This is a genomic window from Gardnerella sp. DNF00571G (assembly GCF_049262695.1).
Classification (GTDB): domain Bacteria; phylum Actinomycetota; class Actinomycetes; order Actinomycetales; family Bifidobacteriaceae; genus Bifidobacterium; species Bifidobacterium piotii.
Genome location: NZ_CP058396.1, coordinates 288358 through 403700, shown reverse-complemented (window position 1 = coordinate 403700; position 115343 = coordinate 288358). Strand labels below are relative to the sequence as shown.

General features: G+C 42.9%; 99 protein-coding genes and 1 tRNA gene (2 of these 100 only partly in view). 24 read left to right on the top strand and 76 right to left on the bottom strand.

Going from position 1 to position 115343, the window contains the following annotated elements:
• Together HXT30_RS01775 and HXT30_RS01770 are read right to left on the bottom strand one after the other, a co-directional pair.
• Positions 1–1196 carry the 5' portion of an ATP-dependent nuclease gene (locus HXT30_RS01775; protein ID WP_422111702.1) on the bottom strand. It extends 499 nt beyond the left edge of the window, so only the first 1196 of its 1695 coding nucleotides appear in the window; it begins with the start codon at positions 1194–1196; the stop codon falls past the left edge of the window.
• A 352-nt stretch (positions 1197–1548) separates the two neighbouring features.
• Positions 1549–2694 (bottom strand): hypothetical protein, encoded by a 1146-nt coding sequence (locus HXT30_RS01770; protein WP_422111701.1) that lies wholly within the window; start codon positions 2692–2694, stop codon positions 1549–1551.
• 833 nt (positions 2695–3527) lie between these two features.
• On the opposite strand from HXT30_RS01770, the gene HXT30_RS01765 reads away from it, so the two are divergent.
• Both HXT30_RS01765 and HXT30_RS01760 read left to right on the top strand, forming a co-directional pair.
• A complete protein-coding gene (locus HXT30_RS01765) occupies positions 3528–3731 on the top strand; it encodes a helix-turn-helix transcriptional regulator (RefSeq protein ID WP_004113289.1) in 204 nt (67 codons plus the stop codon).
• Positions 3728–4129 carry a hypothetical protein gene (locus HXT30_RS01760; RefSeq protein ID WP_020761445.1) on the top strand — a complete coding sequence of 134 codons (402 nt, stop codon included), beginning with the start codon at positions 3728–3730 and terminating at the stop codon, positions 4127–4129. The genes HXT30_RS01765 and HXT30_RS01760 overlap by 4 nt, the downstream gene beginning before the upstream one ends.
• 23 nt (positions 4130–4152) lie before the next feature.
• Here HXT30_RS01760 and HXT30_RS01755 read toward each other — a convergent pair whose 3' ends face one another.
• The 3 genes from HXT30_RS01755 to HXT30_RS01745 form a co-directional block, all read right to left on the bottom strand.
• Complete coding sequence (locus HXT30_RS01755; RefSeq protein ID WP_422111700.1) at positions 4153–4797, bottom strand: helix-turn-helix domain-containing protein; 645 nt, start codon at positions 4795–4797, stop codon at positions 4153–4155.
• A gap of 347 nt (positions 4798–5144) precedes the next feature.
• A complete protein-coding gene (locus HXT30_RS01750; RefSeq protein ID WP_422111699.1) occupies positions 5145–6446 on the bottom strand; it encodes a YcxB family protein in 1302 nt (433 codons plus the stop codon).
• Between the two features lie 458 nt (positions 6447–6904).
• Positions 6905–7777, bottom strand: coding sequence for a hypothetical protein (locus HXT30_RS01745; RefSeq protein ID WP_422111698.1), 873 nt, complete (start codon positions 7775–7777; stop codon positions 6905–6907).
• A 187-nt stretch (positions 7778–7964) separates the two neighbouring features.
• Between HXT30_RS01745 and HXT30_RS01740 the strand changes: the two genes are divergently transcribed.
• From HXT30_RS01740 to HXT30_RS01730, 3 genes are all read left to right on the top strand, one after another.
• Positions 7965–8264: a hypothetical protein gene (locus tag HXT30_RS01740; RefSeq protein WP_116438319.1), complete on the top strand. Its 300-nt coding sequence runs from the start codon at positions 7965–7967 to the stop codon at positions 8262–8264.
• Positions 8265–8671: 407 nt separating this feature from the next.
• On the top strand, positions 8672–8986 hold the full coding sequence (locus HXT30_RS01735) for a type II toxin-antitoxin system RelB/DinJ family antitoxin (protein WP_116438318.1): 315 nt from the start codon (positions 8672–8674) through the stop codon (positions 8984–8986).
• The gene (locus tag HXT30_RS01730) at positions 8983–9315 is read left to right on the top strand and encodes a type II toxin-antitoxin system RelE/ParE family toxin (protein ID WP_116438317.1); all 333 of its coding nucleotides are present in this window, start codon (positions 8983–8985) and stop codon (positions 9313–9315) included. Before HXT30_RS01735 ends, HXT30_RS01730 begins: the two co-directional genes overlap by 4 nt.
• A 153-nt stretch (positions 9316–9468) precedes the next feature.
• Here the strand turns inward: HXT30_RS01730 and HXT30_RS01725 are convergent, their stop codons facing one another.
• The 7 genes from HXT30_RS01725 to HXT30_RS01695 all read right to left on the bottom strand — a co-directional run bounded on the left by HXT30_RS01725 (position 9469) and on the right by HXT30_RS01695 (position 15441).
• Positions 9469–10428, bottom strand: coding sequence for a hypothetical protein (locus HXT30_RS01725; RefSeq protein WP_422111697.1), 960 nt, complete (start codon positions 10426–10428; stop codon positions 9469–9471).
• Between the two features lie 11 nt (positions 10429–10439).
• Positions 10440–10946, bottom strand: coding sequence for a GNAT family N-acetyltransferase (locus HXT30_RS01720; protein ID WP_101888711.1), 507 nt, complete (start codon positions 10944–10946; stop codon positions 10440–10442).
• Positions 10947–11346: 400 nt separating this feature from the next.
• Complete coding sequence (locus tag HXT30_RS01715; protein WP_422111696.1) at positions 11347–12285, bottom strand: ABC transporter permease; 939 nt, start codon at positions 12283–12285, stop codon at positions 11347–11349.
• Positions 12282–13061, bottom strand: a complete 780-nt coding sequence (locus HXT30_RS01710) for an ABC transporter (RefSeq protein ID WP_422111695.1) — start codon at positions 13059–13061, stop codon at positions 12282–12284. Before HXT30_RS01710 ends, HXT30_RS01715 begins: the two co-directional genes overlap by 4 nt.
• Positions 13062–13071: 10 nt before the next feature.
• On the bottom strand, positions 13072–14178 hold the full coding sequence (locus tag HXT30_RS01705) for an ABC transporter ATP-binding protein (protein WP_422111694.1): 1107 nt from the start codon (positions 14176–14178) through the stop codon (positions 13072–13074).
• Between the two features lie 439 nt (positions 14179–14617).
• A complete protein-coding gene (locus HXT30_RS01700) occupies positions 14618–15052 on the bottom strand; it encodes a hypothetical protein (protein ID WP_422111816.1) in 435 nt (144 codons plus the stop codon).
• Between the two features lie 248 nt (positions 15053–15300).
• Positions 15301–15441 carry a hypothetical protein gene (locus HXT30_RS01695; protein WP_422111693.1) on the bottom strand — a complete coding sequence of 47 codons (141 nt, stop codon included), beginning with the start codon at positions 15439–15441 and terminating at the stop codon, positions 15301–15303.
• Positions 15442–15609: 168 nt separating this feature from the next.
• On the opposite strand from HXT30_RS01695, the gene HXT30_RS01690 reads away from it, so the two are divergent.
• Positions 15610–15858, top strand: a complete 249-nt coding sequence (locus tag HXT30_RS01690; RefSeq protein ID WP_422111692.1) for a type II toxin-antitoxin system Phd/YefM family antitoxin — start codon at positions 15610–15612, stop codon at positions 15856–15858.
• Between the two features lie 151 nt (positions 15859–16009).
• Here HXT30_RS01690 and HXT30_RS01685 read toward each other — a convergent pair whose 3' ends face one another.
• From HXT30_RS01685 to HXT30_RS01665, 5 genes are all read right to left on the bottom strand, one after another.
• A complete protein-coding gene (locus HXT30_RS01685; protein ID WP_410294045.1) occupies positions 16010–16612 on the bottom strand; it encodes a hypothetical protein in 603 nt (200 codons plus the stop codon).
• A 181-nt stretch (positions 16613–16793) separates the two neighbouring features.
• Positions 16794–17279, bottom strand: a complete 486-nt coding sequence (locus HXT30_RS01680; protein WP_422111691.1) for an NUDIX hydrolase — start codon at positions 17277–17279, stop codon at positions 16794–16796.
• A gap of 402 nt (positions 17280–17681) precedes the next feature.
• Positions 17682–18293, bottom strand: coding sequence for a CadD family cadmium resistance transporter (locus tag HXT30_RS01675; RefSeq protein ID WP_422111690.1), 612 nt, complete (start codon positions 18291–18293; stop codon positions 17682–17684).
• A 538-nt stretch (positions 18294–18831) separates the two neighbouring features.
• Positions 18832–19128 (bottom strand): type II toxin-antitoxin system RelB/DinJ family antitoxin, encoded by a 297-nt coding sequence (locus HXT30_RS01670; protein WP_422111689.1) that lies wholly within the window; start codon positions 19126–19128, stop codon positions 18832–18834.
• 195 nt (positions 19129–19323) lie between these two features.
• A complete protein-coding gene (locus HXT30_RS01665; protein WP_004132045.1) occupies positions 19324–19563 on the bottom strand; it encodes a restriction endonuclease in 240 nt (79 codons plus the stop codon).
• 250 nt (positions 19564–19813) lie between these two features.
• Between HXT30_RS01665 and HXT30_RS01660 the strand changes: the two genes are divergently transcribed.
• Entirely contained in the window at positions 19814–20224 is a 411-nt protein-coding gene (locus HXT30_RS01660) for a hypothetical protein (RefSeq protein WP_004128465.1), read from the top strand.
• A 143-nt stretch (positions 20225–20367) separates the two neighbouring features.
• On the opposite strand, the gene HXT30_RS01655 is transcribed toward HXT30_RS01660, so the two are convergent.
• The 19 genes from HXT30_RS01655 to HXT30_RS01565 all read right to left on the bottom strand — a co-directional run bounded on the left by HXT30_RS01655 (position 20368) and on the right by HXT30_RS01565 (position 39228).
• Entirely contained in the window at positions 20368–22536 is a 2169-nt protein-coding gene (locus HXT30_RS01655) for a DNA/RNA helicase domain-containing protein (protein WP_422111688.1), read from the bottom strand.
• A 146-nt stretch (positions 22537–22682) separates the two neighbouring features.
• Positions 22683–22772, bottom strand: a complete 90-nt coding sequence (locus HXT30_RS01650; protein WP_422111687.1) for an NUDIX domain-containing protein — start codon at positions 22770–22772, stop codon at positions 22683–22685.
• 49 nt (positions 22773–22821) lie between these two features.
• Positions 22822–23487, bottom strand: coding sequence for an HNH endonuclease (locus tag HXT30_RS01645; protein ID WP_422111686.1), 666 nt, complete (start codon positions 23485–23487; stop codon positions 22822–22824).
• On the bottom strand, positions 23474–23638 hold the full coding sequence (locus tag HXT30_RS01640; protein WP_422111685.1) for a hypothetical protein: 165 nt from the start codon (positions 23636–23638) through the stop codon (positions 23474–23476). Before HXT30_RS01640 ends, HXT30_RS01645 begins: the two co-directional genes overlap by 14 nt.
• A gap of 17 nt (positions 23639–23655) precedes the next feature.
• Entirely contained in the window at positions 23656–23874 is a 219-nt protein-coding gene (locus HXT30_RS01635; protein WP_422111684.1) for a hypothetical protein, read from the bottom strand.
• Complete coding sequence (locus HXT30_RS01630; RefSeq protein ID WP_422111683.1) at positions 23871–24893, bottom strand: hypothetical protein; 1023 nt, start codon at positions 24891–24893, stop codon at positions 23871–23873. The genes HXT30_RS01635 and HXT30_RS01630 overlap by 4 nt, the downstream gene beginning before the upstream one ends.
• 57 nt (positions 24894–24950) lie before the next feature.
• On the bottom strand, positions 24951–25157 hold the full coding sequence (locus HXT30_RS01625; RefSeq protein ID WP_422111682.1) for a helix-turn-helix domain-containing protein: 207 nt from the start codon (positions 25155–25157) through the stop codon (positions 24951–24953).
• A gap of 269 nt (positions 25158–25426) precedes the next feature.
• On the bottom strand, positions 25427–26326 hold the full coding sequence (locus HXT30_RS01620; RefSeq protein WP_422111681.1) for a recombinase family protein: 900 nt from the start codon (positions 26324–26326) through the stop codon (positions 25427–25429).
• A gap of 293 nt (positions 26327–26619) precedes the next feature.
• A complete protein-coding gene (locus HXT30_RS01615) occupies positions 26620–28026 on the bottom strand; it encodes a class I SAM-dependent RNA methyltransferase (RefSeq protein WP_422111680.1) in 1407 nt (468 codons plus the stop codon).
• A 10-nt stretch (positions 28027–28036) separates the two neighbouring features.
• Positions 28037–28810: a DUF3159 domain-containing protein gene (locus HXT30_RS01610; RefSeq protein WP_422111679.1), complete on the bottom strand. Its 774-nt coding sequence runs from the start codon at positions 28808–28810 to the stop codon at positions 28037–28039.
• 82 nt (positions 28811–28892) lie between these two features.
• Positions 28893–29702, bottom strand: a complete 810-nt coding sequence (locus tag HXT30_RS01605) for a DUF3710 domain-containing protein (protein WP_116285675.1) — start codon at positions 29700–29702, stop codon at positions 28893–28895.
• Positions 29703–29771: 69 nt separating this feature from the next.
• Positions 29772–30665, bottom strand: a complete 894-nt coding sequence (locus HXT30_RS01600) for an exodeoxyribonuclease III (protein WP_422111678.1) — start codon at positions 30663–30665, stop codon at positions 29772–29774.
• Positions 30666–30806: 141 nt separating this feature from the next.
• Positions 30807–31349 carry an arginine repressor gene (locus tag HXT30_RS01595; protein ID WP_016636269.1) on the bottom strand — a complete coding sequence of 181 codons (543 nt, stop codon included), beginning with the start codon at positions 31347–31349 and terminating at the stop codon, positions 30807–30809.
• Positions 31350–31593: 244 nt separating this feature from the next.
• On the bottom strand, positions 31594–34212 hold the full coding sequence (gene pheT, locus HXT30_RS01590) for a phenylalanine--tRNA ligase subunit beta (protein WP_422111677.1): 2619 nt from the start codon (positions 34210–34212) through the stop codon (positions 31594–31596).
• A gap of 3 nt (positions 34213–34215) precedes the next feature.
• The gene (gene pheS / locus HXT30_RS01585; RefSeq protein WP_032815474.1) at positions 34216–35283 is read right to left on the bottom strand and encodes a phenylalanine--tRNA ligase subunit alpha; all 1068 of its coding nucleotides are present in this window, start codon (positions 35281–35283) and stop codon (positions 34216–34218) included.
• 53 nt (positions 35284–35336) lie between these two features.
• Positions 35337–36314: a TrmH family RNA methyltransferase gene (locus HXT30_RS01580; RefSeq protein WP_422111676.1), complete on the bottom strand. Its 978-nt coding sequence runs from the start codon at positions 36312–36314 to the stop codon at positions 35337–35339.
• Between the two features lie 117 nt (positions 36315–36431).
• On the bottom strand, positions 36432–37433 hold the full coding sequence (locus HXT30_RS01575; RefSeq protein WP_422111675.1) for a cation diffusion facilitator family transporter: 1002 nt from the start codon (positions 37431–37433) through the stop codon (positions 36432–36434).
• A gap of 151 nt (positions 37434–37584) precedes the next feature.
• Positions 37585–38574: a tRNA (adenosine(37)-N6)-dimethylallyltransferase MiaA gene (gene miaA, locus HXT30_RS01570; protein ID WP_422111674.1), complete on the bottom strand. Its 990-nt coding sequence runs from the start codon at positions 38572–38574 to the stop codon at positions 37585–37587.
• Positions 38575–38631: 57 nt separating this feature from the next.
• Positions 38632–39228 carry a CarD family transcriptional regulator gene (locus HXT30_RS01565; protein WP_128813736.1) on the bottom strand — a complete coding sequence of 199 codons (597 nt, stop codon included), beginning with the start codon at positions 39226–39228 and terminating at the stop codon, positions 38632–38634.
• 146 nt (positions 39229–39374) lie between these two features.
• Here HXT30_RS01565 and glgB point away from each other — a divergent pair, with 146 nt between their 5' ends.
• The 3 genes from glgB to HXT30_RS01550 are packed head-to-tail and all read left to right on the top strand — an operon-like array spanning position 39375 to position 43565.
• On the top strand, positions 39375–41645 hold the full coding sequence (glgB, locus tag HXT30_RS01560; RefSeq protein WP_422111673.1) for a 1,4-alpha-glucan branching protein GlgB: 2271 nt from the start codon (positions 39375–39377) through the stop codon (positions 41643–41645).
• 41 nt (positions 41646–41686) lie between these two features.
• Positions 41687–42436 (top strand): response regulator transcription factor, encoded by a 750-nt coding sequence (locus HXT30_RS01555; RefSeq protein ID WP_422111672.1) that lies wholly within the window; start codon positions 41687–41689, stop codon positions 42434–42436.
• The gene (locus HXT30_RS01550; protein WP_422111671.1) at positions 42408–43565 is read left to right on the top strand and encodes a sensor histidine kinase; all 1158 of its coding nucleotides are present in this window, start codon (positions 42408–42410) and stop codon (positions 43563–43565) included. The genes HXT30_RS01555 and HXT30_RS01550 overlap by 29 nt, the downstream gene beginning before the upstream one ends.
• Before the next feature lie 67 nt (positions 43566–43632).
• Here the strand turns inward: HXT30_RS01550 and HXT30_RS01545 are convergent, their stop codons facing one another.
• Positions 43633–44370 (bottom strand): ComF family protein, encoded by a 738-nt coding sequence (locus HXT30_RS01545; RefSeq protein ID WP_422111670.1) that lies wholly within the window; start codon positions 44368–44370, stop codon positions 43633–43635.
• Between the two features lie 101 nt (positions 44371–44471).
• Positions 44472–45284 carry an HAD-IIB family hydrolase gene (locus HXT30_RS01540; protein ID WP_422111669.1) on the bottom strand — a complete coding sequence of 271 codons (813 nt, stop codon included), beginning with the start codon at positions 45282–45284 and terminating at the stop codon, positions 44472–44474.
• A 118-nt stretch (positions 45285–45402) separates the two neighbouring features.
• On the opposite strand from HXT30_RS01540, the gene HXT30_RS01535 reads away from it, so the two are divergent.
• Complete coding sequence (locus HXT30_RS01535) at positions 45403–45831, top strand: metallopeptidase family protein (protein WP_004131993.1); 429 nt, start codon at positions 45403–45405, stop codon at positions 45829–45831.
• Between the two features lie 23 nt (positions 45832–45854).
• On the opposite strand, the gene HXT30_RS01530 is transcribed toward HXT30_RS01535, so the two are convergent.
• Entirely contained in the window at positions 45855–47480 is a 1626-nt protein-coding gene (locus tag HXT30_RS01530; RefSeq protein ID WP_422111815.1) for a DUF5719 family protein, read from the bottom strand.
• Between the two features lie 72 nt (positions 47481–47552).
• Positions 47553–50864 (bottom strand): glycosyltransferase family 2 protein, encoded by a 3312-nt coding sequence (locus HXT30_RS01525; protein WP_422111668.1) that lies wholly within the window; start codon positions 50862–50864, stop codon positions 47553–47555.
• A 100-nt stretch (positions 50865–50964) separates the two neighbouring features.
• On the opposite strand from HXT30_RS01525, the gene HXT30_RS01520 reads away from it, so the two are divergent.
• From HXT30_RS01520 to HXT30_RS01505, 4 genes are all read left to right on the top strand, one after another.
• The gene (locus HXT30_RS01520; protein WP_422111667.1) at positions 50965–52446 is read left to right on the top strand and encodes an LCP family protein; all 1482 of its coding nucleotides are present in this window, start codon (positions 50965–50967) and stop codon (positions 52444–52446) included.
• Positions 52447–52579: 133 nt separating this feature from the next.
• Entirely contained in the window at positions 52580–53929 is a 1350-nt protein-coding gene (locus HXT30_RS01515) for an LCP family protein (protein ID WP_422111666.1), read from the top strand.
• Positions 53930–54025: 96 nt separating this feature from the next.
• Positions 54026–55801 carry an FtsK/SpoIIIE domain-containing protein gene (locus HXT30_RS01510; RefSeq protein WP_422111665.1) on the top strand — a complete coding sequence of 592 codons (1776 nt, stop codon included), beginning with the start codon at positions 54026–54028 and terminating at the stop codon, positions 55799–55801.
• Between the two features lie 154 nt (positions 55802–55955).
• Complete coding sequence (locus tag HXT30_RS01505) at positions 55956–56228, top strand: WhiB family transcriptional regulator (protein WP_004131981.1); 273 nt, start codon at positions 55956–55958, stop codon at positions 56226–56228.
• An 8-nt stretch (positions 56229–56236) separates the two neighbouring features.
• Here HXT30_RS01505 and HXT30_RS01500 read toward each other — a convergent pair whose 3' ends face one another.
• From HXT30_RS01500 to aroC, 9 genes are all read right to left on the bottom strand, one after another.
• The gene (locus HXT30_RS01500) at positions 56237–57721 is read right to left on the bottom strand and encodes a sensor histidine kinase (RefSeq protein WP_422111664.1); all 1485 of its coding nucleotides are present in this window, start codon (positions 57719–57721) and stop codon (positions 56237–56239) included.
• Between the two features lie 140 nt (positions 57722–57861).
• Positions 57862–59889, bottom strand: a complete 2028-nt coding sequence (locus HXT30_RS01495) for a dipeptide ABC transporter ATP-binding protein (protein WP_422111663.1) — start codon at positions 59887–59889, stop codon at positions 57862–57864.
• Positions 59890–59912: 23 nt separating this feature from the next.
• Positions 59913–60902 (bottom strand): ABC transporter permease, encoded by a 990-nt coding sequence (locus HXT30_RS01490; protein WP_162862663.1) that lies wholly within the window; start codon positions 60900–60902, stop codon positions 59913–59915.
• 12 nt (positions 60903–60914) lie between these two features.
• Positions 60915–61841 (bottom strand): ABC transporter permease, encoded by a 927-nt coding sequence (locus HXT30_RS01485; protein ID WP_004114675.1) that lies wholly within the window; start codon positions 61839–61841, stop codon positions 60915–60917.
• 232 nt (positions 61842–62073) lie between these two features.
• On the bottom strand, positions 62074–63705 hold the full coding sequence (locus HXT30_RS01480; protein WP_016797159.1) for a peptide ABC transporter substrate-binding protein: 1632 nt from the start codon (positions 63703–63705) through the stop codon (positions 62074–62076).
• A gap of 551 nt (positions 63706–64256) precedes the next feature.
• Positions 64257–65924 (bottom strand): CTP synthase, encoded by a 1668-nt coding sequence (locus tag HXT30_RS01475; RefSeq protein ID WP_004131966.1) that lies wholly within the window; start codon positions 65922–65924, stop codon positions 64257–64259.
• Entirely contained in the window at positions 65917–66399 is a 483-nt protein-coding gene (gene aroQ, locus HXT30_RS01470; RefSeq protein ID WP_422111814.1) for a type II 3-dehydroquinate dehydratase, read from the bottom strand. The genes HXT30_RS01475 and aroQ overlap by 8 nt, the downstream gene beginning before the upstream one ends.
• Before the next feature lie 72 nt (positions 66400–66471).
• Positions 66472–68175: a bifunctional shikimate kinase/3-dehydroquinate synthase gene (locus HXT30_RS01465; protein ID WP_422111662.1), complete on the bottom strand. Its 1704-nt coding sequence runs from the start codon at positions 68173–68175 to the stop codon at positions 66472–66474.
• Positions 68172–69359: a chorismate synthase gene (gene aroC / locus HXT30_RS01460; protein WP_422111661.1), complete on the bottom strand. Its 1188-nt coding sequence runs from the start codon at positions 69357–69359 to the stop codon at positions 68172–68174. The genes HXT30_RS01465 and aroC overlap by 4 nt, the downstream gene beginning before the upstream one ends.
• 209 nt (positions 69360–69568) lie before the next feature.
• On the opposite strand from aroC, the gene HXT30_RS01455 reads away from it, so the two are divergent.
• Positions 69569–70072 carry a peptidase A24 gene (locus tag HXT30_RS01455; protein ID WP_415701089.1) on the top strand — a complete coding sequence of 168 codons (504 nt, stop codon included), beginning with the start codon at positions 69569–69571 and terminating at the stop codon, positions 70070–70072.
• A gap of 257 nt (positions 70073–70329) precedes the next feature.
• Here the strand turns inward: HXT30_RS01455 and mltG are convergent, their stop codons facing one another.
• The 13 genes from mltG to HXT30_RS01390 all read right to left on the bottom strand — a co-directional run bounded on the left by mltG (position 70330) and on the right by HXT30_RS01390 (position 85896).
• Positions 70330–71487 (bottom strand): endolytic transglycosylase MltG, encoded by a 1158-nt coding sequence (gene mltG, locus HXT30_RS01450; RefSeq protein ID WP_422111660.1) that lies wholly within the window; start codon positions 71485–71487, stop codon positions 70330–70332.
• The gene (gene ruvX / locus HXT30_RS01445; protein ID WP_422111659.1) at positions 71480–71998 is read right to left on the bottom strand and encodes a Holliday junction resolvase RuvX; all 519 of its coding nucleotides are present in this window, start codon (positions 71996–71998) and stop codon (positions 71480–71482) included. The genes mltG and ruvX overlap by 8 nt, the downstream gene beginning before the upstream one ends.
• 62 nt (positions 71999–72060) lie before the next feature.
• Entirely contained in the window at positions 72061–74742 is a 2682-nt protein-coding gene (alaS, locus tag HXT30_RS01440; RefSeq protein ID WP_115756787.1) for an alanine--tRNA ligase, read from the bottom strand.
• A gap of 56 nt (positions 74743–74798) precedes the next feature.
• Positions 74799–75077 carry a hypothetical protein gene (locus tag HXT30_RS01435; RefSeq protein ID WP_004574662.1) on the bottom strand — a complete coding sequence of 93 codons (279 nt, stop codon included), beginning with the start codon at positions 75075–75077 and terminating at the stop codon, positions 74799–74801.
• Positions 75077–75511, bottom strand: a complete 435-nt coding sequence (locus HXT30_RS01430) for a DUF948 domain-containing protein (protein WP_422111658.1) — start codon at positions 75509–75511, stop codon at positions 75077–75079. The genes HXT30_RS01435 and HXT30_RS01430 overlap by 1 nt, the downstream gene beginning before the upstream one ends.
• Before the next feature lie 119 nt (positions 75512–75630).
• Positions 75631–76305: a histidine phosphatase family protein gene (locus tag HXT30_RS01425; protein ID WP_422111657.1), complete on the bottom strand. Its 675-nt coding sequence runs from the start codon at positions 76303–76305 to the stop codon at positions 75631–75633.
• Positions 76306–76389: 84 nt separating this feature from the next.
• Positions 76390–77730, bottom strand: coding sequence for a galactose-1-phosphate uridylyltransferase (galT, locus tag HXT30_RS01420; RefSeq protein WP_050567901.1), 1341 nt, complete (start codon positions 77728–77730; stop codon positions 76390–76392).
• A 485-nt stretch (positions 77731–78215) separates the two neighbouring features.
• Positions 78216–78338 (bottom strand): hypothetical protein, encoded by a 123-nt coding sequence (locus HXT30_RS01415; protein ID WP_275895755.1) that lies wholly within the window; start codon positions 78336–78338, stop codon positions 78216–78218.
• A gap of 552 nt (positions 78339–78890) precedes the next feature.
• The gene (gene rpsD, locus HXT30_RS01410; protein WP_004113375.1) at positions 78891–79517 is read right to left on the bottom strand and encodes a 30S ribosomal protein S4; all 627 of its coding nucleotides are present in this window, start codon (positions 79515–79517) and stop codon (positions 78891–78893) included.
• Positions 79518–80028: 511 nt separating this feature from the next.
• Entirely contained in the window at positions 80029–80817 is a 789-nt protein-coding gene (locus HXT30_RS01405; RefSeq protein ID WP_032812909.1) for an ABC transporter ATP-binding protein, read from the bottom strand.
• 13 nt (positions 80818–80830) lie between these two features.
• A complete protein-coding gene (locus HXT30_RS01400; RefSeq protein WP_422111656.1) occupies positions 80831–82042 on the bottom strand; it encodes an FtsX-like permease family protein in 1212 nt (403 codons plus the stop codon).
• Positions 82043–82063: 21 nt separating this feature from the next.
• Positions 82064–82498 (bottom strand): DUF4418 family protein, encoded by a 435-nt coding sequence (locus HXT30_RS01395; protein WP_422111655.1) that lies wholly within the window; start codon positions 82496–82498, stop codon positions 82064–82066.
• Positions 82499–82884: 386 nt separating this feature from the next.
• Positions 82885–85896 (bottom strand): ATP-dependent helicase, encoded by a 3012-nt coding sequence (locus tag HXT30_RS01390; RefSeq protein WP_422111654.1) that lies wholly within the window; start codon positions 85894–85896, stop codon positions 82885–82887.
• Between the two features lie 493 nt (positions 85897–86389).
• On the opposite strand from HXT30_RS01390, the gene HXT30_RS01385 reads away from it, so the two are divergent.
• The 6 genes from HXT30_RS01385 to HXT30_RS01360 all read left to right on the top strand — a co-directional run bounded on the left by HXT30_RS01385 (position 86390) and on the right by HXT30_RS01360 (position 93244).
• Positions 86390–86971, top strand: a complete 582-nt coding sequence (locus tag HXT30_RS01385; protein ID WP_032816948.1) for a xanthine phosphoribosyltransferase — start codon at positions 86390–86392, stop codon at positions 86969–86971.
• 503 nt (positions 86972–87474) lie between these two features.
• Positions 87475–88767 carry a thiolase family protein gene (locus HXT30_RS01380; RefSeq protein ID WP_422111653.1) on the top strand — a complete coding sequence of 431 codons (1293 nt, stop codon included), beginning with the start codon at positions 87475–87477 and terminating at the stop codon, positions 88765–88767.
• Positions 88768–88981: 214 nt separating this feature from the next.
• Positions 88982–90379: a hydroxymethylglutaryl-CoA reductase, degradative gene (locus tag HXT30_RS01375; protein WP_422111652.1), complete on the top strand. Its 1398-nt coding sequence runs from the start codon at positions 88982–88984 to the stop codon at positions 90377–90379.
• A gap of 105 nt (positions 90380–90484) precedes the next feature.
• Positions 90485–91927: a hydroxymethylglutaryl-CoA synthase family protein gene (locus HXT30_RS01370; RefSeq protein WP_415701083.1), complete on the top strand. Its 1443-nt coding sequence runs from the start codon at positions 90485–90487 to the stop codon at positions 91925–91927.
• Between the two features lie 385 nt (positions 91928–92312).
• Entirely contained in the window at positions 92313–93074 is a 762-nt protein-coding gene (locus HXT30_RS01365) for a Bax inhibitor-1/YccA family protein (protein ID WP_032812822.1), read from the top strand.
• An 85-nt stretch (positions 93075–93159) separates the two neighbouring features.
• Positions 93160–93244 (top strand) — tRNA-Ser (locus HXT30_RS01360).
• Positions 93245–93442: 198 nt separating this feature from the next.
• Here HXT30_RS01360 and HXT30_RS01355 read toward each other — a convergent pair.
• The 6 genes from HXT30_RS01355 to HXT30_RS01330 form a co-directional block, all read right to left on the bottom strand.
• The gene (locus HXT30_RS01355) at positions 93443–94720 is read right to left on the bottom strand and encodes a hypothetical protein (protein ID WP_415701115.1); all 1278 of its coding nucleotides are present in this window, start codon (positions 94718–94720) and stop codon (positions 93443–93445) included.
• 494 nt (positions 94721–95214) lie between these two features.
• Positions 95215–96021: a GTP pyrophosphokinase gene (locus HXT30_RS01350; RefSeq protein ID WP_422111651.1), complete on the bottom strand. Its 807-nt coding sequence runs from the start codon at positions 96019–96021 to the stop codon at positions 95215–95217.
• A gap of 140 nt (positions 96022–96161) precedes the next feature.
• Positions 96162–97313 (bottom strand): class C sortase, encoded by a 1152-nt coding sequence (locus HXT30_RS01345; protein ID WP_422111650.1) that lies wholly within the window; start codon positions 97311–97313, stop codon positions 96162–96164.
• Positions 97314–97646: 333 nt separating this feature from the next.
• Positions 97647–99356: a SpaH/EbpB family LPXTG-anchored major pilin gene (locus tag HXT30_RS01340; RefSeq protein WP_422111649.1), complete on the bottom strand. Its 1710-nt coding sequence runs from the start codon at positions 99354–99356 to the stop codon at positions 97647–97649.
• 275 nt (positions 99357–99631) lie between these two features.
• Positions 99632–104800 carry a Rib/alpha-like domain-containing protein gene (locus HXT30_RS01335; RefSeq protein ID WP_422111648.1) on the bottom strand — a complete coding sequence of 1723 codons (5169 nt, stop codon included), beginning with the start codon at positions 104798–104800 and terminating at the stop codon, positions 99632–99634.
• Positions 104801–105557: 757 nt separating this feature from the next.
• Complete coding sequence (locus HXT30_RS01330; protein ID WP_415701663.1) at positions 105558–106007, bottom strand: helix-turn-helix domain-containing protein; 450 nt, start codon at positions 106005–106007, stop codon at positions 105558–105560.
• Between the two features lie 273 nt (positions 106008–106280).
• On the opposite strand from HXT30_RS01330, the gene HXT30_RS01325 reads away from it, so the two are divergent.
• Both HXT30_RS01325 and HXT30_RS01320 read left to right on the top strand, forming a co-directional pair.
• Positions 106281–106568 carry a type II toxin-antitoxin system RelB/DinJ family antitoxin gene (locus HXT30_RS01325; protein ID WP_422111647.1) on the top strand — a complete coding sequence of 96 codons (288 nt, stop codon included), beginning with the start codon at positions 106281–106283 and terminating at the stop codon, positions 106566–106568.
• Between the two features lie 113 nt (positions 106569–106681).
• Entirely contained in the window at positions 106682–106942 is a 261-nt protein-coding gene (locus HXT30_RS01320) for a DUF6725 family protein (protein ID WP_422111646.1), read from the top strand.
• 215 nt (positions 106943–107157) lie between these two features.
• Here HXT30_RS01320 and HXT30_RS01315 read toward each other — a convergent pair whose 3' ends face one another.
• The 8 genes from HXT30_RS01315 to sufD all read right to left on the bottom strand — a co-directional run.
• Positions 107158–107997, bottom strand: coding sequence for a ParA family protein (locus HXT30_RS01315; RefSeq protein WP_422111645.1), 840 nt, complete (start codon positions 107995–107997; stop codon positions 107158–107160).
• 63 nt (positions 107998–108060) lie between these two features.
• Positions 108061–109101 carry a site-specific tyrosine recombinase gene (locus HXT30_RS01310; RefSeq protein ID WP_422111644.1) on the bottom strand — a complete coding sequence of 347 codons (1041 nt, stop codon included), beginning with the start codon at positions 109099–109101 and terminating at the stop codon, positions 108061–108063.
• A gap of 158 nt (positions 109102–109259) precedes the next feature.
• On the bottom strand, positions 109260–110357 hold the full coding sequence (locus tag HXT30_RS01305; RefSeq protein ID WP_422111643.1) for a prephenate dehydrogenase: 1098 nt from the start codon (positions 110355–110357) through the stop codon (positions 109260–109262).
• The gene (locus tag HXT30_RS01300) at positions 110351–111412 is read right to left on the bottom strand and encodes a prephenate dehydratase (RefSeq protein WP_422111642.1); all 1062 of its coding nucleotides are present in this window, start codon (positions 111410–111412) and stop codon (positions 110351–110353) included. The genes HXT30_RS01305 and HXT30_RS01300 overlap by 7 nt, the downstream gene beginning before the upstream one ends.
• 135 nt (positions 111413–111547) lie before the next feature.
• On the bottom strand, positions 111548–111982 hold the full coding sequence (locus HXT30_RS01295) for a hypothetical protein (RefSeq protein WP_020759120.1): 435 nt from the start codon (positions 111980–111982) through the stop codon (positions 111548–111550).
• 55 nt (positions 111983–112037) lie between these two features.
• Positions 112038–113963, bottom strand: a complete 1926-nt coding sequence (gene typA / locus HXT30_RS01290) for a translational GTPase TypA (protein WP_101889789.1) — start codon at positions 113961–113963, stop codon at positions 112038–112040.
• A 245-nt stretch (positions 113964–114208) separates the two neighbouring features.
• Entirely contained in the window at positions 114209–114985 is a 777-nt protein-coding gene (gene sufC, locus HXT30_RS01285; RefSeq protein ID WP_004113429.1) for a Fe-S cluster assembly ATPase SufC, read from the bottom strand.
• Positions 114986–114994: 9 nt separating this feature from the next.
• On the bottom strand, positions 114995–115343 hold the final stretch of the coding sequence (sufD, locus tag HXT30_RS01280) for a Fe-S cluster assembly protein SufD (protein ID WP_422111641.1). Its footprint extends 974 nt past the window's final position; the window shows 349 of its 1323 coding nt (coding positions 975–1323); its start codon lies off the right edge, out of view — the gene reads right to left on this strand; it ends in the stop codon at positions 114995–114997.

Here is a 115343-nt window from a genome sequence, read left to right as displayed (position 1 = left end):
CCACTATATCGTTCTTTGCTATTCGTATTTTCTTTACTTGCCTCTTCCTTACTAAATATATTTAATTTGTTTTTTAAGCTTGGTTTATTATCAGCACTTTGATTAACTTCATAGAACGCTTTCAATAAATACGGAGAATGAGTTGTTATAAGAATCTGAGATTTTTGTGATAATTTATTAAATGATTTCATAAGCTTATTTTGCGCATTTGGATGCAGGAATGTTTCTGGCTCATCAATGCAAAATATAACTGGCTTTTCTACACTGTCTTCAGATTTATTATTTGTCTCCGCATATAACTGAATCAGACTCAAAGCCAGCGCTCTCTGCATACCTGTTCCCTTTTGGCACACTGGCGTAGCAATCCCATTATCAGATACAAGTACAACACCATTTTTGAAGAAACTATCTATTTCCGGTAGTTCAAAATCGAATTTTACTTCGCCCTCTCCGTATTGCTCATCTAGTATTTTTGTTACTTTGCGCTCTGTATCTTCCAGTATTTTCTGTAAGCCTTTGTCTCCAAACGCTTCTTTGTGCGCATCCTTAAGCTTTCCCCATAAAGTTTTATTACCGTTTCCATCATCTTCTCTTTGAAAATCTTTTGTTAAATCATTTATTATTTTTCCTATTATCTTTGTCTTACCAAAATCTTGATATTCTTCATTCTTTAAGTCGGAATACACAAATTGCACATCAAACAACGCTGCAATGGTTTTATCAATTCCCGTAGGATTTTCGTATCTTTTAATTCCTTCTTCATTGGAGTTTGGATTGTAAACCCTTATATTTTTAATATCCAAATTAACAGTTTTCTTACCTTGCACAATAGAAGTACTCTCGGAACTTCTTAGTATTCTTATGCTACAAGTTTCATTATCGCAATTTTCCTTATTGCACTTTTCTTTTATAAGATAGTCTTGGTATTTTTTTAGACCAGAGTTATCGCTATTAACTAATTTTTCAATATCTGTACCTGTAAATTCAATTTCAACACTTACATCTTTTGACTCTTTGCCCTTTGTTATATATTCTTCTTTACTCTTTCCCGATTGTATAAATTCAATTGCTCTAAAAATTGTTGTTTTACCGCAATTATTATTTCCAACAAAAAAATTAATTCCGTCCGATAAATCTAATACATGCCTTCCAGCAAAACTCTTAAAATTGTTTAATATTATTTTTGAAATATACATATCAAACTCCTTGCATAAGTTATATGCAGAAACTCATTTTCTTTCTAACAAATAAATGTGTTCATTATTTAAGAGAAATAAAATAGCATCTTTGCATCAATTGCAATTCTATGATTATTATTTCTAGAATCGCTTTGTTTTCTATTAGTACCATTTAAAACACAACTATGTGCTATAAATTCCTAACTGCTAAAGTTGCAACATTATTAGAACATTTTGATATAGCAAAGGGATGAATGGATTAACCACTCACCCCTTTACTATTTTGTAAACACTAGAACTGTCTTTACGTAATGCCTAACAAATTACAAAAACATAACCATTAAGCTTAAAGACAACTCCAAATTAATGCTTAGTGACGAGCCTTGCGAACAGCAGCACCCATGCCAGCAAGCATGGTGGCAGCCAAAGCAGTCAAAGTTACGCCAACACCAGTACCAGTGTGGGTGTTACCGCGCTTGTCCTTGTCCTTCTTGTTCTCAACCTCAGTCTTAGCACCAGCGGCACCATTTGCACCAGCCTGAGCACCTGGCTTACCTGGCTGAGCAGCACCTGGCTTTGCAGGAGCAGGGGTCACAACGCCTGGAACACCTGGAAGAGTAGTTGGAACCAATGGGTCAGTAATCTGTGGAAGATCAGCTGGAAGCTTCACACCATCGCGAATAGCAGCATTGTAAGCAGCCTTGTAGGCTTCCGAAGCAGCATTGTAAGCAACAGCAGCCTGCTCAGCCTCACGCTTAGCCTTACCAAACTCAAGATTAGCCTTATCGAAAGCCGTCTGAGCAGCAGCCTGCTCAGCATCAGCACGATTCTGAGCATCAACCAAATCGTTGTAAGCAGTTGGATCCTTAAGATTCAAACCATTAGCCTCAGCATCAGAAACAGCCTTCTGAGCAGCCTTGAAGTTAGCCTTAGCCATCTTCAAAGCAGCAGCAGCCTTCTCCAAAGCCTCAAACTTCTCATTGTAAGTCTTAAGCTTAGCAGCATGATCAGCCTCAGCAGCATCCTTCTTGGTCTTAGCCTCAGAAACAACAGCAACGTGATGAGCCTTGGAATGAGCAGCCTCATAAGCAGCCTTATCACGAGCTTCCTTTTCAGCCTTCTCCTGTGCTACCTTTTCCTTAAGCTCATAGTAAGCACGGTTGTACAAATTGTCCAACTTGGTCTGCTCAGTAGTGAGAGCAGTTTTTGCTGCCGTCAAAGCGTCAGCTTGCTCTTTACCCTTACCTGCAGTGCCTTCATTATAATCGGTTCCAAACAGAAGCTTTGCTGCATCAACAGCCTTCTGCTTATCTTCAACAACCTTCTGCTTCTCTGCAACAGTCTTCTTTTGATTCTCAATAGCAGTATCTTTCTCTGCAAGAGCTGCTGTATCTTCAGTGAGAATCTGATCAGGAGTCTTAGCGGCATCAGCAGCGAATGCTGGGGTTGCCATTGCAAAGCCGGCAAGCAAAGTTGCGCCAGCAGCGAAAGCGGCGATAGCCTTCTTATTCATCATTTTAATTTCCTTTCTTCTTCTCCTATGCGTTAGGGGCGCATAGAAAAATTTGCCTTTGCGGTTTACCGCGTAGTACCCGTGAACTAGGGATTCACTGGTAACTGACTTAAAAGATACAACATGCTCTACCGAAAATCAACTAAAACATTCAGCTAACGTTAAGGTTTGTTCTAAATATTTTATTGTGATTTTACTAAACTAATACTATTTGCCGTAAATTTTACACATAAATCGCTATTAAACCGTAAAAATACGCATTTCAAGTTTTTTGAAGAATTTTCCCAGGTTTTTTTAAGGAAAGCTTTTCGGGTGTGTCGCACTATAAAAAACCGTAGTGCGATTGTACTGAATTTTGGTGTTTTTTGATACAAACACACTACAAACTTCCGCGTTTTGTAGCTATAAACGGCGTGTCCAACAACAAAAAGCGGAAGACAACACGTGAACATCGTTCGCGTGTTACAGCGCGCTACGCTTTAAGCGAAAAGGCAGGTCGTCGCGCACGGCTATTAGTAGCCGTGCGGCTGATTTGACTTAAGGCATAAAGTACACTGGACTTTATGCCTTAAGCCAAATCACGCTTTGAAGGATCTTGAAATGCGCTATGCAATTTCAAGCTCAGTCAAAGCGCAAACACACTACAGGTTTATCAATGCCAATCTCTTCATTTACTAACAAACTATACTTTTCACACTCCTTCAGGTTTATCAATACGTCTAATTCACATCCCACAAAAATACCTAAACCAACAATGGAAAGCAAACTTGACATTTACTCTCGAAACAATTATCCTATATGTAAAGCTAGCTTTCCATTAGGAGGGAGAATGTAATGTGAAAAATAGACTTGAACAAATTAGAAAAGAAAAAGGCATAACCCAGGAAGAACTTGCTGACGCACTCGAAGTATCAAGACAAACAGTCGGTTCTTTGGAAAATGGGAGATATAACCCGTCAATCATATTGGCATACAAAATTGCTAAGTACTTTAATTTAACAATCGAAGAAATATTTATTTACGAGGAGGATAAAAAATGAAAAAACAAAAAACCCAGAATTTTTGGTACATAGGTTATGTAATAGGTATTTGCGGATTAATTCTTGCACTGACTCTTAAACTGAATGAATCCGTCGAAATTGTATTGTCAGTTGTTTTTGTTGCGATTATCTCACTTTCACACGTAAAAATCATGCACTATAAGATGATGAAAAAAGACCACACATACAAAATAAATATGAACGATGAAAGAAACGAGAAAATCAAAGATAAAGTAAATGCAACAATGGCATTCATACTAATGCACCTAATGGGAATAATTGCCATAATTGCATTTATCACAAAAGCATATTTACCAGCTGCTCTTTTAGCTATTTCAGTCGCCTTTTCTCCATTAATCATGTTTTTTATCAACAAATATTATGAGAAAAAATATTAAAACCAGACCCACCCACCCATTTACTACTTATTACGAAGCTTACCAACTTTCATAAATTCTTTATCTCCAATACGGAACTTTTTACTATTAAACGCCACTCCCATAATTCTGCTAATAATATACTCATCGGTTACAAGCACGAAATACTGCTTATCTTTTTTATCCACCAAATAATACTGATCAGCCCCAAGAGTGGAAACAGCTTTACTGAAATCATATATGCCAAACAATGGCAATCCTCCAAGGAGAGTAGAAAACCATCCAACAAAATTATCCACCATTTTCTCAGATGAACTGTTATAAGTCTTAACAACAGTTAGCATATTGATTTCTGAGTCAGGATATTCATCTAATACAATCTGCTCTTTAATTTTCGACTTCTTAAAACCGCTCAACCTACCGTCGAAACCATATTTATTGAGATTAATAGGCTTCTTAATAATAGAAAAATCAACGCTATTGTTCTCATCCAAAAGATAATCAACACTCACGCTTAGAGCATACGCAATAAATTTCAGATTCTCTATATCTGGCAAACCCCGATTCGTTTCCCATTTTGCTACAGCAGCACGAGATACCATCAATAATTCCGAAAGCTCCTCCTGCGTCAACCCAGCTTCCAGACGAGCCTTTTTAATTTTTTCCCCCAAAGATATAACACTACTCATAACACAACTCCTTTCAAATCACTTATTACACATCATGAAATTACTTGACGGAAACCAAATTAGTATTGAAACATTTGATTTAGATACCGCCTAATTACAAACTAACAAATAATTTACAGCGGAAAAAGAAACAAGGTGAAACACTGTAGTTACCAGCTGTAACAGTATAAGAATGCAAATAATGTAGGGACCTTTTTTACAATTTTTACACCGATTTGTTCCCTAAAACATAAGCAACTAGAGCACGCAAATATGGATTCCACTATCTGACAATCACTATCTGGCAATCTTCAGATACTCTTCGATTTTGGCATCCAACCACTCTGCCCTACTACCAATCAACCCTACTACCAATATGCCCTACTGCTCTTTGCAATTAGCCCAGTGCTATATTCATAAGTATAGGTGTTCTGCATATAAGCATCACTCGGCGACCAGCTTCCATCTGAAGATTTTGAAGCCTTAAACAGAATATAAAGACCACATTTTCCATCCTGAGAGTCCCTGTTATACTGCAGATAAGTAATGTCCGAACGGCTTTCACTCAGAACAAAATACATATCCCCCTTGGCAGTATAACTCTCCTTGAACGCAAAGCCTTTCGCCGCAAAATACTTATCAAATATCTTAAGCGCTGCATTTCTTTCCCTCTTTGATTCTAGATCACGCTCAGTATCATCATGCAAATCGGAATTTTTCTCTGGCTCTTCAGCCTTCAATCTTGTATCTTTTAATCTTGTATCTTTCCTGTTATTGCGATCTATTCTGCTATACCACTCAGATTCACTTATTTTTGGATCAGTATCACTTGAATCTTTCATTGGTCGAAGATACTTAAGGAAAAATGGGCCTTCAGACTTATAAAGATAATACTCAAAAGGAGCATACATATCATCCACGTGCTCTGTGTATGTACCATTATCATTTTGTTTCACAGAATATCTGCCAACAATAAACAAAACGTCAAAAAATCCAAGACCTAAGATAACCAGCACACAAAGCAGAACATGTAGACAACGAAGTACAATTCTTATACCTGTCTTCCGTACGAGTGAGATAAGATAGAGATTATAGAAGACACATACAAGAGAAATCGTAATCATCCAAACAACTGGCATTGCAGCGCATATAACATACGCCCAAGTCTGCAAAAGCCACTGATTTGGAAGACGTACCGCAGTTATTCCAAAGAATGCAGTTAGAATACCACTTAACACAAAAAAGCAACAAAGAATCAGCGAGATTCTACCCTTCCACCGTTGCTTGCCATAGCTAAGAAAAGATTTGTTACAATCTACATTTTCACTTCTAAAACGACTGTGTAGATTGCGTTGCCAAATAACACAAATAACCCAAATAAGAGAAACTCCAACAAGAAACAGAATTGCAAAACAATAGGTGTTCCATCCAAAAAGCTGTAGCTTATTGGATGCCATAAAAGCAGTTCCAATAATCATTAAGATGGAAAAGATTTCCGCACTCAATTGTAAAACCTTATACTTGTACAATTCCTTATTTGCACTGTTAAGATTTTCACATATTTGCTCATGTGATTCACAACATAGAGGATTTTTCTTATCTGTGGGAGTATGTTCCTGCTTTTCTTTCTCTTTCTCTCTTCCCCCTTGTAGATTATCTTTCTTTCTCAATTATTCTCCTTCAGCGCAAGTTCTATAAGTTTATCTGTATAATCAGCCTTTCTATGATTACTCACCTTTCATCTTGCATTACGCTATTAGATACTGCAGCCGTATTAACGCTTGGCTGTTTCTACGCTTAGTTTCACTGCTGTTCTGTTATATTTTGCGTTATCTTTTATCGTGTATCATATATTTTGGTGCATTTAATCACATAATTATACATATTTTAGTGTTTTTTATCACATAATTCTACACATTGAACAGTTCACAACGCAGTGAGCACATCCATCTGCTTTGCACCCAAGATTATGCACCCAAGATTTTGCACCCAAGATTTACTCTATTCTTATCAGAAACCTCGGTAATACCATTTTCTAATTCATCATTCAAATCACCTGAGTTCACATCACTCAAGGTCTTATAAAACAATCTACCTTAAGAAAATAAACCTCAAAAAACCGTTTCTATCAACTTTTATGATTAGATAGATCCTTGTTACGACCTTCAATACAATTGCAAATTAAATCTACAGCTTTATAAAATTCATCAGATGATAATTCATAAATTTTTCTATTACATGCAAAATGATTTGTCCAAAATTCTTTTGGATACCAATACTCACTTTGTTGATCAACAAATGCACTTAAGTAATTTAAACGAACAAAATCCTTCCAATTATTGTTAAAATTATCCATCCATTTCTTGAATCCCAATACAGACTCATCAATATTCTTATTTGTATTATTTCTGTTAAGCAATTCAAAAAGATATTTGTCATCATATGAATTACACCACTTAAAAATGCAATACATGGTTATATCCCAATAATCAGAATCGGCACATACTCCACTCCTCTCTCTATTAAAATACAAAGGAACTGGAATTAAATTGCCCTCCGAATGTGCTAACTTTGCAAATTCCTCCATCCTTTTTGGCAATTTTGAACCCGCAATGATTTTCTTCGCACAACGAACCTTTCTAATATTCTTAAGCCCTTCAACCAAAATAAAATACCTTCTTATAAAATTACCAAATGAAGTCATTGTATCCCCGTGATACACTATGCCATCTTTTACTATTTCAAATTTGTGTTTACTCTTACCTTTATATTGTTTTTTATACTCACCATTTTTTAAGTAAGAATATTTCTCCAAATATTGATCAATAGCCCACTTCGATACATCTATATCTACCATTTCGTTCCAATTATTTTTATTATCATCATTATGTTTACAATAAGCTGCCCATAAGTAGCTTGAAGACGTTTCAAGTTTTTCTTTATCGAGCCCATTTTCTATATACAATGATATAAATTTTTTTTTACCGTCATATGATTCCATAATGATTGCCCCTACTTAATAATCTTTGTGAATTGTGAATTGTGAATGTTATATCATATACCTTTAATACTTACAACATTTTAGCAACCCTCAATCATTTTCCCATCCACTCGCACCTGCTACATACCTACTTGTTGCCTTTGTTTCTACATTGAAGTATGTTATCAGCAATAGGAGGTACAAATTCATGGATAAAAATGAAAACATTAATTTACCTAAAACGGTCACCATTACTTTAGATCTTGACAAATTATACAATGAACTAAAAGAAAATGGTTGGAAACCTAATAGTACGGCTAAATACTACAAGCATTACATCCTTAAACATATTGACAAAGAAGATACTATTCTTGGGCCTGATGAAAGCGTGAGATATCTAATTGATCTGCTGACCACAATTTCATCCCGTCATTTCTTATCAATGATTGAACCAGGTCCTGGTAAAGAAGCTCTTATAAAACGTGTTATACACGAATATGAAAAATAGGGATATACAAATATTATTTTCTTTCCAATAATGATTTAACGCGTAATAAATCATAGAAAACAATTCAAACTTATTCATAACTATTCCTCACGCGAATCATTATTTAATCCTGTCCTATTATGCCCCCCATTAGTTTTTTCACTATGCTACTTCAATCTTCATATTCAACAAATTGAGTTTTCAAAAATATAGTTAATGAATGCCTTAATCATAATTGACAAATAAGCATATTAACAGCTCAAAAGCACGTTATTTGTTCGTCAATGCGCCTAATTACCGTCCTAAAAAGAACACCTATACCAACAACGGGAATCCATAATCTGAATAGTAGTTAAACTTTTGCTTTCATTTGCTTGCGTATGCTTGCAACTATTTTGTAAAATAAGGTCAGAAAGGATGCGAACACAATGACAAATACGAACGCTGTATATGCAAGAATCGATACAAATCTTAAAGAAAATGCTGAAAGCATATTGAACCAACTTGGAATAACACCATCTTCAGCAATCCAAATGCTTTATAGTCAAATCGTTTTACAAAATGGCATGCCATTTGAACTCCGCCTGCCAACTAATAAGCAGGAAAAGCCGCTTGCTTTAGGTAATTTAACTCGAGCCGAACTGGATGCAGAATTACAAAAAGGCATCGATTCACTTTCGACTGGAAAATCGTATAGTGCCAACGATGTTGATAAGTTATTCGCAAAGGAATACGGAGTATGAGCAAATCATACAGCGTCATTTATTCTCCACAAGCATTCCTTGATCTTACAGAACTATACAAATACATTCGCTTTAATTTACAAGTTCCTAAAACGGCGCAAAAACAAGTCAACCGCATTAAGAATGCTATACGTTCTCTTGAGACTATGCCTATGCGATATACACTTGTTAAGTGGGAGCCGTGGTGTTCTAAAGGAATACGCAGAATTTCAGTCGATAACTACACAGTTTTTTACCAAGTAGACGAAAATAAAACTACAGTTACTATTATTCGTATCTTCTACTCAGGCAGAAATATTGAAAACATTGCTAACGACTCAAACAACTAATGCGCGATTTGCGCAAGAATTGGGGCGAACAAAGTAGCATAATTCCAAACGTTACGAGATGCACCCACCTAATCAGCCCTAGACACCAACACGACACTCTCAACGTACGTAGAACCTTTTGCTCAAAAGAGAAGAAAACAGTCTTACAAAATCTTATGCGGCTACTGCGGTTCTTCTCCATGGATGATGCTTTATAACGATAACAATATCTGTAAGCACAATGCCAGCAACTACGCTCACCCACACTAAACTCGGTGTAAGCAGCCAAGCGAGAACACCGAAGATAAGCAGTCGAAGCAGTACAACAATAACTAAGAAAGGCCAACTTTTTGTTAGGCATTTCTGTTGATCAGCCTTCAATGCGCCCATCAGAACCATAACCGCAGCCGCCGCGCAAGAAAATAGCATATTGCCCAAGAATATGACGAGTAGCGTGCTCCAGCCAACGATACTACCCAGCATCCACCATTGCAGTATCAGTGCAAGCAAAAATGTTGCAACATCGCATACTGCTTCAATCAGAATATTCGCAACAATTAACGAGGAGAATGTTAGAGACGTACCTCTAGGAGTGTCTGTTTTACCTTCGCTCGCATGCTGTAATGCAATCATGTTTCTCGCCTCGGCGCGCTTTACGCGCTCTTCTTCAAGCATTTGAACGCCAAGCTCAACCGATTTCTTTGAAGCTTCCTGCAATTGCACATCCGTCATACCTGGCTGCCAAGGCTTTTCAAAAACAAACAGCAACACACTAGTAATCGCTGCGCCAATAATAATGCTTAGCAGCGTAATATCGGAAACAAGCAATAAAGCAATACCAGAAGTCACCAGCAGCCTGAGCACAAAATCGATGATTCCAATAAGCAAATCACCAGACCCGTCATCTGGTCTACGATGCCTATCCCACTGCAGATACGCTGTGCTTAACAGGGAAAACACCACAACACTCAACGCGAGTATGACCACCGTCTCCCAACCTAGTACGTGGTGGCCTACGAACTGCTGTACAAGCAGCGCAATAATAAGCGTGCAAATACCAGCAACAGTTTCTGTAATCACATAACCCCAAAAAGCATCCTTGAAAAGCACTGGCCTTACATTCGTCTCACTCATCATCTTCTCCTCTATATATTAATCCAATACCTTCTTGTTGTAACGTTTCCTCTTGATAAGCTATTTTTCACTTTGTTTTCTAAAATTCCACCATTATTTTCTATAACTCGTATGGATCCAATATTGTCATCATCACACGTAATCAGAATTTTATGTAGATTCAAAGTCTCTTTACAATATGTAAGTGCCATAGAAAGCATTTTTGTTCCATAGCCCTTCATACATTCAGACTGTCTAATTTCGTACCCTATGTGACCACCATAGTTAATTAAAAAAGAATTTAATTCATGCCTAATATTAATTTCACCAATAAATTTTTCATTATCTATCAGCCAAAACGTAGTAGCTTTAACATAATTTTCAGGCAAATTTATACCATGTTCAATATTATAAGAACTCTCTATAATTGTCTCATAATTTCTAAAACGTCTTTCAGCATTCGGCCTAAAAATTTCATCTTCTTCATTTGCTTCTATATAACCTTGGATATATTTACTATCTGGTCTAATTAATTTCATAAGTTCTCCTTATTCTTAATATGCAATTCTATTAAAATTAGAATCCATAATAGTCTGTTTAGTTTTAATAGTATTACTATTAAAAAAAAACCATACATACAAGCTTTATTAAAGAAAAATTTTTTTATTTTTCTAATAAGTGCAGGCTTTTCGCATCCATAAAATTTTTCTTTTCCATAAAGCACAGCTTCTACTAGAAAAGTAATGTATGATACAGCCAAATATACAAACAAAAAGTGGGTGCACTTTTTAACGATAGAAAATATCGCAAAAGGTTTAAGATTGGCTTAATAACTTGCTGAACAATCTTACGCAATAATCAACATGCCACTAGCATTACACCCACTCCCCACCCGCGAATCTAATCCTTATTTAATTAACTAAATCCCATATTTATCAGCTAAAACCCTATATTTGTTAAAGTACCTTTACGCTGTTGAACCGCCACACCAACATTCCATATAATCACACCAACAATTGCCCATAACACGCCAACAACAAGAATCACAAGTAGCGATACGCCAACATTTACAGAACCATCAACTATACTACGAGATGCTTGAGTAACATGAGTTACCGGAATCACATATAACACGTATTGCATCATCTTAGGAAATACGCTAATCGGAGCAATCACACCACAAACAATAGGAAGTATTGCACTAAGCGCATTAGAAATAGTATAAACATCATTCATCATCATGCTTATAGCAGCTATAGCAATACCAAATCCAGTAGAAGCAACAGGAACAATAAGGAACAACAGCATCAACGCACTCATATTAATCACAAAGAAAGCACTCGGGCTTACTACAAGCATTGTTATAAACAAAGTCACAGCATCACTCACCAAAGAAATAGTAACGAGCGCAATAATACGACCGAACCATAATGGTAATGCAACTTTCGCGCTTGTAAGCACGAATGGTGTCGTTCCTTCAAAACGATCCCATGCTAGTGCCTCTGACACAGTCATACTTGTGGAAATAGAACACGCACCCATCACAGCAGCAAGAGTTGAAGCAATCAAACTATGATTAAAACCCGCGCTAGTCGCATAACTAGCTGCTCCATTGAATCCTCCGCTTACAGCTCCAGCTAGAAAAACGTATAAGAACGTGGATAAAAGAGGCTCAACAATCATACGAATAACAGCAGTATTCCAACTATTTAAGCTAGGTATACTCTGTATACTCACTCTTGCACCAGTTCGTATACTAGATAACACGCTCACGTGACCATACTGTGAATATTGATTATATTGATGCAATCTAGCGCACTTACTATTTTGAATAATTTTATTTCGCATAGTTTCAACCTGATTATTATTTCGTATCATATTATGTTCAAACTTCCATTAAGCGTTGCAAGCCGAATAGCATGACGTAACATAAAACCTGCAATAACAAGCAAAACGCTGGATAATACAATACATAACACAATTGCTAACACAGTAGTAGCATTAAACGATTGCGCATGAGCCACCCACACTGCAGACGTAAGCGGATGAATAAACGCAATAACGCGAGCAGGCAATGGCATTGATTCTACAGGAATCACTATTCCACAAAGCATCCATACCGGAATTAAAATCAAACCTTCATAAACTGTAGCTTTACGGCATAATACAAAAATTCCAGATAATAATGCGGCAGAAGCTACGCAAGCAAACATAGAAAGTAAGTATCCAACTAACTGCGTGAATGTTATCATAAAGAACCCATGGCAGAAAACAGCAACGGTAATAATCGCAAGCGGCATACCAATACACCCAAGTAAAGCTGCGGATCCTACAATAGGAAGAAACACTGCAGAAGGTGAAATAACACTTAAAGTTAAATATTGTAATGTTCCTAAATAACGCTGGTATCCAATAATTCCAACAGCAGTAGTTGTAGCAGACCATAATCCAGCTATAGAAGAATCAACCCAAATATTATTAAGACAATTAGCACAATCATGAGAAAAACCATAGTAGGCAACAATTTTCATCAACGCAAAACATACTGGTGCAAGTATCGCATTTTGCAAGAAAAACGTTGTTTTCGCTAAGCTTTTAAGCTGAAACCATAAGCCACGAATCACAGAAGCGTATGAATGAGTAGAAGTATTCATATTAAGCCTCCTACTTATTTAATGGGAGCAAGGACGGCGAAGAAGACGGCGTAGCAGCAGAAGAAGTAGAAGTATTTGATGCAGAAATATTATCATTTTGCACAATAGCAAGATACGTTTCTTCCAAACTTGCAGCGCGATCACCTAAACGCGTAATCCCATCAACAGAAATCTTGATATTTCGTTCTTGAGATAATGTTTTACTCCACGCGATAGTAATATTTAACACTCCATGCGATTCAAAAACATCACACCACAACACTCCATCAAGTTTTTGCAATTCTTCCTTAACACTAGGAGTCCCACTTGATACTTCACCTTCATACGCATACATTGTTACATGATCGATATGCTGCAAAGAAGCCAACTGCTGAACACTTCCCTGAGCGATAATATTACCGTGATTTATTACAGCAACAGTATCAGCTAATTTTTCAGCCTCACTCATCTCATGCGTAGTTAGCAAAATCGCTATTCCTTGATCTCGTAAAGCATGAATAATTTCACGTACTTTCCTAGCATTTTCAGGATCCAAACCAGTAGTAGGCTCATCTAAAAGCATAAGATCCGTTCTAGCGACCAGAGATCGAGCAATATGCAACCGCTGCCACATTCCCCTTGAAAAAGTTTGAACAGCATCATGAGCTTTATCAAGTAAATCAACTTGCTCAAGAGCATCGTGAATACGCTTTCCCTGCTCCCTATATGGAACAGCAGAAAGATCAGCAAAATAACGAAGATTATCTAATGCACTTAACTTTTGATAAAATCCTCGCTCACCTCCAAGAAGTAACGACACGTGCTTACGTGCTTCTCGAGGATTACTCACAGCATCAATATTGGCAATACGAACACTACCACTATCAGGAGCTAACAACGTGCCAACAATTTTCACGGTAGTTGTTTTACCTGCACCATTAGGGCCAAGCAAGCAAAATATTTCACCAGAATGAATATCAAAAGATACGTTATGTAAAACTTGGCGAGTTGTCTTCTTACGACCGAACCCACGAGAATAAGATCTTGTTACATTATCAATACGCAATATTAAGTTGCTAGCTGACTGCTTATTATTGTTATCGCGACTATTAGTTGCATTTTCTATATTATTATTCATTATTATTACTTCGTTCTTACGTGTTATTAAAGCTTAATTTTTACTGTTATTAAACCTTAATTCTTACTGTTATTGAATAAATTTCAACAATGAAAATCAGTTAGTCAGATAAGAAAAGATAACGCTTGCTTACAAGAACGATAAGAACGCGCAAAAACATGCAAAAAACGTGCAAAAACTAGCGCGCATGTGCAAACATAATGACAAAACATCATGCGCAATGCGTGTTTAATACTGCTAAAGAATATGTATCTTAAGCTGTTTTATGTGCTTTTATATGCCTTTCAAACCGTTCTTAAGACTAGCGATCATTTGGGCAGTCATAGCGCAACACCTCATAAACTTAAATGTGCTTTACGTGGAAAATTATACGAGCATTACGTCAAAAACTCAAATATAAGCAATCACAAAACATTTGTTTAACATTTGCAAAATATTACTATTTCTTCTTATAACCTATAGCAACATTACCTGCTTTATTAAGTCCTGGTACTTTAAGAACATCAGAACTTGACTTATCTTTTAAATCAAATTTTCCAACCAAAAATAAAGCTTTAAGCCCTGGACCAGGTAAATTGAACGATGAGTCAACTAACTTAATACGCTTATCTCCAAGAGTGACTTTAGACAAATCATAATGAGAATCCAGAATATCTCGTGACACAAAGAGATACAATTCATCCTTATTCATATAGTTTTCTGGTATACGAAACTCTTCTTGAGACACCGCTACTGTTTCCCAATGATACGAAGCAAGCTCCGCCTTCTCATCATCATCAGCACATCCCGCAAGAGAAAAGAGAGAACCTATCAGCAGAAGTACAACAAGACAACTTTGAAAAATGGTTTTACCAAAAATAGTTTTACTTCTCATAACACTACTAGCCTCCTTTTCGTTAACACGACTCTGTATCAAATGATCATAAAACAGATTATTAAGCAAACAAGATCTACCATTCGCTCTGATTACTATAATAATCTTAATAAATATATTATTTTTTTTTATTAATTTGTCTAGATTATCGACACTAATCTCTTCGTTCACTAGCAAACTATACTCTTTAATAAACAGCAAGGTTCACGAAACAGAAGAACCAGAAGGATCAATATCGTCATGCACGTTTAATGCTTCCAACAATATTCCATCATAAACGAAGCAATCACCTGCAAATCTTCACCCTCATAATATTCAACAAGCAACTTCTTAAACTCAGTAACCTTATTTTCTGGAATAACCAACAAGTCCTGACCATGAGAAATCAAACAGTGTAGGGAACTTTTTACTATTATTGCGACGATTTGTTCCCCAAAACACAAGCAACTAGAGCACACATAGGCTATCTGTCATTTATAAAATAACTCTCAAAATACTTAGGATTTATTTATCCTAAAATATATGCTATAATTCTTCTAAAAATGGAGGTTCTTGATATGAATGTAAATACAGACACACTTGTTTCTATTTCCGAAGCAAATCAAAACTTTTCTAGAGTTGCGCGAGTTGTTGACACATACGGATCAGCTGTTATTTTGAAAAACAATGCTCCTCGCTACGTAATTTTAGAATTCCCAAAAGCCAAAACTGAAAAAGTTACTGTTCCATCAGACGATGAAGTTATGGCTTTATCCAACATGTTCATCAAAAAGAACAAAAAAGTTTATGAGGAACTTGCTAAATGAAGAACTGATTGATATTATTCTCAAAGTCGCAACACTTGGATTAAAAACCACCAAGCCTAATACTCCAACATTCTGAAGCATTTTTTAGAATATGCCAAACTCTATTTCGTGCGATTGGTCAAAGTAACGGACATAAAACACCACAACAGTATTACTTCACTACAGCTTTTCCATTCAAGCAGTGCACAGCATAGTGAGCACATCCATTTGTTTTGCGCCCAAGATCTGCTTTATGCTTATCACAAACTTCAGCCATACCATTCTCACAAACTACTTCAAGACATGCGCCTTTGGTAATTTCTCCTTCTAAAACACTCGTACCATTTAACGTATCCACCATGCAAGAAACAACAACCTTAACATTATGCGCCACAGCAGAACCATTAAGACACTTTAGAAAAACATCATTCACCTGAGCATTCCTTGCTTCCACCCTGCCGTTATGAACTTCTGCATAAATCTTGTCAGCTTTAATATCTGCTACTAATACTTGATTAGACTCAGCTTCAATCTCACAAAAATCAACATTCTCCGGCAACGTAACAATGACCTCAGGACTGCCTTTAGCAAGCCACTTAAGCCAGTAAAAAGCCGACACTTTTTCTGTTTGAACGAGCTTTATACCGTCTTGATTTTCTTCAACACAAAATATATCTTTTTCACAATTAACATAACTAATACTAAAAGAATCAGCCCTTCTGACCGTTAAGCTAACATCTTTCGTTTTTGCTACAAACTTCCTACTATTCGCCACTTGAACAACTCCCTTGTTAAATATCGGGTTATAGAACAAAAATCAAAAGACCCGACTTGGTCCGCATTGCTAAGAGGCGCGTCGGATACTGTTAATTATTGTAATATACCATTGGCGGTGATTGTCAATTTTAATGGAATAATGTTTATGTAACAATCTCTTGCCATAATAGCGGGATTCATTAATATCGCTCATCTGAAATTATATGCTCTATTCCACTATGCTCCGATTTAAGATATTCTTTCATAAATGTCGGGTAAGCCTTGAACTTATCAAGCTCATCTATAGGTAACCAATGCATTGTCTCTTTAGCACCTGACTCTGTAGTGCTTTGGCTCGTAAAATCTCTTTTGCCAATGGACTTCATCAAGTAGTAGAGTGTAAGCTCATGGAAGTCTACTCCATCTAAGCCGGAGCTGCCGATGAAGAAGTGCTCGTGTATGACGGCAAGGTGATCTACTTCGTAATTAATACCTGTCTCTTCAAATACTTCTCTCTTAACGGCTTCTTCTGATGTCTCGCCCACGTGAACCGCTCCGCCAACTGAGTAGAAATAGTCATCCTCAGCATTTCTTGCAAATAGCACACAACCTTCTTCGACTATGATGGCTGCTGCTCTATATCTAAATGCTTTTTTATCGTTAATAAATCCACAATTATGTTCCATAGTTTACTCCTTTATTTTTTATCTAATGACTGTGACTTATGGTTCAAATGCAAACAAGTTCCCAATCTGAATTGAAAATCCAAGTGATTGATACATTTATATATCACATTGTTCACAAGCAACAGTAATTGAACTTATTGCACTCGACCCCAGAGCGTTGATATCTTCCCTCAAAAAGCCAAACTGTGCTCAAAAACCGCGAGAACCCAGCTTACAGTCGCCACACGCTAAACCTTTTAATAATAGCCCTCGCAAACCCCTGCTACACAAGGGCAAAAGCACCCACCTAATCAGCCTCCTGCATCAGATAGCACAATCAAGCGCCGTGAGGGTGGGAAGTACCACTTATTTTCTCGTTTGAGTTTGAACATAAAAATAGCAGATAAAGGGAAGGAAATGAATTTACACCACTTTTAGGACTTGACCTATGAAATAATTAATCGTTCCATTTTCAATCAATATATAGAGACCGAGTCCAATAAACACGACAGGTACAATTACTTTTTCGTACTTTTCCACAGTCTCTCCGATAGCAGAAATTGAGGCGAGATTTTGAGATAATTTGCATAGAATCAAAATCCCTAAGGCAAATATTACTAAACTTATACCAATCTCAATCAAACTCTTTCCTGTAAAATAGGGGATATAAATTCCTAAATTATCTCCACCCATTGCCACTGTTAAACTTGTAAATGCTAAGATTTTTGATCCATTTCCGGTAATTTTCCCCTCGATATCTTCTTCATCAATATCTTCATCCACAAAAATTGCTCTTATACCAAGAGCTAGCGGAATTAGACCAAGGAGTCCGATAATCCAATCTTGTGGAATAAAATTTAAAAAGTAAGCGGCAATAAGACTAGCCAATACAAGCAGTCCTGTACCTAAATACTGCCCTACATAAATTGATTTCAAACCTTTCTTTCCTTGACTAGCGAATAAAATAGTCAAAACAACTAAGTAGTCAATGGATGTAGAAACAAAAACTAATAAAGCGGATACTATTGTTTCCATTATTTCTCCTTTCAAAATGTTTAATGTTTATAGCCAATCAAAATTGACTGCACACACATTGTGCCTCGGCAGTTGCCAATGGAGACATTTTAAGAAATAACTTCACAATTTTCCCACCTTTCCTTGAAATATTACTTGTGAAATTTACTTAAACTATATGATTTTGTCAAATATGCTGATAGATATCCACGCAAACTGTGAAGATTGAAAATATATAAAATTAGATAGACCAAACATTATTCATCTAAATAAAGCCATTGTTTTCAAAAGTCTTATAGTCTATTATTTTATTTTCTTGACAACAAACAAATTGATTCTAAATGGATTGAGAGAACGGGTAGTATATCTACACTTTTTTGAGTGCACACTATGGATATTGGGTGCACTTTTTAACGATAGGAAATATCGCAAAAGGTTTAATTGCCATTTATAACTTTCTCAATATCTCTTTTCCCATAAAGCACACGAGAAACCACAACTTCATACTTTTCTTCAAAAACAAAATAAAAAATAAGAAAATTATCACACGACACAAACCCTATGCCTTATGCAAAGATTCAAAAACCTTATCCGCAGGCTTCACATCACCAGATAAAACCGACTTATAACCCTTTTCCAACTCATCATTCAACTCACCTTGAGTCATAGAACTCACATCACGCGGCTCTCTATAAACCAATTTCACATCAAAAGGAAGCCCCTGCTGTAAAACAACCTGCTTATAAAACATGGTAATAGCACTCGAAGGAGGAAGACCCAAAGAATTCAATATATGCTCTGCATGCTCTTTTAACTCTGGATCAATACGAGTATACAAGTTAGCTGTTTTCGCCATATAATCACCCCTTGTTTCTTACGATGATTACATGACATTGCATTGGCATTGCAATGTCATTGCATTAACATTAGCATTAGAAAATTACACTTATACGTAATATTAAAAACGCAAAAATTGCATCTAAAATCTCAAAAAAACTCAGTAACAAACTCAAAATCAACAAAATCAAGTCACAAAACTTACACAAAAACACTACTCATCTTGATATTCAAGCAAAGCATCAGTATCAATCGTTTTAATCTCAAACGTTTTTCTTGTTGAAACACAAAAATTATGCTTAATCATAAGATTTGCAAGCTTCACACCATCAACCAAAATAATATGATGATTGTCAGCGTAATCCTTAGCTTTCTGCGAAAACCTAGATGTTGTAACAAAAAGACCATGCCCTTGCTTACCAGCTAGCCGAAAACCACGCTTGATTAACACCATTCTTCTTTTTCGGTGCCTTATAATTCGGCACATATCCAACCTCACCCCATTGGGATATGTTTTCACGATATGATAATCAATGCCGTATTTATCCAGTTCTTTAAGTCCTGTCTGCCAATGACCGCTAGATTTTAATCGGATATGATTATCCCAACTTTCTAAGTAAGATAAATTAACGTAAAATGAGTGAAAAATAGTCTGTCTATGACAGTAGTCATCCACTTGACTATATAAATTTAAGGAGGTTGACATGAAGAAATCTGTGTATCAAGCTATACGATTATTCCTTTTTTCATTATTACTCCCTCTTTTAGGACTTATTATCAATTCTCTTAAATCACTCGATTGGGAAATTGTTTATGACTCACCCTTTTTACTCATTGTTATAGCTCATGCACTTGGTTTAACAAAAATTCTTCTTTACTCGATTGTTGTCAATCAAAAAACACTCGAAAACTTAGGAGTTTGTAAAACCATCGCTATCGCGCTTATCGCCCCTGCTATTGATTTATTGATATTACAAGAGTCTCCTCGGCAATTGGGTAGTAGCTGGACTTGCACGTACATTACATTTTTTATTACTCTTGAATGTATCCCAACTATAATTCCAATCATTGTTAAAGAGTTTTTACGAAGAAGAAACCAAAAGCACAAAGCCTAAAAATGCACCCACCTATTAAGCCCTTGACATCAATACAACAGTCTCGACGTGCCCCGAGACCCCGCCGTGGATGTCAGTCGTGCGTGGAAATAATTCCAACAACCCGGGTGTTTTGAGGAAAGTGGTCGACGAATTTCCACAAATTACACTATGTCCATTCCCATATCAACGAAATATTGATATGTTTCATCGAGCACAGCAGCATCCGGAATCAATATAATCATTTCTTTTCGTGCTCTGGTAAGAAGAACACGGAAGTTGTTCTCCACGATAGAATCCGGGTCCCGGTAATTGCCCTTACGAACGTCTCTATCGTATCTTGAACCTCTAGCCATCCATTGGTCGTTTCTGCGTACATAGCCTCCTCCGAATACAACAATCGGACAATCCAGCTCAAGTCCTTGATTCCCATAGACCGAGCATGCCTTTTCAAGGTACATACATTCACCGTCAAACCAAGGACCGTACCCGCCATTTGATACGACGTTGCGCCCATTATAGCCGATGTTCCATCCGGGCAAAGCTTTATTAATAACACTCTGTTCTGCGAAGTTAGAGATCAGTATACCGTATTTCCATTCCGGATGATCTTTGTTAGTTTCTGTCGTTCGCTCCTGCACCTTAGCAAAATCACGTGTCACACAGATTCTCATGGAGGTTTTTTGCAGCGTGTTGAGTTCGTGCTGTGCCTGCTTGAACGTTGAATTCTTTCTCGCAATGGCCTGCTCGACCCACTTACTACAATCAATGAAGTCAGCCCTTAACGAAACTGGTAGAAATACATCATTATCAGGAATGCATCTCTTACCGAGAACTTTAAGATCTTGAGCCAATTCATCAGCAGCAATTACATACCAGTCATTATGTTTGATTAATGCATCCTTCCATAATAAAATCCCTGCTTCTTCGCCTGTATAAATTACCTGGCCGTTGCCATACAAACCGATTAATACAGAATAATTCCGAGCACTGTATATTCGTTCTCCTACATCAAATAGTCCTTCTGGTTCGCTGAATCCTCTCTTGAGTTTTTCTTTATCCCACGCTCTTTGAGCCTCATCAAAGATTAATACCGACTGTTCTGGAACCTTATTGTTCTGCCTTGTTGACGATGAGAAGTACCCGCTCTTGAAATCTTTCATTCCTTGGATAGCATTCTCACCCATATGCTTGTTTTGACCGACCTGATTTATCTGGTATTGGAGCACTTCAACAAGAGGACCGTTTCCTGAAAGGTATACCGCATTAGCTTGGCCGTTCTGGTTTTCTTCATACACGATACTTTGCCCTACCGCAGTCTTGCCGGCACCAGGGACACCGTTAATGAGAATCAGGATCTTCTTCTGTTTCTGCTTAGCAACCTCGATATATTTAAGAACCTTTGACAGGCATTTTTGATTTACGTCTGAAATATAAGGTATGCGCCCATCACGGTACATGATCTCGATCGCTTCGAGCATATCGGGCATTTCGGTTTTGGATGAAGCAAGCCATTCATTTTCAAAAGCACATAGGGATTCACCGCTTAATTCGTCTTCGATTACTTCGCAAAAGTTCTCGGCTGTAAGAATTCTTATTCCTCGAAGTTCTCCAGGAACCGCATTCTTGTGTGTACATACGAGATAGCTTTTCACCTCAAGTTTTCTATCTCGCGTAACCTTATGATGATTTTCAAGCCACTCTTTATACCGGATAGCCTGCGCTACGTCATCTTTATTATCATCTACCTGTGGTGCATCTTTTTTCTTGAATTCGAGCGAGATGGCCTTGTTGCCTGTCAGTAAAAACACATCCGGTCTTTCATGAGCTGTTCCAGGAAGGCTATATTCATATACCAGCTCAAACTCTTGCATTTGTGGATTAAGCCCTGATAAATTCACCTTAATGAAATTAAAGCAGTTCATCCATACGGATTCTTGGCTTTTGCTGACTGAATTACCAGAGTGGGAAGAATTATCCTCGCCCATTACTTCATTAACGTAATCCTTCAGTAGCTTCTCCCATACTTCGAGCTGTGTTTTATTAGCAGAAACTATGTCCTTGATTTTCACTTTCAGAGCGTAATCCCTTGGAGGCGCCTTTCGGATATATTTTTTCTTTGCTGGCGTCTTTGCCACGGTAGCAGCAACGTCTGTTTCCCCACATAATTTTTTAGCAAGTGCAACCCTCTCTGATGTTGCTTCGCGCCACCAACATTTCTCGCCTGGATTCCACCAAATGCCTATCGCCTTCATGCTGTTTCTTATTTCAGGTGAGGGCTTGCCATCAAAATATATCTTTAACTGATTTCCACTTATTTCATACCTTGGCATTAATACGCCCTCCTTATCGACTGCCTGATTGAAGCGCAGCCTTTCAATCAATAGTTGCCCTCTTTTTATATTCCTACACTACCTTTATATCGGCAGGAAGCCAATTCACTGAATCTATTTGATCCATCGTGAGCCATTTGGCTGCTTCATGCTTCTTGAGGCGTTTCGCCATCTTCGATTTTACCGCCAGGAAACTCCCATCCGTCCTTGAATTCGCTGTATCTACGCCGTGTCACAAAATGGCATTTCCGTTCTGGATTACAGCCGCTACTACATTCACTGTCTTCATTTCGTCGCCTTCTTTAAGAGAAAAGCCCGATCTGCACTGGAATTTAACACGTGCATCTTGCGATGACAATTCGGGCAAAGCGCCACCGTGTTTTCGATAGAATCTTCGCCTCCCTCGGAAAGCCAAACAATATGATGACTTTCCAGATAGGGCTTTCCATCCTTATCATTAAAAGGTGCTGGTTTACCACAAAGCTGGCAAATACCCTGTGCTCTTTCTTTCGAATACTCGACAACATAGGGATCGCGAATGTACGTATTCGAAACTACCGATCGATGAGCTGCTTGCTTTGTCGAATGTTCCCTTGCTTTTTTCTCTAACTCTTTCGGACCAAGAGCTTCCGCTTTCTTTTCCTGCGTTTTCGAATAGGAATCAAATGCGGATTTCGTTACCGTGGTATGGCCTGAAGTGCTTAATGGGAACATCCAGACCTTACGCATATTGCAAGAATCATCTTTCTGGTTTTCCTGGTAGGGTCTACCGCAGAGATGAACAACTCCCTGGTATATGTATTTCGAACGCTCCAGCACTTCAAACAGATGAACTTCCACACCATTTGTGTCTATTCTGCCATGTCTTATTCTGATTTCCGGTGATGATCTGATCTCCATTTTTACCCATTCCTGTGTAATGGAGCTCATCGCCATACTATTTATCATCATACAGTCCTTTTGTATGGTCTGAGATGATTACCAAAGTTCCGGTCGTATTGGAACGGCGCATACCGCCCATGTTCCCTACTTTGAAAACCTTTGTAATTTGATCGTTTGTGACTATCGTCCCGACCTTAAAAGGAGGTGTAAATTTAGCCATAATACAATTTTCTCCTCTTAGTCATTTTTATTTTTAGGGCCAATCTTGCCACTAGTAACCAATGCAACTGCAACTGCTGCTACGGTTCCAGCAGCAGCTCCTAGCCCTTTAAGAGCACCTTTTACTTTCTCAGCCTGCTTATTACGGCATGCTTCACAATATCTGTGCCTATACCCGGGCGGCAGTACCTTTTGACAATTTTTATTTGCACAAACTCTAACTTTTTCTTCTCTCATATCGTTTCCTTCGCCGGAGTTTTGTTTTCTAATAGTTCGTTATCTGATGGACTCGGAAGCTCTTTTACTTTTTGACTAATATCTGGAAGTGTCTTTGTCCAGTAATTTTCCGGAGACGGATCGATCATATCCAACCGTTCTACAAGACCTGGAACGGAAGTATATGTATCTTCTATAAATCTAGCGTAATAAGTAAGACTCTTTCTTGCTGCTTCCTGCTCTCCCAGCTCTTGATACGCCATCGCTTCAGCAAATGACACCATATTGACAGCACAGAGACTTTCTCGAATTTCACTCATTCTGCTGTTGATCTTATCTGTCGACGTACCTGATAAAACTTTCTGAATAAAGTTTTCCTTCTGGCTCATAATAAACTCTACATTTGTTTTTTGACTCAGCATCAAAAGGTTCCTGCTATCTTCTGCAGCAGCGGCCAGTTGCATTAATGCCATAGCCTTTAGCTCAGGATTCTTAATTTCCATCGCTTGAAGAAGTTTCTGTTGACAGCTATAAGCGGTAGCTAGTCGATCATATTCCTGACCCATACGCACTTCTTCAACGGCAAGCTGAACAATTTGTATCTGTTCTGCAATTTGTGCTAATTGCATCTGTGTAGAGAAATTCATTACAGCTTGAATCAATTCTGGCGCCATTTTTACTGACTTTAGAGGAATTGTTGTGACAATTTTCTTTGTTTCAGGATTAACCAGATTTGCCATAAGCGATCCGTCTTTTTTAGTCATCAGTTTTAGGGCACCATCTGCTACCTGTTTCTTTTGCTCGTCAGTCAATACTGCCTGTAACGTTTCATCTGGAACCGCTGCTTTTACAGCATTGATAAATGCCGGAGCAGAATACAATGCTTTCTCGATTTTTGAAAAAGCTATCTGTGCCTTATTTAACAATGGCAGAGCAACTTTCGGTATATGCTCAAAGCATTGAGTAAGCTCATCTGTATATTCAGAAGAATCTATGATTTCCGCATCATCTTGAGGAACAACAACTGTATCATTTCCCATTTAAATCACCCTTTCATGATATTCCTATGATGAAATATGTATTTTCGCGAATCAGCCTTATCTTTTCTTATAGGTCAGTTCGATGTCGTATCCGAGCTTCTCCATCATCTGGACAAAGGTCCGATTGACAATCTTGTCCGGCGTCTTTATAAGTCTGCTGACATACGATGCAGAAGTTCCTACCTTATCTGCGATCTCTGCCTGCGTGGTCTGTTCTTCCAAGCACTTCACTTTTACATCTATCTCTATATTATTCTTAAGCATACTGCTAACCTCATCAGTTCAATTGAATTTCACATACAGTTAAATTTATTATACTTATCCCGGCAAGCTTTACATTCCTATTTGGTAATAAGCATAAAAATAGCAGCCGGATCATCTCCGACTGCCTTAGTACTTTACTGCCTTATGCATCTACTGTTATCTCCAAGCCCGATTTGAACTTGACTACGAGGGCTTCATCGTACACGGTGATCTTCTCGATCAACCGTCTCACCAGTGTATCTAAATATTCAGTGATAACCTCGGTCTGCTTATCCATCTTCTCCAACTTCCAAATTACTCCGAGCCGCCATCTCAAGCTCAACGGCTTCAAACTTCTCTTTAGAAATAATGCCTGCATGATGATCTGTATTCAAATACTGACAATCCGCATTTCCCGGAACAGCAATCGCCACATCGCCTGTATATTTACGCCTAGTCAAAGTGCTCTCAACAGCCCGTTTACTCCAAACGTCTTTCCCCTTGGGAGACTTAACACCTTTACTTTTTAACCTTTTAATAATACCGCCGATACTTAATCCTTTTAAATACCAGTCAAAAATATCTCTTACCACTTGCGCTTGGTCTTCATCAATAATAAGCATTCCATGTTTATCTTTTTTATAACCATAACAAGCCCTGCTATAAAGACCTGATGTGCCATCTTCTGCCCTACGCCTTAACCCCCAAACAATATTCTCACTACGCCAATCATTCTCTGCTTGACTACAAGCCTGAACCACACTGATTAAAAGTTCATCATCGACAGTTTCCGTATCAATCTTATCTGTCTCAAAAATAATTCTCGTGCCACATGATCGAATCTTTCTAATAGCCTCTAATCCTTCTTTCGTATCACGACCAAAACGACTCACACTTTTAGTAAGAATAATATCAAGATTACCTTTCTCGCATTCTTCAATCATTCGATTAAACTCGTTTCTTGAAGATCCAACCTTAGCTGAAGCAACATCAAGAAAAATATCAGCAACAAACCAACTCATGTGAGAAGCAGCAAGACGAGTAAGACCAGACACCTGAACAGCAAGACTATCCAACTGCTCTTTACGATTTGTGCTCACACGAGCATAAACCCCAACCGCATAATCCTTAATTACACGCTGAGGATGGATGACTATCACATCTTTATTTAGCTCATCTATCTTATCCATAGCCATCTCTCCTTATTTTTAGACTAACGAAACTTAGATTTCTTCTCCATGATAATTAGCCTAAACCTTATTTTCCCACTCCACAAGCTGGGTGCAGGGTGGGTGCAAAGTGGGTGCACTTTTTAACGTTATCCATCCTGTGCACTCGACCCCAGAGCGTTGATATCTTCCCTCAAACAGCCAAACTGCGCTCAAAAACCGCAAGGAATCAGCTTGAAGCCGCTTCGCATTAAACCTTTTAACGATAGCCCTCGCTAAGCCCTGCTACACAAGGGCAAATTTGCACCCACCTATTAAGCCTTTGACATCAATACGACACTCTCGACGTGATGAGTGTTGGGATATATGTCGAACGCGCGCAAAGACTGAACGCTGTAGCCAAGCTCCTTAAACGTACCAACATCGCGAGCAAGACTAGTCGGATCGCAAGCAACATACACAACAGCTCTTGCTCCAGACTGCGCAATCTGCTTACAAACTTGAGCTTTAGCACCAGCGCGAGGAGGATCCAACACAACAACATCTGGATGCGCAAATCGGCGCACAATCTTAGATGACTTACTCGCCTTAAACACCTGCGATTCAAGCGTTTGTGCAACATCACCTTGCAAAGCTTCAACAACATCCCTGCTAAGCCCTGCGCGCCCAATGTTTCGCCTTGCGTTCTTTACAGCAATCGGCGCACCCTCAATGCTAAGCACGCGAGCTGGCTCTGCAGCGCCAGCGAAACCTGCAGCACCAGCAGCATCTCCGCCAACATTAGCCAAAGTCGCAAGCGGAATCGTAAACAAACCCGAACCAGAATACAAATCCCACAAAACCGTATTCTTAGTGCGACCACCAAGCGCAGAACGGACTAATCCCAAAACGTAGTTCACTAAATGCTCTGGAGCTGCGCGATGAATCTGCCAAAAACCGCGCGCATCAACATCGTAGTAAAAAGTGCGCATACGCGATGAATCGCAAGCAGCCGCAACACGCACGCGCTCGCGCAACAATGCCGAACCTGCAACCAACTCATCATTTACTATAAGCGCATAATTTTCGCCAATCGCACTAAGAAGCGCAGCCTTGTCATTAAAATCCAAACCATCAACCCTAGGCTCTGGAACAGCAAGGCGAATTTGCGCATTTGGCGAGAAAGAACGATTCCACAAGTCCAAAGAATCCGCAACTGCTAAAACCGCGCGCGACGCAAGTGGCATAGTATCAATCGCAATGCGGTCATGCGACTCGCGCTTACGCATAGACAATCGCCCTTCATCATCTGCAACCAACTCCATGCGCGTACGCCAATTAAATCCGTTAAGCTCCTCGTCCCCTGGAATGCGCTCAACACTAACATCGCTTTCCGCAACATCTATATGCGCTAAACGTTGGAATTGATTGGCAATTACGGAGGCCTTCCAACGAATCTGACCAGGCAAAGAAACGTGAATTAAATCCGCGCCGCCAACTCCGCCGCCCTGAGCCAAAGGACCAGCGAGCTTCCATTGCGGCTCCACACGATCCGCACTAGGCTCCAAAACTTCTACAACTTCTCCAGTAAAAAAGTGCGCTTTTGCACGCATCGGCTCATCCATGCGCACAACAACCAGCTCACCAGGGAGCGCAAATCGCACGAATACAACGCGTCCTTCGAGATGACCTACGCATCTACCTTGATCCGCATATCTCTCGATTCGCATCGTTACTTGCATGTACTACCCCTTAGTTCTGCTTCTCTTCACTTTGCTTTTCGCTAATCTGTTTTTCGTCAATCTGCTTTTCTTCACTATAATTTTCTTCTCGATTTTTATGATGAAGACGCATAAATGGCGTTGCAATAATCAAGTAAGAAACCCAAATTGCCAGCGCCCAGAACGGCAATCCCATAAGCAATCGAACAGTGCCAAGCCACACAACGTGATTCGTCAAATATAATGGCACTTGCAAAACAAGCCTCAGCGCAAAAACACCAATCCACAATCCAGTAACATACATATATGCACGCTTAAGTGGCCTGTAATCAAGCCATTCGTGCAGCCACGCGCCAAAATTTTCCGTAGGCATTTTGCGAATCGACTCAATCACAAGCCCGAGAGCTGGCACGCGCGCAATCAGCGAAATCGCAAGAAGTGCACCATAAACAGCGTTTGTAATAAAACCCATCATGTAGTAGTCGCGAGCTTGATGACTAGTCCACACCCAAACAAGGCAAATCCCTACGGAAACAAGCCCACTTAGCGCGCCCATAATCGATTGGCGTTGAATAAGTCGCGCCACCACTTGCAAAACTGCAAGAGCTGCAGACGCAATAACTGTTGTTTGCACGTTTCGCGTTACAACAAAGCAAATAACAAACAGTAAGCCTGGAAGCATGGATTCGATTACGCCTCGAACTCCGCCAAGTGAGTCAATCACAGAAAACGCTTTTCCATCGGATCCAATGGAAGCTAAAGAGGCTAATCCTGAGCGTTTTTTGCTGCTCGCATTTTTTTCCAATACAATATCCTTTGCTACATGACTTTTGCTAACGACTTTTGCTATTCGACTTTTGCTATTCGACTTTTACTATAAAGCTTTACTAACGAACTTCAGAGAACATTGGACCGCGAGTTAGCGTAGTTTTGACTTCTACCTGCTGATCTGCGCCAAGTGGCCCCTTTGGACGGCCTGGAATTTCACCAGAATCACCAGCAGAATCGCCAGAACCACCATTGTCAGAATCTCTAGGAACCGAAACATCATGCATTGGAATCATATCTCGAGGAGCCAATGGCTCACTGCCTCGGTCTACAACAATGTCGCTAAACCACTTGTTAAGCAAAACTGCTTCATCACTCGCCTTTTTTGAATCGCCAGCAGCTACACCAGAAAAGACTCCGCGAAGCATCCAACGCGGACCGTCAACTCCAACAATTCGCGTATCTACAGTCTTATCTTCAACTTTAACTGGTAATATAATCTCTTTGCCAAAAACGCCATTCACTTCCCTGGCATCAGAATTTCCCTTAAGCAAATCCGCGCGAACTTCGCTCCAGATTCCTTCTGTTTTAGGAGCTGCAAACGCCTCAACTTCTACACTAGAAGACCTATACGTAACTGTTATGCCAAGAACTTGGTTAGACTCGCGCTGCTTTTTTACGCGCAACTCTATTCCTTGCAAATACGGAATGCGAATAGCTCCGAAGTCAATATATGTACTTAAATCAGGAACTTTTTCGTCTGAAATATTCCAAGGCCCTCTAAGATTTCCTCGACCCAAATACGTGTCTGCGCTGTATCCGCCTTCAATAAGCTCGTTTAAGGCCGAATTTTGGGATTGCAAATCCGCAAGATTTCCAGCATTTTTACTATCAGCTTTAGCCTTGCGCTTCGACTTAAACCATCCCATAATTCCTCTTTTCTAACGGCCAATGCCACTTTTACTCAACTTCACAAGATTACCACAAGCAAAGCAAAATCACACATTGTATCTTATGCTTAGCGCAGCATGATCCGACCAGCGCGAATCGTAGCTTGGTGCGCGATCAATCACGAATCCGCAAGCAGTTTCAGCAAGCTCTGGAGTAGCAAATTGATAGTCTAAACGCCATCCAACATTGTTATCAAAAGCCTTGCCGCGCTGACTCCACCATGTGTATGGCCCTTGAATATTGCCAGCAAGCATTCGCATAACGTCTACAAATTCATACTCGTTAATCCAGCGGTCGATGTACGCGCGCTCCTCTGGCAAAAATCCAGCACTTTTCTCATTCGCTTTAGCGTTTTTAATGTCTAGAGGAGTGTGAGCAATATTAAAATCACCACACAAAATCGCCTGATTTCCGCCACTTGCAGCAATATCTCTAAGCTCCCCTAATCGCGTAAGCATAGTGTCTAAAAAGCGGAATTTTTGATGCATTTTCTGCGGATCGTCAACATTTCCAGCGTGAACATACACAGATGCAACAGTAATATCATACCCTTCAGGCGTATGAACGTCGGTTTCTATCCAGCGGCCAGAATCCACGTCTTCGCTTAAACCAGGCAAACCGTAACGCTGCTCTACAACTGGCAAAGATGTTACAAGCGCTACTCCAGCACGGCCTTTTATATCGCAAATCTGATTTGTAACGCAAAATTGCTTGTCATTTTGCACAGATTCATTTTGCACAGATTCATCTTGCACAGATTCACCACTTTTAGACGCATACAAATCCTTGATTTTGCTCATAATCGGGTCAATCGCATCTTGCGGAGCGCGAACCTCTTGCATACACCACACATCTGGAGTGTGGTTTTGCACCCAATCAAGCATCCCCTTGCGCTCTGCAGCGCGAATACCATTCAAGTTTGAAGTTGCAATAGTAATCATAAAATCCACTCTAATCGAATATGCATATTACAAATGCATATTACAAATGCACATTACAAATGCACATTACAAAATAACGAATAATTGTATATTTATATCAATAATTGTATCTTTGCGCGCAGCTTTTCTACAGATTTTCAACTACCGTGACGCAACAGAAAGCATCCAATTTGCACGATTTTCTGCTTCTTCGTTAGAAACACAAACCATAAGCACGGTATCATCGCCAGCAACCGAACCTAAAATCCCCTTTAACGGCTGTCTATCAATAACACTAGCAACATATTGAGCAGCACCCGAAGGAGTGTGAATCACAACAATATTATTAGCAAATCCAACTTCTGTAATAAGACCAGAAAGAGTTCTTGCAACTTGCTGATCAATCCTAACCGTATCCATTGCGTGACGGTTGCCAGTGCCATCTCCCAAGACGTACGCAATTCTGCCATCTGTAAGACGAATTTTAACAGCATTTATCTCGTCTAAATCGCGACTCAGAGTTGCTTGAGTAACATCAAAACCATTACGAGCCAAAACAGAAGCAAGCTGCGATTGAGAAGTAATAACCTCGCTTAAAAGCGCCTGCTCAATCGCGTTTAATCGCGCAGCCTTAGTTGCAGGACGTTGCTTGCCAGCAGAGTCATTATCATCAAAATTCCCAAAATTCTTCTTTGCATGAACCATAGCTGACAAACCTTTCTAAAAAAACTATTCCAATCTAATATACATGTATATATGCATAACTTTCCGTATATTTACCAAGATTGGCCAATATTTACTAATATTTATTGATCTTTATTAATATTTGCATATTGGATATAACGAATATACTGGATAAAAATCACAATAAAATCACAATAAAAAAAAATGCGGCCAAACAACTAAAGATAGTTATTCAGCCGCATTAATCAAAAGCTAATTCACGATTTTACACGCGCAAAGTTGCATGCAAATCTTTAGCAGCTTTTGTAATTGCTTCTCGAACCGCTTCCATTTCTTCTCCAGAAAGCGTACGATCTGCAGCTCTAAAAGTCACAGAATAAGCAAGAGAGCGCAAACCATCTGAAAGCTGCTCACCTTCATAAACATCGAACAACTCTATAGACTCAAGCAAATCGCCAGAAGCTTTAACAATAGCTTTCTCTAAGTCGCTAGCACTCAAAGAAGAAGGAGCAACAAACGCAAAGTCCTGCTTAACAGGTGGGAATGTAGAAACAGGCTTTGCTTGAACAGGCTTAACTTGCATAGCATTAAACAATGCGCTCAAATCAAGCTCGAATGCTGCAGAATGCTTTGGCAAATCCAAATTCTCATTCACGCTAGGGTGAAGCTCACCAACAATGCCAATTTCAACATCGTCACCGCCATCAACAGCAACAAACACTTTGGCAGTACGGCCTGGATGCCAAGAAGCAGGAGCATCGTTTGCACTAAGCTGAAGAATCTTAAAATCAACGCCAATGCGCTTTCCTAAACGCTGAACAGCTTCTAGAGCATCGCTGTAATCAACGTCTCGATGCGTACCAAGCCAGCCAGTTTCTTCTGCTTTGCCAGTAAAAAGCGCTGCAACATGCAAAGGCTGCTTAGGCAAACCTGCATCCAAAGCTGCAAGCTGAGCATCCGTAGGGCGAACCGAGCCAGGCAAAGCAGGAATTGCAGGAGCATTAGGATCTGCAAAATACACGTGGCCAAGCTCATAAAGCGAAACATTACTCAAGCCGCGGCGAATATTTCTGCGAACCGTTCCAGCTAAAGCGGTAAGAACATTCCTGCGAAGCCAAGGACGGTCTCCTGCCAAAGGATTTGCGATTTTTACGCTAACTTTAGCAACAGAATCAACGTCTTCACAGAAAGCATCAAAATCTTCCTTACCAACAAACGGGTAGCTCAAAGATTCAACTAAGCCCATTTCTGCAAGCTCGTAAGCAATAGCTCTACGAGTTGCTTGTTCCTGCGTTAAACCAGTTTTGCCAGTAACAGGAACAGCTGGAACCTTAACAGGAATCTCATCGTAGCCAACAAGGCGCGCAATTTCTTCAACCAAATCGCATGGATCATTCAAGTCTGGGCGCCAAGTTGGAGGCAAAACAGAGAACGAACCATTTCCGCCGCCAGCAACCGAGCATCCAATATCCGTAAGAATATCGCTAATGCGGTTCAAATCAATGCTTAATCCAGAAACGCGCTCTACCTCGCTAGCTTTGAAAACAATAACGTTTCTATCAACAGTATTGTTTACGTCTGTAGGCGTATTAGAAGGCTCTCCAGAACCAAACTCGCTAAGCATTGTAACAGCCATTTGCGCAGCTGCAGGCTGAAGCTGAGTATCTACTCCGCGCTCAAAGCGGCGAGAAGCCTCGGTTGGAAGCTTATGCCTACGAGCTGTACGCGCAATAGAAACGGGATCAAAGTGTGCAGCTTCAACAAGAATATTCTTTGTTTCGCTTGTCACTTCTCCATACATTCCGCCCATTACGCCAGCAAGTCCAAGAACACGCGAACCGTGATTTCCCTTTGGAGAATCGCAAATAAGCAAGTCCTCAACGTTAAGCTCTCTATCTTTGCCATCTAAAGTTGTTAAATGCTCCCCAGCTTTAGCACGGCGAATAACAATAGGACCTTCAATCTTATCTAAATCATAAGCGTGAAGAGGCTGACCTAAGTCAAGCATTACGTAATTTGTAACGTCTACTGCAAGAGATATTCCACGCATTCCAGCGCGAGTCAAACGCCTACGCATCCAATTAGGGCTTGCGGATTGTGGATTAAAGTTTCTAACTACACGCGCGTAGTATCGATCACATCCAACAACGCCATGAATAGGATTTGTATCTTCAATGCTAACTTCAATATCTGTAGACGCGTTTTCAACAGAAACTTGACTTGCCTTATTATTAAGTTCCACTACTGGATCCGTGTATGCAGCACCAGTTGAATGGTGATATTCGCGCGCAACACCCCTGTAAGAGAACGCGTATCCGCGATCAGGAGTGATGTTAATCTCTAGCAAAGGCTTGTTTAAGTGAAGAAGCGACATTGCGTCATCTCCAGGCTTTAATGCCTCGTATTCTGCTTTGGAGAATCCGTATTCACGAAGCAAAATAATGCCATCGTGGCTATCTCCCAACCCAAGCTCGCGCTCGGATGCACACATTCCATTAGAAATGTGGCCGTAAGTTTTGCGAGGCTCAATCTTAAAATCGCCAGGCAAAACAGCGCCAGGAAGAGTTACAACAACCTTTTCTCCAGCAGCCATATTTGGAGCACCGCAAATAATTCCACGAGGAACCTTATTGCCATTTTCGTCTACCTCGTTGTATTTATCTCCAACATCAACATGGCACCAATTAATAACCTTGCCATTCTTTTGTGGCTCTGGAGTAGCATCAACAACGTAACCTACAACAATAGGACCTGTAACTTGAGAATCGTGAATCTCTTCTTCTTCTAAGCCAACTCGCACCAAATCTTTAGCAAGCTGATCATAAGTCAAACCTTCTGGCACTTCAACATGATCTTTAAGCCAGTCAATATCTACCATTGGCATGAGTTACTCTCCCATCACAAACTGTTCTGCGAAGCGCTTATCGCCTTCAACCAAATCGTGCATATCGTTAATATCGTGACGAAGCAGCAAAGTGCGCTCCAAACCAACACCGAAAGCAAATCCCGTATAAACATCTGGGTCTAAGCCTGCAGACTTAAGAACGTTCGGGTTAACCATTCCGCATCCGCCCCATTCAATCCAACCTGGGCCACCCTTTTTATCTGGGAACCAAAGATCCAACTCCGCGCTAGGCTCCGTGAACGGGAAGTAGCTTGGGCGCAAACGGCTTTTTGCATCTGGGCCAAACATTGCAACAGCAAGGCGATCAAGAACACCCTTTAGATCTGCCATGCTTAGGTGCTTATCTACAGCCAAAGCTTCGCATTGATGGAAGACTGGCGTATGCGTTGCATCAAGCTCATCCGTGCGGAACACGCGGCCTGGAGAGGCAATGTACAGAGGAACGCCTCGCTCAATTAACGCGCGAACCTGGTCGGAGGAAGTTTGCGTACGCAAAACCATGTTAGATCCAACAAATCCTGCAGCATCCTTTGCCTGATTTCCCTGCACGTAGAAAGTATCTTGCATTTGGCGAGCAGGATGATCTGGGCCAAAGTTCAATGCATCAAAGTCGAACCACTCTGTTTCAACTTCTGGACCTGCAGAAATCTGCCAACCCATAGACACAAAAAAGTCTTCAAAATCTTCAATAATACGCGCAATCGGATGGCGAGCGCCAAGCGGCTTACGATTTATTGGCAAAGTCATATCGACTGTTTCTTTTTGAAGCATATTTGCTTCTTCTTGAGCTTTAATACGCTCTTGAGCCGCCGCAAATTCCCTACCAAAATCAGCACGCAAAGCAGACATTACTTTGCCGGCTTCTTTCTTTTCTTCTACTGGAAGACTTCCAATAGCTTTGCTAGCAAGTGTCATTGCAGACTGAGCGCCAGCATACTTAGTTTTTGCCGCTTTTAGATCTTCCATTGTTTTAGCGGCTTGAACACAAGCAATGCCCTCTTTTACTACCTTTGTAATTGACTTTGCGTCAAATGGCTGACTCTTTGCCACAGCACCCTTCCTATCCGTGTATGCGTACTTTTGTGAAGCATTCAAAAAACGTCTCAAATCCCCATTTTTCGCTCATGACTAGACATAGCCAAGCCCATTAGCATTACCGCTGCACTGGTTGCTAAGTTCATTGATTCTGCTTTTCCGTAGATTGGTATTACCGATATTTCGTCTACTTTATTTAAGACTTCTTGCGGCAATCCTCTGGCTTCGTTTCCAAATAATATTGCGGTATTAGACGTGATATTATCGGCGATATTAGACTCATTTCTAAACGAATCTAAAACACGCGCAAACGACTTTGGCTTTTTATTTTCCGTTCCATAAATATCAGCAGCAATCACTTTAATCTTTGCATTTTTTGCCCAATCAAACCATTCGTTTTCGCTCATTTTTACTACTGGCAAGTGGAATAACGATCCTGCACTAGAGCGAACAAGCTTTGAGTTAAATCGGCTTACGCAATCGTCAACAAAAACAACAGCATTGCATCCAGCTACGTCTGCAACGCGAATAATCGCGCCAGCGTTGCCTGGGTCTCTTACTTGCCAACATGATGCAATTAATATGTCTTTATTGTTGCAAGATTTAGCATCATCGCTGCTCTCTAGCCCAGATTTATTAGCCTCACTAATCTTATTAAATTCTTTACTAAATTCTTCGTCTAAAACCTTAGAATCGCAAAGTGCAACAATCCCCTGGCAATCCGTGCTGATTTTTCGCATAACTTCTGCTGTTGCAGGATGAACATAGCAATTATTTTTTAATGATTCGTCAACGATTTTAGCGATTACTTCTATAGGTCCGCCACTGGTGGCGCCACTATAACTACGATTACTGCCACTATTAACAGCATCTTGCAAAACATAAATGTCTAAAATCGATTTACGCGCGTACCTTACAGCTTCCCTAACGCTTTGCGGGCCTTCAACTAAAAAGCGCCCATCCCCTCGCGATTTTGCGCGCCTTATTGCACAAATGCGCTTAACGCGATCGCTATGCGCGTTGTCTATTAACTCTTTTAACGGCATAATATCACTCTACTTTACATGTATTTACATTTACATGTATTTACAACACGCGTAACTGTTGCAATACAAAACTACTCAAAAACTACTCAAAAACTACTCAAAAACTACTCAACAAAACTACTCGTGATGCTCCGACGAACTTTGAGTAGTATATCCCTCCGGCTCCAACTGGAACGTTGTATGCGAAACAGAAACTGGAAAATGCTCACGCAAACAATCTTGAAGCTGGCTTAAAATATCTGCACACTGCCCCATCGTCAAATCGCGCTCAACAACAACATGCGCCATAAAAATAGGCATTCCTGTAGAAACAGTACTTGCATGCAAATCGTGAACAGCAAGAACGTGAGGAACGTGCTCAAGATGGTCTCGAACTTTTTCTATATCCAATCCTTCTGGAGTTTGCTCAAGCAAAACTTTTACAGCATTTTTAAGCAAGTGCAACGCTCTAGGAATCATCAAAATTGCTATAATTCCACCAGCTACAGCGTCGAAACCGCTCCAATTTGTAGCTATCATAACCAATGCAGAAACAACTACTGCTACAGAGCCTAAAGCATCGTTCATAACTTCCAAAAACGCTGCTCGCATATTCATATTGTCTTTAGATTGAGAAACAAGAATTATAAGCGAAGCAATATTTGCAAGAAGACCTAGAATACCAAAGAAAAGCAGCTGATTTACACTGTGGATTTCATTATGACTTGCGCCAAAAAGACGCATCCCCGACTCCACAATCGCATAAACGCCTACAAAAAGAAGCACAAGAGCGCCAGCTGCAGCAGTAATCACTTCTAGCCTTGCCCACCCCCAAGTGCGCTTTGCATTAGGCTTTTTGCGCATTAAAATCGCAGTAACCGTAGATGCAGCTAAAACGGAAATATCCGTTAGCATATGACCAGCATCAATCAGCAAAGAAATCGAATTAGTTAAAATAGATCCGATTACTTCTGCCAAAAACACAATTGACGTTAACGCTAGTGATAGCGAAAGCTTATGCTGATGCGCGTGACTTGCGCTAATAGCATCTTGCAAAGAAGCGGCATTAGTTCCAGAAGTACTTAAATCATTCTTCTCTAAGATTTCACTGGAAGAGTTTGACAAATGATGATTATTCACACAAATCTCCTATGTTCATACAAATAAGTATCTCGATATCGTTTCTCAATATCATTCCCAATATGCCTTATACGCAATGAACCCCAGCCTAAGCTAGGGTTCACGCATAAACATCTAAAGATTAATTATCTAAAAACTTATTCTATTATTACTATTCGACAATTAACGCGCCAAGATGATGAGAAGTTGATTCAGCAATCAAATCATCTTTAAAATTACCATTATCCGCCGCGTCGATTATTTCCATAGCATCGTCAACAACGTTTGACTTCAAAGCATTAATCCAATGAATACGAGAGTCTCTTCCAAACCAGCCCATTTGCTTGCGCGCAAGTCGCCTAGTTTTTTGCGCAATATCGTCAAATGCTTCGTCTTCACTACACAAACCGTCTAAATAGTCCATTATTTGCTTGTATCCCAAAGCCCTTATAGCAGTAACACCAAGCTTTGAGCGAATCTCTTTAACTTCGTTTACAAAACCCTGCTCGCGCATCATTTTTGTGCGAAGATCCACTCGTGCATCTAAATCTTCTCTACTTAAGTCCAATCCGATTTGCACGCAATCAATCAAATACTTGTATTTTGGCAAAGTTGCAGAATACGGCTTACCTGTTAGCTCAATAACTTCTAGCGCGCGAATTGTTCGGCGCGAATTTCTTGGATCCATATTTTTAGCTGCAACGGGGTCTAGCTTTTGCAATTCTTCAAAAAGCGCCATTGCTCCTTGCGATTTTTCGCGCTCTTCCAAAGCTTTGCGAACAGCAGGATTCGTGCCAGGAAAAGTTATATCATCTACAGCAGCCCGAGCATATAGACCAGATCCTCCAACAAGAATCGGGCGAATACCTTTTTCTTGCAAATCGCGTATGCATTGGCGCGCAAGCGTTTGAAACTTTGCAACGCTCATAGATTCTTGAGGATCAATAATGTCTATTAAATGATGCTTAACCGCGCTTTGCTCTTCTTTAGTGGCTTTTGCTGTACCAATATCCATATAACGGTACATTTGATATGCGTCTGCGTTAATAATTTCCGCTTTTACACCGCGTTCAGCAAATTTCTTTGCAATAGCAATACCAAGACTCGTTTTGCCAGATGCTGTTGGTCCTACAATCGAAATCACTTTCGGCGGTTTGCACACAATGCGCTCCTACGTAGCAAATTTAAGCTAATAAAATTTAAGCTAATAAAAATAAACTTACTTCTTCTTAGCTTTTTTAGACTTTTCCGCAAGCAATCTAAGAGTATCTGCAGCTGCTTCTTCTGGAGCATGAGTATGGTGTTCCTCGTCTCCAGGCAAAGGATTAGCATATCCAAGATTCACATTAAGCAAACGTTCTGCTTGAGTCTCGTCAATCTTTTCCGATAATGCGATTTCCGATATAAGAATACTGCGAGCGCGCGCAAGCATGCGCTTTTCTCCAGCAGAAAGTCCGTGTTCATCAACGTCTCGCTGCGACAAATCGCGAACAACTTCCGCAATCTTATTAACATCGCCCGTAGCAATTTTCTCAACGTTAAGCTTGTATCTTCTAGACCAATTCATTTCTTTTTCAATGATTGGCGTACGCAAAATCTCAAAAACTTTAGCAACCTCTTTGGCGCCAACAATGTCTCGAACGCCAACTTTTTTAACATTATCTACAGGAACGTTAATCTCTAAACCATCTGAAGACAATACGACTAAGCGCAAATATTGCCTAGTAACACCCTTAACAGTACGTTCACTAATTTCCTCGACTCTAGCCGCACCATGACGAGGATAGACGACCATATCGCCGACTTGATAACCCACAGAACCCTCCGTATGCACAGAAAAACTCATTTCAGTTTCCCATAAGGCAAAGACTTGAACGCTTCTAAATTATTTTTTTGACTTATTAGTCAAACTTTGCTCAAAACACACAAGACATACGCAAATAATGTTGTATGATAGACAACATGAGTACAGTATCTAACATCAATGAAGATGCAATCGCAGTTGCCGTTCGTCAAGACGTGCTTGCTGCGGTGAGCAATGCAGAATATTACAATCCTCACGAGGTCCTTGGTGGACATCTCGGAACTGGCAATGGCGCTGGTACTGCCACGGTTCGCGTTTTACGACCAATGGCCAAGAAAGTAACAATTCTCACTAAGAGCGGCGAATACGAAGCTCAGCACGAATACAATGGCATTTTTGTTGCCACTATTCCTGCAACCAAACACGCTAAAAGCAAAGAATGGTCTGTTCCTAGCTATCGCATTCGTACCGTAGAAGTAGACGGCACAGAGTCTGTAGACGACGATCCGTACCGCCACTTGCCTCAAATCGGCGACATGGACATGTACCTGTTTGGCGAAGGCAGGCACGAAAGACTTTGGGAAGCACTAGGTGCTCATGTTAAAAGCATTACTGATTCTTGGGGTCTTGTATGCCCAGAAACAGGCAAAATGGTTAAAAAAGTTACTGGAACATCCTTTACTGTGTGGGCTCCAAATGCTCGCGCTGTAAGAGTTGTTGGCAACTTTAACTATTGGAATGGCCGACGTCACGCAATGCGTTCACTTGGCTCTAGTGGCATTTGGGAGCTTTTTATTCCAGGAGTAGGCGCAGGCGAGGTTTACAAGTTTGAGATTATGACTCAAGCTGGAAACTGGATTATGAAGGCAGACCCAATGGAGCGCTCGCACGAAGTTCCACCTAACACTGGCTCTGTTGTTGTTGACTCCGACTTTAAGTGGCACGATAGCGAATGGCTTGAGCATCGCGCAAAAACTAATGCGCACGATGGCCCTGTTAGCATTTACGAAATTCAAGCAAATAGCTGGAATCGCGATTACGACAATTATCGCGAGCTTGCAGATCACTTGGTTGATTACGTTCAGCAAGAAGGCTTTACTCACGTTGAGTTTATGCCTCTTACACAATACCCATTCTCGGGATCTTGGGGATATCAAGTTACAGGATATTATGCTGTTGATTCCAGGCTTGGAAGTCCAGACGACTTTAAGTACTTAGTAAACAAGCTCCACAAGGCTGGAATTGGTGTGATTATGGATTGGGTTCCAGCACACTTCCCTAAGGATGACTTTGCTTTGGGTAGATTCGACGGCACTGCGCTTTACGAAGACCCAGATCCACTTCGCGGTGAGCACCCAGATTGGGGAACGTACATATTTAACTTTGGCAGACACGAGGTTCGTAACTTCTTGGTTGCTAACGCGTGCTTCTGGCTTAGCGAGTATCACGTTGACGCTTTGCGAGTAGACGCTGTTTCTTCTATGCTCTACTTGGATTACAGCCGCGAAGCTGGCCAATGGCGTCCAAACATGTATGGCGGACGCGAAAACCTTGAAGCTATTGACTTTATTAAGGAAGCGAACGCTACTGCATACAAGAATAATCCTGGAATTATGATGATTGCAGAAGAGTCCACTGCATATCAAGGCGTTACTGCTCCTACAGACATGGGCGGCTTAGGCTTTGGCTTAAAGTGGAACATGGGCTGGATGCACGACACTTTGCAATACCTTAAAGAAGAGCCGATTAATCGCCGTTGGCATCACAACGAAATCACATTCTCTATGGTTTACGCATATTCCGAGCATTACGTGTTGCCTCTTAGCCACGATGAAGTTGTGTATGGCAAAGGATCTCTTCTTGGAAAGATGCCTGGAGACGAATGGCAACAGTTTGCTGGCCTTCGAGCTCTCTTGGCGTATCAATGGTCTCACCCAGGAAAGAATCTTCTGTTTATGGGCGGAGAAATCGGCCAGTCTTGCGAATGGAACTTCAACAATTCGCTTAATTGGCACGAGCTTCAATGGCCATTCCATCAAGGAGTTCAAAAGCTGGTTGCAGATCTTAATGCTTTGTATAAGAGCTCTAGGGCATTCTGGAGCCAAGACTTTACGCCAGACGGATTCCAGTGGCTTACTAGCGACGATTCCGACCACAACACATTAAGCTACATGCGAATCGGAGACGACGGCGAAGAAATCGTTGTTGTTGTTAACTTCTCTGGTCAAGCATGGCAAGATTACCAAGTGGCATTACCTAAGGGTGGAAAGTGGCAAGAGATTCTTACTACAGACGACGCTAAGTATTGCGGATCCGATATTCACAACGGCACATTTACTGCTGCCGCCGAAGAGTATCATTCCAGGCCGTATTCTGCAAGGATTACTGTTCCAGCACTTGGAGCTGTATTCCTTAAGCCACTAGATTAAGGTAATGATTAAATAGCTAAAAGGAATCTAAACTAGGTAAAATGTTGGACACTCCATTGCAAACAAGTGCTCCTCGAACAATTCTTGTTGTAGAAGACGAGCCAGATTTAGCTACAGCTATAGCGCAAAGAATTGCTGCTAGAGGTTGGAAAGCTAGAGTTGTTTGTGATGGAGTGTCTGCTGTTAAAGCAGCGTTAAGCTTAAAACCAGACCTTATAATCATGGATATTATGCTTCCGATTATGGATGGCATAGAAGCAACGCGAAGAATAGTATCTAAATGCCCTATTCCTGTTCTTATGCTTACAGCAAGAGACTCAGAAGCAGATAAGTTGGCTGGGCTAAGCGCAGGAGCAGACGACTATGTTACAAAGCCATTCTCCCCTAGAGAGCTTATTGCAAGATGTGGTGCGCTTTTAAGAAGAGTTGAGCGCGCGGCAATAATTGCAAAAAGAGAACAATACAACACTTTGATTAAGTTTGGAAACTTGATTATTGACACAAAGCAAAGACTTGTTACGATTGGCGAAAAAGCAATCCACTTTACGCCTACAGAGTTTTCTTTACTTACGACTTTTGCAAATCACCCTCACGAAGTGTTAAAAAGAGAAACGCTTTTAGAAAAAGTCTGGGATTGGCCAGATGCTTCGGGAACACGCACAGTTGATTCCCACGTTAAATCTTTAAGACATAAGATTGGATCTGATTGGATTCGCACAATACATGGAGTAGGCTACGCTTTTGAGCCACCTAAAGAAGATTATGAGCCAGAATTTGATTCGCAAGAATAGTAAAAATAGTAAAGATCATAAGAACATAGAAAATAGCAGCTTACTAAAGAGTTCATTAAAAAATTCAATGAAGAATACTCTAAAAAGCCCACTAAAAAACCCACTGCCTCATCCTAAAAGCGCAATAGGATTTTTTACGTCATTAAAAGGCGAATTGTCTGCGATTATTGTTTTTGCAACCGCTATAGCATTTGTTATGGCATGGTTTTTGCTAAAAGTTGGATTAAGCGGTTGGATTGCAATGCCACTAACTCTTGCAGTTGCATTAGGAATAACATACGCGTTTTCTAGAGGATTAACTTCCCCACTTAGACAAATGCGCGATGCTGCAGAAACGATGGCAGATGGCGACTATTCTGTGCGTGTTCAAATCGAAAGCAGAAAAGACGAAGTTGGAAAGCTCACTCTTGCTTTTAACGAGATGGCAGAAGAACTAGAGCACGCAGACAACATGCGCCGAGACCTTATAGCAAACGTTAGCCATGAGCTTAGAACGCCTGTTAGCGCGTTGCAAGCAATGGTAGAAAACCTTGCAGATGGCGTTGTGGAGCCAACGCCTTCCAATATGGAAGCAATCGTAAATCAAACACATAAATTAGCTGATTTAATCACTTTTCTTCTTGACTTATCTAGAGTAGAAGCAGGCGCAGAAAGTCTTGTTATTACAAGTTTTGACTTTAAAGACTTTATTAACAACATTGTAGAAACAGTAAAAATCGCAGACGCGGGTCACAATCACAGCATAAGTCTTAATATTGAAAACAACATTATGCTTGTTGGAGACAAAAATCGCCTATCTCAATTGTTTACAAACGTAGTATCTAACGCAATCAAGCATTCTGCAGACAACACTAAAATTCTTATAAACGCTAAGTCGAATCACGAAAAAAATATTTTAGTTTGCAATGTTATTAATTTTGGAACGCAAATTCCTGAAGAAAATCGCGCGGATATTTTCCGCAGATTTGTTAAGGGAAATCAAGGAATAGGAACAGAGTCTGGCGGAACTGGATTAGGACTTTCTATTGCAAGATGGGCTGCTCTGCTTCATCACGGAAACGTTAGAGTTGTAGACGATAAGCGCGGAGTTAATTTTGAGATAACATTGCCGCTTACATACAGCGAATAGAAAGATTGCGCGAGTTTTAATAGACGAACACGCAGCCTAAACACGCGAAATCCATAATCACGCAAATCTAAGAGTATAAAACGCTTTCTTTAGACCACACTCCAGCCAGCGCAAAACACGCAAAAACAGCAACACCGCTTTTATTTAGCTCTTTAACACAGTTTTTTAGCGTAGACCCCGTAGTAATAATGTCGTCTATAATAATCACTTTGTACCCGCTTTTAATGCCCTTTACGTTTACAGATAAACCTTTAGACGTGCGCAAAGACCTTTGCCTACTCCCCCTTGCTTGAACCGATTTTCCCCTTACATTAATCATTTTAATTGCTTTAACAAAAGTAGCATCAATACCTTGTTTTTTAAGACTTTTAACAACATTTTTAGCTATTGGATCCATGTGACTTCTGCCGCGCTTTCTTTTAGACGCAAAAGACGAAGGAACTGGAATAATGGCCACTTTGCTTGAGCTTCCAACAACACTAATAATCAAGCTAAAAAGCAAGTTAGAAAAAGGCTTATCTAAAAGTTGGTTTCCATGATCTTTCCATTGCAAAATACACCTTCTTACAGCCCATCCGTATGTTGCACAAGAATAAATATTTTTGCAAAACACTCCGCTAAACGGATCAATATGCCACTTACTAAACTTTGATTTGCATTCGTTGCAAAGTACGCAATCTGCCATTGAGCAGCCAGCACAAGAAATTGGAAAAATAAAGTTAAGAATAGTCTTAAATAAACTTACCCAAGAAACGTTGAAAATAAGCCAATTTTGTTTGCTTTTGTTAAGGTTTTTGTAAATCATAAAAAGACGATAGCAATGCTAAAAACAAATGGCAATAAAATTAGAGCAATGTGGTTAAAGGCTTTTTACTTAAAACTTTAGTTAAGTATTTACTTAAGACTTTAGTTAAGACTTTCTAATAGCTTAGAGCACAATTCAAAAGTGTTATTAGGGTTTTTTACGCAAATCGCAAGCGCTCCTGTTAAAGAAGTTGGGTAATCGTTACCGCCTTTGTACATGCGATCTCCCACAAAAGCAACAGATTTTAGCGAAATGTCGCAAATCTTACAAAGAGAATCAAGAGCATAAGCCTTGTTGTTTCCTTTGCAAACAATATCAACACTTGTCTCTCCACCAGCTCGCACAGAAAAGTCGGGCAAATATGCAGAAATTTGTTCAGCTAGCTGCTCCTTTAGCTTGCCACTAGGATCCCAATCCTTTTTAAGTTCGATTGGAGCAAGCTGACCTAGTGCAGAAAAAGTGATTTGAGTACCACGATTTTCTATTTGACTACCCCAAAGGTCTTTGTCTCCAACGCTTTTTAGCAATCCCATTTTTTTAGCGCAATCTTTAACAACACTAATAATGCGATTTGCGTCTTTTACGGAAATCGTGTGAGAATACACGCATTTAAGACTGCCATCAACAATTCGATAATAGCTTGTTCCATTAGTTGGCATAATGTGAAAATTGTCTAAATTCGTAGAAGCAGGCAAAACGCTTAAAACTTGGCTTTTGACTAATCGCAAGTCTCCGCCCGTAATTAAAGCAATTGGCATTTTATTGATTAAATCGCCAAAAACCTTGCACATTGGGCTAATCATAGGCTTTTTAGAACATGCAAGAGTGTTGTCTAAGTCAAAACCAATAAGTGAACACAAAGCAAGACGCTCACAAAGTCCCTGCTCATTGTACTCATGAATATTTGGCTCCAACGATTTCCTCCTGTACAAACTATGCAATTCAAGTATTCCATATTATCAACATATTTACTACACCGTTTTGTGTTTGCACATTAATCAAATGCCCTAGCATACAAATAAAGTTAAGTGTATGACGTCTTTAGTATGGGAACAAAAAAGATACAGAAACCGCCACGGACGCGGCATGCGCGCGCCAATGTTTGGCACGCGACTTCCTAGATACAGAACAGCCAGCGGAATGTTCGATTCAATGGTAGCAGCTCAAATTAGAAGACTTAACAGCGCTTGGTCAAATCTTATAAAAGACGTTCAATTTGCTGTAGAAGATGTTCCTCCAAGCCAGCCAGTTTTGTGGGAAAGTAATAAAAGAATAATGTCTCAAGCTTTTCCTGCATCTAAAGGAATACCACAAAGAATAGTTTTGTACAGACTTCCACTATGCACACACGTTACTAGCAGAGCGGAGCTTCAATACGCGATTAGAGACGAGATAGTGCAACGTTTAGCAGAATTGTACGGAAGAAGACCAGAAGAAATCGACCCAGATTGGGGATTGTAAATAACAGCCTAAAAGCCCTAAGTCTACTTTACAATCGAAGGATTCGAGCGAACTTTAACACTTATACTGTTAGGGTCAAGCGACTTAGAAGGAATCCATGCAACGCCTGCGAAACCAGCATCGTTTATTGCTTTTGATTGAATCCTAGACGCAAACGAAACTCCAGATTTAGACTTAAGAGTATACATAACAGCTTTAGGATTAATATCTTTCGCTAAAATCGTTGAAACAGTATAAGACTTAACTTCAATAGTCTTAGACGCAACTTTTAAGCCAGAAGAATCGTAAGCACTAAGCTTTACATTGGCATTATCAACAGATCCGTTTGCAATATGCAGCGAAGTTTCGTCTGCAGAAAATGGGGAAACAAGCGCACTATTTGTAATAGAACGAACTGAATTAACAAAAGCAATATCGCTTTGACCATCTTTTCCACTTTTTTCAACAGAAGCCATAGCAAAAATCGGAACGTTACTTTGAGCAAAAATCGCCCCAACACCCTTAGGTACTTCTGGTAAATCAACAACTTGAATTTGTCTTGCACTAAAATCTACTTGCTTTATGCTCTTTTTTCCAGAATCATCGAGCCAATACAAATCGACTTTTCCGCTTTTATTAGACCAAATATAAGCTTTGGCTTGGTCGCCTTCACTAACTCCTGGCAAAACAGGCTCTAAAGATGCTGATTCTTGCGGAGAAATAATATCCACGCCTTTAGAAGCAAGACCAGATGAACTAATAAACTTAACAAACGACGAAACTGGAGCTTGCTCGCTTAAAACTTGAATATAAAGACCATCCGACTTTGATGCAGCTGCAGAAATGTTAAAGTAAGCGTCACTATGTGCTGGAACAGTAAAAGTGCTTCCTGTAGAAAGATTTAGCTGCGCTCCCGATTTATTAGTTGACCATGCTTTAACGCTTACAACTGTAGGCTTAGACGAAAGATTAACAGAGTTTAATCTTACAGAAACACCTTCCGCTATTCTTGGAATAATAAAGTTTTGGCGCATTGAAGGAGATACGCAAGAAGTGGCAGATAATCCTTTTAAGTCGCCGTTTGTAGCCCAAGACGCAACAGATGCAGCAGACCCAGTTCCAGATTGCGCACTTAAAAGACTACTTTCCAAAACTTGAGCGTCTTTATCTACATTACTTTCTGCAAAATAAGCTCTATCTTGGCTTTCGCTTGAATCACTAGGATCACTAGAAGAACTAGAAGGATTGTTAAAAGATTTGTTAACTAAATCTTTAGAATCGCCAGCATATTTTACGCCGTTAAAAGTGGACTTATAAACGTTGCCAAAAGACGCATATCTGGATATTGACTTTAAGTCTCCTTCGGATTCTTGAAACTCGCTATCGCCATATTTTGCTGAATCTGGTAAAGCTATTCTGCTAGGGCAAACTGTTTGCAAATTTGTAGAACTAACACGCTTTTCTACGCTTCCAATAGGAAAAATCGGGTCGTCTGTTAGCTGTTTTAGTGGTAATACGCAAGACGCAACAACAGCACAAGAAACAAGTATTGCAGCGCTTAAAATAGACAAAGACCACAGTTTGAATCTTCTAAAACGAACAGAAGCGCTAATCGAAGTAGCATCTTGTGCATGACGATGACTATTTTTAGAATTCGTATCTGACTTCATTAATCTACCTGCCATTTATCCGTCTAATCAATCATAGCTTCTAACTAATCATCCTAATTATTCACGCTCTATTTATTCACGCTCTATTACGTTATTGCTGTTAAAACGAGGCAAAGCAACCAGGCAATACAATAGCAGCACTAAAGCAAAAACAACAATCCACGGGATTCTCCAAGAAAGTGGGCGCGAATGGCTATAAATCGAAGTTTTAGAAGAAGACATATCTGCTACATCGTCGAATCTGCAATACGTTCCATGACTAGATGAAACAACAAGCTGAGTTCCTTCCGAAGCATTTACGTTTGCAATCAACTTTTCTGTTGCGTCTTTATTTGCGTCGCCTTCTAAGCTAATCATTGAATTATTAGCCGCTAAATCGTTTTTGGCTTTAGAATCATTAACAATGTAAATTCCGCCAATACCAAGCTGCTTTAAGGTTACAATCGACTCATCGCTTGCGTGAGAAAGAAGCTTAGAAGCCGCGTAATAAAGCGTATTCGTACTAGGAGAATGCCCATATAAAACATCTCTAACTTGCAAAGATGGAGATAAGTCAACTAAATCGCCACGAGCGGTACGCATAAGCGAAATATTCAACTCACGACTATTCACAGCTTTAATCGCAAGAACACGATTTGCACTATTTTTATTTAAGTAGTCCGAAACAACCATTGGCAGGCCGCTATCGCTTGCGTAAACGGAGGTTACCGGTCCGCTAATAATCGCAAATAATCCAAGCAAAGCAGCAACTGCAAAAATTCCAAAAGCTAAAATTCCTCTTGCAAGATGAATAAGCTTTTTCATCATTGCTTTAGCAGAACGATTCATAGCTGCACGCTTAGAAACGCGAGTAGTGTAATCGTCTGGATTATTGTCTTGATTAGCAGAATTAGATTTTCGCAAAGGTTCAAACCTACGAACTGCTTTTCCTGCAACCATGCACATGCATGCAAGAACACCAAGAGCGCTCAAGCTTACGCCTGGAAGAACACTTGCACTAATAGGACCGTCAAAATCGGATGCAACAACAACGCGGCAAGCGACTAAAGAAAGCACCATTCCACTAACTATTACAACCCACATCATTCTTGAAGCTCTTAAAGCAAATGGAAGAGCAAGCGCGCACAAAGCCATTAGTACAGCTAAGGCTGCGAAAACAATCATGATTATTCCGCGAAGTTGCAAAATTAACATTGAACCCGAAGAAAAATGATTCAAATCAATGTTAAACGCTCGAAGCAAAACATCTATATAACTGCTAGCCCTAGGAGCACCATTTATTTTTTGAGAAGGCAAAGCCATACTAGCAAAAATTTGACGCCACATTCCAGTTCCAAAATAGCGCACAACGCTACCCAATGTTGGCAAAAGAACTAGAACAGATGGAACAGGCATTAGCGCAAGCATAAAACGATGCGAGCGCACCATAATAATCGATGCAATAAAAATAACAAACATTGGCAGCAAAAGCTGAGGACTTGCAGCAAGCGGAACCATAAAGCACAAAGATGCGCAAGCTGCGCTTTGGATTGACGCAACTGGAACAACAGGGTCTTCTGTAACATACATTCCTACAGCGTGGAAAGCGAATGCAAATGCAGCTGGCAAAAATACCATTGTTAGAATCATTGGCAAATCGCCTCTAGCAAAAACGCCAAAAGCCATCGCAATCATTGTCCAACAAAGACCAGAGCACACTCGCACAATATCTGATCTAGTAAACACGCCTGCAAGCGCCCAAAAACTTAGAAGCATTGCAGGAGCAGCAAGGAAAAATATGGCGTTTATTGCAGCTAACGTATTTCCACCAAACACAATGGAAGCTAGCATCCAAATCATAAGAAGCGGAGATGGAGGAAGAGGAGACGCAAAACCGTCGTCTGGAATATATGCTCCAATCGCAGACTTAAACAAATCACTAAAACTTGTTCCAGTAGAAAGAAGCTGGCTTGAATAAAGCGATGACCCAGAAAGAATCTTATTAATTGGCGCTCCGTAAAGAAGTATTACGGTTGCAAAAACAAGAAGAGATGCACAAATTGCGGCGCTCCACCTAAACAAAACTCTTCTATGCAAGTGCTTTCTTGCAAGCGGACTTAAAATAACACCCTTTTTTTGAGTCTTAAAAGCAATAGTTTTGTCTTTCCAACGCGTAATTTGACTACGACTTGCTATAAGAGAAGTGAGTCGTTTTAAGGAAACTTTTGAAACTCTAGACACTCGTCTTCTTGCAAAAATAGCGCGAGGTAATTGTGCTAACGCAATCCAAGGAAGCATAAGACGCATAAACGCAACATACGGCTGCTTAGCAAACAAAGATTGCAGTGCGCGGATTATTGACATTGGAACAGAGCAAAGCCAAATAAGAGGCCACATAATAACGCTAACATCTGTATACATGTATCTTTGCTTTGCCATAATCGAATAAGCTAAGCCGTAGCAAACATTGGTTTTTTCTGCATCGCGCTCTTCGCCGCTCCTAGTGCGAAGACCGTCAAAACGCGCTCTTCTATGCGCGATTCTGGCTTGTGGTACAACAACAACTCGCCCACCGCTTAAAACGACTCGCCTGCAAAAATCGTTAGACTCTTCAAAAGTGGTAAGCCAAGGCTGAGTTCCTCGCATTGTTTGCCAAGTGCTAAGCGAAACTAAAGCGCCTGCAAGAGAAACAGAATAAACATCTCCCCTAAAATCGTATTGCTCTTGATCTGGCTCGCCTTCTACGCTAAGTGAATGCACTTTATGCTTCCACGCATACATGCCAACGTTGTGAAGAATTTTTCCTTGCCAATCAACTTGTTTTGCACCAAGAACGCAAGCTGTTGGAGTGTTTCGCCAAGTCTCTCTTAAAGCTTCCAAGCATTTTGAATCGCAAGGTTTTGAATCGTCGTGCAAAAGCCACAGCGACTTAACGCCTTGCAATGGCAAAAGTTTTCTTAAAGACTTTTCTACAGCATCGCCAAATGATTTTGCAGACTTAATAGGAAGAATAACAACTTTTACTTGCTTATATTGTTTGTAGGAATCAGTGTTATTGCCACTGTACGCATTGCCATACGCATTACTAAAAGCTTGATTTCCGTTGGAAAAATCTGCACTAGAAATTAATCCCGATAATTGAGTTGGCTCTATTTGAACGTTAAAAGACTTTACTAACTCTTTTTGTGTTCTACTAGCACAATCAGCTACAACAATAGTTCCAGGAAGAACACTTTGATTTATAACCGCTTGCAAAGTTTCTTCGTAAAACCGCGTATCTTGCTCAACGCTCATTATTGAAACAATAGAAGAATCAACCTCGCGAGGCTTTATTCTATTCATAGCAGAAAAGACTTGTAAAACATCGTTTTCAAAAGTGCAAGTTTCAGCGGTTATTGAATCCATACATAATAGTTTACGCAAGGGGTATGTATTATGCATGTTAAAATCTCAATAGAATACACTATAATGGTGATTTATATGTGCATTTACGAAAGAAGGAAGCATGGCAGCCTCTCGGTATAATCAAGACCGTCGGTACCAAACTAACTATTGGGACTCATCTGCACCGCACCATACTCTCAATAGTCAAATGCTTAATAATACTCGTAAAATCATTTGCATGGCAATTATTGCCGTTCTAGCCTTTTTAACTACAATAATCGCATCCGTATGGCTTGACTTTTCTTCTACCATTAGTTCGCGCGTTATAAAAACCATCTCAACAAGCACCAAACAGATTCAGTCAATAGACCCTAATGCTGGTAAAACTATTAATATTCTTGTTCTTGGTCAAGATACTCGAGAAGGTAAGAATCGCGCTTTTCAGGGCGGCGGAGAAGACGAAAATCATCAATCAGACACAGCAATGATTGTTCAAATCAGCGCAGATAGGTCTTATATAAACATTGTTTCAATTCCAAGAGATTCAATGGTTAAAGCCGCATCGTGCAATACGTCTAAAGGCAGAATTCCAGCTAGACGTAAAGTTATGTTTAACTCGATTTTCGCACTTGGCTACGCTAAAGGAGGCGACTTAGCAAGTGCAGCATCATGTACGCTTGCAACAGTAAACGAGATTACTGGCTTAAACATAACAGATTTTATTGTTGCAGACTTTAGCGGTTTAAGCGATATGATTAATGCGATTGGCGGAGTAACCTTGTGCATTCCTGTAAACACTAGGGATTACTACACGGGCGTTAACCTAAAGCGCGGACTCCAACACCTTGATGGCGTGCAAGCAACACAATACGCAAGAATGAGGCACGACAGCGCAAGCGACGGAAGCGATATTATGCGAACAACGCGTCAGCAATATCTGCTTAAGCAACTTATTCATCAAGCGCTATCTAAGAATCTTCTAACACAGTCGGGCCAACTTTATCAACTTGCAAAATCAGCTCTAAAGTCACTTAATATGAGCCAAGGTCTTGCAAACCCTACAACACTGGTTGGTTTAGCTGCAAGTCTTCGTAATCTAAAGCCTTCGCACATTTACGCACAAACAATACCGATTGCAACCGACCCATACGATGAAAATCGTGTTATTTTAGACGAAAGCGCGCAAGACGTTTGGGATTTAATGCAAGAAGATAAGCCGTTAACTAAAGATTTAGGCGAAAAACCAAGTAAAAGTAAAAAGTCTGCAAAAAAGAACGCAAAAAATGGCAAAAAGTCTGCCTCTAAAGAAAACTCCGATTCGTCTAGTGCAGATTCTAACGACTCTGCGGAGTCTACAAATTCTGGCGAGAATAGCCTTAATTCCTCTAATTCCTATGCAGATCCAAATGCAGTTAAAATTGGGCGCGTGGATCCAAAAACTGGATTGGCAAAAGACAGCTTAGGCAGACTTATTGATCCAAATAGCGGCGGAATCGTTAACCCAGAAGACGGAACAATAAGAAACCCACAAACTGGTCACTACATGGGAATTGCAGATAAATACCTAAATAATACAATATGCGCTGTTCCAAAAGGAAAATAATACACTAGAAAAAGCACGTTGTTAAATCGTTTATAACTACGTTGCTTTATAATGCCATTGGTAGTTTTCACTAATAATTATGCATACATATAGACGCCATCAATATTGCAGATGTATGGCTTAGGGAGGATAAATGAGCCAGCAACGTCCAGAAGACGCTTTGGGGAATCAAAATAATCCACCTAGCTTTACTCCATCGAATAAACATAATAAAAACGCGAATTCAATACCGAGCTTTCCGCCTAAAAACGCACACAATAACGCGCATAAAAACAGCGAATTAAACAAGCAAGAGACTGTTCAGCGTGCACCGTCGTTTGAGCCAAAGCCTAGAAAAGTAAGCCAAAATTCGCAAAATTATCGCACGCAAAACACTGGCACACAAGCATATAGCGAGCAGTACTACCCCGAACAAAGTCAGCGTTTAAGCCAAAACAATGCAAGTGCATCTAGTTTTATTCCAAACAGAATCCAAAACTTTAGTCAAAACGAAGTTAGACCAATAGCAAGTAATTCTTCTGTTGGAGCTCTTGCTTTTAGAAAAAAACATCGCTTACTAAAGTACTTATCCCTGCTTTTAGTAACAATATTGATTCTTGTAGGAGCACTAGGCGTTTTATCTTGGAACTGGGTTGACTCTCAAATTAAGCGAGATAATTGGCTAACGGATACTCCAGATACTCAAGAAACAACTTGGTTAATTTTAGGATCGGATCAACGAGAAGGCGAAGAAGCAAAAGAAATAACTGGATTTAGAACAGATACGATTCTTGTTTTAACAAAACCAGTAAGTGGTCACAGCTCCTTAATATCCATTCCAAGAGACTCGTTAGTTTCTGTAAACGGCCAGCAAATGAAGATTAACACAGTTGCACAAGATCTTGGAAATAGAGCACTAACAAAAACCGTTGAAAAAATTACTGGCCACAAAATAGACCACGTTGCAGAAATAAAATTCGCAGGACTTACAAACGTTGTAAACTCGCTTGGAACAATAGACTTATGCTACGATCGCACAGTTAGCGATGCCTACAGTGGGCTTAATTGGACTGCAGGATGCCACAGTGTAGACGGAAACGTTGCATTAGCATTTTCTAGAATGAGATATGCAGATCCTCAATCTGATTTTGGAAGAGCTGCAAGACAGCGAATGGTAATTAGCGCAATAATGAAAAAAGCTTTATCTAGCAGCACGCTTACAAACTTCTCGAAAGTAAAAGGTTTTGCAAAAGCATCGCTTGATTCTGCAATATTAGACGAAAACTCAAATCCTGGAACACTGCTGAACATGGGTCTTGCTTTTAAGGAAGCAACAGGAAAAGACGGTGTAACAGGAACAGTCTATTGGACTAATCCAGATTATTGGGTGTATTCAGTTGGATCATCCGTTTTGTTAGACGATGCTAAAAACATTGAATTATTCGATCAATTATCTGCTGGAACGCATGCGCCTGGAAACGTTGGAACGCTTGCAGAGCAATAAACATAATTTTAGCTAATCATATTTAGCCAATTTAGCCTTTAACCACATTTGTGGTTTTTACTTGCATATTTCTTAATCGCAATACACTATTGCGTTATGGAATACGAAAACAATGCAAACAATACTAAAAGCATAGCTTCAAAACCAATGTTTTGGATGCAAATAATGGCAAATATTGTGCCTATTTTAGCCAATATTGCTCTTGCTATAATGGCGTTTTTGCAAAAAAGTTGGATGATGCTTGCAATGATTGTTCCTAGCATAATGATGTATATTGCTTGCTTAATACCGCAAATTGTTCAATACAATTCAAACAAAAACAACAAAAGTTTAGTAAAGAATAATACGAATCAAAGCGTTCACTTTAGCAAAACAACAGTCGACTCTCATATTAAAGGTGTTCCAGAAACTCTTGTTCCAATCAACCTAGAAGCAATGCTGATTAATAACGCAAATCAAATCGTTTCTACAAATTACTCCAAAAACATGCAAAATCGTGTTCCTCCATGGAAAAATGTTGTATACGCTTGGCTAGTGTCTTCTAAAAACTCTTTAGAAGCTCCGATTGGAATAAACAGCAGCGGTTATTTTTGTATAGATCTTGTTAAAAATGGGCCGCACGCGCTTGTAGCAGGAACAACAGGGTCTGGAAAATCCGTTTTACTAACATCTTGGTGTTTAGCTCTAGCTTTTAAATACTCACCTAAATTATTGCAATTTGTGTTTATGGATTTTAAGGGAGGAGCTACATTCGATTCACTTTCCACACTTCCACACAGCGTTGGAAACGTTGGAGACTTAAATCTTAAGCATGCTGCAAGAGCATTGCGCGGATTAGAAATGGAATTAGATAGGCGAGAAAGATTAGTTGCAAATCAAGGCTGCCACGATATTAGTCAAGTAAAACCAAGCGAGCCTTCAATGGTGATTGTTATAGACGAATTCCATGCTCTTAAAAATCAACTCCCCGACTACATGAATCGCCTAATACGCATAGCTTCTGTTGGAAGATCCCTAGGAATGCATCTTATAGCGTGCACACAAAATCCAATGGGACAAGTAAATGCAGATATGAAAGCAAATATGTCTATAAACATTTGTTTAAGAGTTAGAGACGCAATGCAATCACACGAACTACTTGGGTCTCCTGCCGCTGCAAGCATAAACCCGAATAATCCTGGAGCAGCATATTGCAATACAGGAGACGGAATAGTAGCGTTACAATGCTCACAAAGTCAAAACAAAAATTCGCTTATAAAAGCAATCGAATTGGCTGGAAAATTCTATTGCTACAAAACTCCTAAGCAATTGTTTAGCGCTCCCCTACCAAGATACTTAAATAATTCAACGCTTAATAAATACTGCAAAAACACAAAAGATAGCGAGTTTGGACTTTTAATCGGCTTAAAAGACGACGGAATTAACTTAAGCGAAGCAATTTTGCCAATAAATCTTGGAAACATAGCGATTATTGGCGGAAGCAAACGAGGAAAGTCTAATCTTATAAATGTGATTAAAAATGCGATTAGTATGCAAAATCTTGATTCAAAAAACATTCACATTCAAGACAACGCAGACTCACTTTTAGAGCCTTTTAACAGCGACGAAAAGTCTAAAGAATTGCAATGCAAACTAAAAGACACTAAAACAACAGTAATATTTTGCGCTCAAAATGCAAGACACATACGCATACCAGAGCAAGCGCCAGTAAGAATAATCTTCCCAACAGGCGATGCTGCAACAGACTCAATGCTTGGAATACCTACCGACTTACTAAAAACACTAAGCGCGGAAGATTATCAAACACCAGGAAGATGCATAATGGTGATTCCTGGAAAAGCTAATTTGCTGCAAATATTGAGTTTTACATAAAAATATGACTTAAATCACTCAAAAAGATTAAAAAAATTTTGTAAAAGTCTTGAAAAAAAGTTATATTCATGCTTTCCTGGAGTGCGGATAGTTTTATACAAAATCTAGCAAATTTAGTAAAAATATACGCGTATTAAAAAGAGGTTATTTACTTATGAGTAGCGCATTCGACTGGCGTGCAAAAGCAGCTTGCCGAGATAAGGATCCTGAACTTTTCTTCCCAGTAGGAAATAACAGCTCATCCAATCAGCAAGTTGAAGAAGCCAAAGCAGTGTGCAGAACTTGTAATGTTGCCGACAATTGCCTAAGATGCGCTCTAGAAACAAGCCAAGATTACGGCGTTTGGGGCGGTCTTAGCGAAGATGAAAGGCGCTCGCTAAAGCGTAGAGCAATGCGAGCGCGCAGAAATCAAAGCACTGAATTTTAAGTAAGAGACTACTCTACTCCAGGAACGCGCAACTTAATATCCAGCAAAACGCGAGTTCCGCCTTCTCTGCGCGATTCCCACTTAACAGTGCCACCAAAATCGTTAGTAACAAAAGTGTTGATTAGCTGAGTGCCTAATCCAGATCCAGAAGACTTTGCCATTCCATGCAAAGATTCGCTTTCGATTCCGCCGCCATTGTCTTCTACAACAATACTAAGATTGTCTCCTCCACGACCAACAGAAATCTTAATATGACCTTCACTCATGCCTTCAAAACCGTGCTCAACAGCATTTGTAACAAGCTCGGTTAAAACAAGAGAAAGAGGCGTTGCGTCTTGAGCTGCAAGCTTGCCGAATTTACCACAAAAATCAACTGTAATATTTTGATTTTGCGAAGCAAGTTCAATCGTCATTTTAAGCAAGCTAGAAATCACTTTGTCGAAGTCAACAACCTCATCGGCTGTCTGGCTTAAACCTTCGTGAACAAGAGCAATAGTTTGGACTCGCCTCTGAGCCTCTTCTAGCTCTTTTCTAACTTCGTACGACTTAGTTTTTCTAGCTTGAAGACGAAGCAAAGCAGAAACAGCTTGAAGATTATTCTTAACGCGATGATGAATCTCGGAAATAGTAGCGTTCTTAGTCTGAAGCTCCTTTTCTCTTCTAAGAACTTCCGTAACATCTCTACAAAGAACAACTGCACCCGTTCTATCGTTAGGCCCATAAAGCGGCAGCGAGCGCATAGAAACAACGGAATTATTTACTTCTAACTCGCAATCAACATCTGCTTTACCGCTTAATACCAAAGGCAAGCTTTCGGGAACAACATCGTTTGTGTGAAGAAGACGCGCTCCAAACTCGCACAAGAACTCGCCTTGCATGGTGTCTAGTCCACCAAGTCTGCGGAAGCAGCTGATTGCGTTTGGAGAAGCATAGCGAACAACACCGCTTTCTTCTAAAATAATAAAACCATCTGCAACTCGAGCATTGTGGCGCTGATTTAGCATTGAATCGTGGTACGGAAACTGCTCGCGCGCAATCATGTCGAACAACGTTTTGCCAGCATTAATGCTTTCCGTCTCGTATCTACCGTTTGATTCTCTTGTTGCAAGATTTGTTTCTCTAAGAACAAGACCAAGCGTTTTGCCATTGTGGCGAACTGGAGCGTAAACATTGCAAACAGTAGCTCTTCCAACAGTTCTTAAAACCGAAGAGTGGAAACTTGTTTCTTTACTCATTGCTGCTTCTAGCTCATTATGCATTGATTCGTCTAGCTTTACGCCGAGTAAATCTTCGGTTCTAAGCGTGATTGCTGTAGACGGACGGCATTGTTCTGCTACAACGTAATCTCCATTGCCATTTTGAATAACCAAAAGCAAGTCTGCAAAACTTAAATCTGCTATTACTTGCCAATCTGCTACAAGGTGATGCAACCATTCGCGATCCGACTCGTCAAAATCTGGACGCGTTGCAAGAATATGAGAAAAATCAGCCATGATTTAATAATATAAACACGCGAATATAAACACGCGAATATTCCAAAGTTTCGCAAGTACATATAAAACAAAAGTGCAGAAGTTTTATCTCCTGCACTTTTATCTACATCTAATAGCTTGCACTAATACGAGTCTTACGACTAATCCAATCCAAGCTCCAAGTTTCCACCAGGAATTGCGTCGAGAAGATCGCGAGTATATTCCTTTTGAGGATGATCAAACACTTCGTCGGTTGTAGCATGCTCAACAAGCTTTCCGTGCTGCATAACAACAACCTCGTCCGCAATCTGACGAACCACTGCCAAATCGTGAGTGATGAACAAGTAGCTTAATCCGCGCTCTGCTTGCAAATCGTTAAGCAAGTGCAAAACCTGATCTTGTACAAGCACGTCTAATGCAGAAACAGCTTCATCGCAAACGATTACATCTGGATCCAATGCCATTGCACGCGCAATCGCAATGCGCTGACGCTGACCGCCAGAAAGCTCATTCGGGAATCGAGTCATAACAGAAGCAGGCATGCGAACCATATCTAAAAGCTCGCGTACGCGATTCTGCCTACTCTTTTTGCTTCCAATCTTATGAATACGCAAAGGCTCTTCAATAGAACGATAAATCGAATACATTGGGTCGAGCGAACCGTAAGGATTTTGGAATACTGGCTGAACATGACGGCGGAAATCAAGCAAATCCGCGCCCTTTAAGTCAGCAATATTCTTGCCTTCGTAGGTAACAGTTCCGCTTGTTGGCTTTAGTAATCTCAAAACCATGTTTGCAACAGTAGACTTACCAGAACCAGATTCGCCCACAATTGCCAACGTTGTTCCGCGCTTAATAGAGAACGAAACATCGTCAACAGCTTTGAAAAGTTCCTTCTTGCGCGGAAGCTTAAACTCGCGAGTTAAGTGGTCGACTGTAATAATATGCTCGCTCTTTTCAAGAGTTTGCTCGCCTACTACGTGATGCTCAAGCAAATTATCCGCGTTGCCACCATGCTCCTTAACGGAGATGATTCGCTGAGAAGCAAGGCTTGGAGCGGCAGCAACAAGTCGCTTAGTGTACGGATGCTGCGGGTGCTGCAAAACGTCCAAAGATGGACCAGACTCAACAACGCGACCCTTATACATAACAACAACGTGCTGAGCACGAGCTGCAGCCAAACCTAAATCGTGAGTAATAAACAGAACGGAAGTACCTAGCGAATCTGTAAGCGTATGCAAATGGTCAAGAATACGCTTTTGCACAGTTACATCTAGTGCGGAAGTTGGCTCATCTGCAATAAGCAAATCTGGACGGCAAGCCAAGCCAATCGCGATTAACGCGCGCTGACGCATACCACCAGAAAACTCGTGCGGGAACTGACGTGCGCGAGTTGCAGCATCTGGCAAACCAGCTTCATCAAGCAAACCTGCAATGCGGTCTTCAACGCTTGCACCAACAACATACTTTTTGGCTATTTCCCAAGCTTTGTCGTCATCTACGCCATACTTGATTAAATCGTCTGCAACGCGCCAACGAGTTTCGGAACCTGGAACCCACTCTTTTTTGTAGTATTCCATAGCTTCATTAAACTTTTCGGCATTCGCTTGCTCGCTAAGACCAGCCTGCGCCAAAGCTTGCTTTGCTTCGTCCAATAATGCGCTCAGTTCTTTAGAGCCAAGGAAGATTTCGTCTTCGTTGCTTTTAACTTCTACAGCATCTCCTGCTAAAGCTTCTGCAAGTGCGGAGCGCTTTTCGTGACTAACGTCAACGCCATTTGCAAGAAGAGCTTCTTTAACTTGAGTTCCAATTCGCCAAACAGGATTCAAGTTGCTCATAGGGTCTTGCGGAACCAAGCCCATTGCTGTGCCGCGCAAAGCTGCATAATCTTTAGGCTTTAGATTGCTTATTTCTTGACCTTTAAGCTTAATAGAACCACCCGTAACGTGACCTGTTCCAGGAAGCAAACCAAGAACTGCCATTGCAGAAGTGGACTTTCCAGAACCAGATTCACCTACAATTGCAACCCACTGACCTGGGTAAACGTTAAAGCTTGCATCGCGAACAGCGTGTACGGCCTTTTTAGAATCCGTTGTAAAGTCAACTTGAAGATTTTTAACTTCCAGCAAAGGACCCTGCTCGCGTTGCATTGCAATAGTATCTACATTTTTACGTGTTGCTGTGTTCATAATCACTATTCCTCCACGCTAACTTACGCCTTACGGCTCTTTGGATCCAACGCATCTTTTACGGCGTCGCCCATCATAATAAAGGCGAGCACGGTAATGGCGAGCGCAATGGATGGATAGAACAAGACTTCTGGATTTGTAGTAAGAACATTTCTAGCGGTAGAAATATCTACACCCCAGCTAACTGTTGTTGTTGGCAAACCAATACCCAAGAAGCTAAGTGTTGCTTCCAAAACAATGTAAGAGCCGAGAGAAGTTGTACCTACAACAATGATTGGAGCCAGCGAGTTTGGAATAATGTGCTGGAACAAGTTTCGCATTGGAGTAGAACCTAAAGCGGTAGATGCTGTGTTAAATTCAAGATTCTTGGATTCCATAACAGCACTTCTTGCGATTCGAGCAACGCCTACCCATCCAAAGAGAACCATAACAAACACGATTTTCCAAATCGACTTAGACGTACGGAACATTTGCAAAACTACGATTGCACCTAGCAGCATTGGCAAAGCCAAGAAGATATCGGTGATTCGGCTAAGAACCGCATCAATCCATCCTCCAAAGAATCCAGCCAAAGCTCCAATTAGCGAACCAACTAACACTACTAAAGCCGTTGCTAGCAAGCCAACGCTTAAAGATGTACGTGTTCCATATACAACTCGAGCATAAATATCGCATCCTTGCATGTCGAATCCAAACGGATGCGCAGCAGAAGCTGGCTCAAGCGAGTGCTCCAAAACACAGTAATTAGGATTGTGCTTTGTGAGAGCGCCTGGGAAGAGCGCAACAAAAATAATCGCAATAATCAAAATTGCAGAAACAATAAACAATGGATTTCTGCGCAAAGATCGCCAAGCATCAGCCCACATGCTTGTAGCTGGAGCGGATTCGTCTACAGAATCAACTTCTTGAAGAGGCGTATCGTCAAGAGGAGCAACATAGCGTTCCTGACCTGGCAATGTATTGTAATTTGCATTATTTTTAATCAAATTATCTTCCATCAAATTATCTTCCATAATGTGCTCTCCTTACGCGTAACGAATGCGCGGATCTAGAGCCGCGTACAACATGTCAACAAGAAGATTGCTGACTACAAATATCAACATAAGAAGCGTAACTATAGAAACAACAAGGTTTCCTTCTCCCTTTAGAATTCCCTGATATGTAAGGAATCCAACGCCATGAATGTTGAAGATTGTTTCCGAAATCATTGCGCCGCCCATAAGAGCGCCCAAATCTTGACCTAAGAATGTAACAACAGGAATAAGCGAGTTACGCAAAATGTGTCGAACAATAACGGAGCCTTCTTTTAAGCCCTTTGCACGAGCCGTGCGCACGTAATCAAGCGATATGTTTGACGAAATTTCCGACCTTGTAAGTCGAATAATATACGCCATTGAAACGGATCCAAGAACTATTGCAGGAAGAAGAAGATCGTAGAATCCAGGATCATTGCTTGCAGTAACAGGCATAATATGCCACTTAACACCAAACAAATATTGGCCAATAAAGCCAGTAACAAATGTTGGCACAGAAATAAGAAGAAGTGATACAACCAGGATTACGCTGTCGTACCACTTTCCTTTCTTTAAGCCAGAGATTATACCGAAAGCTACGCCGAACAAGGCTTCAAAAGCGAACGCCATCAACGCAAGCTTAATGGTTACAGGGAATGCGCGGCCAATCTCGTCAATTACTGGCTGGCCAGCAAAAGTATGACCAAAATCAAGAGTAAGCGCATTCTTTAAGAACAACAAATATTGAATAATAAATGGCTTATCCAAGTTATACTCGGCACGAATTTGCGCTTCTACAGCATGGTTAATTGGCTTATCGCCAAACATTGCTTTTACTGGATCTCCAGGCAAAGCAAACACCAAAGCGTATACCAACAATGTTGTGCCGAGAACCACAGGAATCATCTGCAAAACGCGGCGCAGAACATATTTACCCATTGGTTTCTCCTTATATATTTACTTAAAAATTCGCATAGCACACACCCAACTTGTGGCTTGCATATTGATTTAACCCAACCTAAGTAAAAACACAAAGTGCTGCCTCGAACAGCGGATAGAATTTTGTAATTTTATTCGCCATTCGAAGGCAGCAGCACGTTTTTACATGCTATTTAATTATGGTTTATTTTTTAATAGCTACTTGATTTTAATAGCTACTTGATTTTGATCTTTACTTGTGGAGCTTGTAGTAAAGTGGCATATTCTGCCAATCCATTACAAAGCCCTTCAAGCTTGGAACCATAACAGCCTTGGCGTTCGAGTAGAACAGTGGGACGTATGGAAGATCCTCAAGAAGAATCTCGTTAGCCTGCTGATAAAGCTTAGTTGCCTCAGCTTGCTTAGAAGAAGAAGCCTTCTTAAGCAAAGCATCGAACTTAGGATTCTTGTAATCAGCTTCGTTAGAACCATTGCCATCTGCAGCAACGGAAGCAAATTCCTGAGTCAAGTAGTTTTCTGGGCTTGGGTAATCTGGCATCCAGCCTGCACGCCATGCACCCTTAACCTGACGCTGTTCGCACGCGTTACGGAACTCTTGGAATGTTGGAACTGGAGTTGTTTCGGCATTAATTCCAAGATGATTCTTGAGGGAGTTTACAACTGCGTCGAACACAGACTTAGCGTTGCCATCGGCGTTGTAAGTAAAGGTAAGAGGACCATCATACTTAGAGATCTTATCTGCCTTTGCCCAAAGTTCCTTAGCCTTTGCGGCATTAAACTTAAGGTTTTCGTGTCCCTTAAGATCTGCCTTGTAGCCTGGAGTCAAAGGAGAAGTGAACTCGTTTGCAGGAGATGCAGTGTTGTTAAGAACCTTCTTGATGATGGTTTCACGGTCGATTGCCATAGAAACAGCTTGACGACGCAAGCGGCCTTCTTCGGTAGTTACATCGAAGTGTGGCAATTTTGCAGGAATACCAAACTGCTGGATTACAGAACCTGGACGGTTGTATGCCTTAACAGTGGTGTCCTTTTGGAAAGTCTTTGTTTCAGTATCTGGAATATTATCCGTCATATCAAGATTGCCAGACTGAACATCGCGGTAAGCAGCGGTGCCGTCGGTGTAAATCTTAAAGGTAACTCCGTCATTCTGAGCCTTGCGTGGGCCATCATAATCTGGGTTCTTTACAACTTCAATCTGCTTGTTGTGATCCCAAGACTTAAAGAGGTATGGACCAGAAGAAACTGGCTTTTCGCCATAAGCCTTTGGATTCTTGTAGAAGGATTCTGGAAGAGGAGCGAATGCAAGGTAACCAACCTTAATAGCAAACACAGAATCTGGCTGGTTCAAATCAACAGTAAAGGTGTACTTATCTACAACCTTTAAGCCAGAAAGCTGCTCGTCGCCCTTAGTGTCATTCTTCTGCAAGTCTTCGTAGCCCTTAATGGTCTGGAAGAAGGAAGAGCACTTCTGAGCATTCTTAGCGTTTGCTACAAAGCTCCAAGCCTTAGTAAAGCTTTCTGCGGTGATTGGAGTGCCATCGCTGAACTTCTTATCTTTTTTAAGCTTAACGGTGTATTGGGTTGCATCGGCGTTTGGAGTTACGCTCTCGGCATCTTCGTTTACCGTGTTGCCCTTTTCATCAAAAGTGACCAACGTGGAGTTGACCAATACAGCAGGACGAGCACCAGCATTCTCGTTAATGTTTCCTGGAACAAGCTCGTTCTGAGGCTCGGAGTCGTTTACGGTAATAACAACCTTGCCACCATTTGTTTGAGCGGTCTTCGAGGCAGAAGAACCGCATCCACCGAGCAGCATAGCAACCGAGCACGCGGCTGCGGCAAAAAGTAATGCCTTATTCTTCATATGTTTTCTCCTAACGTTGGGTATGGCAGGATTCCATTAATTATCACGAAAAAGTCTCATTACAAGCTTTGCAAAGCCTTTACGCTTTACAGGCTCTATAGGCTTAATAAATAAAATCCACCTAGTATTTATTGCCAGATGGATTCTTTGCAAAGCCAATAAGGAGGCCTCTTCGTTGATTAAAATTCAATCATACGGATTTTATTAAACAACGCAAGCTCAAAGTCTAAATGTAAAATTTACTGTTATTTTGTATATAAACAGTAAAAACAACTATTGTAATAGAAAAATATTAGATTAAATCGTATTCTATGCGATATTTTGCCAAGTCTTTTACATCTGCAGTGATATTACAAAAATGTAAATTTGCATCTGGAATATGTAACAATCATGTTAAACGATGCAAAATATGCAACAAGATGATTAAGTACTAATCAAAATAAAAAGTGGTGTAAAATCGCACCCAAAGTCACGAGTTTACACCACTTAATAATTTAAGTCAAGTAGATAATCGAATCTAGTCAACTAGTTTGATTACTAGTTTGATTAAATCACTTAGCGTTATTTGTTTGATGCTCAAGAGCAGCCGCCACTAATCCAGCAAACAAAGGATGAGGCTTAGTTGGACGAGACTTAAACTCTGGATGAGCTTGAGTTGCAACATAGAATGGGTGAACACTCTTTGGAAGCTCCACAAACTCAGTCAAATTACCGTCTGGGCTTTGGCCGCTAATACGCAAGCCAGCTTCGCGCAAACGATCTTTATACGCCACGTTCACTTCGTAACGGTGACGATGACGCTCGGTAACATGCGTAGAGCCGTAAAGCTCAGCAACAATAGAGCCTTCTTCAAGAGTTGCAGGATAAGAGCCGAGTCGCATTGTGTGACCCATATCTCCCTTGCCAGCAACAATATCTTTTTGCTCTTCCATAGTTGCGATTACTGGATCTCCACAATCCTTCTCAAACTCTGTGGAATTAGCGTCTTCAAGCCCAAGCACGTGACGAGCATACTCAATAACCATAGATTGCAAGCCAAGGCAAAGACCAAGCGTTGGCAAGCCATGCTCGCGAGCGTAACGGAGCGCACCAATCTTACCTTCAATGCCACGAATGCCGAAGCCGCCTGGAATGACCATGCCGTCCATTTGGTCGAGAGCTGCAGCAGCACCTTCTTGCGTTTCGCACTTATCAGCAGCAACCCATCGCACGTTTACCTTAGCCCAGTTTGCAAAACCGCCAGCCTTAATGGCCTCCGTAACGGAAAGATACGCATCTGGTAAATCAATGTACTTTCCAACAATTGCAATGTTTAGCTCATGCTTTGGATGATGAACGCGCTCAAGCAAATCTTCCCACTCGTTCCAATCAACATCGTGGAATGGAAGCTCAAGCTCGCGCACAACGTAAGCATCCAAGCCCTCGTTGAACAAAATCTTTGGAACATCGTAAATGCTTGGAGCATCCACGCAATTCACAACGCCTTCTGCATCAACATCGCACATAAGCGAAATCTTGTCTTTAATGCCTTGATTAAGAGGGCGATCTGAACGCAAAACAAGCGCGTCTGGAGAAATACCAAGAGAGCGAAGCATCATTACGGAATGTTGAGTTGGCTTAGTCTTCAACTCATGAGCTGCAGCAATATAAGGCACCAAAGAAACGTGCACAAACATGCAATTTTCTGGACCTAAATCGCGGCGAACTTCGCGAGCAGCCTCCAAGAATGGCTGCGACTCAATATCTCCAACAGTACCGCCGATTTCCGTAATAATAACGTCTACATCGTCGCTGGCTTGAGCGCGCATACGCGACTTAATCTCGCCAGTAATGTGTGGAATAACTTGCACACACTGACCCAAATACTCGCCAGCGCGCTCTTTTCTAAGCACGGATTGATAAATCTGGCCAGTTGTAACATTTGCTTTTTGACTTAAGAAAACATCAAGGAATCGCTCGTAGTGACCAATATCAAGATCTGTTTCTGCGCCATCTTCTGTAACGTAAACCTCACCATGTTGGAATGGGTTCATTGTGCCTGGGTCAACATTGATGTAAGGATCAAGTTTTTGTTGCAAAACGTGAAGACCGCGGCTTCGCAAAAGCCTACCTAAAGACGATGCAGTAAGACCTTTTCCGAGGGACGAAACAACGCCACCAGTAACAAAAATATGCTTTGTAATATGCTCCTGAGAGTTACCATGTTTTCTTCTAACCATGGAACTCCATAGTATCTTCGAGCCTCGACTCGGGTGTTAAACAATGAGCAACAGCTTCTAGCGCAAGCTTGTAACCGTACAGCCCCATGCCTGTAATAGTGCCAGTTGCAACAGCGCTAATAACGCTAATTTTACGAAAAGCATCGCGCGCAGAAGGATTAGAAATATGCACTTCCACTAGTGGCACTCCAGCATCCAAAACCATGTGAGCAGCATCCGCGAGCGCATAACTATAGTGCGTAAAAGCAGCAGGATTCATAACAACAGGAGTATGCGTATCAGCTGCTTCGTGCATCCAGTGCACCATTTGTGCTTCGTCGTCACTTTGACGCACTTCTACTTGCAAGTTAAGCTCTTGCGCCCACTTTTTGCAAAGCAAGCACAGTTCTTCAAAATCTTGATTGCCATAAACGTCTGGCTGGCGAACGCCTAATCGCCCCAAATTTGGGCCATTTACTACCAAAACTTTGCGCATATTTATAGCGTTTTTTGAATTTTCTGAATTTTGCGCGTTTTCTACATCTACCATTTCTGCATCTACCATTTTCTAGCCTCTAATCTTATTAAATGCTTCGCGAATCGCCTCCAGCGGCGGATTATCTAAGTGAATCGGGTTTCCAATCCCGTCTAAAACAACAAATCGCAAGGTGTTGCCTCTAGCTTTTTTATCTTTATGCATCAAATCAAGAACCTTGGCAAAAGCATCATCATTACTGCCGCCTCCATTCCAAGATATTGGCAATCCAAGTGATTTCAAAAGCGAACGATGATACTCAACGTCTTCTGGACTTAAATAGCCCAAAATTTGCGCAAGCTCCGCCGCAAAAACCATTCCAACGGCAACAGCATTTCCGTGACGCCAAGAAAAATGCTCGATTTGCTCAATTGCATGCCCAAGAGTGTGGCCGTAGTTCAAAAACTCGCGCAAACCTTGCTCTTTTAAGTCGTTAGAAACGTGGTACGCCTTAACGCGCACGCTTTTTTCTATTAAATCGCAAACCATATTGTTCAAGTGTGAATCGCTTAAAACAGAAGAGCCATCGAGAGTGCGTAATTTGCTAGCATTTTGCGGATTTTCCAGAATTTTTAGGATGCTTGTATCGCCAATAAACCCTGATTTTGCAACCTCTCCTAAGCCTTCAACAAAAATATCGTTATTGAGAGTAGAAAACGCGCAAGTATCTGCCAAAACACCTGCAGGCGTGTAAAAACTACCAACCAAATTCTTGCCAAATGCAGTATTTACGCCAGTTTTTCCGCCAGTCGAAGCATCTACCATAGCAAGAAGCGAAGTTGGGCAATTTACGTAGCGGATTCCGCGCATCCAAGTAGATGCAACGAATCCAGCCAAATCTGTGGCTGCTCCACCACCCAAGCCAACAATCGCATCCGAACGCGTAAAACCAGCATTTGCAAGATGCGACCATACAAAATCCGCAACCTTAACGGTTTTGCCAGCCTCTGCGTCTGGAATAAGAATGTCGAAAACATCGTAGCCAGCAGCGCGCAAAATAGCTCTTGCTTTATCGCTATGCCTTTGAACAGGCTGAGTATGAATCAAAGCTACTCGAACAGGCTCTTTTCCAAGCATTTGCGGCAAAAGACTCATAGCACCAGCGCCAATATGAACATTATAGTCTTCAATATCTTTGCCACTTACATGCACAATTCGTTGCATAATCATATCTTTCAGCTTTCTTGCGGCAGGTTTTGGCGTTAATTCATAAACGCGAGCGTGCAAATTCGCTACTTTACAAAACACGGGGTCTCTTTTAGCAAACAAATCCAACCACCGTTTTGCTCCGTCTTTGCCGCTTAGCATAGGGCGATTTGAATTCCAGCTTACGCGCTCAATTGCATCGTTTGGATCCACTTGCAAGTAAACAACGCGGCCGCCGAGTTTTGTATATTTTTTTAAGACTTCTTGCGTTTGTGGGCGCATTGGAGAGCCACCGCCGAGGGCGATTATTGGGGCGGATTGCTCAGAATCTGCAAAAATAGCATCTCTAACAATTTGAGCTTCAATATCTCTAAAAGACTCTTCGCCAAAATCCTTAAAATATTGGCTAATCGGCATATTGATTTTTTGCTCAATTAAATCGTCTGTATCTATAAAAGGAACATTCAAAATATGCGCTAATTCCTTGCCAACACGTGTTTTTCCAGCTGCAGGCATGCCGATTATAACAGCTAACGGCATTTTGTATTTAGGCACACCGTGAGTGGAACTTTGCAAAGATTCTTCGCTCATCTCATATTCTCTTTCCAAGATTGAACGTAACTCTTAGCATTCCTAGCAGTTTCTTCTAGTGAATCTCCACCAAACTTTTCTAACGCATACTTTGCAAGCGTTAACCGAACCATTGCCTCTGCAACTACAGAAGCAGCTGGAACTGCCGTAAAATCGGAGCGCTGATTAATCGCTTGAGCTGGCTGGCCAGTAAGCACATCTACCGTTCGCAAAGCACGCGGAATAGACGGAATTGGCTTCATTGCTGCGCGCACGCGAATTGTCTCTCCATTTGACATTCCGCCTTCAATTCCTCCAGCACGATTGCTAAGGCGCGCAATGTTGCCATCTTCGCCTGTTACGATTTCGTCGTGAGCGGACGAGCCAGGGCGATTTGCTTCTTCAAAACCGTCTCCAATTTCCACGCCTTTAATAGCCTGGATTCCCATAAGCGCCGCCGCCAGCGCCGCATCCAATCGGCGATCCGACTCAACATAAGTTCCAACTCCAGCAGGCATGCCGTAAGCCAAAACCTCTACAACACCGCCAAGCGTATCCGCATTGGCTTTTGCTTCATCAATGCGAGCAACCATTCGCGCTTCGGCATCTTTATCTAGAGTACGAACAGGCGAAGCATCCAACGCCTCAATATCATCTGGTGTTGGCAGGGCTAAACTTTTGCTTACATATTCGCCGCCGATCCCAACAACGTGCGCAACTGTGCGCACGCCCAACGCCTGCTGCAAAAACGCATCAGCCACAGCGCCTAAAGCTACGCGAGAAGCCGTTTCCCTGGCACTCGAACGCTCCAAAACCTCGCGCGCGTCACTAAAACCGTATTTACGCATGCCTGTTAAATCCGCATGGCCTGGGCGAGGCCTAGAAAGAGGCGCGTTACGGCCTTCTTTTGGCAAATCATGGTCTAGCGGATCTGCACTCATCACTTCAACCCACTTTGGCCACTCGCTATTTGCGATTTCGATTGCAATTGGAGACCCAAGAGTAACACCGTGGCGAACGCCTGTAAGCAAACGCACTTTGTCTTGCTCAAACTTCATTCGCGCTCCGCGACCATATCCAAGTCGTCTACGCGCAAGAGCCGAAACAATGTCTGCGCTAGTAATCTTAACTCCTGCTGGAATGCCTTCAATCATTGCCACCAGCGCTTCACCATGCGACTCCCCTGCCGTTTGCCATCTAAGCATGCCTTCTCCAATCGCGTTGTGCGTTATATTTATTGTTATACTTCTTGCACTTAATACTGTTCTTTATTTTAAATCAATACTCGATTCTAAATCTGTATTCTACTAACCACTAAGTATTGCTCACAATCCACGCAATCAATCACACAAGCCTTTAACCACATTGAGCAAAATTTGTTGCAATGCAATTTTCGCTTATTTAGCATAATCAAATGAGTCAGTTTATTATTGTGTGTTTATTTGCAACGCCAACGCTTGTATGCACGATTGCACTGTGCGCAACGGATTTAATTATCCGCGTTGTGCCTAGACTTTGGGTTGTGCTAGCTGCTTTTGCACAATCTGCAGCGAACCTTATTTTTTCGCTGATTACTTTTCATAATGTTAATTTTCTTTTGCGTGGATGGCTTTGCGCAGTAACAGTTTTTGCATTCTACGTTTTGGTGCAAAAACTTTGCGTGCGCGGAACACTCGGATTTGGCGACGTTACGTGCGCTTCTATGATTGCTCAAGCTTTGGCGCTATTTGGATTCAGCTGCATAATCTACTGGTTTGCATTAGTTGGAATATTTGGATTAATTTGGATTTTAGTGTGGAAAATCTACTCTAAAGTCTGCTGTCGATTTTTCCGCGAGCATCTTGTGCAAAATAAACAAAATAAAATCCCGTTCGTACCCGTATTAGCTGCATCTGCAATCATCGCTGTTATGCTTTGAACTTTTTGCTGCGATTTTATAGCGTTAAGTAAGGTGGAGATTCGAGATTTTTCGCCCTGAATGAGATGTTTCGTTCGCGCGGTCTACGCGCGCGAACGTCTTCGCCGCGCAGAAGCAGTGCTTCTGCCTGAGCGGCTCAGCGAATCGAGGTGCATTCGCGCGCTACGCTTTAAGCGCTCATGCAAGTCGATTCGCTCATACAACAGTAAATAGGAGAATCGCGCAACACCAAAAAGAGAAGCACGTTATACCAAAGCTTAGTTGGCGTTTTCGTTGGAACGCTTATACTCGTCGCGGATCTTTAAGAAATCGTCGTAGTTATCCGCAAACTTAGTTTCGCCTGTCTTTAAGTTGGTTGTAACAAAATAAATCCATGAACCATTCGCTGGATTAAGAGACGCCAAAATCGCGTTATCTCCAGGAATGCTTATAGGAGTAGGCGGCAGCCCCTTGTGAATCCTAGTGTTGTACGGGTTGCTTGCATCGTCTAGCTGCGATTGCGTAAGGTTAATCGCCTTAATCCCAATGCCGTACGCAACCGTAGTATCCATTCCCAAAGGCATGTCTTTAGCTAAACGATTTAAGATTACGCGCGAAACTTTGCCGTAGTATTCGCGATTATTGACTTCTGCTTCTGCAATGGAAGCAATTTTAAGAACTTTTTGACGCAAATCACCCTTAGGAACGCCTAGGGAATCAAGCTTTTTAACGCGCTTATCTACCATTTTTGCCAGTATCTTGTTAGCAGACTTCATGGATTTTACGTTATAAACTCCAGGCTCCAACCATCCTTCAAAGCTTCCGCACGCTTCTGGCGGCAAGATCCCCGCTCCGTCCGCTTTTTGAATCGCGTTAAATTGAGCAATGTCAATTCCCGAGATTTGTGCAGCCTTGCGAATAACCTCCGTTGCGCGCTCCCCTGCTTTAACGTCTAAGAATCCACCAGCCTTGCTTTGGTCGGAAAGAATTTCCACTACGTCCATTGAATTCATGTGTTTTTTAAGCGCGTAAATTCCTGGGTACAAAATCTTGTTATTTGCTGCAACAATATTAGAAAAAGTGGATTGCGACTTTACAACCTGCGCCTTAACAAGGTTATTTCCCACTTCTACAGATCCTTGACCTGGTTCAATCGTAAATTCAACGAACCCACTTCCAGGACCTGGCCAGTCTTCCATTATTGACGACTGACTATTGTTTCTTACATAAACCGCAACGCGATATAAGCCGTATCCAACAACAAATAGCAACGCAAAAACTAGTGCAAGAATGAATGCAACTATACGATTTCTTTTACTTTTGCGATTTCTACGCGCATTTCTTGCTTTTCGCGATTTTGGCGGAACAGGTGGCTTGGATGAATCGTGACTCCATTTAGCGTTTTGATTGAAAAAATCGTCTATATTCTCACTCATTAAACGCTTCCTTTCTGATGGAGTCACTTTGCGAGTCGCCTTTTACATTTTTGCAAGCATTTCTGTAATCGTCAATCGCAGATTGCAAAATCAATACTGCCGATTGCTGATCAACCATTGGACGATGCTTTTTAGTGGAAAAATCAGCATCTAACAATTGCCTATGAGCAGTAACTGTTGTTAGTCGCTCGTCATTAAAAACGATTTCTGGAATAAAATCAAGCGACCAATCGCCATAATCAAAAAGCGATTTAATGCGCTTGGCTAAATTAGCACCCCATCTGCGCGCTTTTTTGGCAGACTTTCCTTCAGATCCGTCTAATTGCAAAGGCAAACCAACTACGACTCGGCTCACACTATTGTCTTCTATAACGTTAATAACGTCTTCAATCGCATTAAACGAGTCGCCATAGGCTTGAATATTACCGATTGGGTGAGCAAAAGTCAGCTCAGGGTCGGACTTAGAAAGCCCAACCCTGGCATCTCCTAAATCAACGCCAAGCCAAATCATACGAAAACTCAACTTATTAATTTGGCTCGAGTGTTAAACATCTTAAACATTTAACCTTTTGACTATAGCTTCAAAACTTCGGCTTTCACAGCCTCGAGTGCTTCATCAATCTTAGAAGAATCCGCACCGCCACCTTGAGCAAAGTCTGGCTTGCCGCCACCGCCGCCGCCAAGAACCTTGGAAGCTGTACGCACCAAGTCGCCAGCCTTAGCGCCAGCCGAGCGAGCTGCATCGTTAGTAGCAACAGCAACCATTGGCTTATCGCTCTCGTTTACACCGCACAACGCAACAACTACTGGCGAATCTTCGCCCAAGCGAGAACGAACGTCAAGAACAGTCTTGCGCAAAGCGTCGAAGGAACCGAAGTTTCCAACATTCTTTACAGCAAGCTTAATCTTTGAGCTGCTTTGCTTAGCCGATTCAACTAATTCTGGAACAGCCTCATTAAGCTGCGATTCGTAAACAGAAGCAAGCTTGCGATCGGAATCCTTCATCTTGTTAAGCAAAGACTCTAAACGCTCAGCCAACTCGTCTGGACGAGCGTTAACCATGTCTGCAAGTTGCGCAACCAAAGCATGCTCGCGAGCGCCATATTCGTACGCTTCTTCGCCGCAAAGCGCGTCGATTCTGCGTACGCCAGAGCCAATAGAAGACTCAGAAAGTATTGTAACCATACCAATCTTGCCAGTGCTCTTAGCATGAGTACCGCCACAAAGCTCGCGGCTCCAGCCGTCGCCAATCTCTACAACGCGAACAATATCGCCATACTTTTCGCCGAACAAGTGCATTGCTCCAAGCTTGAAAGCGTCGTCAATTGGCATTTCTTTTGGAACAACTTGCAAGTCTTCGCGAATGCGCTCGTTTACGCGAGCTTCTACGCGCAACAACGCATCTTTATCAACAGCCTTTGGCCATTGGAAGTCAAAGCGCAAACGGTCTGGATCTACTACAGAACCGCGCTGAGTTGCCTGCGGACCAAGCTCCTCACGCAAAGCCTTGTGAAGAGTGTGTGTAGCAGTGTGGCTTCGAGCCAAAGCAGCACGGCGCACCTGATCAATATTTGTGTTCACTGGAGCACCAACACTAAGAGTTCCTTCAGTAAGTCGGCAGCTGTGAACAATCAAATCCTTGATTGGTCGCTGAACATCGTCAACCTCCAAAATTGCGCCGTCATCGGAAATAATCTCACCCTGATCCGCAATCTGGCCACCGCGCTCAGCGTAGAACGGCGTGCGATCAAGAATAACTTCAACGTTTGCAGGAGCGCTAACGCTTTTAACGGAGCCTTTACCTGCCTCAACAATCGCCAAAACGTTGGAACGGCTGGAAAAGTCTGTGTAACCGAGGAAGTCGATTGGCTTTTCGAGTGCCTTCTTAATGTCGTCGTAAACGCTAACGTCTACATTGTGACGCTTCTTCAAAGCATCCGCACGAGCGCGACCCTTCTGCTCGCTCATAAGCTCGCGGAACTTAGCTTCATCAACCTTAACACCCTGCTCAGCAGCCATCTCTAGAGTCAACTCAATTGGGAAGCCGTAAGTATCGTGCAAAGTGAATGCGTCGGAGCCGCCAACAATAGGGTCATCCTTGTGTTCCTTCTTGGCTTTTTCAACAGCCAAGTCAAGAATAGTCGTACCCTTTTCTAGAGTGCGGCGGAACGCATCTTCCTCACCGTATGCAGCTTCGCTAACCTCGTGGAAAGTGTTATTAAGCTCTGGGTAGCTTGGTTCCATAGCGCCCTTAGAAACTGGGAACAAGGTTGGCAAAACTGGGTCTTGCACGCCAAGCATGCGCATTGCGCGAACAGTTCTGCGAAGAAGACGACGAAGCACGTATCCGCGGCCAACGTTGCTTGGACGCACGCCATCGCTCATAATCATCAAAGCGGAACGCACGTGATCTGCCACAACGCGGAAACGAACATCCGCATCGGCGTTACTGCCGTACTTTACGCCGCTAAGCTTTTCTGCAGCTTCAATAACTGGATAAACTTCGTCAGTCTCGTAAATGTTTTCTTTGCCTTGCATAAGGTAAGCCAAACGCTCCAAACCAGCGCCTGTATCAATATTCTTTTGATCAAGCTCACCAACAATGTGCAAATCAGTCTTAGACTTTACGTTGTCTACCTGGAAGTTCTCAAAAACCAAATCCCAAATCTCAATAAAACGAGATTCGTCGGCAGCAGGACCGCCATCCTTACCATATTCTGGGCCGCGATCAACGTAAATCTCGGAGCATGGGCCGCCAGGGCCAGGGCCACCAGTAGTCCAGAAGTTATCTTCCATGCCAAAAACTTGCATGTGCTCTGGGTCGAAGCCCTCATTCTTCCAAATTGCGCGAGCTTCGTCGTCGTCGGTATAAGTAGTAACCCAAAGTTTTTCTGGGTCAAAACCATAGCCGCCCTTATCTTGCGGAGTTGTTAAAAGCTCCCAAGCGTAGTGGATTGCTTCTTCCTTAAAATAATCACCAAAGCTAAAGTTACCAACCATTTGGAAGAAGGTGCCGTGACGAGTTGTTTTACCAACTTCGTCAATATCGAGCGTACGCACGCACTTTTGATTAGACGCCATTCTGCGAGAAGGAGGCGTTTGCTCTCCCAAAAGATAAGGTATGAATGGAACCATGCCTGCAATCGTGAAAAGCGTCGTTGGATTTGGAGAAATCAGCGATGCAGAAGGCACAACCATATGGCCATTCTTGGCAAAATAATCAAGATAACGCTTTGCAATTTCTGCTGTGCGCATGGGTACGAACTCCTTTTTATTTATTTATTTAGACTTAGTATAAGACTACTTAGTAACTACTTAGTATAAGACTTATTTGTAAACGAATCGTCACGCTTATCGGCATACTTACTAGCATACTTAGAGTTAATCTGCGACTCGTGGGCTTTTCTGCTGGAATTAAAATCATTGTACAAAGACAAAATCGTGCTTAAAGTAAGATTTTTTGGATCTTTATCGAAGAAGAAATTCCTAGCGTTTTGTGGTAACTTTTCCTTAACGTACGCGCGAGCTTTTGTAACAGACATAACTCCCATTACAAAACCGATGCAAATCCAAAATAAACGCTTAAACATCACTCCCCCTTAGGCGTAAACGACTCGCCAGAATTTGCCGCATGCCTAGCGGAAGATTCTGCAGCATCCGTTGGAACAGTAGCCTTATTAAAGAACGCATTAAAAGTGTCTTTAAGCGCGTAGCAAGCAGATGCAATTTTAACAACTGGCTTTCCAAGAAAAGCGCCATACAAATCCGTAAGAGCGCCAACATTTGTAGCGGTAGTGCGAGCAGCATCTGTAACAGCATTAACGTCTTCAAGGGTTTTGTTCACTTGTTTTACTGTGGTAACAGATTCGTCGATAGCAGGAAAAGCGTGCTCGCCCGATTCCTTAACAGTTTGAGAAATCTGATTGAACATTTTACCCAGCCGAATAAGCGGATAAATCATAAATCCCGAAAGCACCGCAAACGAAATCGCTGCAATAAGAGCAGCAATGTCTCCAACGCTCATCGTAACCTCTTTCCTGCTGTTTTACACACGACTACCCACGCAATGTATTAAAAGATTAACGAAGAGTCAAGACTCTTTTTGTAAATTTAGCGAACATTTTTTGCGCAAACTAATCGTATTTACTCGTTATAGCCCTTAATTGTTATAGCTTGATCAATCGGCTCTGCTGTGTTGAAATCAAGGCGAGTTACACTTCCATTTTGCGGGCGCTCACTCAAATCGTAGCCAGCAGGGGCAAAACGATGCATAAGGCTTAAAAGCGTGTTTCCGTGGGAGATTTGCAAAACGTTGTCTCCATCTTTTAACGCTGGATTGCTTGCGATTATTTTGAAACCGCCTTCAACGCGCTTCCAATATTCAATATCTGACTCTGCATCGTGGAATGGGTCGGCCTCTTTAAGCATGTCTCGAGTTGCAGCAAGACCAAATTTTTCAACGATTTCGTTATACGTTTTTGCTCCATGAGGAGCGCCTGCAGCCCACCAAGCCATATTCATATCTTGGCCTTCAAAATAGCCGTAGCATTGTTCGCGAAAATGCATATCGCTTACAAGATGCGGACGAGCGTTAGTGTGCTTTTCGTTTTCGCTTAAAATACGCTCAGCTGTGATTTGCGCGCGAGTTGTATCGGAGCAATATGCGGCAGCAAAAACAATGTTCTTAAGCTTTTGAGCCGCTAAATCGGCGTCTTTAAGCCCTTTTGGAGTTAGTGGAGAATTGCTCCATCCTTGCAAGCGATTGTAGCAATTAAACATGGTTTGGCCATGACGAACTAAATAAAGATGCAACAACATAACTTAATCATCTCACTTTTTAAGTAAAACGCGTAAAAATCAGAGTAATTAAGACGAGACTAATCAAGACTAATCAAGACAAGTCTAATCCAAGTCAACATCTCCTAATTCTTGGAATCTGCTTGCAATCAACTCTGGAGTAGTATCGGAAATCCAAGACGCCATTCCTGCTTCCGAACCAGCCAAATACTTGATTTTATTGGCATCTCGCATAAACGAGAAGAATTGCAAATTAAGGCGATAATGCGAGCGGCGAGAATCGTGCACAGGAGCTTGATGCCACGCTGCAACATAAGGCAAATCAACGAATTCGCTGGAATTTGCATTACTCGCGCCAGAAGATAAGTCGAAAGCAGCCGAACTTGCAAACGATTTAGCACTCGAATCGCCCGCGTTTGAAGACGATAATCCAAAGAACTTATTAGCACGCTTAAGAAGTGTTATGTAGATTTGCGCCAAATCCCAACGCTCTTGATCGTCAAGCTGATCCAAAGTAAGAACGTCTCGAACAGGAGCAACATGCACCTCTAGCGGCCAACGCGCTGCAGCTGGAACATACGCAACCCAACTGTGATTATGCATAATCACGCGCTTTTTAGCCTCAATCTCTGAATTCATCAAATCCTTAAGAAGATTGCTGCCAGTGCGCTCAAAATAAGCCTCCGTGTGGCGCAACTCCTGCTCCAACCTAGGAGCAATAAACGGATATGCGTAAATCTGACCATGAGGATGATGCAAAGTTACGCCGATTTGACTGCCGTGATTTTCAAACGGATAAATCTGCTCAATTCCTTCGATTTGGCTAATTTCTGCGGTTCTAAACGCCCACGCTTCAACAATCGTGCGCATGCGCAAAACAGAAAGATTAGCTGGCAGCATGTTCTCGTTGGAACTAAAGCAAATCACTTCGCATCGGCCAGCTGCAGGTGCCTGCTTCCACAAAGGATTTCCGTCAACGTATGTTGTTGCATTTGGCACGCCTGCAACCTGAGCCATAGCTGGATAGCGGTTTTCAAAAACAACAACGTCGTAGTCTTCGTCTGGGATTTCGCCATCTTGATACTCGCACTGTGGCTTTCTGCCAGCAAATGGGTCGATTCTTGATTGAGCAGAACCATCCGCAGAACCATCCGCAGAACCACTCGCAGAACCTTGATTATTTGACTCATCACCAAGAATCTCAGCTGGCCGCTTTGCCCACAACCTAGACATTGGAATCCAGTCTCCTGTAAGCGGATCTTGCCTCATTTGTGGAACTTCGCTAGGAACTTCGTTGCCTTCGCTATCAACATGCGAAGTAAAGCGATACGCTAACTTTCTAGGGTCAATCAGCTCCCTTGTTTTGTGACCGCTAACGTATTCTGGATTGTCATCTATGTAGAAAAAGTCGCGTCCGTCGGAAAGCTTTGTTGCTGTAATGCGCATATGCTCGCGCGCGTAAGTTCCAGGGCGATACAACTTATACGGATACTCGCCACCAAAATCGCGAATCGGAGATTGCGTTGCACGCGGCGGCTCTTGCGGCGTAATACCACTTAAAGCCGCAGGTATTGCGGGAATTTGTTGAGTCACATACAATGAATCGCGCACATCGGCAGCAGCTTCTCCTTCGGCTTGAGCTACAAGGCTACTAAGAGACGAATCCCCAACACCTGTGCTTGTAATCTTGCTCATAACCGTCTCGTTTGCGCCGCTAGCTTTGCTTCTAGCGCGAATCGCGTTAACGTCTATTGCGTCGAAAGCATCTGTGTCTTCTAAGCTTTTTTCGACTTCGCGTTCATCTGCCTTCTTATGCTTAGATGCGTCGTCAATCTCGAATCCTGCAGCAGCACCACCTTCAAAGCCGCCGCCTGGGCCTGCAAATCCAGCTGTAGTTGGAATATTGTGCAACCCGTTAATCTTTTTAGGCTCTACCACAAGACCACCCCTTCAAAAGTGTTATTGTTTAGCGCATCTTTTGCGTGTTTGTTGATTGCGCGTGTGGCAAGTTGTTGTGCTTTTAGCGCATTCGCTTTGGTATTTTGTTGAGACATCTTTGACTCCATCGTCTCTTCTACTCTCTAGTCTTCTTTTATTGCGTATTCTGTTTTACTTGTATTTTGTATCTTCTTTTATTCTTTTATATATTCTTTTGTATATTAATAACACGCTTTAGACGCTTAGTTACCTATTATATATTTTCTGATTCAACACTCGCACAATGTTATATTTTGTAATATAACGGGCATTGTTGTAATGATTATATGTGATTTTGTTTTATTATTAAAGTGTTTTGTTGCATAATGTTCGGTTGCTTGCGACCTTTCCCTAACAAAAGTTAATGTGCACCAACATATAACCAGCTTTTACGTAGTTCATACTGATTTTATACAAATGCACTACGATTCGTGCATTATTTTCCGCACTTTGTAGCTCTAAACAGCGTGTTGAACAACAAAACGCGGAAAAACTTCCGCACTTTGTAGTCCAACACACCAATCAGAACTACAAAACACGGGAAGAATAGCAAATAAAACGCATTGACCCCCACTATGCAATGCACAGCGGGGGTCAAGCGGTATGTCCTTAAGAATGAAATCCAGAATTTAGCGAGCGTAGTACTCGACGACGTACTGGATGTTGACTTCAACTGGAATCTGATCGACTTCCGGCTTACGAGTCAAAGTAGCCTTCAAAGAGGCAAGATTCACATCGAGGTAACCAGGAACTGCTGGCAAAACGTCGCGATGAACGCCTTCCGCAGCCATCTGGAATGGCACCATTGTCTGGCTCTTAGCGCGAACCTGAATGGTCTGGCCTGGCTTAACACGGTAAGATGGGCGATCAACAAGATTTCCATCTACCAAGATGTGACGATGCACAACAAACTGGCGAGCTTGAGCGGTTGTGCGAGCAAAACCTGCGCGCAAAACCAAAGCGTCAAGACGGGTTTCCAAATCGGTGAGCATTGCGTCACCAGTCTGACCTGCAGTGTGCGTACCCTTTTCGTAAGCTGCACGAAGCTGCTTCTCGGAAAGACCGTACTGAGCGCGAAGACGCTGCTTCTCGCGAAGACGTACTGCGTAATCGGACTCGGTACGACGACGAGTGCGGCCGTGCTCACCTGGAGCATATGGACGCTTCTCGAAAATACGCTGAGCCTTTGGGGTCAAAGCGATGCCGAGGGCGCGAGAAAGACGCACCTGACGGCGAGAACGCTGAATATTAGTCATTACTAATCCTTTATTCTGTCGTTATCTGAACGGAACGTGAACCAAACTTTTACGATTATTCACGCTGAGCCGGCCTCTCCAGTGCTTCTTCGTGCAAACACACGAACGCGAAAGCATTAAAACGCTGAAATAACGCCATAATTCTTGCGCGCCGACCCACTGATGGGCTAAGGCTCCAGATAATGCCTACGAAAAATAGGCATCGTTCCCTATACTACTCCGCGCCGTAGAATATGCGCGACGACCTGCCTTTGTGCTTGAGCGTAGCGCACAAAGGCAATTCGGAGCGCTGAGCCGCTTAAAGCAGAAGCATTGCTTCTGCGCGGCGAAGACGTGAGCGCGGCTAATCCGCGCGAACGCTTTAAGCTACAAAGTGCGGAAATGGTTGACGCTTTTTGTTGCTCAAAACGCTAATTAAAGCTACAAAATGCGTCAATTTTTCCCGAGAATGTAGCTCAAACCAGTAAAAACAGCAACAAAAAGCGGAATATCGCTCGCGCGGTCTAAGCGCTCAGTCAAAGCGCGCGCGTAGAACGCCAGAGTCCATTGCGTAAACACAGTCAGCGCTTGCAGCAACCGATTCATCGTGAGTCACAACTAAAACAGCCGCTCCAGAAGCCGCACAATCGCGCAGCAAAGACACAACAGTTTGAGTATTTTGCGAATCCAAATCGCCAGTAGGCTCATCCAAAATCAACAAACGCGGCTTATTAATCAAAGCACGCGCAATCATAACGCGACGCATTTCTCCGCCAGAAAGCTCGCGCGGATAGCAATGCGCAAGATCGTCAACGTTAAGTTGCTTAAGCAAATCCATAGCACGTGAAGTCAAACTAGCATAATCATTCGGATTAGGTTTTTGCGCTGAATCGTCTATTCGCTTAGAAGATGCGCGCGCAAGCATAACAGGCAAAATAACGTTATCTAGCACATTCAAATTAGCAAGAAGCGTTTGCGATTGCGTAACAAAACCAATGTTTTTTGCGCGAATCGCAGAAATTTGCTCGTCGCTTATAGAAGGAAGCGAAATATTGCATCCAAAAATCGTAACGCTTCCGCGCGTAGGCTTTAGAAGCCCTGCAATCATGTTTAATAGAGTTGACTTTCCATTTCCAGACTTGCCAACAATCGCCGCAAAGTCGCCAGCTTTAAGCGAAAAATCAACATTGTCTACAGCAATAAACTTGCGATTTTTGCGCTTAAATTCGCGAGTAACATTTTTAAGATTTACTACTGAATCAACTGAATCGCCTAAATTAACTGAATCGCCTAAATCGTTGCTAACAACTTCACTCGCCATCTCACTCATCACTTTACTCGCCATCTCTTAAAGTCAAATACGCTTCCCTGCTGGCGATTCGCCCCACAATAATCGCAGAAGTTACCAAAACACTAGCAAGCGAAAACGCTACAGAAATCGAAGCAAGCGCGCATACAAACCAAACATTCGACTCCAAATACGGCAATTGCAGCTGGCTAGAAATCGCAATATTGTATGGGAACAAAATAAGCGAAGCAAACGCAACGCCAATCACGCCGCCTACAACGCCAATCACAGCAGATTCACGCGAAATCATGCCAAAAAGCATGCGCTTATTTGCGCCCAAAATCCTCAATGAAGCAAATTCCCTCTTGCGCTCCGATGTAGAAGCCGCAAAAACGCACACAAGAATCAGCACGCCCACAGCCCAAAACGCAAAAACGCCAAGGAAAATCGCCTTGTTTAGCACCTCTAAGCTCTTTTTAGTCTGCTCTGTAATTCCGCCTGGAAAAACCATTCCAAGGCTTTTAATTCCGCTAGTTTTACGAATATTTTCCGCAACATTTTGCGCACTAAAACCCTTACGCACTTTTACAAGAACCGCACTAACAGCCTTGCGTGCGTATTTTGCAGGAATCGCAGTGTGACCAACCTTAGACGAATATTTAACAACCGCTGGAATCGTGTCTCTGTTTACAAACACCGAGTTGTCTAAGCTAGTGCCCGTTTTAGCAAGTTGCGCAACAATCGGCCATTCGTGCCCATACAAGCGAACCGTGTTTTGGTAAGACACAAGCACGTTTGCGCCTGCAATCATCTGCCCTTTTTTAAGTTCGCTTTTGTGTTGCGAATAAATCCATGGCGCGATTACAAAGTCACTCGTAGGGTCAAAACCTATGATTTGCAGCTTTTCCGCGCAGCATCCAGCAGATAGAGAAGATATGTAAGTTTGTACGCTTGCTTTTTCAACGCCTTTTGATTTTCGTACAAAATCCTCAATATTGTTCGTAAAGTAAAACGTGCTCGATCCGCCATTAGTAAGCAACGCTTCTGCACGATTGTATGTGTTTTGCGGAATCACCATAATATCCGCGCCAAGGCGAGCGCGCATGCTATTTAGGCCGTTTGAAAGATTTAGGGAGATTAGCGAGCCGCCAAAAAACACTGCAGCTAAGCACGCGGAAACCACGATTAACGCGGCGGTTCTTAGCGGCTTTTGCTTTAGGTTTTCTAGCGGCAATCGCTTTAATGTAATAGTTCGCATAGTAAATTACTTATATGCGCACTAGCAAGCAGATTTAGTGTCAAGATACACGCTAACGGATGCAAACACCAACGCGAGTACAGATAACACAATCAACGTTGGACGCATAACAGATGCGCAATGCATCATTGGGCTTTTGCAAACACCAATAAGGAATGTTGTAGTAGCGATCATAAACAGAGAGTTAGCGATTACAGCAATATTTAAGCCAGCGCGAACGCGCTCTTTAACAAATAGTGCAATAATGCCTAAAATCGCAATAACTATGCCAATTCCAATAGCCACGCGGCTTGTGTAGTAGCATGCCATAGGTTGCATCATCATAGGCATTTTATGCATTTTAGACATTTTGCTCATGCCACCAGTTGAGCATGGTTTTGCAAATGTCAATGGCGCTATAGCAATAAGAATTCCAAACACAATTGCGTGAAGCGATGCGAATAATTTGTTCTTCATAATAAATACCTCATTAAATCTAGTTATTATTTTTTAGTGTTGCTTTTTGTTTAACGCAACACGCTTTACGGCACTCACGTTTGCAAGCGCCACGCCTTTTAAATCTCGTTTATAAATACAACTGCAACGATTCAGAACTTAATCGACTTCCCCTTGAGTCTAAAATCTTGAACATTTGCGGTTTCGTTTACTTCTATATTTTTCCTACTTTTATATTTTTTCGTATAGCTTAATAGAAAACAAGTCTTGAATATTTTGTTTTAGTGTATATAATCACGCACTAGTTATAACAATATTACAATTAACAATTTAAAGTAATCTTCACTAAGGTTGTATTATTTTGCATACAACATCTATAAAACGAGAAATTTTACAATTTTTCAATTTTACAATTTCTCAATCGGAGCAACTCTTAGCATAAGTCGCTTTACGCCATCCGAACCAAAATCGACTGTAATAATTGAGTTTCTGCCCTTGTCTTGTGTTTTAAGAACAGTTCCAAGGCCGTATGTGTCGTGCGAAATTTTATCGCCTTCATGAAAATCGTTGATGTTTAGGTGATTGTCTTTTTCTTGCAAACTTTGCTTTTTGTAAGATAATGACGATGCGGACGATTGCAAATTTGAGGTGGACGATTGACTTTGGTACGATGCGCTTGATTTTCTTGCGATTCGCGTGGTGACTTTGCCAGACTTTGAACCGTAAGACTTTGAGCCGTAAGACTTGCCGTATGAGTTGCCATAAGACTTTCCGTATAAACTAGAGCCATACGACTTTGAACCATACGACTTGCCATAAGACTTTGAAGAACCATACGAGCTGCCATAATGCGATTTGCTGTAGCGAGATCCGCTGTAACTCGAGCCTCCGTAAGTTGTGTACGAATCGTCACCCCAACCGCCGTCGCTGCCAAAATCGTCGGAGAAATCGCCAGCAAAGTCATCGCCAAAATCGCGGTCAAAATCTCTGCCTGCTCCCCTTAGTCCAGCTCGCATAACATCTGATTCCTTGCGTTTCCAGCAAATCAAATCCGCAGGAATCTCGTCCAAAAACTGACTTTGAATCATCTCCGCAGACTTTCCCCATTGAGAGCGCTCAGCTGCCCAAGTAACGTACAAAATCTTCTTAGCGCGAGTTATGCCAACGTATGCAAGACGACGCTCCTCGCAAAGCTCCTTTTGATTGTCAACACAGCGCGAATGAGGAAAAGTGCCCTGCTCCATGCCAGTCAAAAACACAACAGGATACTCCAAGCCCTTAGCTGTGTGAAGCGTCATAAGCGTAACTTTTCCAGTATCTTCGCCCTGGTCTGGAAGCTGATCCGAATCCGCAACCAAAGCCGTAGTCTCCAAAAAACCAGCAACATTAGCATCAGGCGTATTCTGCTCATACTCGGCTGCAACCGATTGCAATTGAGACAAGTTATCTACTCTAAATTCGTCTTGAGGGTCTTTCGACTCGCGCAAATCTTGCAACAATCCGCTTTCGTTAAGCACGTTCTCTACAACCTTAGAAGGCTTGGAATCGTTAGCTTTCATAAAGTCAATAAGCGAAGTAATAAGATCCCTAAAACTCTTAAGCGCGTTAAAAGTTCTAGATGAAATACCAATTTGCTCTGCAATCTTATCTATTTGACTAAGAGCAGACCAAAAACTTATAGAATTTTCTTTTGCATAAGACGTAATCTGCGACTCAGCGCGCGCTCCAAGACCACGCTTTGGAACGTTCAAAATTCGGCGCATATTAACATCGTCATCAGGGTTTGCAATCGACTGCAAGTAAGCAAGCGCATCTTTGACTTCGCGGCGCTCGTAGAACTTAGTTCCGCCAACAAGTTGATAAGGCAAGCCCGACTTAATAAGCGCATCTTCTAAGCTACGCGATTGCGAATTTGCGCGATACATAATCGCAATATCTGAGTAGTTTACGCCATCTTCGCCATCTTCACTTGCTAAGCGCGCGATTTCTTGAGCAACCCACATCGCCTCGCCTTGCGAGTTATCTGCTACGTAGCCGACGATTGGCGAGCCTTTGCCTAAAGATGTCCACAACTTTTTAGGCTTGCGATTAGTGTTGTTAGAAATCACGGCATTTGCAGCATCCAAAATGGTTTGCGTAGAGCGATAATTCTGCTCCAACATAATTGTTGTAGCGTTTGGAAAATCCTGCTCAAAGTCTTGAATATTGCGAATATCTGCACCGCGGAAAGCATAAATCGACTGGTCGGAATCGCCAACAACCGTGATTGATGACTGCGAAAGCTGGGGGGAATCTGATGAAGCTGCGAAATCTGGTGAAGCTGAGGAAACTTGTGGAACTGCGGAATTATCACCCACACCTGCATCACCCACACCTGCAAGCTGGCGAATCAAAACGTATTGCGCGTGATTTGTATCTTGATACTCGTCAACCAAAATGTAGCGGAACTTTCGCCTATAATACGCGCTAACTTGCGGATTTTGGCGCAAAAGCTTAACCGTTAGCATAATCAGATCGTCAAAATCAACAGCATTCGAAACGCTAAGCCTATTTTGGTACTCCGCGTAAACAGCAGCGTAAAGCGCATCGGCATTGCCAGCAGCATTAAAGCTAGATGCACCAGATATAGACGCGCCTGGCTTATAATCTGGTGCGTAATTTTTAAGATTTTCCTGCCATGTAACCAAATTATTTTTGAAATCAGATATCTTAGACAATAAAAGTTTCGGCGTAAACTTTTTAATATCGATGTTCAATTCGGAGGCGATTATTTTAACAAGACGCTCGCAATCGGAAGAATCATAAATAGAAAAGCCTGATTTTAAGCCGATTGAATCTCCATGAGCGCGAAGAATCTTAACGCAAGCAGAATGGAAAGTAGAGACCCACATGCTATTTGCACTATTGCCGATTAAGCTCGCCAAGCGCTCGCGCATCTCCGCTGCCGCCTTATTTGTAAACGTGATTGCAAGAATTTGACTCGGCCACGCTTTGCGATTAGCCAAAATCCACGCGATTCGGCGCGTAAGAACACGCGTTTTGCCGCTGCCTGCGCCAGCTCCGATTAAAAGCGCGGGGCCAGTGTATTGAACAGCCTTGGATTGCTGTGGATTTAAGCCTTCTAACAGCGATTGTGGGTTGATTTCGGGAAGGTCGGAAGATTGTGCGGATGGCTGTGCGATTGGTGTGCCCTGGGATGATTGGGCAGACTGGCTGTATTGGGCGGACTGGGCGGATTGGCTGTATTGGGCGGAGGCAGCGGAAGAATCGAAAGCCGCCATAGAAGCAGAAACTTCGCTCGTCATATCTTCATTAATAGGAGCATCGCTAATAGGAGCATCACTAACAGAAGCATCGCTCTGCTCGCTGGCATCTTCTGGATTGCCAAACAAATCAAAATCGTAACCGTACTTGCTCAAAAGCCACTCTCCCCCGTGTTCCAAATCGCAAAAATTAAACTCTAACCAATTTTAACGGACGGCAGCCAAACAAAAATCTGTAGTGCGATTGTACCTAATTCACGGCGTGTCGTTATACAATCGCACTACAAGGCAGGTCCTGTCGTTCGCGCGGATTAGCCGCGCTCACGATATGACGCTTTTTGTAGCTCAACACGCTGTCCAGAACTACAAAATGCGGAGTCATCTTCCGCTTTTTGTAGCTCCGCGGGACGTTTTGAACAACATTCTCGGGAAAATCGCTCGCGGTCTAAACGCGCTATTCCTAACGGCTATTAGTAGCCGTTAGGCTGATTTGGCGCATAAAGTCCACTGGACTTTATGCCTTAAGCCAAATCACGCTTTGAAGGAGCTTGAAATGCGTTATGCAATTTCAAGCTCAGTCAAAGCGGGGGGTAAGCTATACAGATACCGCTGCACACGCAAAACACGGCTCAATTTGAAAGGAATCATCGTGCAAGAACTGGAAGAACGCATCCAAAAAGAAGGCATTGTTAAGCCAGGAAATGTTTTGAAAGTCGACGCATTCCTTAACCACCAGTGCGATTGCGCGCTTTTTGACGCAATGGGAGCCGCTTGGGCACAGCATTTTCAGAACACGCAAATCAACAAAATCCTAACAATCGAGTCTTCGGGAATCGGAATCGCGTGCGTTGCTGCACGTCATTTTGGCAACATTCCAGTGGTTTTTGCAAAGAAAGCGCAATCAATCAACTTGGATGGCGATCAATACGTGTCTACCGTATTCTCGTTTACAAAGCAGCGCGAGTTCCCTGTAATTGTGTCTAGAAAATATTTGAGCGCAGACGACCGCGTTTTGATTTTGGACGATTTTTTGGCTAATGGCAAGGCTTTGCAAGGGTTGATTGACATTTGCGATCACGCTGGAGCCACGGTTGCTGGCATTGGCATTGCGATTGAAAAAGGCTTCCAAGGCGGCGGAGACGCGTTGCGCGAAGCTGGATATGACTTGGATTCGCTGGCGATTGTGGAGTCGATGGATCCTAGCGATGGGTCGATCACCTTCCGCAAGTAGCGCAAAGCAATAGTGACGCTTTTTGTAGCTCTAACCAGCGTGTCGAGCAACATTCTCGGGAAAAATTGACGCTTTTTGTAGCTCTAACCAGCGTTTTGAACAACATTCTCGGGAAAAATTGACGCTTTTTGTAGCTGATTTCGTGGTTTAGAGCTACAAAATCGGGAAAAATTGACGCTTTTTGTAGCTCTAACCAGCGTTTTGAACAACAAAAAGCGGAAAACAGATCGTGTCGCTCGCGCGGATTAGCCGCACAAAATGCGGAGTCTATGCGGAGTCTATGCGGTCGATATAGTTGTGCGCAAATTGTGAAAAAATTAAACATAATTCTTCACAAATCGCAATTTTGCGTAAAAATACGATAAAGTAGTTCGGTTGGTGTTTGAAACCTATTACTCTAAATGTGCTAGTTTTCAACATGCAATTTTTAATAATTTTCAATAAGATAGCTTGATCGATATGGCTTTAATCGGCTAGTTTTCAACTGATTGGCGGCTAAACGTATGAGTGATGTTGTGATTGTAAGCGCAGCGCGCACACCGATAGGCAAATTCGGAGGCGCGTTGAAGTCGCTCACATCTGTTGAGTTAGGAACAATCGCAGCAAAAGCCGCAATCGAACGCGCAGGAATCAGCCCAAAATCCGTAGATCAAGCGATTTTTGGCAACGTACTTCAAGCAGGCAGCGGTCAAAACGTTGCGCGCCAAATCGCCCTTAGATCGGGGCTTGACGAGTCAAGTTGCGCAATGACAATTAACGAGGTTTGTGGGTCTGGTCTTAAAGCCATTCGCCTTGCGCAGTCGGCGATTTGCATGGGAGACGCACAAGTCGTAGTTGCTGGCGGCACGGAAAGCATGAGCAACGTGCCGTTTTACGCGCAAAACGTGCGATTTGGTGGCATTCGCTACGGCAACAGCGCGCTGGTTGATGGACTAAAAAAAGACGGTCTTTGTGATGCTTTTACTGGCAAAGAAATGGGTGTTACTGCAGAAAACGTGGCTGCAAAGTTTGGCATAACGCGCGAGCAGCAAGACGCTTTTGCGCTAAAATCGCACCAAAAAGCCGTTTTTGCGCAAAATAACGGCGATTTTGACGCGGAGATTGCTCCCGTGCAGCTTGCGGACGGAACTTTGATTAGCCGAGACGAGCATCCTCGAGCCAACACTTCTATGGAGAAATTGGCTAAGCTTAAAACGTTGTTTGAGGCGGATTTTGAAACGCGCGAAGCTGATGGAATGCGTGGAGCGAACTGTGGCTTGAGCGAGACAGATTCTGGCAGTCGCGAAACTGGTGGAATGAGCGAGGCGGATTCTGGCACAAAACACTCGCCTACTGTAACCGCTGGAAACGCAAGCGGCATCAACGACGGCGCAGCAGCACTCGTCTTAATGAGCAAAGACTACGCAATCGCGCACGGAATCGACTATTTGGCAGAAATCGTGGGATTTGCCGAGGGCGGAATCAGCCCAGACCTTATGGGATACGCGCCAAAACACGTTATGGAGCGCATGCTAAAAAACACGGGCTACACCGTTGAAAACATTGATCTTTTTGAGATTAACGAAGCGTTTGCTGCGCAAAGCATAGCCGTGTGCCAGCAGCTGAACATAAGCGAAAGCAAGCTGAATGTAAGAGGAGGCGCGATTGCGCTCGGTCACCCGCTTGGCGCTAGCGGAGCCAGGATTTTAACAACACTTCTTTACGCACTTAAAGACAATCACATGCAAAACGGCGTTGCGGCGCTGTGCGTGGGAGGCGGAATTGGAGTGAGCATGCAAGTTAGGATGCGAAAGTAGAAGTAGCAGCAGCAATGTGATGCGTGCGTGTTGCGTTAGGCTTTTTGCGACTAGCGATGTCGTGACTGACGATGTTGTGACACGCGCGGTTGCTGGCGACTTTGCGGTTACTAGCGACTTGAAAATAGCGTCAAAGGCGTCAAAGAAACATTGCAAAAGTAAAAAATCGTAAAAATGGCGTCAAAAAATAGCGTCAAAAAAAAAATGGAGAAACATGGCAGCTTTTCGAGAATTAAGCGTAGAACAGCGCATAAAAACGCTGGAATCAGAAGGCGCACTTAGCAGCGACTGCTCGCAACTTCTGCTCGAACAGCTCGCGCAAAGTGGCGAAGCAAACATTCCTGCAAGCGTTGCAAACAGCATGATCGAAAACCAAATCGGGCGATTCAGCCTGCCAGTAGGCGTTGTGCGCGGCCTAAAAGTAAACGGCGTTATGCGAAACGTGATGATGGCTACGGAAGAGCCGTCCGTAATCGCTGCCGCATGCAACGGCGCAAAAATCGCGTCAAAAAGCCTAGAAAACGGCGTTGTAGCACGCAGCGAGCATTACGTTACGCGCGCGCAAATCGTTTTTGAAGACGCGGACGGAAGCGTAGCCAAAAAACTAGATAGCATAATGCGCGACGAGTCAAAACGCGCGGCGATTAGTGAGGTTGCGCGCTCCGCGCACCCATCAATATACCAACGCGGCGGCGGATTAGAACGCGCGCAGGCGGCGGCGTTAACAGGCTTCGCCAAGCTAACACTAGACATAAACGCGTGCGACGCAATGGGCGCAAACATTGCAAACACCATTGGCGAAGCTGTTAAAACCCAGCTGGAGAGCTGGGTTGGGCGCAAGGCGCTGGTGGCAATTCTTGCCAACTCCAGCCGCGCGGCAACAGTCGCCGAAGTGCACATACCCGTAGAAGCGCTTGTGTCTAGCGCAAAAACTGCCGCGGCTGGAGATGCCGACGAGCGCTGCGAGAACAGCGGCAAGGCTTGCGAACAACGCAACGCCGAACAACACAACTCGCAGCGCACCGACGGCATGCGCCTTGCGCGCCGCATCGCCGCCTTAAGCTCCCTGGCCGCCGTAGACGCGGAGCGCGCTGCAACCCACAACAAAGGAATCCTAAACGGAATAGTGGCTGCAGCACTCGCTTCGGGCAACGACACGCGCGCATTGCAAGCAGCCGCGCACGAATGGGCCGCAAAATCTGGCCGCTACATGCCTCTTTCAACGTGGACCTTGCAAAATAACGACCAAATCCTTTACGGCCGCATCGAAATCCCGCTGCAAATCGGCACAGTGGGCGGCGCAATCGCCTCGCTCCCAATGTCAAAAATCGCGCTGCAACTTGCTAAAGTCAATAACGCCAACGATTTTCGCAACGTTCTAGCAGCCGTAGGACTCGTGCAAAACTTGGCGGCTCTTCGCGCACTCGCGGGCCCTGGAATCCAGGCTGGCCACATGCGCCTTCAGGCCGCAAACATCGCTATCGCTTCTGGAGCGCGCGGGGACGAAATTCAAAAGGTTGTGCACGGGCTTCTAAACGAAAATTCTTCCGATTTGAACACGAATTCTGCAAGAATAATTCTTGATGATTTGCGCAAGCGCAGGAACACGTAAAATCGCAAAAACGCGCGGTTAATGGCCATTTTTCCGCGGAAAAATCGCAAGCATCCGCGCCGTAAAATTTACACCACTAAAATTACACTTAAAAAATAGGAAATCATGAGCAATACTTCACAAAACGCACAAGGCAACACGCCCCAAATTCCGCCAAAAGTTGGCATCGACCGCATAACTTTCGCAACCCCAAATTGCTACCTAAGCATGCGCGACCTTGCGATTGCGCGCGGAATTGACCCGAACAAATTCACAATTGGAATCGGCCAAAGCCAGCAAGCGGTGCCGCCAAATCATCAAGATATCGTAACGCTTGGCGCTCAAGCTGCGCTGCCGCTACTGCCGTACATCGATAGCAACCGTCTCAAAATGGTGATCGTTGGTACAGAAAGCGGCGTCGACGCCAGCAAATCCAGCGCGCTCTACATTCACAAACTGCTGAACCTTAGCGAGTGGGTGCGTTGCGTGGAAGTAAAAGAGGCGTGTTATGGCGGAACTGCGGCGCTTATGATGGCTCGTGACTACGTTTTGGCGCACTCTGGTGCGCAAGTTTTGGTGATTGCTGCAGACATTGCGCGCTACGGCGTTGGCACTCCTGGCGAGGTGACGCAAGGCGCTGGTGCTGTGGCGATGCTTGTAAGCGAGAATCCGCGCGTGTTGCAAATCAATAACGACAGCGTTGTAAAATCGGCGGAAATCCAGGATTTTTGGCGGCCCGTGTATCAAAGCACTGCTTTGGCGCGCGGAAAGTTTTCAACCGAGCAATACATTCGTATGTTCTGTGATGTGTGGCAGAAATACAGTGCAGAAAACGCCTGCAATTTCAACGATTTTGAGGCGATTTGCTTCCATCTTCCGTACACAAAAATGGGGCTTAAAGCGCTTCGAGCTGGGTTGGAGGAAAATTCGGGCGCGCCGCACTCATGCGATGGCGTGTTACACACAAATGACGGCGTGTTGCCTGAAAATGACGACGCGTCCCTTACAAGCGATACGCGCGAACGTCTTCTTGCGCGATACCAAGACAGCACGCAATACAGTCGCCGAATCGGGAATATTTACACTGGTTCGCTCTATTTGGGATTAATTTCTTTACTTGATTACGATTATTTTAGGAATTCTTGCGATTCTGCGGTTGCTGGCGATCCATCAGAGTCTACTGGCGATTCATCAACGTATGCCAGCAATTCATCATCTGCGGTTGCTTGCGACTTATCTTCCGCAACGCACTCAAATGAATCGCCTACGCGCCCGTCTCCCCTACTCACAGGTCAAAAAATCGGCTTGTTCTCATACGGTTCGGGCGCTGTAGCGGAATTCTTTAGCGCAACACTTGTTCCAGGCTGGCGAAGCGCGCTGTTTTCCAATCAGCACATAAAAACATTAAACAATCGCACGCAATTAAGCGTTTCGCAATACGAGGAAATGTTTAACAGCGCAGCGCCTTATTCTCCGCAAGATTTTGTAAGCAGTCAGAAGAATCGAAGTGGCGCGCGATTCGTGCTTGACTCCATCAAATCTCAAGAGCGCAACTATCTTTCTATCTAGGTGTAGTGCGATTGTATCTAAAATACGGCAGGTCATGTCATTCGCGCGGATTAGCCGCGCTATTCCTCACGGCTATTAGTAGCCGTTCGGCTGATTTGGCGCATAAAGTCCACTGGACTTTATGCCTTAAGCCAAATCACGCTTTGAAGGAGCTTGAAATGCGCTATGCAATTTCAAGCTCAGTCAAAGCGCCTTTAACGCTACGCTCTAAGCGAAAAGGCAGGTCGTCGCGCAAACAAACAACACAAAGCGGAGTTAATTGACGCACTTTGTTGTAAATATTTTGATATTGCGCGTTTCGTACAAATGTACTACAATCAGATTTTCAAGGGTTTATATAGTTGTATAGAGTTATACAGAGTCTTACAGAATTTTAGGAGGATATATGGGAGATTTTGGAAGTTTTAACGGCAATTATGCTGGCGATTTTGCGCAAAACCCAACAATTGTAGACTCGCAAGCTACTTATGTGCGCGAGCAGGCAGAGCGAGTGAGTGTGCGTCGCGTTTACGCAGAGATGACCGTTGGCTTAATAGTTACAACGCTTGTTGCAATGTTTACGCAAAGCACGGGTGCGCTTTACTCTTACTTGTATGCTACGGGTAGGTTTGGTTTCTTCGGCATTATTATTGCGCAAGTGGTGCTTGCTGTTGTGCTTGGAATGCGCGTTATGAAAATGAGCGTTTTTGCTGCTCGTGCAATGTTCTATGCGTATGCGGCACTTACAGGCTTTACGCTTAGCACGATCTTTACTGTGTTTAGCCTAGGCTCTATTGCAATGGTTTTGGCTTTAACGGCTGGATTCTTCCTGTGTCTTACAATGCTTGCGCTTACTACAAAAGTGAATATGCTTAAGGCTGGCCCGATTCTTATGGTGGCTTTGTTGGTGTTGTGCGTTAGCCAGGTAATTCTTATGTTTGTTGCTCCAAGCGCTGGAACTATGCGATTTATTGCTGCGATTGCAGTGTTGATTTTTGCAGGTCTTACGGCTTACGATGCACAAAAAACTCGTGCGATTTTTGAAGCCTATGCTAATCAGCCAGAAATGATTAAGCGTGTTTCGATTATTTGCGCGTTTAATCTTTATTTGGACTTCATTAACATGTTTGTGTACTTGCTGGAGTTGCTGGGTAATAGGCGCGACTAGGTGCGAGCCTGCGCGTTTTTCCTAGGGATTATGGTAGGCTATTCGCTTGTGTGATTGACACGCGTATTGCGTAGCGAGCACACATGGATGGGTGTCCGAGCGGTCTAAGGAGACGGTCTTGAAAACCGTTGTAGGGAAACCTACCGCGAGTTCGAATCTCGCCTCATCCGCGAACGGGGTTTCTAGCCAATCGCTAGAAGCCTTTTTTGTTCTTTCCATTTATAACAACAAAAAGCGGAAATTTACGCTTTTTGTAGCTCTAAACCGCGTGTCAAACAACAAAAAGCGGAAGATTTTCCCGATTTTGTAGCTCTAATCAGCGTGTTGAGCAACAAAAAGCGTAGATAATTAATCGAGAATGTTGTAAATCACGCAACGGCCACAGGAACTCCCGCAGAAAGCAGCTTCTTCTTAAACTCAATCGGATTCAAGATATCGCAATAGTCAAATCGCACAACCCTAACAACTCCGCAATCCATAAGCCACCGTTCTCTATTGCGTTCCTTCCTAACTGCATCACGATTATATCTATATAAGTTATTTGTGCTGAAGTTGTTGATATTTTCAACACTTCCATCAAAATCCTCAGTACGCAAGTCGCAAGCAACCGAGCGGCTATCAAGCAAAGTTCTATCTTCAATCAAATATTTATCAGTGCCATCAAACTCTCCAACAATAATTTTTCCGTTAACTTTCCACATAAAATCTGCGCGATATGGGCTCTGTGGATAATTCGGGTTTGGAAACTCGTGCTGCAACTCTGGCTCCACAAAACCAAGCTCAAGCATTATCGCCCGCGCAAGTGACTCTCCGCCGTTCTCGCTCTTAGGGTTCGCATGGTTTACCAAAGTCTCCATTCGCGACAAAACATCAAATTCATCGGTGCCAAGAAAATTTGGATTGTTAATAGGTGAATAATTTACACCATAAAAATCCGCGTTTTTTGGATTCTGAACACTGTTCAAGAACTGCGGCGTATCGCTACAACAATCCATGGAGCCGTAAAATTTACGACAAACACGCAAAATTTTGTTAAGATCTTCACCTTTTCGAGCAGCAGAATCGAAAGTTGCTAGCGACTCGGCGAACGACCCCTTCCAAGCGCACACGTAGAGAACGTTGTAAATGCTGGCAACATGACTAATAGCAAGCTCTTCAGCAGTCGCAATATGCCCAAAAGTATGCCCAAATGACGACGCCGCCTCATTTTTATAGCTGTTTTTATTAAAATCATCAAGCCTTATGCCAGACTCATCCTCTATTATGTCCGGAAGTTTTAGTCGGCTATATTTATGTCTAAATGCACTTCGCACCGACTTTTTCTTGTCCAAAGCAGATTTTTTACAATTCGAAGCAAATTTTTCCGCATAACTAGACGACACATATATTTCAGTAAGCGAATGATGTATGTAAGGCAAGTGAACCACCTCCAGACCCAAAAGCACAGCGGCAGTTTCGCCAGTAAAATTCCACTTTTTTATCTTTATCTTATTTGTAAGAGTGACTGCAATACGCTTGACTTTATCTTTGTACAGTAATTGATTCCAGTGATCGCGAATAGCGTAGAAGCCATTGTAAGGCTCAATCAACTCTCCAGACTTAAGATATCGGCGCAGAATTGAGCGATCGTTGAAACGCGACGCCATTAGGCATGAATTATTTCGCTCCGACTCAAGTAAATTGTTCATGAGCCTAGCAGGGAGATTTGTATTTCTACAAGATGTCTCTGTGTTGTATAAAACTTTTCTACTTTCCATAGGCTGATAATAAGTGGCGACGTTTTTCTTGTAAATAGATTTTTAGCAATGTGGTTAAAGGCTATAAACCGTTGAAAACCGCGCGTTTTGTAGCGATTCATGGCGTGTCGAACAACAAAAAGCGTCAAATTTTCCCGATTTTGTTGCTCAAATTGGCAAAATCAACAACAAAAAGCGGAAGATTTTCCCGAGAATGTTGCTTAAAATGGTGTGTCGTGCAACAAAAAGCGGAGATGTAGGTCGTCGTTCGCGCGGTCTACGCGCGCGAACGTCTTCGCCGCACGTAAAGTCCACTGGACTTTACGTTTAAGCGGCTCAGCGCTCCGAATTACCTTTTCGCACTACGCTCTAAGCGCGAAGGCAGGTCGTCGCGCATTAGCTTGTTACGACTCAGGCGCATCCTCCACGCGCGGCGCACCATTAATATCGCGATGAATCCCCTGCATCTTCGCCTCAATTGCCTGCAAATTCTGCGCGCACTCAAGCAGCGTCTTAGAATGCTCCGCCAACTTTGCGTCTGGCAAATCCGCCTTATAACGCAACGCGTGCTCCAAACTCGCCCAATAATCCATTGCAATTGTGCGGAATTGCACCTCCACCGGCGTGTAATGCGCGCCCGACGACAAAAACACTGGCACAGCGTAAATCACATGCAAACTGCGGTACCCATTCGGCTTTGGGTTTTTAATGTAGTCCTTAACCTGCAGCACCTGAATATCAGTTTGCTTGGAAAGGTATTGCGCAACCGCATACACGTCGTCGCGATAGTTGCAAATCACGCGGATTCCAGCCACATCGAACAGGTTGTCGCGAATCGAACGCGTTGATATGCTTAGGTTTCTGCGGCGCAGCTTCTCAAAAATCGAGTGCACGGATTTTAGTCGCCGCTCCATGTGATGCACGGGATTGTGCGAAAATCGCACCTGAAACTCGCCGTCCAAAATCTCCAGCTTCGTGCTGATTTCGTACATCGCGCCTTCGTACACTTGCATCATGTTTACGAATTCGTCCATTTGCTCGGGCGGAAGATGCGGCGTTTCGCTTTTTATAGGTGATTTTTGCGCGGACTTTTCGTCGGCGGTTGCTTGCGACTTTTCCGCGGCGGCGTCTGGCGCCCCACCATTGCCTGCTCCTTGCAAGCTGGCGTAAAGTTCGGCCAAATTTAAACGATTATGACGATCAAGTATCACGTCTTTTTATTTTACTCGCAATTTTGCTATAAGTCTGATAATCGCCTGGGAATATGCGCGCTCGAAGGTATGTCGTCGCGCCCGAAAATGTTGCTCAAAACCGCAAAATCAACAACAAAAAGCGGAAAAGCGCTCGCGTGTTACAGCACGCTACGCTTTAAGCGAAAAGGCAGGTCGTCGCGCAATATGTGCTTGCCGCGAATATCCCACTTGCGCCGCCTCTTACCAGCCGCCGCCGTAATCATCATGGAAAGAATCGCCGCCGAGAAAATCATCGCTATAACAAACAGCGTCATCCAAAGCGGCCACTGCACATGGTCCTCTGGCGCCGCAACAGGGTCTGGCAGCACGCGGTACCCCGTAACAAGCAGCCTATGCGAGTTAATTCCATACGGCGTGCACGTAAGCAGCGTTGCCAAATCGCGCCCCTTTTCGCGCTGCAGCAAACTTATGTCATGCGGATCCACCACGTTTATGCGAAACACCTTGTATCGTAAGGTCTCCCCTTGCACGTCGAGGTAAAAGTAGTCGCCCTTTTTAAGGTCGGTTAGCGAGTCGAACATGGTTGCGTTCGGCAAGCCCGTATGCGCGGTGATCACGGTGTGCCGCCCCTTGCCGCCCACTGGCAAATCCGTGCCGTACAAGTGCCCCGCGCCTCGCGCCAGCGTCTCTTCTTTTGTACCGTGGTAAATCGGCAGCTTTACGCCAATCTTCGGTATCTTTACAATGCCAATAATGCCCATCGGCTCCTCAAGCGCTTTAAGGTAGCGCTTGTACGCGGGCGTGTTAGTTATGTCTTCCTGGCCGTCGCCGCCGTACGGGTCTCGCGTGAGCATGTCTTTGCGCGTGGCATTGTAGCGTTTCGCGGCGCGTATGTGCGCGCGTCGCACGTCGCCAGCCTGGTCGTGATTGTACTTATCGTACGCTGTGGAAATCTCCTTGGAAACGTGATTATTCCACAGCGTTGAGCACACAGGGTAGCTAAAGCACAAAATGCCTGCAAGAACCAGCGCAATCGGCTCTATAATGCGCATCAGCGCGCTTTTCTTTTTAGTTATTTTTTTAGTTGTTTTTTTAGTTTTAAGTGTATTTTGGTTTATATTTTTGTTTGAGTTGGATCGTGGAGTTTGCTCTTCGGTTGCTTGCGATTCTTCCGCTAGCAAATCACTCGCACCAGCCACATTGCTCGTGCCAGCCACATTGGAGGTACGCTTCGCCTTATTCTTGAACAATTTAGCAACCGCGCGCTCGCTCAACGAGTGGCACCAATTGCTAACATCGGCTAGCTTCATAACTCCTCCAAGCTCAAGCTATTGAATGAAAGATAATATTTGGTTTGATTTTGATACAAACGCAGAAAAATGACGGGTTTTGTAGCTCTAAACGGCGTGTCGGACTACAAAAAGCGGAACACAACTCCGCACTTTGTAGCTCAAAACCACGCGCAGAACAACAAAAAGCGGAATAGTTGATCATGACGCGCTACGCTCTAAGCGAAAAGGCAGGTCGTCGCGCAAACGCACTACATAGGATTGAGTCTAGGATTTTACTCCTAGACTCAATCGTTTCTTGATTTAATCGTTTGCAGACTCAATCTTTATGATTTGCTAATCAATCTGAGCAAATCACGCAGCCTGCTCTTCTTCCTTCTTGCGATTCTTAAGGAATACGAACATACCAGAGCCAACAAGACCGAGGCCAATAAGCGCAAAGATAATCACGCCAGCAGCACCAGTCTTTGGAAGCTTGAACCAATTATCGCCTCCATCAGGACCGCCGTTTGGAAGATCCTTAAAGGTGTAGGTGAAGGTGTTGGTTGTAGAATCCCATCCTGTTCCAGATTCTTCAATCTTTACCTTTTCAACAGCTGGAGACAAAACAAAGCCCTCTGGAGCCTTAGTTTCCACAATGTAGAAGTCTTCTCCAACCTTTGCCTTGAAAGCCTTGGTTAAACCAGTAGTTTCAGCAGTTTCAGCTGTACTATCAAAGCCCTTAGCATAGTCAGCTACCTTGCAGTTTGTGTCACTACGGCTTGTATCTTTTGCACATTTATCTGCAGCTTCTTGAGTAGTAAAGATTGCAAACTTAGCACCCTTAAGACCTTCAGACACATTAGCTCCGTTAACCTTCTTAATCTGGAAGTCACGAACAGTTACCTCCGATTCTGGGTTTGGATTTGGATTAACCGGTACTGGTGGATTTTCACCATTCCTATGGCCTCCTTGCATGCCAAACTTGTTCACGATCTTGCCAGAATTGACGGATTCCTTAAGAGTGAACTTAAGAGTTACATTGACTGTTATTGTTGGGTCGGCTGCGTAAGCAGTAGCAATCTTTGTGAGGCCAGCTTCAGTAAAGTTAACCTTAAGACGAGAGTAACCTGTTTCGATACCATTCTTCCCAGCACCAGTGCCATCGCCAACTACAGGATCTCCAACTGTATAGTCACTAGCTGCTAAAGGCGTAGCTTCATTATTGCTCAACGCAACCTTCTTCACAGCAGTTTTTGCAGCATCAAACGCATTAGTTGGAACGTCATCCCAAATAGCAAAGTCAACTAAATCATCTTTAGTAAATTTAGAAACTTCAGTTTGGCTGTTTGAAGATACCTTGGACTTAATGGTGTATGTTACATCATCCTTAACGCCAATAAAGTTGTTAGTATCCGCGTACTTATGAATAGCATCACCAGTGTAAAGATCCTTTGGCTCCACCGTTACGGCATACTTGTAGGAGTTAGTTTTACCATCCACACTAGTAACTTCTGGAATAGTCATGAAGAATGGCTTAGAAAGCTTCTGATAATCATTTGGAGCTTCGACTTCTTCAATCTTGTACAAGCCAATTCCAAGGTTATCTATTTTTGCTACACCATTCGAATTAGTCGCAAATAGAGTCTTATCAGTTTGGGCTGCAGGTGCATTAGCGTTTGTTACTGAATCTTCAAAAGCGATATTCGTAGTAGTCTTAGGATCAGCGTTAAGAGTTGTGACCTTAGCAGCAACCTTAAGCCATTCATCATAATTTGTAAGATCAAGGTTGCTAGTTGAACCATCAAACGACTTAACCTTAGTCACCCTAAACTTAGCGCCCTCAACATGTGTTGTCTTAGACTGAGTAGTTGTGTTGCCTTGTTTTTTCGGCTCATCCTTCCACTTGGTAATGGTGATGGAGCCAGTCTGAGCCTTGCAAGCCTCAGACCAAGGCGCGCCGTTATTGCATGCATCCTCAGCCCAAGCGGAGGTGCCAGCAACCACGGCGCCAGCAACGCACAGCGTGCCAGCCATCGCGAGCGAGGCCACCGCGGCCACGCACTGCTTTGTTATCTTATTCATAATTTCTCCTTGTTTGTTTTGTTCTTGCGAACATTTTGAGAGATATGTGTTATGTTTTGTGTTGCGCACGGTCGGCGGAGTCATCGCAAAGCCGCATGAACTCTGTCGGCGGCTACGATTTGCGCCGCGCGCAGCAAGATTAAATCCGAACCATACGTCGGCATAATTGTCGTTACTATGTAACGAAACTATGTAACGTCACTATGTAACGCGTAATACCATTGCCAGCACATGGAACGTTGATACTGCAGTTTTTAAGCTGCAGAAAATTTTCATCAGCATCGCCACCTTTCGGTTATCCACCATTCGATACGCAGCATTACGCCGCCGCACCACTTGGCAGTTTTGCAGATAAAATCTTTAATCAGCGCCTTACGCAGCAACGCCTCAAGCATCGCGCGCCCCCACTTGGTCTGATCAAGGAAGAACCCAGCCGCCATAGCGCCCGTGCCAAGCACGCACACAACGCTCATAAGCATGTTCCAATTCACGCAATCTTCCCCGCCGGTCTTTGGCAGCGAGAATTTATCGACCACAGTTACTGGGAAGAACTTTGCAGCGTAGTCAATGCCCTCAGTATCGGTAAAGCCTATAGCCTTAGCAAAGTCATTATTAGTAACGCTAATCTTGCTATTCTTAATAGCATTCTTATACTTACCTAAATCCGTAAGCTTCATCGCAAGCACAACGCAATAGTATTTGCCAGACTTCGTAGGAGCTTTGTCGCTGGTGATAGTTCCGCGCGCACGCTCCATCGTTCCGCCAGTGCTATCAAACAGGAGATGCTCATCGCCAGTATTGCAGCCATCACCATTATTGCTACCCTTACGGCAAGTTTCCTGACGAGCAAAGCTTGGATATTTCCACGCCTGCTGCCAATTAAGCTTGAAGAACAGATTATCGAGATTCTCACTCCAAACCTGAGGCTGCTTCTTTCTAGCTTCATCACTGTCGTCTCTACACAAAGCTCTAAGCGTAATGCCTTCAGGCTTGGCTGTGGACCACGAGTCAATGCCCATATCCTTCAGCAAGCCAACGCCTTTCATAACAACAATTCCGTTCTTGCTGTCTACATCCCCAGTAAACTTGCCATTTTCATACTGCTTGTAAACGTTAACATGCAAATCTGGGTTGTTAATTGCTGGTCTGGTAACCTTCACCTTTGCGTAGATAGGGTGATCCTTGTTCACGGAGCCTTCGCCGTCCGATACAGAGCCGTCCGGGTAGTGAACCCTAACCTCGGCCCAATACTCGTCAGCATCCTGCCACTTATCTGGACGGAAGGTGACGGAGCCTTTGTTGGTGGCGTTACTATCTTTTGCTTCTGCCTTACCGTCAGCTTTGTTGTCTTCGCCGTCTTCAAAGTTAGCCCAAGGCAAACTCTTGGCACTCGTTTTGCTAATATCTCCAGCCTTAACAAAGCGCTTAATCTCGTACCAAGTGCCAGCAGGCAAAGCGCCTTCCTTAACGTTCACCAAATCCTCTTTTGGAACGCCGTTAGCATTAACCTCGGTGTTACCCTCGGTAACCTTCTTCTTGCTTTGCGGAGCGTCAGAGCTTATAGCTGCCTTGTTGCCTTTCTTAAGATTCTTGTCAAAAGTACTACCAGCCTGAATTTCTGGAATCTTCGTGTAAGTCGGGTTATACAGCTGATTGTCCTTATGAATATGCACAGAGAATGAACCAGTTTTGTAGCCTTCGCCTTCTGTGCCGTATGGATTGCCCTTAGCATTCAGAACGCTTGGAACTGGATCCTCGTCCTTCTTAGATTTGATATTAGCCTTAACAGCACTCTCAAACTTATTAGACTCAGCATCGCCTTTTATAACGTAGACTTTGCACACATAATCGCCAGTCTTCTGCGCCACGCCACCAAAAGATCCATGCGTGCGCTCAAAAGTGTTAAAGCTTTTATCACTATCAACCCAATCATCATATAAGAAAGTATCAGACTTGCAATTTTTGCTATTTGCATTGCACTCAAGCTGATCCTTAAGCGATGAATGCTTCCAAATCGTCTGTGGTTCTAAAAGACGCAATCCGTCTTTTTCGTTCTTATCCTTCGACTTCTCATTATTAACATGACCAGGAAGAATGCCATACGTGTAGTCGGTTTGCTTACCATTCTTGCCCTGCTTTGAGCAAATCATATGCTGGTGAAGATTGCCAACAGCATTCGTTAAGTAAGAATCAAACATAGGGCGATCGTTGCCAGAAAGTAAATCGCCTGGATGAAGGTCTATGCCATTTTCAACGCTGATTTTTCCACCATAAACTGATTGCTTCCTATACAAATCCAAACCAAATTTATTCTTGTCTGGCTTAGGCGTAACCGTCACCTTCGCGTACACAGGATGCTTCTCGTTCACAGAGCCTTCGCCGTCAGAAACCGAGCCGTCTGGGTAATGAACTCTAACTTCCGCCCAATATTCGCCAGCAGACTGCCACTTATCTGGGTGGAAGGTTACAGCGCCGTAATCGCGATTAGGCTGATCTAAAGTAACTACCTTGCCGCTCTTCTTATCTATAACAGGCTTGCCTTTTTCATCGCGCGTAACGTTATCTTCGCCGTCTTCAAAGTTAGCCCAAGGCAAACTGTTTGCTTTCGAGTTATTAATATCGACAGCCTTAACAAAGCGCTTAATCTCAAACCACGTGCCATCAGGCAGGTAATCATCAAGAATGCTAGCTTGTTCCTTCTCCGGAACACCATTTCCAGCTTTAGTACTCTTTGGCTGATCAGTGCTGATATTGTCTTTTGTCGGACTGCTATACCTACCATCCTTAATTGACTTGCCAGCTTGAATAGTTGGCATCTTTACATAAGTCGGGTTGTACTTTTGGTTGTCTTTAAGCTTGATTTTAAAGTAGAAACTACCAGCAACCCACTCTGAGCCTTTTGCGTCTTTTTTAGCAGTCTCATAGTTAGTAAAAAGTGATTGAAGCGCAATAGAATCACCTGATGACGCATTTTCAAATGCTGTAAGCGATGCACTATAATCTTTACTGTCTTTATCACCAGGCTTTTGGTGGAAAGCGAACACTTTACACTCATACGATCCGCCTTCATTAGGCGTGCCACCAATCAGCGCACGCGAACGCTCCATAGTGTCTCTGTTGTATTCGCTAGAGTGAAGGTATTTGTTAGGGTCACTGCAATCCTTGCCATTGCAACTCTTGTCATTATCTCGAACCCACTGGCGGAAATCCTCAAAATGCAAGCCGTTAATCTCTCCGCTAGCTTTCGCGCCCCCCTCTGCAGGTTTAAGTAACGCGAACGGAGAATTAGGTACATCCGTCCTATGGCATATCACACGGAAAGTAATAGGACCTTTACCATTATTTGCCCAAGAATCGAACACAATACCATTATTAGGGTTAGGGTTATATTTATCTTTCGCACCTATTTTCTTGCCCTTATCAATCTCGTGCGGATTACTTTTATGTCCAAAGGAAAAACCGCCAAACGCGTTATTATCTATTTTCTTTCCGTTGTACAATCCAAGATTCAAGTCACTACCTGAAATTGGCAAATCACCAACTGTAACAGGTGCGTACACAGGATTACCACTATTACCAGAGTCCTTATCTTTAGACGTAGAACCATCCGGGTACGTTACAACAACAGGAGTCTTTTCACTCTTACCAGCCTCAGACTTAGGCGGAGAAAACGTCACTTTGCCGTTTCCTGTATTTTTTGAATCAATCTTAGACCAATCAAGCACTGGAAGACTGTATTGAGTGTACTGCTCTAGCTTAAAAGTAGAACCTTTAGGAAGACTACCTACCCTAACCCACGGCTTTTTGCGATTCCTGACGCTTTTAGGTTCAACGCTGGTAGCAGGGCTAAACGTTCCCTTAGATGGATCGGAGCCAACCTCAGTTGTTTCGTAATGCGGATTGTATAGTGACGCTTGCGAAACGACCTTTATCTTAGTATCGTGAGTAAATTCTTTTGCATTTTTATGTTTACAGTTATATGACCCAGAATTAGGGTATGAGATTTTTGTGTGGAATGTAATAGTCTTATTTCTATCCTCTTTTCTAGGATTATACGTTAAGTGACCTGTATTAGGATCAATATAGACATATCCTTCAGAAATATTATTAGGAGAATTTGCAATTTTAATAGTATTATCCGAAATACCAGTAATAGAATATTTTATTCCAAGATCAGAAGGCAAATCAGTGGACGTACGACCATCATATACAAAGCTACCTTCGGAACTATTACCTTGCCAATGACCTGTTTTAATATAAGGCTTCTCAGTTATTTTACGACCATACGTAGTAATTGGAACATTATCCTTATCATAATCTTTGAGCATAGATTCATTAAATTGAGGATAAAGTATATCGTCAGGAGACTTAGGATTCATATTATGATGATGCTCAACAGAGTCAGGAATACCATCACCATCAGTATCAAATGGGCCAGAAACAACAAAACGAGTCTTAAGCTCTTTAGCTGAAATCCAGCCAGCAGCAAATGTAAGCAATAACGGATTTTGACCGCGATCAACTATTGCACTAATAGTCCAACGATGACTAATAGTAGAATCATCTTTCTCTTGAGAAATAAAGACTCGAGAAAACTTATTTTCTCTTTTCCACGCATAAACCTCACACATGTCATAATCATTTGCGTATTTGCCTTCAACACCAGCGCCTACGCCTTCAACTTTAGAGCCTGTGCCTGGACCAAGAGACTTAGCCCAGTCATGCCCTTCAAAGTTACTATCCCCCTTGTAATAAGTCCAGCGCGATTTGCCTAAATCACCAAGAACAAAATTTGCATAATCACCAGGATGATTACCAGGAAATTCTTTAGAGGATCGTGCCTTATTCCAATCAAAATCCGTGACACCACCCCAAGTTTTTCGCACAGTAACCTCGCGATATATTGTAATCGATGAATCCTCAATTCCAGAAGGAAGCCAAGCATACAAAGTTGGTTGACCGCCATAAGCCGAGCCTTTAGAAGGTTGATTACCTTCAGGAAACTGATTCTGAGAAGCGGATTTCGCACCAATACCCTGGGAATTGAAAGTTACTGTCCAAGTTATCTTTTTTCTAGTTTCGCCATTATAATTTACATCTTCTATTGTTGGATATGGCATATTAATTTGATTTACAGCGTCACCAACCCATGAACCATTTGACGTCACATAACCATTGCCAGCATAATCCCACCAAACCTGTGCCGCTTTAGCGTTGTGCATCGGCGGCACAACAAAAGTCGCAAAAAGTGTGGCGACGGCTACGAGCATTGCTAAAAGCGCGCGGCGAAGAGTGCGGGATGGGTGTGCTGTGCGTGCTGTGCATGCTGCGGTGGACGCGGTGGCGATGTTTTCGGAAGTGGCGGCAGAAGTAGCAGAAGCGGCAGCGCAAGACTCTGAGCCACCCTTATTACAAGCAAAAACGCGCGATGCAAGACGCCCCATGCGTGATGCGAATCCACGTAACCCTGCTGGCAACATAGTCTACTCACCTTTCCTGGCACCGCGAATATCGTGGCAACCCCCAACACGTTGCATGACTATTCCATGCAACTTGTTCCTCGTTATTCTTAAGTTATCTTTAACTACTATTCGCTCACTCGTTTTGTGCATTTGCGCGCAACTCCCAAAACTGGCAGAGCACCAGACAAATCCAATACTCAAAAAGCGTTAAGCACAATGTAACGAACGCTCCAACCAGCACCTGTACAAGCAAAGCCAGGTGACTCCCGCTGCCCAACGCAGCATAAACGTTCTGCAATCACTCAACGCAGCGCTAAATGCGCGATTAACTCGGGGGTTAACTCCGCAATCAACTCTGCGATTAGCCCGAATATTAACCCGCGCGCAAAAACAAGATAGCAAAGCGCAGCTTTAACTAAAGCCTCTAGTATTTATACCCCCCCCCCGAACGAATTCAAGTAAAAACCCCTACAAATTGCGGAGTGCGTAAAAGTTTTTATAATGATTGACTTTTGCAAAAAAATCTATTGAATACTAGATAATAACCGAATACTTTTATGTAGTAGGTGAAGTGGTTTTTGTGACCCGCGTGTCGCGAAAACCACAACATCTTGTGGTTTGGGTGCGCGCGGACCACAAGCCTCTGACCACAAGCGCGAGCAAATCGTAAGGCTAAAGCCAGTGCCCGAGCGCAAAAATCGCAGCTAATCCGCGCGAGCGATTTACCGACTTTGTAGCTCTAAGCACCAACTTGATTCCCATACTCTCGCACCATCGCGCTACGAGTAACAACCCACTGCTTACCGTATTTTTGAGCATCAACGCCCTTAACAAGCTTCTTATACGACACAGCTTTTCTAAGAGTCGACTCGCTTAAATTCCACAAATCGCTCGCATCCGCAAAAGACATTAAATTGTCAAATGGCGTTTTAATCTGCTCGCCATTGTTCCACAACTCATCACACGAAACATCTAAATCATCATTCCAAATAATGCCATATCCGCCTGTATCCACAACAACCTTATTAAACAACTTTTCGTCTTCCAATGCTTTGAACGCTGGAAACTTGCGCAGCAGATTATGAACATCGTATTCTTTAACAATTCCGTTTACAAAATGCACGAGGAGCCTCATATTTGCGCACGCTTTTACATCTTTAATCTTATAAAACCTTGAAATTACAGGCACATTCACCCCTCTTTCTTTTTCTGATTTCTCTTCTACGAATTAAATCATATTGACAACTATATCACGATACAGTGATATTTGATGTATGCCGACTTTGTTGCTCAAATCGGTAAAATAAACAACAAAAAGCGGAAAGGTCGTTTGCGTGTTACTGAAAATCATCAACAATTGATTGCATAATTAATGACATTTACGTTACATAATATATAATTATCGTATACATTTATGCAAAAGTATAAAACTCTACACTAAAACATAAGAGTAGGAACCAAGATGACTACAGCAACAACAGACGTGGTAAACGTAAACTTTCGCGCAAAGAAAGAAGACAAACTCAACGCAGAACGAGTTTGCAAAGAACTCGGAATCTCTATGAGCGCCGCGCTGAACGTGTTTATCAAAACGATTGGTCGCGAAAAGAGAATACCGTTAGATTTTTCGCTAGACCCATTTTACTCGCCGTCAAATCAGGCATATTTGAAATCGCAGATTGATGGCGTTAAAAATGGCACCATAAAGCTCGAAGAGCACAATTGCAAAGGCCACTACGACGATAAATAACGCGAAGACACAAATAACGCAAAGACACAAATAACACGGAAGGCAATACTACGAACAGCTTAATTAGGCGGCAGATTCTGCCAGAGTTTATACCAGTTGGCGCGCGAATTGTTGTGCGAACGTACAAAATTGCGCAGTTAGGCGGCGACGAAAGATTGCAAACAGGCAATGGCAGATCGCAAGCAACCGACGGCAGCGCACAAAAAATCGAATACCACGACGCGATTGGTCACGTAATCAGCTGGGACGGAGCAACATTGCATCTTATGCGCGACGCGGCCGCAAACGGAAGCCGACCCGAGCAAGAAATGTTTATCGACGCGCGCACAATCGTGCGATTAAAGCCAGTGCCCGAGCGCAAACATCGCGACTAATCTGCGCAAGCAATGTAGTGCGATTGTACTGGATTTCAGCGTGTCGTCGTTCGCGCGGTCTAAGCGCGCGAACGTCTTCGCCGCACGTAAAGTCCACTGGACTTTACGTTTGAGCGGCTCAGCGAATCGAGGTGATTTCTCGCGCATTATGCAGCTCGAAATCGTCGATTCGCGCGCTACGCTCTAAGCGAAAAGGCAGGTCGTCGCGCAAAGCGCTATTCAACAACGCCGTTAGAAATCAGCTCGCGCGCAACCTCGCGATACTCCTTAGCAGTCTTATGCTCAGGAGCAAAAATCGTAATCGGAACCGCCGCAACAGTGGAATCTGGCAGCTTAATCGAACGCGAAATAACAGAATGCAACACGCGCCCCTGGAAAGCCTCGTAAATCCTTTGCAAAACCTCTTCGCTGTGCAAAGTGCGCGTAAACATGGTAACGAGCACGCCAAACACTTGCAAATCTGGGTTAATTCTGTGCTGCACTTTTTCAATTGACTGCATAAGCAGCGCCACGCCTCTAAGCGCAAAGAACTCCGCAGCAACAGGAATAATCACACCATCCGCCGCCGTAAGCGCGTTGACGGTAAGCAAGCCAAGCGAAGGCTGGCAATCAATAATAATAACGTCGTACTCGTTGCGAACTTTGCGCAACACGCCAGCCAAAATCTGCTCGCGACCAACCTCGGTAACAAGCTGAACCTCTGCTGCCGAAAGATCAATGTTTGCAGGCATAACATCAATGTTTTCGGTGGCAGTATGACGAATCACATCGTGCACGTCTACAGAAGAATCAAAAAGCGCCGTGTAAACAGTGTTGTCAAGCGCGTTCGCATTAATCCCAAGCCCCACCGTTGCAGCGCCTTGCGGATCGAAGTCAACAATTAAAACGCGCCTACCGTATTGACTCAGCGCACCAGCTATATTGATGGAGCTGGTAGTTTTACCAACGCCACCCTTCTGGTTACACATAGCAATAATGCGCGCAGGACCGTGCGTTGTAAGCGCATCGGGCGCGCGGAAAGTATCATATTCGCGTCCAAGTAAATCAGTAGGCATACGCTCCAGTTTAGCAAAAGGTATGTTCAGTGGATTTGCGCGATGCGGCGGCGAATATCACCCCTACCTTGCGCGCGGATGGCTCATAACATACGCCTCCATAAGCGCGTCTGGGCTTATATGCGTGTAAATCTGCGTTGTTGTAACGGATGCATGCCCAAGCAGCTCCTGCACCGTGCGCACGTCGGCGCCGCCCGAAATCAAATGCGTTGCAAAGGAGTGACGAAGCGTGTGCGGATGCAATTCTTTGCCGATTTTTGCCATCTTGCCAGCGCGCGAAATCGCCTCCCAGGCGGATTGGCGAGACAGCGATTTGCCGCGTTTGTTGAGGAAAATCATGTGAGAATTTGCGGATTTTGATGATGAGTTTGATGATGAGTTTACTTGCGACTTTGCGGAAGCTTCCGACTTTTGCGCGCGACTTGCAAGAATCGGCCTAGCTTTATCTAAATAATCGCGCAACGCACTAACCGCGCACTTTCCAATCGGCACAAGCCTCTGCTTTTGCCCCTTGCCGCTAAGCCGCACAACTGATTCCTCCAAATCAATGTCCTCGAATTTTAAGCCAACCGCCTCGCTCACGCGCGCGCCAGTCGCGTACAAAAATTCCACAAGCGCGCGGTCTCGAAGCGAGACGGCATCCGTGCTACCAAATCCGCCAGCAGCATCGATTACGCGCTCCACTTCGCTAATGCTGAGCACGTCTGGAAGATGCTCCGACTGCTTAGGCGCTTTGACTTCTGCAGAAGGGTCGCTTGCGATTTGCGCGTTGGAAAGCATGAATTTGTTCCACTCGTGGATGCTTGCGATTCGCCGCGCAATCGTGCGAGAGCCTAAACTTTGTGATGACATTGCTTGTGATGACATTGCGCGCACGTATTCTTCAATATCTAGTTGCGTGATTTTGCTAACATCGTTGATTTTTCGGGCTTCGCGCAGCCAGTTGGCGTATTTTGTAAGATCCGACTCGTAAGCTTCAACGGTTTTTGGAGAAAGCCCGCGCTCCACGCTTATGTGGTTTAGAAATTGCTGGATTTTTGTGGAAAATGGCGATTGATTCGGTTGCTGCGATTGATTTGGGTGCGGTTGCTGCGATTCGGTCATATATTAATTATATGCCGCTCGAATCTACGACTTCGAGTTGCATAGCGCGCAAGCGATTTTCCCGAAAATGTTGCTCAAATCGGCGTGTCGAGCAACAAAAAGCGGAAATAGCGTTCGCGCGGATTAAGCGCGAGAATGCACTTCGGAGCTCACGGATATTAGAGAGTTGAGATGCGGCGAAGTGTTATGCAAGCCGCCGCAGATTCATTCAGCGCAACGCCAACAATCTGCTCGCCGCTTTGCGCGCTTTGAATCATCTGACTTTGCCAATCGCCTGGGCAATCAAGCGCAAATCGAAGCTCGCGCAAATTGCCAGCCGACTCATCGCAAGCAACCGCGCGCTCCTTATACTTGTATTCTCGCCAAGAATCAGCCTTAGCAAAAAACGCGCGCTCTGCCGCATCACGCTCATCACACTCATCGCTAGCAGCCGCAGAATCGCCATCGCTCCCCTCAAGCACCTTCTTCGCAAAACTCAACTCCTCAATCACGCTACCCAGCAAATCCGCCACATTTCGCCGATTTTCCGCAACCATTGCACGCGTGCGATTCGGGTCCGTAAGCGCCACTCGCGTCATATCTCGCCAAGAACCAGCCGACATTTGCAACGCAACATTGCGATTTTCGCTTCCACACAAAACATTCGCCAGCGCTGTAGAAACAACGTGCGGCATGTGCGAAATCAGCGCCGCCGAAGCATCGTGTATGGAATCGTTCAACACAAGCGCGCGATTGCCACACAACTCAACAATAACGCGCAAAACCGCCAAAAATCGCCAGAAATCGCTGCTTTCATCAACACTAATTGCCCAAAGCGCGCCGCGCAGCAACTCCGCGCTCGACGCCTGCCAACCCGTAAACTCGCTTCCAGCCATAGGATGCGCGCCAATATAACAATCGCCAAGCCCCGCGGCCTTAACCTGCTCGCGCACAAGCCCTTTAACGCTACCAACATCCGTCAAAGTTGTGCGCTGCTTGTTGATTCCGCGCGAAATCTCGCCAAGAACTTCTGGCATAGATGCAAGCGAATTGCACAAAATCAAAACATTTGGCTGCATGCGCGCAAGATCCGCAACGCTTTCAACGCAAGTGATTCCAAGCGCCCTCGCCTCGCTGTACATTGTTTGATGGCGATTATACGCGTACACTTTGCAAGAGCCAGTAGCCACCAAACGCTTTGCGATTGATCCGCCAATAAGTCCAAGTCCAACAATACCAACAGAAAATTTTTGAGAAAATTCAGCATCTTCTACCATAATAATTCTCTTTCTGCATGCATTACGTTCAAAGTGCGCAAAGCGCCCGAAGCATCAACTAAAGCATCGCCCGAAGCATCATCTGAAGCCTCGCCTACAGCATCAATACACACTCCACCATTAGGCAGCATCCAATCATTCATAATCGGATTATTGCGATTATTAGAAGGATACACCGCTAAAACTCGCACCCAATCACCATGTTCAACAACCTCTTGAATCATAGCTTTGCACGTAGAATCCCAAGGAGCAGCATCAACAGTGGCAATAAAACTATATAAACCATCTTGACCTTTAATCGGCCTAGACATAAAAGAAGTCATATTAAGACCATGATCGCGCACAACGTCAAGCAAATTTGCTAGCACTCCAGCACCTGTACAACGCGGAATAAAAGCAATAATCGAAGAAAAAGATGAATAGCATTCGCGATGCATACTAACAAAATTGAAAGCCTCATCTCTAGGAGCTAACACTAAAAACTCAGTGCGCGCGCCAGAAAAATCTTCAACGCCTTCACTCACAATTTGCCTATTGTATAAATCAGCACAAATTTTAGGACACAAGGCAACTTCGCCATTAACTAAATCCCTACAAGCAGCAGCGTTTGAAGACGCGGTTTTTTCTTTCAATCCATGCTTTTGAGCAAACTTACGGCATTGCGCCAACGCGTGAGGATGAGCAACAATAGTCGAACAGTTATCGATTGAATCCGACTGGCAAACAACAGCATCAAAACTTATATCAACGCCCAAGCGAGCAATGCCAACCATATTTTTTGCATCAATTAATAAATCTAAATTAGGTATTACTACGCCTTCAATATTGTTTTCCCACGCAATAATACCCAAATCGTAGCAATCTTCAATTTTGCTAGCAATATTACGAATATTCTCACACGCAGTTGGAATAAGACTCAAAGCACTTAACGATTTACATTGTTCTTTAACTTTTAAAGCAGCTTGATGAGTAAAAGAACCTTCTGGCCCTAAATAACATAATTTGCGGTCACTACTGCTGTTCTTATTACTATTCATGACTATATTGCTATTCATGACTATTCCTCAAACTACTTTAAGACTATAAGACTAAGACTACTGTAAATAAGACTACTCTAAGACTATAAGTAAGACTACCTTACACTGATTTGGCACCACTATTTAGCGCCACTACCACTGATTTAGTGCCACTTATTTAGCGCCAGAAATAACAAAAAATTTATTAGGCATACAAAGCAAAACTGCGTGAGCAATAATCACGCCATAAAGCCAAAAATATCCAGCATTTTGTGCAATCCACGGAAGATTATCTACGCCAAAGCCAATGGCAACTAGCACGCCGCGAAATGCGCCAAAAACCCTAAACCATCCAAGCGCAATCATCCACACAACCGAACAACACACAATTGCGTGCAAAATAAAGCCAAACATGCCACAAAGCATGCGAGCAAAACACGCGCTCAAAGTAACAAGCAAAAGCGCGATTACAAGACCGTACGGAAAGCCGTACATAGCGCCCATTCGGTGCGCAAAAGTGCCCAAAACCGCGCAAAATGCCGCTAAAACGCATAAAGCCGCACACTTGCTAGCAAATAGCACAGAATGCGACTTTATGTTAAACATCATTTTAAGGAATATTTTAAGCGATATTTTAAGAAATCACGCTAAATTTACGCAGCAATCACGCAGCGTTGTTGTTCTGCCTACGCTGCTTAGCGCGCCACTTATACCATTCATCACGGCTCAAAATAATCTTGCGCACGCGAATCGACTCAGGTGTAACTTCCACGCACTCATCTTCGTTAGCAAAGTCAAGCGACTCTTCCAAGCTCATCTTAATTGGTGGAGTCAAAGTCTCAAGCACATCTGCTGTAGAAGAACGCATGTTAGTCATATGCTTAGCAAGCGTAATATTAACATCCAACTCGTCTGGCTTATTGTTAATACCAACGATTTGACCTTCGTACACAGGGCTTTGCGGATCCACAAAGAACACGCCACGCGCCTGCAAACGCTGCATAGCATAAGGAGTTGCAACACCCTTACGATCGCAAACCATGGAGCCATTCTGACGAGTTACAATCTGACCAGCCCAAGGCGCGTAGCCTGCAGAAATAGAGCTTGCGATTCCCGTTCCGCGAGTTGCAGAAAGAAGAGCCGTGCGGAAGCCAATAAGACCGCGAGAAGGAACAGTAAATTGCAAGCGAATCCAGCCAGATCCGTGATTGCTCATAGAATCCATGCGGCCCTTGCGATCCGCCATAAGCTGCGTAACAGTACCCATGTATTCTTCTGGAACATCAATCGTAGTGTTTTCCATAGGCTCGTTAATTTGGCCATCAATCGTCTTAGTAACAACCTGAGGACGGCCAACTGTAAGCTCGTAGCCTTCGCGACGCATTTGCTCCGCCAAAACTGCCAACGCCAACTCGCCACGACCCTGAACTTCCCAAGCATCTGGGCGGTCTGTTGGAAGAACCTTAATAGACACGTTACCAATAAGCTCGCGATCAAGCCTATCTTTAATCATGCGCGCCGTAAGCTTGTGATCCTTGCCTTCTGTGCCAGCAAGCGGCGAATCGTTAATGCCGAAAGTCATGGAGATAGCTGGGTCGTCAACGTGAATCAATGGAAGAGGCTTTGGATCGTTCTGATCCACAATCGTCTCACCAATCATAATGTCGTTAACGCCTGCGACTGCAACAATATCTCCAGGTCCTGCAGATGCAACAGGAGTGCGCTCCAAGCCTTGCGTGCGCAAAAGCTCGGAAACGCGGAAGTTTTCAAGCGAGCCGTCTACACGAGAAAGCCCGTAAGTCTTGCCCTTTTCCAAAATGCCATTGTAGATTCGCACTAAGCCTAAGCGGCCAAGGAAGTCGGAGGAATCAATGTTTGCAACGTGCGCCTGAAGAGGTGCGCCTTCCTCGTACTCTGGCGCTGGAATGTTGGAGATAATGGAGTCAAAAAGAGGCTCCAAATTATCGTTATCTGGCAAACCGCCGTTTTCTGGCTGATTCAAGGATGCATAGCCAGCTTTTGCAGCGCAATAAATAACAGGCAAATCAAGAAGCGAATCAATATCTAGGTCGATTCCTTCTTCAACAACGTCTTGTGCAAGGCCTAGAAGCAAATCTGTAGCTTCGCTAACAACCTCGTCAATACGCGCATCTGGACGATCCGTTTTGTTAACGCACAAAATCACTGGCAACTTTGCCTCAAGCGCCTTGCGTAGAACGAATCGAGTTTGTGGAAGTGGGCCTTCGGAAGCGTCAACAAGCAGCACAACGCCATCAACCATGGAAATGCCGCGCTCCACCTCGCCACCAAAGTCGGCGTGACCTGGGGTATCGATTACGTTGATTGTGATTCCCTCTGGATGACCGTACTTTTCTGCGAGCGGGCCAGTGTATTGCACGGCCGTGTTCTTGGCAAGAATGGTGATGCCCTTTTCGCGCTCGAGGTCGTTGGAGTCCATTACGCGGTCTGGCACTTCTTCTCGCTCAGAGAATACGTGCGACTGCTGAAGCATGGCATTTACGAGCGTTGTTTTACCATGGTCAACGTGCGCTACGATTGCCACATTTCTAATATCACCGCGAACAGTCATTACAAACCTCTTCCATTTGATTTAGCCAAACCTAAACGAGTTTACTCGCGGCTTTAGACACGCCATTACACGAGAAATGTTGACGCATTTTGTAGCTCGAAACGGCATGTAGGACTACAAAACACGGAACAACCTTCCGCACTTTGTACCAGATTTGGCCTAAATCACGTACAAAACGCGGAATAGAAGATCATGTTGCTCTCGCGGTCTAACCGCTCATGCAGGTCGATTCATGCAATAGCCGCTCACGCAATAGCAGACTCGCTGGCACCTTCTGGCAAATACTTGTCGTATCCTTCTTCTTCCAACTCGTCTGCAAGCTCTGGCCCTGCCGTCTTTACAAAGTGACCTTGCGCAAAAACGTGAACAATATCTGGCTTAATGTACTTAAGGATTCGCGTGTAATGCGTAACCATCATAATGCCCAAACCAGTGCTTTCTTTAGCACGATTTACGCCTTCCGAAACAATTCGCAAAGCATCCACGTCTAGTCCAGAATCCGTCTCGTCTAAAATCGCAAACTTTGGCTTTAGAATCTCTAGTTGCAAAACTTCCGCACGCTTTTTCTCGCCGCCCGAAAATCCCTCGTTTACAGAACGAGATGCAAACTTTGGGTCCATTCTTAAGCGCTTCATTGCTTCGTTAAGCTCTTTAACCCACGCGCGCAAAGTCGGAGCCTCTCCGCTCACTTCTGTTTTTGCTGTGCGCAAAAAGTTCGTCATCGAAACGCCAGGTACCTCTACAGGGTATTGCATCGCAAGGAACAGACCAGCTTTTGCGCGCTCATCTGGAGTCATCTTCAAAATATCTTCGCCGTCTAAAAGCACCTGGCCCGAATCCACTTCGTACTTTGGGTGACCTGCCAAAGTGTATGCGAGAGTAGACTTTCCAGAGCCATTCGGACCCATAATCGCGTGCGTTTCGCCAGAATTAACTGTAAGATTTACGCCTTTTAAGATTTGCTTGCGTCCCTCTTTTGTTTCTACAGACGCGTACAAATCCTTGATTTCTAAAGTTGACATGTTTATCTCCTATTCTTCCGCATATTTCGATTCGTCGGTTGCTTGCGACCTTTCGGTTGCTTGCGACTCGTTCGCATTTACAGATTCTTCCGTCTTAGCTAAACGCCTCTCAATCGCAGCCATCAAATGATCTACGATTTGCGGCACGCCAATCTCATCAATAAGCTCGTTAAAGAATCCGCGCACAACAAGCTTTCTAGCATCCGCCTCGCTAACGCCGCGAGATTGCAAGTAAAACAGCTCCTCGTCGTCGAATCTGCCAACAGAACTTGCGTGACCTGCGCCAATAATATTTCCGTTTTCGATTTCTAGATTTGGCTCCGAATCGGCAATCGCGCCAGGAGTTAGCACCAGATTT

Bases quoted from the DNA above. Each gene is read 5' to 3' on its own strand.
- HXT30_RS01770 (WP_422111701.1), bottom strand. From the start codon at position 2,694: ATGATGAATAAGAAGGCTATCGCCGCTTTCGCTGCTGGCGCAACTTTG.
- HXT30_RS01760 (WP_020761445.1), top strand. From the start codon at position 3,728: ATGAAAAAACAAAAAACCCAGAATTTTTGGTACATAGGTTATGTAATA.
- HXT30_RS01755 (WP_422111700.1), bottom strand. From the start codon at position 4,797: ATGAGTAGTGTTATATCTTTGGGGGAAAAAATTAAAAAGGCTCGTCTG.
- HXT30_RS01745 (WP_422111698.1), bottom strand. From the start codon at position 7,777: ATGGAATCATATGACGGTAAAAAAAAATTTATATCATTGTATATAGAA.
- HXT30_RS01740 (WP_116438319.1), top strand. From the start codon at position 7,965: ATGGATAAAAATGAAAACATTAATTTACCTAAAACGGTCACCATTACT.
- HXT30_RS01735 (WP_116438318.1), top strand. From the start codon at position 8,672: ATGACAAATACGAACGCTGTATATGCAAGAATCGATACAAATCTTAAA.
- HXT30_RS01730 (WP_116438317.1), top strand. From the start codon at position 8,983: ATGAGCAAATCATACAGCGTCATTTATTCTCCACAAGCATTCCTTGAT.
- HXT30_RS01725 (WP_422111697.1), bottom strand. From the start codon at position 10,428: ATGAGTGAGACGAATGTAAGGCCAGTGCTTTTCAAGGATGCTTTTTGG.
- HXT30_RS01720 (WP_101888711.1), bottom strand. From the start codon at position 10,946: ATGAAATTAATTAGACCAGATAGTAAATATATCCAAGGTTATATAGAA.
- HXT30_RS01715 (WP_422111696.1), bottom strand. From the start codon at position 12,285: ATGATACGAAATAATAATCAGGTTGAAACTATGCGAAATAAAATTATT.
- HXT30_RS01710 (WP_422111695.1), bottom strand. From the start codon at position 13,061: ATGAATACTTCTACTCATTCATACGCTTCTGTGATTCGTGGCTTATGG.
- HXT30_RS01705 (WP_422111694.1), bottom strand. From the start codon at position 14,178: ATGAATAATAATATAGAAAATGCAACTAATAGTCGCGATAACAATAAT.
- HXT30_RS01700 (WP_422111816.1), bottom strand. From the start codon at position 15,052: ATGAGAAGTAAAACTATTTTTGGTAAAACCATTTTTCAAAGTTGTCTT.
- HXT30_RS01690 (WP_422111692.1), top strand. From the start codon at position 15,610: ATGAATGTAAATACAGACACACTTGTTTCTATTTCCGAAGCAAATCAA.
- HXT30_RS01680 (WP_422111691.1), bottom strand. From the start codon at position 17,279: ATGGAACATAATTGTGGATTTATTAACGATAAAAAAGCATTTAGATAT.
- HXT30_RS01675 (WP_422111690.1), bottom strand. From the start codon at position 18,293: ATGGAAACAATAGTATCCGCTTTATTAGTTTTTGTTTCTACATCCATT.
- HXT30_RS01670 (WP_422111689.1), bottom strand. From the start codon at position 19,128: ATGGCGAAAACAGCTAACTTGTATACTCGTATTGATCCAGAGTTAAAA.
- HXT30_RS01665 (WP_004132045.1), bottom strand. From the start codon at position 19,563: ATGGTGTTAATCAAGCGTGGTTTTCGGCTAGCTGGTAAGCAAGGGCAT.
- HXT30_RS01660 (WP_004128465.1), top strand. From the start codon at position 19,814: ATGAAGAAATCTGTGTATCAAGCTATACGATTATTCCTTTTTTCATTA.
- HXT30_RS01655 (WP_422111688.1), bottom strand. From the start codon at position 22,536: ATGCCAAGGTATGAAATAAGTGGAAATCAGTTAAAGATATATTTTGAT.
- HXT30_RS01645 (WP_422111686.1), bottom strand. From the start codon at position 23,487: ATGATGATAAATAGTATGGCGATGAGCTCCATTACACAGGAATGGGTA.
- HXT30_RS01640 (WP_422111685.1), bottom strand. From the start codon at position 23,638: ATGGCTAAATTTACACCTCCTTTTAAGGTCGGGACGATAGTCACAAAC.
- HXT30_RS01635 (WP_422111684.1), bottom strand. From the start codon at position 23,874: ATGAGAGAAGAAAAAGTTAGAGTTTGTGCAAATAAAAATTGTCAAAAG.
- HXT30_RS01630 (WP_422111683.1), bottom strand. From the start codon at position 24,893: ATGGGAAATGATACAGTTGTTGTTCCTCAAGATGATGCGGAAATCATA.
- HXT30_RS01625 (WP_422111682.1), bottom strand. From the start codon at position 25,157: ATGCTTAAGAATAATATAGAGATAGATGTAAAAGTGAAGTGCTTGGAA.
- HXT30_RS01620 (WP_422111681.1), bottom strand. From the start codon at position 26,326: ATGGATAAGATAGATGAGCTAAATAAAGATGTGATAGTCATCCATCCT.
- HXT30_RS01615 (WP_422111680.1), bottom strand. From the start codon at position 28,026: ATGCAAGTAACGATGCGAATCGAGAGATATGCGGATCAAGGTAGATGC.
- HXT30_RS01605 (WP_116285675.1), bottom strand. From the start codon at position 29,702: ATGGGATGGTTTAAGTCGAAGCGCAAGGCTAAAGCTGATAGTAAAAAT.
- HXT30_RS01600 (WP_422111678.1), bottom strand. From the start codon at position 30,665: ATGATTACTATTGCAACTTCAAACTTGAATGGTATTCGCGCTGCAGAG.
- HXT30_RS01595 (WP_016636269.1), bottom strand. From the start codon at position 31,349: ATGGTTCATGCAAAGAAGAATTTTGGGAATTTTGATGATAATGACTCT.
- pheT (WP_422111677.1), bottom strand. From the start codon at position 34,212: ATGCCAATGGTAGATATTGACTGGCTTAAAGATCATGTTGAAGTGCCA.
- HXT30_RS01580 (WP_422111676.1), bottom strand. From the start codon at position 36,314: ATGCCGTTAAAAGAGTTAATAGACAACGCGCATAGCGATCGCGTTAAG.
- glgB (WP_422111673.1), top strand. From the start codon at position 39,375: ATGAGTACAGTATCTAACATCAATGAAGATGCAATCGCAGTTGCCGTT.
- HXT30_RS01555 (WP_422111672.1), top strand. From the start codon at position 41,687: ATGTTGGACACTCCATTGCAAACAAGTGCTCCTCGAACAATTCTTGTT.
- HXT30_RS01550 (WP_422111671.1), top strand. From the start codon at position 42,408: ATGAGCCAGAATTTGATTCGCAAGAATAGTAAAAATAGTAAAGATCAT.
- HXT30_RS01545 (WP_422111670.1), bottom strand. From the start codon at position 44,370: ATGATTTACAAAAACCTTAACAAAAGCAAACAAAATTGGCTTATTTTC.
- HXT30_RS01535 (WP_004131993.1), top strand. From the start codon at position 45,403: ATGACGTCTTTAGTATGGGAACAAAAAAGATACAGAAACCGCCACGGA.
- HXT30_RS01530 (WP_422111815.1), bottom strand. From the start codon at position 47,480: ATGAAGTCAGATACGAATTCTAAAAATAGTCATCGTCATGCACAAGAT.
- HXT30_RS01525 (WP_422111668.1), bottom strand. From the start codon at position 50,864: ATGGATTCAATAACCGCTGAAACTTGCACTTTTGAAAACGATGTTTTA.
- HXT30_RS01520 (WP_422111667.1), top strand. From the start codon at position 50,965: ATGGCAGCCTCTCGGTATAATCAAGACCGTCGGTACCAAACTAACTAT.
- HXT30_RS01515 (WP_422111666.1), top strand. From the start codon at position 52,580: ATGAGCCAGCAACGTCCAGAAGACGCTTTGGGGAATCAAAATAATCCA.
- HXT30_RS01510 (WP_422111665.1), top strand. From the start codon at position 54,026: ATGGAATACGAAAACAATGCAAACAATACTAAAAGCATAGCTTCAAAA.
- HXT30_RS01505 (WP_004131981.1), top strand. From the start codon at position 55,956: ATGAGTAGCGCATTCGACTGGCGTGCAAAAGCAGCTTGCCGAGATAAG.
- HXT30_RS01500 (WP_422111664.1), bottom strand. From the start codon at position 57,721: ATGGCTGATTTTTCTCATATTCTTGCAACGCGTCCAGATTTTGACGAG.
- HXT30_RS01495 (WP_422111663.1), bottom strand. From the start codon at position 59,889: ATGAACACAGCAACACGTAAAAATGTAGATACTATTGCAATGCAACGC.
- HXT30_RS01490 (WP_162862663.1), bottom strand. From the start codon at position 60,902: ATGGAAGATAATTTGATGGAAGATAATTTGATTAAAAATAATGCAAAT.
- HXT30_RS01485 (WP_004114675.1), bottom strand. From the start codon at position 61,841: ATGGGTAAATATGTTCTGCGCCGCGTTTTGCAGATGATTCCTGTGGTT.
- HXT30_RS01480 (WP_016797159.1), bottom strand. From the start codon at position 63,705: ATGAAGAATAAGGCATTACTTTTTGCCGCAGCCGCGTGCTCGGTTGCT.
- HXT30_RS01475 (WP_004131966.1), bottom strand. From the start codon at position 65,924: ATGGTTAGAAGAAAACATGGTAACTCTCAGGAGCATATTACAAAGCAT.
- aroQ (WP_422111814.1), bottom strand. From the start codon at position 66,399: ATGCGCAAAGTTTTGGTAGTAAATGGCCCAAATTTGGGGCGATTAGGC.
- HXT30_RS01465 (WP_422111662.1), bottom strand. From the start codon at position 68,175: ATGAGCGAAGAATCTTTGCAAAGTTCCACTCACGGTGTGCCTAAATAC.
- aroC (WP_422111661.1), bottom strand. From the start codon at position 69,359: ATGCTTAGATGGCAAACGGCAGGGGAGTCGCATGGTGAAGCGCTGGTG.
- HXT30_RS01455 (WP_415701089.1), top strand. From the start codon at position 69,569: ATGAGTCAGTTTATTATTGTGTGTTTATTTGCAACGCCAACGCTTGTA.
- mltG (WP_422111660.1), bottom strand. From the start codon at position 71,487: ATGAGTGAGAATATAGACGATTTTTTCAATCAAAACGCTAAATGGAGT.
- ruvX (WP_422111659.1), bottom strand. From the start codon at position 71,998: ATGATTTGGCTTGGCGTTGATTTAGGAGATGCCAGGGTTGGGCTTTCT.
- alaS (WP_115756787.1), bottom strand. From the start codon at position 74,742: ATGCGCACAGCAGAAATTGCAAAGCGTTATCTTGATTATTTTGCCAAG.
- HXT30_RS01435 (WP_004574662.1), bottom strand. From the start codon at position 75,077: ATGTTTAAGCGTTTATTTTGGATTTGCATCGGTTTTGTAATGGGAGTT.
- HXT30_RS01430 (WP_422111658.1), bottom strand. From the start codon at position 75,511: ATGAGCGTTGGAGACATTGCTGCTCTTATTGCAGCGATTTCGTTTGCG.
- HXT30_RS01425 (WP_422111657.1), bottom strand. From the start codon at position 76,305: ATGTTGTTGCATCTTTATTTAGTTCGTCATGGCCAAACCATGTTTAAT.
- galT (WP_050567901.1), bottom strand. From the start codon at position 77,730: ATGCGCATTACAGCAACAAAGCTTTCCGACGGACGCGACTTTTTCTAC.
- HXT30_RS01415 (WP_275895755.1), bottom strand. From the start codon at position 78,338: ATGTCTCAACAAAATACCAAAGCGAATGCGCTAAAAGCACAACAACTT.
- rpsD (WP_004113375.1), bottom strand. From the start codon at position 79,517: ATGACTAATATTCAGCGTTCTCGCCGTCAGGTGCGTCTTTCTCGCGCC.
- HXT30_RS01405 (WP_032812909.1), bottom strand. From the start codon at position 80,817: ATGGCGAGTGAAGTTGTTAGCAACGATTTAGGCGATTCAGTTAATTTA.
- HXT30_RS01400 (WP_422111656.1), bottom strand. From the start codon at position 82,042: ATGCGAACTATTACATTAAAGCGATTGCCGCTAGAAAACCTAAAGCAA.
- HXT30_RS01395 (WP_422111655.1), bottom strand. From the start codon at position 82,498: ATGAAGAACAAATTATTCGCATCGCTTCACGCAATTGTGTTTGGAATT.
- HXT30_RS01380 (WP_422111653.1), top strand. From the start codon at position 87,475: ATGAGTGATGTTGTGATTGTAAGCGCAGCGCGCACACCGATAGGCAAA.
- HXT30_RS01375 (WP_422111652.1), top strand. From the start codon at position 88,982: ATGGCAGCTTTTCGAGAATTAAGCGTAGAACAGCGCATAAAAACGCTG.
- HXT30_RS01370 (WP_415701083.1), top strand. From the start codon at position 90,485: ATGAGCAATACTTCACAAAACGCACAAGGCAACACGCCCCAAATTCCG.
- HXT30_RS01365 (WP_032812822.1), top strand. From the start codon at position 92,313: ATGGGAGATTTTGGAAGTTTTAACGGCAATTATGCTGGCGATTTTGCG.
- HXT30_RS01355 (WP_415701115.1), bottom strand. From the start codon at position 94,720: ATGGCGTCGCGTTTCAACGATCGCTCAATTCTGCGCCGATATCTTAAG.
- HXT30_RS01345 (WP_422111650.1), bottom strand. From the start codon at position 97,313: ATGAAGCTAGCCGATGTTAGCAATTGGTGCCACTCGTTGAGCGAGCGC.
- HXT30_RS01340 (WP_422111649.1), bottom strand. From the start codon at position 99,356: ATGAATAAGATAACAAAGCAGTGCGTGGCCGCGGTGGCCTCGCTCGCG.
- HXT30_RS01335 (WP_422111648.1), bottom strand. From the start codon at position 104,800: ATGGGGCGTCTTGCATCGCGCGTTTTTGCTTGTAATAAGGGTGGCTCA.
- HXT30_RS01325 (WP_422111647.1), top strand. From the start codon at position 106,281: ATGACTACAGCAACAACAGACGTGGTAAACGTAAACTTTCGCGCAAAG.
- HXT30_RS01315 (WP_422111645.1), bottom strand. From the start codon at position 107,997: ATGCCTACTGATTTACTTGGACGCGAATATGATACTTTCCGCGCGCCC.
- HXT30_RS01310 (WP_422111644.1), bottom strand. From the start codon at position 109,101: ATGACCGAATCGCAGCAACCGCACCCAAATCAATCGCAGCAACCGAAT.
- HXT30_RS01305 (WP_422111643.1), bottom strand. From the start codon at position 110,357: ATGGTAGAAGATGCTGAATTTTCTCAAAAATTTTCTGTTGGTATTGTT.
- HXT30_RS01300 (WP_422111642.1), bottom strand. From the start codon at position 111,412: ATGAATAGCAATATAGTCATGAATAGTAATAAGAACAGCAGTAGTGAC.
- HXT30_RS01295 (WP_020759120.1), bottom strand. From the start codon at position 111,982: ATGATGTTTAACATAAAGTCGCATTCTGTGCTATTTGCTAGCAAGTGT.
- typA (WP_101889789.1), bottom strand. From the start codon at position 113,963: ATGACTGTTCGCGGTGATATTAGAAATGTGGCAATCGTAGCGCACGTT.
- sufC (WP_004113429.1), bottom strand. From the start codon at position 114,985: ATGTCAACTTTAGAAATCAAGGATTTGTACGCGTCTGTAGAAACAAAA.